Below are 115,343 nucleotides of genomic sequence, written 5' to 3' on the forward strand. Positions count from 1 at the left end.
GTGAAAAACGTTCACTTCATCCGCACCCCTTGCGTTGCCGAATTTCCCGACACAGTGACTGCGCGCGGTGCGAAACACCTTGATGAGTTAGTCGATGTCGTATCTGCTGGCTATCGGGGCGTGATGGTGTTTATTATCCAGCGAAACGATTGCGACAGATTCAGCATCTCAGGCGATCTTGATCCGACTTATGCGCGCGCATTTGACCGCGCACGCGCGGCCGGGGTTGAGGCTTGGGCTATTCGATGCCACATAACAGAAAACGGCATCAGTGCTGAAACAGTCGTGCCTATAGAATATTAGAAAGACGGACCGAGATGGTGACTTATATCGAAGCAACGAGCGCGCCGATGAAATATACCGGGCAGATCAGGCTTTATGGCCCAGACGCCTTTGAGGGCATGCGCAAAGTCTGCAATCTTACTGCTCGTTGCCTTGATGCATTGAATGACATTGTGAAGCCAGGTGTCACCACTAATGAAATTGATCGTTTCGTTTTTGAATTCGGCATGGATAATGGCGCTTTCCCAGCGACACTGAACTATCGCGGTTACACAAAGTCCACCTGTACATCGATCAACCATGTTGTTTGCCACGGCATTCCAGATGACAAGCCTCTGCGTGAGGGTGACATCGTCAATATCGACGTGACGTATTTGCTTGATAGTTGGCATGGCGATTCAAGTCGCATGTATGCGGTTGGCGAAATCAAGCGTGCAGCCGAGCGCCTTCTTGAAGTGACCTATGAAAGCTTGTTGCGTGGCATTGAAGTTGTAAAGCCCGGCGTGAAAACGGGCGCCATTGGTGCTGCCATTCAGACCTATGCAGAAGGTGAACGCTGCTCAGTGGTACGCGATTTCTGCGGCCATGGCGTTGGTCAGCTTTTCCACGATGCACCGAATATTCTTCATTACGGCACAGTCAACGAAGGCGTTGAAATCAAAGAAGGCATGATCTTCACGATCGAGCCGATGATTAATCTTGGCAAGCCCGGCGTTAAGGTTCTTTCGGATGGCTGGACGGCCGTTACACGCGACCGCTCACTGACTGCGCAATATGAGCATACCGTTGGCGTCACCAAAGACGGATGTGAAATCTTTACGCTTTCACCGAAAAACGTTTTCGGTCCGCCATCCATGCGTTAAGCTAGCTTAAAATTGTCGACTGTTTCTGCGGGGGTTTAAACAGAATGGCACCAAAAGACAAAAGTCCGGGAAGCTTCGACTTTCCCGGCTTCAACGAGGGCATACGCGTTCAGGCGCCCCTCGAAAAGCCACATCATCTGGGCCACCGAGATCGGTTACGACTGCGTTTCAAGACTGCACCAGACGCACTCGCTGATTACGAATTGCTCGAGCTTTTGCTATTCAGAGTTATTCAGCGAGCGGATACAAAGCCCCTTGCAAAGTCGCTGTTAAGCCGCTTCGGGAGTGTTGCGGAAGTGTTGGGCGCTCCTGAAAAGCTTCTGGCTGAGACACCCGGTATTGGTCCTTCCATCGCACTTGAACTCAAGATCGTTGAGGCAATCTCCAAGCGCTCCGCACGCAGTACCGTAATGGAACGCGAAGTTCTTGGTTCTTGGAGCCAAGTCATCGCTTATTGCACGACAGCAATGGCCTACGAAACCCGAGAACAATTTCGCATTCTCTTCCTTGATAAAAAGAACCGCCTCATTGCAGACGAGGTGCAGCAACAAGGGACAGTCGATCACACACCAGTCTATCCGCGCGAAGTTGTGCGGCGTGCATTAGAGCTTTCGGCGACAGCAATTATTCTCGTACATAATCACCCATCCGGTGATCCAACACCCTCTCGTGCCGACATCGACATGACGAAGCTTTTGGTCGAGGCGGCGAAGGCTTTAGGCATTTCAGTGCACGACCATATCATCGTTGGAAAACACGGACATGTCAGTATGCGCGGTCTAAAACTCATCTGAAACGCATGAGCAGCGCGTTCATCCTTCATTAAGCATACCGCCTGAAACAAAGGGCTTTACCCTCGATCTAGCTCGAATTTTCTTAAATTTGGACACAATCACCGGCGAGGACATAATCAGATTGAAGGCGACCGGAATCGGCACTTCAAAATAATCATGCATATTTTCCGTCAGCGTTTCGGGCGGAAAAACTGGAGTAAAAAATGTTGAAGCGTTCATACATCGCCGCGGCGTTCGGTGCCGCACTCGTTGCCTTTGCTGGCCCATCCATCGCTGCCGATATGATGGACAACAACAATTACACATACAACGAACCTGTAGCATCCGGTCCACATGACTGGTCAGGCAACTATGTCGGTGCACAGATTGGCGCTTCTTCGTCGAAAGTTCCTGGCCCATTCACCAACCGCACTGGCCTTCTCGGTGGTGCAGTCGTTGGCAAAAATATGCAGAGCGGCAACATCGTATTCGGCGGTGAGCTGGAAGGCAATTTTGCTGAAGCCGAACATCGCATTGGCAATGGCGGCAGCCTCCAGCAGTCCTGGAATGCGAATGCCAAGGGTAAAGTCGGCTATGCTTTCGACAAAACCCTCGTTTACGGCACTGCTGGTTACGGCGTAACCAAGTTCAAGGCGAAGGATGCAACCACTTCCGGCCCTGGCTGGGAAGGCGGCGCACTGATCGGCGCTGGCGTTGAACAGGCAATTTCGGGCCCACTCTCCGTGAAGGCTGAATATGACTTCCAGCGCTTTGGTGACGTAAAGTCCAAGGTGAACGGTGTGAGTCAGACCAACAATCTCAAGAATCATTCGATCAAGGCTGGCGTGAACTACCGCTTCTAGTTATTCCGAAGCAGATCATTCCGCTTAAGCATTAACACATGCTGTTTTTGCACAAAGGGCTGCACTTACCGTGCAGCCCTTTGTTTTTGCACTGTTTCCAAGACCCAAAATGTTAGGTGGCGCTGCAGAGAGCTTGACTCCTCAAGCGAGCAACATCTTATATATCAAAGGTTCGAATGGGGCGCTCACCATCTGCAATTTTAAAATGATTGCGCGTTGTTCAATTCCCCGTTCGGAACCGGCTTTTAATTGAGCGGCAAGGCACACCCGCCGTTCAGCTAGGAATGAAATATGCAGCGCGTTTTCGACGGACATAATGATGTCCTTCTGCGTCTTTGGGAAACCCAGCGTAAAGGTGGCGACCCAATCAAAGAATTCATCGACGGCACAAAGATCGGCCATATCGATCTGCCGCGCTCCCGCAAAGGCGGCCTCGCTGGCGGCATATGCGCCATCTATGTTCCATCTGGTGAACATATTGAGCTGGGCAAGCCAGATACCAACGGTCATTACGTTACGCCGCTTTCGCCACCGCTGGAACGCGCACCGTCCCTGGACATAGCTCTTGAATTCGCGTCGCTCGCACTTCGTCTTGAAGAAGCCGGTGGCTGGCAGCTATGCCGCAATGGTACAGAGCTTGATGCAGCTATCGAAGGCGACACCTTCGCTGCCGTGCTTCATATGGAAGGCTGCGAAGCAATTGATGCAGATCTTGCAGCGCTGGACGTTTTCTATGCAGCAGGCCTGCGGTCGCTCGGCCCGGTCTGGAGCCGCAATAATATTTTTGCGCATGGCGTGCCATTCGCGTTCCCGATGAGCCCAGATACGGGTCCGGGCCTGACCGAGGCTGGCGAGCGCTTGGTGAAGGCGTGTAATCGCAAAGGCATTCTGATCGACCTCGCGCACATTACCGAAAAAGGTTTCTGGGATGTGGCAAAACTCAGCGATCAGCCATTGATTGTCAGCCATTCCAATGCCCATGGCCTCACTCCGGTTGCCCGCAACCTGACGGACCGTCAGATGGATGCCATCCGGGAGAGCAAAGGGCTTGCGGGTCTTAACTATGCAACAACTATGTTGCGTTCAGACGGCATGGAAAACGCTCAAACGCCACTATCCGACGTTGTCCGTCACATCGACTACATGGTCGAGCGTATGGGCATCGATTGCGTGGCCCTTGGCTCAGATTACGACGGAGCTACCATCCCTGCGGAAATTGGCGACGCTGCCGGAACGCAGAACCTCGTCACAGCCTTGCAGAAGGCGGGTTACAGTGAGGACGAACTTGCAAAGCTCTGCCGCAATAACTGGGTACGCGTATTAAAACAGGCTTGGCACGAAGCCGCCTTACCAGAAACAAAACAATAGACAGAAAGGGAACTAACATGAACCATTTCGGACGTTTTCGTCTTCTCGCAGCTAGTGCGGCTTTCGCCGCCATCATGGCTGCAAACCCGGCATTTTCAGCGACGCCAGCTGACACGCTGGTTCAGGCTTGGGCAATTGATGACACCATCACGCTCGATCCGGCTGAATCATTCGAGCTTTCGCCAGCTGAATTCATTGGCAATGCCTACGATATGCTGGTTCGCCTCGACATCAATGACACATCAAAGGTCGTGCCAGGTGCTGCTGAAAGCTGGACCATTTCGGAAGACGGCCTCACCTACACCTTCAAGATGAAGCCTGACATCAAGTTCGCTTCCGGCAACCCACTGACAGCAAAAGACGTAGCTTACACATTCGAGCGCGCGGTGCGTCTTGATAAGAGCCCGGCTTTCATTCTGACCCAGTTCGGTCTGAATGGCGAAAATGTCGTTGAAAACGCCAAAGCGGTTGATGACACGACTTTCGTTCTGAAAGTGGACAAAGCCTATGCACCAAGCTTCGTGCTGAACTGCCTGACCGCGACCATCGGCGCAATCGTAGACCAGAAATTGCTCGAAGAGCATTCGGTTAAGGTTACACCTTCCGACGATTACAAATATGACACCGACTATGGCGCAGCCTGGCTGAAAACAGGCTATGCTGGTTCGGGTCCATTCAAGATTCGCGACTGGCGCGCCAATGAAGTTGTCGTTCTCGAACGCAACGACAATTATTATGGCGAAAAGCCTAAGCTTGCGCGCGTGTTCTATCGTCACGTCAAGGAAAGCGCCACACAGCGCCTGATGCTTGAATCGGGTGACGTTGACGTTGCGCGTAATCTGGAACCGGGCGACCTCGAAGCCGTTCAGAAGAACAAGGATCTGGCCGTTGCCAGTGCTCCAAAAGGTACAGTTTATTACATCAGCCTCAACCAGAAGAACGCCAACCTTGCAAAGCCTGAAGTTCGCGAAGCTTTCAAATACCTGGTTGATTATGATGCAATCGGCTCGACCCTGATCAAGGGCATCGGCGAAATCCGTCAGACCTATCAAGCGAAGGGTGTTCTCGGAGCTCTCGACGCAAGCCCTTACAAGCTTGACGTCGAAAAGGCCAAGGAACTGCTTGCTAAGGCTGGTTTGAAGGACGGCCTCTCGGTCACGTTTGACGTGCGTAACACGCAGCCAGTCACTGGCATTGCTGAGTCCTTCCAGCAATCGGCTGCTAAGGCTGGCGTGAAGATCGACATTATTCCAGGCGATGGCAAGCAGACGCTGACCAAATACCGTGCGCGTAACCACGACCTTTATATCGGTCAATGGGGCATGGATTACTGGGATCCCAATTCGAATGCTGAAGCCTTCACCTCAAATCCTGACAATGGCGATGATGCATCCACCAAGACTTTGGCATGGCGCAATGCGTGGGCAATTCCCGAACTGACCAAGCAAACGCAGGCTGCATTGCTCGAACGCGACAACGACAAGCGTGCGAACGAATATAAGAAGCTTCAAGAGGAAGCTCTTAAAGAAAGCCCGTTTGTGATGCTGTTCCAGCAAATCGAAGTTGCAGGTCTCCGCGGCGACGTGAAGGGCTACAAGCTCGGCCCAACATTCGATTCGAACTTCCTCGCACCAGTCAGCAAAGACTGAGCTGAAAAGCGGTCAGACAATTGAGTACAATAACATCTGTAAAGAAAAAGAGGGGCGCCCGACGGCGCTCCTCTTCCATCGCTTTGGCGATTGCCAGTTTTCTGGCGATCGTCATCACCACCTATCTTGGGCTTCTGGCAGTCACGTTTTTCATCGGCCGCGTTGTGCCGATTGATCCGGTTCTAGCCATTGTTGGTGACCGCGCACCCGCGCATGTGGTTGAGCGCGTGCGTCAGGAAATGGGCTTTAACCTCCCTTATTACCAGCAGTTCTACCTTTATGTAAAAGGAGTGCTGCAGGGCGATTTCGGTACGTCTGTTCTGACAACCAATCCAGTTATGACCGATATTCGCCGCGTCTTCCCGGCAACGATGGAGCTCGCAACCATCGGCACGATCATCGGTGCTTTGTTCGGCATTCCGCTCGGTGTTCTGGCCGCTGTTAAGCGTGGCAGCATCATCGATCAGATCGTGCGTGTAATCGGCCTTGTCGGCTATTCTGTGCCGATCTTCTGGCTTGGTATGCTCGCACTTCTGGTGTTCTATGCCCGCCTTGGCTGGACCGCTGGCCCAGGACGTATCGACATCACGTTCGAATACACATTCACGCCAATCACCGGCTTTTATCTTGTCGACGCGATCATCCAGCGCGACTGGGAAGCACTGCACAACATCGTCTCGCACCTTGTTTTGCCGTCGGCTTTGCTCGGTTACTTTTCACTGGCCTATATCAGCCGCATGACGCGCTCTTTCATGCTCAACGAGCTTGAGCAGGAATATATCGTGGCAGCGCGTGCAAAGGGCATTTCAGAAACCCGCATCATCTGGGGCCATGCTCTTCGCAATGCCGCAGTGCCGCTGGTGACTGTGATTGCACTTTCCTACGCAGGTCTTCTTGAAGGCTCGGTTCTCACCGAGACCATCTTCTCATGGCCGGGACTTGGTCTTTACATCACCAATTCACTGCAAAATGCTGATATGAATGCCGTTCTTGGTGGTACGATCATCATCGGTTCAGTCTTCATTGCGCTTAATCTGGTGTCCGATCTTCTCTATCGGCTTCTCGATCCAAGGACGCGCGCACGATGAGCCAAATGACAGAAACATCCAATCTTTCGTGGCGCGAATGGCTGCTTTCAGAGCGCCCACAATCGCGTATGCAGGCACGTCTCGGTCGTTCTTACATGATCTGGCGTCGCTTCACGGCCAACAAGCTGGCGGTTTTCGGCCTGCTTATCATCATTGCACTGCTGCTCGTTGCAGCTTTCGCTCCTTTGCTGGCACCCCATTCACCTTATACGGGCGACCTTGCCAACGCCCGCCTACTTCCTCCGGGCACGCCGGGTTATTGGCTTGGGACAGATGATCAGGGCCGCGATATTCTTTCGCGTCTTATCTATGGCTCACGCTTGACGCTTTATGTGGTGCTTCTGGTGGCCATCATTGCAGCGCCAATCGGACTTCTGGTCGGCACCGTTGCCGGTTATGCTGGTGGTTGGGTCGATGCGGTTCTGATGCGTATCACCGATATTTTCCTTGCCTTCCCAAAGCTCATTCTGGCACTCGCCTTTGTTGCAGCCTTGGGACCGGGCATCGAAAACGCCATTATCGCTATCGCGATCACCTCATGGCCGCCTTACGCACGTATTGCACGCGCTGAAACCCTTACCATTCGCAATTCGGATTACATTTCCGCAGTGCGTCTGATGGGTGCTTCGCCGTTTCGCATCATCCTGCGCCATGTCATGCCGCTTTGCACATCATCGCTGATCGTGCGTGTGACGCTTGATATGGCTGGCATTATCCTGACAGCAGCTGGCCTTGGCTTCCTTGGCCTTGGTGCGCAGCCGCCATTGCCAGAATGGGGTGCCATGATTGCTTCTGGTCGTCGCTTTATTCTCGATCAGTGGTGGGTTGCCGCCATGCCGGGTATTGCGATTCTCGTCGTCAGCCTTGGATTCAATTTCCTTGGTGATGGCTTGCGCGATGCGCTTGATCCGCGGGGTAATAACCAATGAAGCCACTTCTGACAGTTGAAGACCTGCGCGTCACTTTCCCAACCCGCACGGGTGCTATTGAGGCAGTTCGCGGCGTAAGCTTTACGCTTGGCCGTGAGCGTCTTGGGATCGTCGGCGAATCCGGTTCTGGTAAATCTCAGACCGGACGCGCCATCATGGGGCTTACACCGCCCCATGCGAAAATCACCGCCAAGAAGCTTGAATTTGACGGTATCGACCTTCTCAATACATCTGCACGCGAACGCCGTTCTTTGCGTGGCGGTCGTATTGCGATGATTTTGCAGGATCCCAAGTATTCGCTCAATCCTGTGATGACTATCGGCAGGCAGATTGCTGAGACGCTGAAAGCTCATGGCAAATTTTCGAGTGCGGAAATCCGTTCTCGTTCGATGGCCATGCTGGAAGCCGTACAAATCCGGGACCCCGAGCGCGTTATGAAACTCTATCCGCATGAGGTATCGGGCGGCATGGGGCAGCGCGTCATGATCGCCATGATGCTGGTAGCAGAGCCGGAAATGTTGATCGCGGACGAGCCAACATCTGCGCTCGATGTGACTGTTCAGCTCGAGGTGCTTGGTATTCTCGACAAGCTGGTTGCAGAGCGCGGCATGGGGCTGATCTTTGTCAGCCACGATCTGCGTCTTGTTTCCTCTTTCTGCGACCGCGTGATTGTCATGTATGCGGGCAAAATTGTTGAGGAAATCGCAGCGAGTGATCTCGCCAATGCGAAACACCCTTATACGCAAGGATTGCTGAACTGCATGCCGAAACTCGGAACTGACCGTCATCCGCTTCCTACCTTACAGCGTGAGGAGGCATGGCGTCTATGAGCACTGCACCAGCACTTAGCGTCGATAAGATCGACGTGTTTTTCGATGAATTCCATGCGTTGAAATCAGTGAGTATCGAGGTCGCGCGCGGAGAATCCTATGGTCTGGTCGGCGAATCCGGTTCCGGCAAATCCACACTTCTACGCGCTGTAGCCGGGCTTGCACCTGTTGACGACGGCGAAATCCGCATCGATGGAACGGTGCTCAAAACACCGCGTGATAAAGCCTTCTATCGCAATGTTCAGATGGTTTTTCAGGACCCTTATGGCTCGCTGCATCCGCGGCAGACCGTTGATCGGCTGTTACTTGAACCACTCGCTATCCATGGCATCGGTGATACGGAAAAACGTATCGTGCGCGCACTGGATGAAGTGGGACTAGGCTCCGGCTTTCGTTTCCGCTATCCGCATCAGCTTTCAGGCGGCCAGCGTCAGCGTATTGCGATTGCACGCGCACTTATCATTGAGCCAAGCATTCTGCTTCTTGATGAGCCAACATCAGCACTCGATGCATCGGTACAGGCCGAAGTTCTCAACCTGCTCGAACAGGTCCGCCGCGACCGTAAACTGACCTTCGTTATGGTCAGTCATGATCTTGGAGTTGTTACCCATATGTGTGAGCGGCTGGCCGTCATGCGTAATGGTGAAGTGGTCGAGCAGCTGGAAGCCGGTGATCTTGTTAGTGGTAAAATATCGGCCGACTACACGAAGAACCTGATGGCTGCCAGTGAAGGTTTCCGCAGGTAATCGAATAAAAAGGGGACCCAACGGTCCCCTTTTTTCAATCATCCGATCCACGACGGGCATTATCTCCATCCTTGCCACGCCGCCAATAGGCAACAATCAGTTGCTTGTCCTTAGGCACATTGCGCTCTTTGCGCATATAGGTGCGGATGGCGCGAAACGCATTGAACTCACATCCTACCCAAACATAAATATTCTCTTCGTTTTCGGGCAACTCCACTATCTGAACAGCATCTTGCAAAAGCGTGGTCGTTCCAGCTTCCTGACCGTTACGATGCAGCCATTGAAGATCAACATCAGCTTTGCTCTGAATAATCTGTTCTTCTGCCGCACTATCAATTTCAACACGAACGACAGCTTTCGCCCCTTCCGGAAGACGCTCCAAAATTCGACCGATCGCTGGCAATGCTGTTTCGTCACCAGCCAGCAAATACCACTTTGCATCTTGCGCCGCATCGCCGCCACCGGGACCGGTCATGCCGACAATATCCCCCGGCTTCACGCTCGTTGCCCAACCAGAACCCGGCGCATCGCAATCATCACCATGGATGACCATGTCAATATCAACCCAGCCTGCGTCTGCATCCAGCTGGCGAATAGTGTAAACACGCGCAACAATCTGTGCTTCACCTTCAGGCCATACCGGACGACCATCTTCACCCATGACCGGCCATTGCGGTTGAGCCAGTGCCTTCTGCGGGAAGAGCAGACGGATATGCAGACCATGTTGCGAAAAACGTTTGAGATCACTGCCCTGCAAACGCACGCGGCGCATATGGGGCGTGACATCAGAAACCGAAACGACCTTCATCTCGCGGAAGTAAGGAAGCAATTCTCCGGCTGCACCATCACCAACCCAGCGTATTTTTGGTGCCGTTTCGTCTTTATGCAAGAACTCTAATATATGCGAAGCAATCGACAGCTTCATATAGGCGAGGCCGGTATCATCGTCACTGCGCACATCAACATCGACAGCTTCATCATTCCAGCGCACATCCGCCTGACCGAAACTGAGCACCAGCTTTGCACTGCTTTCGTTCCGTTCCACATCACCATGCTCATCAAAATGATCCAGCAGCTGATTAACGATACGATCAGGGTTATCAAGTGCAATACGGGCGTTGGCGTTCAGGCTCAATTCGGACATGCCTGTCTCCTCATCAGAAATCACGATCAAGCCTTAACCGAACATAATATGACTATTCAAGTCATCATTTTGTCTTGATACCGCAATAAATTGTGACGGGGAGTGCCTGACGCCATGCATCGAAAGAACCAAGCGCGCCTGCCTGTGCAACTTGCAAGCGTGTCAATTCACCGCCATATCGCTGTTGCCAGTTGAAAAGCAGCATTTCGCTTTGCAATGTAACGGCATTGGCAATCAAGCGTCCTCCGGGCTTTAGGGCTTTCCAGCAAGCTTCGATCACGCCTGCATCCGTAACGCCACCACCAATGAAAATCGCATCCGGTGCTTCGAGACTATCAAGTGCATCCGGCGCTTCACCTTTCACAAGCTGCAGACCGGGCACGCCCAGAGCACACGCGTTGCGCTCAATGATAGCTTGCCGCGCTTCATCCGCTTCGATTGCGATCGCCCGACAAGAACGATGAACACGCATCCATTCGATACCAATCGAGCCACAACCTGCACCTACATCCCATAAAAGCTCATGCGGCAGCGGCTGCAATCTTGACAGTGTCACTGCACGTATATCGCGCTTCGTCAGCTGCCCGTCATTTTCAAAAGCATGATCTGGCAATCCGCTGACAGGAGAAAAGACAGCCGCATCTGGCGCCGCGATGCATTCAATTGCCAAAACATTGAGATCGGCACAGTTTTCATGTGACCAACCATCAGCACTACCGCTGATAGATTTTTCCTTTGTTCCGCCGAGATGCTCAAGAACAGTCACACGGCTTTGGCCAAAGCCTTTGGCCTTTAGTAAGGCCGCAGCTTTTGCAGGCGTCGTGCCATCATTGCTCAATACGAGGATCTTCTCGCCCGGCAGGATATGCGGTGACAGCAGTTCAAACGCACGCCCATGCACACTGACGGTACGCACCTCGTGCAGCGCCCACGCCATACGGCTTGCGGCCAGCGACAATGACGAAGGAAACGGAATAATATGCATATCCTGTGACGAGAAATGCCGGCTCAGCGATGCGCCCATGCCAAAGAACATCGGATCACCGCTTGCCAGCACAACCACCTGTCTGCCGCGTTGTGCCTCAATCATTGGAAATGCATTATCGAACGGTGATGGCCATGAAATCTGCTCGGCTTGAATGTCAGGATTGAGCAAGGCCAGATGCCGCTTGCCGCCGAAAATCACGTCAGCACGGTCGAGCGCGTCGCGGGCGTTCTTTCCAAGACCCGTCAGCCCATCCTCACCAATACCGATAACTGTCAGCCAGCAGCTCATAAGCATTGCTCCTTTTCTTCGTTCGTATGGCGGTGCAGTAGCAAGTGCAAGCGCGAACGCGTATAAGGCCAATATGTTGAGCAAGCCAAAAAACCAGACCATTGCTGTCAGACCCGACCGGCGTAGTGCCTGCCCGGGACTTTCGCGCATGGTGATGAGCAAGGATGGCGCAATCGCCCGCATCAAGCTCCGGCTCGGAAGGCTCAGCGTGGCACAGATTCAGGCCATCGCAGATATCGCCGAACGATTTGAAACGGGCGCGATCGAATTGTCGATTCGCTCCAATATTCAGCTTCGCGGCATTCATCCTGACGTCTGGCAGGATGTCATCGAAGCGCTTAATGAGTCAGGGCTTGGCGCGCAAAACGCAGGAGCTGATGATGTTCGCAATGTCATGGTCAGCCCGACTGCTGGTATTGATCATGGTCAGATTAGCGATGTGACTGCCCTCGCCGCCAATCTGCTCTCCGTTTTGCAGGAAAACGAGACCTATCACGCGCTGTCACCCAAATTTTCGCTCCAAATCGATGGTGGCGAAGATTGCGCTATGATTTCGCATCCCGGCGACATCTGGCTCTCAGCCATTGAAGGCGGCAAAGCCTATGCGTTTGGACTGGCTTCCTCGCCTGACAAACAGGCGCTTGGCGCAGTTTCAAGCGAGCAAGCCCTGCCTTTTATCGAGGCTATGCTACAACATTTCCTTGGCGCGAGCCAAAAAGGCATTGCCCGCATGAAGCACCTCTTCGAGGTGATGCCGGTCGCAGAGTTTCTGCAAACACTTACATTTGCATTTGATGCATCACCAAGCTGGCAGCGCAAAGCACCCATCGCCAACGCACATCTTGGCCTGCATCGCCAACTCGATGGTGACTTTTATGTCGGCGCCATGCCGTTGCTTGGTCGACTGACACCGCAGCAACTGTGTGGACTTGCCGGACTTGCCAAAAGTGAACTGCGCCTCACCCCCTGGCAAGGCATTCTGATCCCGCATATTGCGAAAGCTGAAGGCAAGAGCATCATCAGTCGGTTACATACCTTGGGGCTCTCAACCGAGCCAACTTTCCCTGCCGCCCGCCTTCGTGCCTGTTCAGGTTCCAAAGGCTGCGCCTCAGCGCTTGCAGACACACAGGCAGACAGTGAAAGGCTTGCACTTAAGCTAAAAAGCGACACCAAACAGATTCACCTCACAGGTTGCGTCAAATCCTGCGCTGCACTTTCTCCCTTGCCACATACGCTTCTTGCCCGCTCCCCAATGTATTACGACCTGTTTTTACAAGACAAAGCTGGACCATCGCGCTTTGGACGGCTATTGGCGTCAAACATCACCATTGATGAGGCAGCAAAGCTGCTGAACAAATAGCAAAAGCGGACGCCATGACAGATTACATCCGCGACGGGCAGGCCATTTATGACCGCTCCTTCGCCATCATCCGCGCCGAGGCTGATCTGAGTCGTATCCCTGCGGATCTCGAAAAGCTCGCCGTGCGCGTGGCTCACGCATCTGGCATGGTCGATATCGTTGAAGACATCGTCTTCTCAGAAGGCGCAGGACAGGCCGGACGTGATGCTTTACTCAAAGGTGCTCCAATCCTCTGCGATGCACGTATGGTTGCAGAAGGCATTACCCGTGCCCGACTGCCAGCCAATAATGATGTTATCTGCACACTGAACGATCCATCGGTTCCAGAGCTGGCGAAAAAGATCGGCAACACACGCTCTGCCGCAGCCCTCGACCTTTGGCTTCCACACCTTAAAGGCAGCGTGGTTGCTATCGGAAATGCACCAACCGCCCTCTTCCGCCTGTTTGAAATGCTTGACAATGGCGCGCCCAAACCTGCGCTTATTATTGGTATGCCGGTCGGCTTTGTGGGTGCTGCAGAATCCAAGGACGAGCTGGCTGAGAACAGCCGTGGTGTCCCTTTCGTTATTGTGCGCGGACGTCGTGGCGGTAGCGCTATGACCGCAGCTGCCGTCAATGCACTTGCTTCGGAGCGCGAATAATGGCCCTCAAAGGCAAGCTTTATGGTCTGGGTGTCGGCCCCGGCGACCCCGAACTCATCACACTCAAAGCGCTTCGACTGCTCAAATCCGCTCCTGTGGTCGCCTACCACGCGGCCAAGGGCAAAAAGGGCAATGCACTGACGATTGTCGAAACTTATCTGTCTGCAGAGCAGACTTTGGTTCCCCTCATCTATCCGGTAACAACGGAAAAACTGCCTGATCACATGGATTATGAGCAGATCGTCAGCGATTTCTATGCCGAGATTACCACGACGATTGCAAGTCATCTTGATGCGGGCCATGATGTGGCCGTGATCGCGGAAGGTGATCCGTTCTTCTATGGCTCGTTCATGTATATCCATGACCGACTGTCTGAAAAATACGAAACGGAAGTCGTGCCTGGCGTTTGCTCTGTTCTGGGCGCTGCTGCCGTGCTCGGCGCACCTTTAGTCTACCGCAACCAAACCCTGTCGATCCTTTCAGGCGTCATGGGTGCGGAAGAACTCAAAACACGCCTCACTGGTACTGAGGCCGCAGCCATCATGAAACTCGGCAAGAATCTCGACAAGGTGCGTGATGTGCTAAACGAGCTTGGGCTGATGGATCGTGCGCTTTATATCGAGCGTGCAACCATGCAAAACCAGCGTATTGCGCCACTGGCCGAGGTGAGTGGTAGCGATTGCCCATATTTCTCGATCATTCTCGTTCCGGGCAGCAAATGGAACGGCGCATGAAGCCTGCAATTCTGATCTTGAGCGAAGCTGCAATTTCCACGGCGCGGAAAGTGCATTCGGCACTTGGAAATGCGGAAGTGCTGGGACTGGAAAACCGCGTTCAAAGCGCCGACAAAAGCTTTGCTCATTTTGGCGATGTAATCCGCGCACTTTATGAAGAAGGCCGACCTGTGATCGCCTTATGCGCTTCAGGCATCATCATCCGCGCCCTTGCACCCCTTCTGCAAAACAAGCGCATCGAACCACCAGTTCTGTCCGTTGCAGAAAATGGCAGTGCAGTCGTGCCATTGCTTGGCGGTCTGTCGGGCGTCAACGATCTGGCGCGAAAGATCGCTCATGCACTGGAAGTCGCGCCCGCAATCACCACGACTGGCGAGTTGCGCTTTGGCATCAACCTGCTCCATCCTCCGGCAGAACTGACACTCGCCAATCCGGACGCTGCCAAGACATTCATGTCCGACTTGCTGGCAGGCCAGACACTACAAATCAAAGGCAATTCTCCCTGGCTCTCCGCTTCAAAACTGCCGTTTGCAGACGATGGGCAGCTCACAATCAGCATCACGCCCGAAACCCGCACGCCACAGGCAAATGAGCTGATCTATCATCCGCGAACAATTGCCATCGCTATCGAAAAGCCGACCGAAGACCTTGCGGGTCTGATCGGACAAGCCTTTGACGATACAGGCCTATCGATAGACTCACTTGCTTTACTTCTGGCTCACGAGAAAGATTGCGCATCACCGTATATCCATGAGGCTGCCAAAGCACTGAAAGCACCCTTGCGCTTTGTTGCAGGTGATGCCGATCTTACAGCCGCCTCTGTCGAAAAACCTATTCAACACATAGCGACTGAAAGTCTGACGCTGGTTGCTGCAGCAACTCCTGCCGATGTTCTTTTTATCGGTCGCAAGCGCGGCAAGCTCACGGTTATTGGGCTTGGTCCCGGTTCCCGTGATCTGATGACGCCAGCCGTACAGCGTGATCTGGAACAGGCCGAAGACGTACTCGGCTATGAAACCTATGTCCGTATGGCAGGGCCCTTTCGCGACGATCAGAGCATTCACATGACCGACAATCGCGAAGAAATGCAGCGCGCACGCCATGCTTTTGAGCTTGCAGCTTCAGGCCGCGACGTCGTGATGGTGTCTTCCGGCGATCCCGGCGTATTTGCCATGGCTGCAGCGGTTGTTGAGGCATTGCATGAATCATCTGATGTGGCGTGGCACGGCATTGAACTGGTTATTCAACCCGGCATTTCGGCGGCCATGGCAGCGGCGTCCCGCATTGGTGCACCACTTGGGCACGATTTCTGCATCATCTCGCTTTCGGACAATCTCAAACCCTGGGATGTGATCGAGAAACGCCTCGCACTGGCAGCACAAGCTGATCTTGCCATGGCTTTCTATAATCCCATTTCCAAAGCCCGCCCGCATCAGCTTGGTCGAGCACTGGAAATCCTCCGGCAGTATCGCGATGCTGAAACGCCAGTCGTGCTTGGTCGCGATATTGGCAGGCCTGCCGAAACAACCCGCGTTGTTTCGCTCGGGCAACTCACACCTGACGATGTCGACATGCGCACTGTGGTGATTGTCGGCTCATCGCACACTGCCCGCTTTCCTTGCGCGGAAGGCGGCGAGTGGGTTTATACGCCGCGCTGGTATGGCGGGAAACCCAAAAAATAAAAACAAAAAGGCAGGGAAATCCCTGCCTTTTTCACATCTTACGAGGTTTTATTGAATCACTTCTTCTTCGACTTCTTCGGCGCTGGAGCAGCCGAAGCCGTCTGAGCCGCTGCGGCTTCCGCTGCAACCTGATCGGCACTCTTAGGCGATGTATCGATAATCGAGCGAACTGAACCACTTGCAGAAAGCTGGCAAACAGCGGTGCGCAGGTCAACCTTCAGGTCAACATCTGTACCACCACCGGCACCCGGACGAGAATTCACGGCACTAATCACACGTTCAGGCAAGAAATACTTGTTAGCAGCAGCTGTGATGCAAGGCTGAGCAAGCGATGAATCAACCGAATAGGTCGGAACAAAGCGAGGAAATGAAACGCTGGAAGCTGCAACAGGAGCTTCCGACTTGCCAGGAACCGTCGCATTTTGCGTGGTTGTCGTACAAGCGGCAGCGATTGGAGCCAGCATAGCAATAACAAACAAACGGGCTCCGTTGCGGGTGCGTCCGGACATGATCAACCTCTTACGATCTGCTGATTAGGTAAAATTTTAACTGAGATAACTATTCGCTTTTGGCAGATTGTCGAGTGGCAGGAAGGCCACAATGCCGGTTTTTCGTTGAGCATCCCCAACGACGTCATCATTGTTTCGTGAATATCCAGTTCAACATCTCGCGCCAGTCGCTCATTCTGATCGGCGTCCCATGGTTGCCACTTTCAAAACGGCGGAACTGAACAGGATAACCGGGTGAACGCTTGCGGATTTCCCGATAGAAACTCTCTTGCTTATCGACAGCAAAAACCGGATCACGACTGCCATGGCCGAAAAACACCGGCAAACGCTTTTTGAAGGCCGGGGACTTAAAGAAACCTTCATCCCACAGCGAACCCATCAGGATCAATCCCGCAAGCTGATTGCCAGCTTTATCATTGGAGGCGATGCGCCAGCAAAGCGCCCCACCCTGCGACCCGCAAGCCAAAATAAGTGGTGCCGATGGTGATGTTGCCTTGGCAGTTTCAATTAACCCGGCAATCTGTGCTTCACCCGCTGCGGCAAAATCTTTGAAGTCCGGCGTCAGATAAAGTCCGCTATTGAGTGCAGCCAGATTTTTGACGCGGTTGAAATTACCGCCGAAAGTAAAGTCATTCATGCCCTGCAGGCGATTGCCGCCGCGTCCATGCAAATAAATAACAATGAACGAAGCGCCGTTCTGCTTGCCCGCAGCCATGGCCTTTACTGGCCCCGCTGTAGTCTGAAAGACCATATCTTTTTGATAGGCCCGCGCTTTTAGCGAAACATAGGCATCCTTGGCGCGCTTTTCCGGTACAGCATCGCGGCCGTTAATATCGCGCATTTCATTGTAATCGATGACTTTATAATCGCCATTATCGGCGCTGCTAAGCACGCCTGGATAAGCAAAATAGTCATCTTTGAAGGGAGGAAGCGGCCCTTGGGCGAAAGCAGATGTTGCTGTCAACAGCAACAGACTTGCAACCAATCCACCACGCCCGATCATTTTCCCTCCCCTAACACGTTCAGAGTTCCAGCTTATGATAGCGGCGATTGAGATAAATCAACGCTTCTTCATCGGCATTTGAACGCAAGCCGACCACTTCGCCAAAGAGCACATGATGGGTTGAATGTTCCTGAACGCTCGTTACGCGACAATCAAAAACCGCAAGTGCGTTTATCAATGTTGGTGCGCCAGTTGCTAGCACGTCCCACTCTGCAAGCTCAAAACGCTCATCCTGCGTCATGCCCAAGCGACCGGAAAAAGCATCGGCCAGCTGTTCATGGATTCCTGCAAGCGTATTGACGGCAAAAACACCATTTTCAATGAAAAGATGGTTTTCCGGATGCGACTTCTGCAGACAGACCAGCACAGTCGGCGGGTTATCCGAAACCGAGCAAGCAGCGGTCAATGTAAGACCACGGCGGCCAGCTGAACCAGCAGTCGTGACAAGCTGAACTGCGCCGGCATAATGGCTCATCGCATCGCGATAAGTCTTTGGCTCAACAGAAACAGCATCGGGGGAAGCATTATTTTGCATTTGCACGTGAGCAACTATCCGTATTGACTGTCAGGTTAGCGCAGATGTCTCTCCGTTTACCTGTATCTGCTTACGGGCATTGCACAAAGGCAAGGAAACCGCTACCCACTTTTCGTTGAATTTGTCATGAAATGTTTGAAGAAGACCACCTCTGTGATCACGCCAAAGCAGTTTCCAGAAAAATATAAAGCGGTTTTCCGCGACGGACTGTATGGCCGCAAGCCTTTAAAGCTGCTGCTGATTGCGCTGTCGGCTTGCTCAATGTTTGGCGCAAGCGCCAAAGCACAGGACAATACAAACGATATAAGTATCGGCTTTGCCGCACCCTTAAGCGGAAACTTTGCAGCACTGGGAAAACAGCTCCGAGATGGCGCGAGTGTGGCAGCCACGGCGGCAAATGCACGGCTTACAATCGCAGATGATCGCTGCGATGCAGAAGGTGGCAAGCAGGCAGCCGAAAGTTTTGTTCAGGAAAAAGTACAGATAGCTGCCGGATTTTTGTGCTCCGAAGCACTTGAAGCAGCCTTGCCTCTGCTCAACCAAAACAATATTCCTGTCATCACCTCTGGTGTAAGCGAACCCACGCTCACCGAAAAACGCGCATCACCAACAATGGCTGTTTTTCGTCTGACAACGTCGCTCGACAAGGAAACACGGGCAACCGGCAGTTTTCTTGGCAGTCTGTGGCGCGCGCATCCCTTTGCTATTATTGATGACGGCACCATTGAAGGTCGCGAGCGTGCGGGGGAAGTATTGAACAGTCTCAAAGACCAGCAATTGCAGCCCGTCTTTACCGATACTTACCGGCCCGGGCTCGAAAATCAGAATGCGCTTGTATCTCGTTTGCGTCGTGCAGGCGCAACGCATGTTTATGTCGGCGGCGAACGTGATGATATTGCGGCCATTGGTGCAAGTGCTCAGGCACTTCAATATCCGCTGACTATCGCGGGCGGCAGCGTATTGAATGCTGCTCCCGGGCAACAAAAGCTAAGCGATGGAACACTCATGGTTGCTCCGCTAAAGGCACAAGACCTTTCAACGGCCAAGCCTGCAACAGACGCCATCAGCAAGGCGGGCATCTTACCGGAAGACTATGCAGTCATGGGCTTTGCTACAGTTGAACTCGCAGCCAAGACGATAAAACAGGCGCAGGAACAGCAGCTGTCCGTCATTGACGTCTTACGAAACAATTCGTTTGAAACAGCAATTGGCACGCTGAAATTTGATGGGAATGGCAATCGAACAGACAATCCAAACCGTCTGCAACGCTATGACGGCACGAGTTTCATACCAGCCGATGGATAAGTCCAATGAGACTTGCCACAATAACAAGCCCTGTCGTCACACTCATTATTGACCAGAAAAGCGAAAGTGCCGCGTCAATATCAGCGGCATCGGCTTCGCGCTTGCCCTCGCCATAAAATAGCGGCGCTTCCACTTTTTCAGTTCCGTACTGACGCGGTCCGGCAAGTGCGAGTTCAAGCGCACCCGCAAAGGCTGCTTCCGGCCAACCAGCATTGGGCGAACGATGCAACGGCGCATCGCGCCACATCACCCTAAGTGTTCTTTTCCCGGCTTTTTTGTCGACCGTGAATGCAATAGCAATTGCTGTGAGTAATCCGGTCAATCGAGCTGGGATATAGTTTGCGACATCATCGAGACGAGCTGCAAAGCGTCCGAAATGACGATAGCGGTCATTGAGATGGCCAATCATCGAGTCGGCAGTGTTGATAAGCTTATAGGCGAATAGCCCCGGCAATCCGCCCACCAAAAACCAGAAAGCTGGCGCGATGATGCCGTCTGAAGCATTCTCTGAAAGACTTTCAATCGCCGCACGACTGACCCCGCCTTCATCAAGCTGATCCGGGTTACGTCCGACAATCATTGAAACCGCTTTGCGACCACCTTCAATTCCGTCTTCACGCAACCCATAGGCCACGGCCCGCACATGATCGGCAAGGCTTTTCTGTGCAAGAAACACCGCAACGATGATGATCTCGACCAGCGCACCCGCTGTACCCAGATAAGGCAGCAAGTAGTCTAGCGCCAACCCGACCACAACACAGGAAATGACCAGTCCGATGATCAGCCACATGCCATTGCTGCGCAGTGCATTGACAGAAAGACTGTGATCGTTGAGACGTTTTTCACCCCGGCTGATTGCTTTGCCAAACAGAACCACCGGATGCGGAACTTTCTGCCAGAGCTGTGGCGGATCACCCACCAGACGATCCAGAATAAGCGCTAGAGCAAGAATAATCAGCTTTATTTCCATGGACTTGATGCGCTTTCCTGAATCACTTTTTCAAGCGGAGAATATCCCGCAATGCCTGTTCCAATCGCATAAGACCCGCCTGATCGGGCGCTAGTCCGATGCGCAGCCAGCTTGGTGCATAGGCAAACTTTCGGACAAGAATATGCCGCTCACAAAGTGCATCGTAAATTGCATGCGCATTTTCGTGTTCAACCAACGAAAACAGCGCTGTGCCGCCTACTTCCACAAGCTGGCACTGCGCGAGCGTCGCGGCCAGCTCTGCCCGCCTTGTATCAATGCGTCCGTGAAAGGCCTCAAGCTCAACACCGCTTTCAAAAGCATGAAGGGCAATTGCAAGCGTTGGTCCCGCCACGGCCCATGGACCGAGCCTGTCTGCAACGCGCTGCACAAACTCATCATTTGCAAGCAGGAACCCAAGCCGAACACCTGCAAGGCCAAAGAACTTGCCAAAGGATTTCAACACGACCAGCGGCGCATCGGCAGCATGTCTTGCAATGCTCACTTCCGGGTGTGGATCGGCAAAAGCTTCATCCACAACCAGAAAACCACCACGTTCGCCAAGCTTTCGCGCAAGCCCCAGCAAATCAGGCCGCGCAATAATCCGGCCATCCGGGTTGTTCGGATTGACGATTGTGACCACCCGCGCATCCTCCGGGATGTCGTCGAGCGTCGCACATTCGATCACATTCCAGTTTGCCGCTTTAAAAGCTACCGCATGTTCCTGATAGGTCGGGCCCAAAATGGCGACCGTCGCAGGTTCAAGCAATGTCGGAATAAGCTGAATCAGCGCCTGCGTTCCCGAGCTGGCAACGATTGGCGCATCCTGACCTGCTTCGTAATATGAACGCGCCGCAGTCAAAACCTGCTGCAACAGCCCCTCATCAGGCAAACGGTTCCACAGCGGCGCATGCAATTCTGGCAGTGGAAAATGTTCGGGATTGATACCCGTTGAAAGATCAAGCCAGTCTTCGGCCTTGCCGCCAAAACGCGCAATGGCCTTATCCAGCGCTCCCCCATGCTCAATAGTCATGTTCAGGCATTCTCTCCGGAAAAATCAATCACATGCATGAAGGAGCCAGCAACTGAACCAACGCGAAGTCCCGCCTCTCCCAGTGCTTCACCCAACGCATCGCGGACGCGGAACAGCCGCTCGGCATCCCCTTCGCGCACAATACTGGCATAGTGAAACTCATGCGCCGTAAGTGGCACCTGCCATGGCGAACCCGACAAAGGTTCCAGCTTGCGATAGCCAAGATGCATTTTGCGTTTGGCAAAGCTTGTTTCAAGCGGCAGCAGACCGAGCATCGGATGCTGTACACCAGACGAATCTTCCAGCGTCTCACCCAGCACCATATAGCCGCCGCACTCGCCATAAATGCGCTTACCACGATCCGCAGCGCTTCTCATGCCCTGCTGAAAATGCTTCGCTTGGCTCAGTTTTCCGGCATAAAGCTCAGGATAACCGCCCGACAGATAAATAGCGTCAGCGCTTTCATCGGGCGCTTCATCAGCAAGCGGTGAAAAGAATGAAATCTCGGCACCACGCCTGTGCCAGCCCGCAAGCAGATGCGCATAGGCAAAGGCAAAGGCATCGTCTCGCGCAACTGCAATGCGGTTTCCAAGCGGCGTGAGGCGAGGAACATTCGCCATAGCCTCATGATGCTTTGGCCGCGACCAGATATGCTCCAATGCGCGTAAATCAATACGCGCATCAACCACATCAGCAGCATGATCAAGGAAACGCTCCAGATCGGCATGTTCACCCGCCTGTACGAGACCCAGATGCCTTGAAGGCAGAACCAGCGCTTCATCGCGCGGGATTAAGCCAAGCACGGCAATACCGAGTGGCTTGATCGCTTCGCGCAGCATGACCTCATGTCTGCCACTGCCAACACGATTAAGGATAACCCCGGCAATCAGCATGTCCTTGCGAAACTGGCTGAAACCCGAAATGAGTGCAGCAATGGAATGGGATTGGCGTGCGCAATCAACCACCAGAACCACTGGCAGATCCAACATACGCGCCAAATCTGCCGACGAGCCTTTTCCATCAAGCGCCCCGTCGAAAAGCCCCATCATGCCTTCAACAACAAGCAGCTTGTTGCCCTCAGTCATACGGGATGAAATAGCACTGATAAGCTCTGGCCGCATGGCCCATGGATCAAGATTGAAACAATCCACACCGCTCGCAGCCTTATGGTAGGCAGGGTCGATATAATCGGGACCAGCTTTTGCCGGTGCAAGCGCCTCGCCACGCCGTTTTAGAGCGCGCAGGAGCCCAAGCGTTAAAGTTGTCTTTCCTGAACCGGAGGCAGGTGCAGCAATCATGAAACCATTCATGCGCTCTTCTCCTTGTTGAGATGAAGCGGATCACTTGTCAGCTTACGTCCCTGAGACGCACCTATCCAATCAAGCCCGGAGCGCAGCTTAACAACCTCGCCCACAACCACAATTGCCGGTGGCTTGAGACCCGATGCTTCGACATCGGCAACCGCACGTGACAGCGTGGTCTCCAAAACCACCTGTTCAGGCAAGCTGGCATTACAGACAAAAGCCACCGGCTCATCTGGTGAGCGTCCCGCAGCCATCAAACGCTCTGTGATAAGGTCGATATGCTTCATCGCCATATACATCACTATAACCGGAGAGAACTGCGCAATCCCCTCCCAATGAACGCGATCTGGCATCAGCCCGGTTGCATCATGGCCTGTGAGGAATGTGACCGATTGGTTGATATCGCGATGCGTGGCCGCGATTCCAGCATAGGCAAGGCCGCCAATGCCTGCTGTAATGCCCGGCACAATACGAAACGGTACGCTATGTTCTACGAGCGTCATCGCTTCCTCAGCTCCCCGCCCAAAGACGAACGGATCGCCACCTTTCAGGCGCAAAACCTTTTTACCCTGTTTTGCCAGCTCAACCAGACGCAGCGAAATATCGCGCTGCTTTGGCGACGGCTTGCCACCGCGCTTACCAGCATATTCAAGAACAGCCTTGGTATTTCTCAGCGAAAGGCAAGATTCGTCAACCAGAGCGTCATAGACAATCACATCGGCTTGACCTAATGCATTGGCGGCATGAAGCGTCAGCAAACCGGGATCTCCGGGACCGGCGCCCACCAACCAGACATGCCCCGGCTCCATTGCAGGCAAAGCTATCCTGTCAGCGCCAGATGGGGTAATGTTGGGTTGAATATTTTCAGTCATTTTGCAATGTGTCACCAGATAATCCGCAGGCATCCATGAACGACGAAACCACGCCCCGCAAGGAAAAAACGCAAAATGACGGGCAAGAACCTTTGCGTCGTGGCTGGACGACGGGCGCCTGCGCCACCGCAGCAACCAAAGCAGCACTCACCGCGCTGATTACGGGCGAGTTTCCCGATCCGGTCGGCATTATCCTTCCCAAAGGCGAAGTCCCTTATTTTCAGCTTGAATATGAAGGGCTGGGTGAAGGCTATGCTATGGCCGGTATCGTCAAGGATGCTGGCGATGATCCGGATGTCACGCATGGCGCGACAATCATTTCAACGGTTTTCCCTGCCCCTCCCGGCACAGGAATTGTATTTCAGGCTGGTGAAGGTGTGGGCACTGTAACCCGACCCGGCCTGCAAATTCAGCCGGGCGAAGCAGCAATCAATCCAACACCCCGCCGCATGATGACCGAAATCTGCGAGCAGATTTGCGCTGAATATGGGCTGCCTGCTGATCTGGTGATTACGATCTCGGTTCCGGGTGGCGAGGAAATTGCACAGAAAACCTGGAACCCGCGCCTTGGTATCGTTGGCGGTATTTCCATCTTAGGCACGACAGGCGTTGTGCATCCTTTCTCCTGCTCAGCATGGATTCATTCGATCCATCGCGGCATCGATGTAGCGCGTGCTGAAAAGCAAAAACATGTGCTCGCTGCCACGGGCTCAACCTCCGAAGATGCCGCTCAGGCGATCTATGATCTGCCGGACTTCGCTATTCTTGACATGGGTGACTTTGCGGGTGGCGTTCTCAAATATCTTCGCGAGCATCCAATCGATAAGCTAACCATTGCCGGCGGCTTTGCTAAACTGACAAAGCTGGCACAAGGGGAACTCGATCTCCACTCAGCACGCTCGCAGGTAGACAAAAGTTTCCTCTGGCAAATCGCCGAAAAAGCCGGCGCGCCAAGCGACATAAAGGACCCGATTCTATTGGCGAACACTGCGCTCGAAGTCCTTGAATTGACTCAAGGCCTTGGCATCGACATGGCCACGCCAATTGCGCAAAAAGCAAAAGAAACTGCACTTGCAACCTTGCGCGGCGCGCCCGTTGACGTCGAAATCATCGTGACGGATCGCAAAGGCAATATCCTTGCCCGTCTCTAAAATACTCATTCTTGGCGGCACAGCAGAAGCAGCAAAACTTGCATGTGCATTCGTCCCCCTGCCCGTTGAATCTATCACCTCACTTGCAGGCCGGACGGCAAACCCGACGGCAATCAGCGGTAAAATCCGAACAGGTGGCTTTGGTGGCGCAGACGGTCTTGCGACGTATCTGGCGCATGAGAAGATTGATCTCCTGATCGACGCGACGCATCCCTATGCAACGCGCATTTCGCAAAATGCTGTGCAAGCATCTGAAATTACGAATATCCCTCTGCTTAGACTTGAGCGCCCAGCATGGAAAAAGGAAAGTCGCGACAACTGGATTGATGTCGTGAGTGAAGTGCAAGCCGCGAGCCTTATCCCCGCCGGTGAACGCGTCTTGCTCGCACTAGGACGACAGCATATCGCACCCTTTGCAAAACGTAACGATGTGCACTTCATCATGCGCATGGTCGATCCGCCGGAAGTAAGCCTCCCGCACGATTGTGAGATCGTGCTGGCAAAGCCCGGTGATTATGAAGCTGAAGTCCAATTTCTCAGCGGACGCAAAATCGGGCTGATCGTCAGCCGCAATTCCGGCGGTAGCATCTCTTATGCCAAGATCAAAGCGGCCCGCGATCTCGCCATCCCGGTCATGATGATCAACCGCCCACCAGTTGCGGCCAGAACGATTGTCGCGACAGTGGAAGAAGCACTCGATTTCGCTCGTTCTAATTTACGATTTTGAGCGCGCAACATGGCTATGCGCTTCATGATAAAGCGCTGAGTCACTAAAATTCTTCGGATCAAGACCACGCCCTACAAAGATCATCGCAGTTCGTTTAACGCCTGAAAGCTCGATTTTCTTCGCAATATCAGCCAGTGTTCCACGCAAAATCTGCTCATCTGGCCAGCCGATGCGATAGGCAACAACCACCGGGCAGTCAGCACCATAAAATGGCATCAGCTCAGCCTCGATTTTCGCTAGATTGCGAATAGAAAGATGAATAACCAGCGTCGCACCGGATTTTGCAAAAGTAGCAAGCTCTTCGCCCTTCGGCATGGCAGAAGATTTGACCGAAGTGCGTGTGAGAATAATGCTCTGATTAACTTCCGGGATTGTGAGTTCCTGCTTCATCGCAGCCGCAGCAGCAACAAAAGCCGGAACCCCCGGCGTCACATCATAAGGAATATTGAGCGCATCAAGTCTGCGCATCTGTTCGGCCATCGCGCCATAAATCGACGGATCGCCTGAATGTACGCGTGCAACATCATGCCCTTGAGCGTGTGCAGCCTCAATCGCCGCAATGATTTCATCAAGCGTGAGCGAGGAACTATCAATCAGCAGCGCATCTTTAGGTGCAGACGCAATGACATCTTTCGGCACCAGTGATCCTGCGTAAATGCAGACAGGACAGCTCTCGATCAGTCGCAAACCGCGCACAGTGATAAGATCGGCCGCACCGGGACCAGCGCCAATGAAATGAACTGTCACATTGTCTTCCTCTGTTCAGGCATTTCGAATGCCTGTCAGGTGACAGAGGAGTCAATCTTTTTCAGGTAAAAGCGCTTCAATATCGTTGAAGATCGACTGCCACTCTTCCGGCGTAAGCTCGAAGAAGTTAAAGCTTCGGAGCAGAAAAGCACCCTCATTGGCAATGAACGCCAGTCTTGCACGCCTGCCTTCTGGCGTCGAAACATCAAGACCATCCCACTGCTTGCGATACCAGGAACGCGTTTCATCCAGATAATGCGAATTGGGAATAAGGCTCGCCATCATCGCAGCAAATCGAGAATCATCTTCGGCATCGCTCTCACGCGTGACAGCGATATGCGCTGCAATATGTGAAATCGCATCCTGCCTGTGCTGTTTGCGCGCCGTCACCTGATCATCGAAACGGTCGCCCCACCGCTCGATCATGGCTTTCATGAGCCCGTCTTTATTAACAAAGCAATATTGAACGCCGCCCTTTGTGACACCGGAGGCCTGCGCAACCGCATCCATTGTCAGCGCAAGGATACCACCCTCGGCAACCAGCTTCTCGGCCATGTCGAGCACATGATCACGGTCGATTGAGCGTGGACGACCAGTTTTCTGCAATTTCTTACTTTCCATACGGACGGATTTATATTATGTCAGCCACCCTGACAAGTTTGAATACGCTCGTATTGAAAAGGTGTAATCCGATGTTGCCGCAAAATCGCTGGCTCGTTCTCGCAATAGTTTCCAGCGCGTTGTTCCTGATCGTTGTGGATATGACAGTGCTTTACACGGCACTGCCACGCCTCACCCATGATCTGGCGGCAAGTGCTTCCGAGAAGCTCTGGATCATGAATATCTATCCGCTGGTGGTGGCAGGCTTGCTGCCGGGCCTTGGTACGCTGGGTGATAAGCTTGGCCATAAGCGCATGTTCATGAATGGTCTCGCAGTGTTTGGCCTCGCTTCGCTGTGCGCAGCCTATTCGCCAAATCCTGAAGTGCTGATCGCAGCGCGCGCACTCCTCGCTTGCGGCGCAGCAATGATGATGCCTGCCACATTATCCATCATTCGACTGACCTTTACCGACGAAAAAGAACGCTCACTTGCCATTGGCATCTGGGCGGCAATTGCTTCGGGTGGCGCAGCCATCGGCCCTGTCGCAGGCGGGGTTTTGCTCGAATATTTCTGGTGGGGATCGGTCTTCCTGATCAACGTGCCTGTAGTTCTGGTGGCGTTGGCACTTTCAGCCTTCAACCTCGAAAATCGTCCGCTTGGCTCTAAGCGCAAATGGGATCTGGTTGGCTCGATCCAGATCATGGTTGGCCTGATCGCGCTAACCTATGCTGTCAAGGAACTGGCCAAACGCGATGCATCGATGACTGTCTTTGCGGGAGCCCTGATTATAGGTCTCATTGCAACGACCATTTTCGTGCGACGCCAATTTGCGAGCAAGGAACCGCTGATTGACTTCTCGCTATTTAACAACAGGCTATTCTCGACCGGCGTATTTGCGGCTCTGGTCGCATCAGGCTCGCTGACGGGCATGGAACTGGTTTTCAGTCAGCGCCTGCAACTAATCGAGGGCTTGTCACCCTTACAGGCAGGATTGATGATTCTGCCAATTCCGTTGGCTGCATTCGTGGCTGGCCCGCTTGCCGGTATTCAACTGCCACGTCTTGGTGCAGGCAAAGTCCTCTGGACATCGCTTGGTATTACGGCAGCGGGTATTATCATTTATAGTCTGACCTATAAAAAAGAACCGATGTTCTACATCACTGGCCTGACAATTCTCGGCTTTGGCGTTGGTGCAGTCATGACAGCAGCATCGTCAGCGATCATGGGCAATGCGCCTATTGAAAAGGCTGGCATGGCCGCTTCTGTTGAAGAAGTTTCATTCGAGCTTGGCAATGCGCTGGGTGTAACAATCTTCGGCAGCATTTTGTCGGCATTCTACACAGCCAGCTTTGTCCTGCCTGCCGGTTCAAACATTCCGCCTATTGTGCGTGATAGTCTTGATGAAGCACTTCTTGCTGCACAATCGATGCCTGCAGGTGATGCCAATGCCTTGATTAGCCTTGCATCTCAGGCATTCGAAAATGCCTATGTGGCGGTCATCGTTGCAGCAGCAATCTTGCTGCTCATTGCCACTGTTGCAACCTATATCGTGCAACGTCGCAAAGTGAAGATCGCTTAGCTCATATGCTTCGCGTCACCGCAATTGCTGCGGTGGCGCGTTCGCTGGTTGTTTTCCTGACCACCAGTTCTGCATCAACCCCAGCCGCCGCAAGAGCCGCAGATTCTGCGACACCATGGCAGCCAACTGTAGCGAAAACCACGTCTGACGGGTGCTTGAGATTTGGCGTTTCTTGTTCAAGCCGCGCAGCATCAAAGAAGCACATCTCGCAATCATAATGGTGAGAGAGCTGACCCCAGACGAGATCACCTTGCTTGGTAATAATTGTAGATATGACCGCCGGTCGCTCTACTCCGGCACTTGCCAGCACTTTATCAGCCAGCAAAATAAGCTCCTCAAGACTTACGCCTGAGGAGCAACCCATTCCAAGAGCAACAAGATTTTCCTTAGACTGCACGAGGTGCCGGCTGCTGAGCTTCTCGAATGTCTTCTGATGTGACACCGAGAATATCTGCAATACGCTTGATCATCGCTGTTTCCGACTGATCAACATGATCGTCCGCACGCGCAATCCGAACCAGATCGCGCAACAATGAAGCACGGCGTTCAGGTGCCATTTCAGCCAGCATCGAAGCCGCCTGCTTGGTGGTCGTCTCATAACCAAAGTCTTTGAGATATTCCGTCACTTCCGGCAACTCTTCCGCCGAAATTCCAAAATTCTCGGAAACGATCTGCCTGAACGCAGCAATTTCCGCGGGATGGCGATCACCATCGGCAAAGACCACATGAAGCAGAAGAAGCAGTTCCGAGGCGAGCGCCGGATCTTCGGCAACACGCTGCACAGCACTCTTTTTGCTGAGAAACGCAGTAATACGTTCGAAAAAGCTTTCGCTCATGAATGACTGTCTCCTGATACCGAACAGACCTGCATTGATAATGGTGCACGAACCGAAAAACAATGTCAGCCTTAATAAGGTTCCGCAAATAGCCGTCTGGCGCAATGCGATTGTCTGCTTTATGTTGCATCAACTTTTGCCGGGCCCCTCCATGCTTGAATTTTTCGATACATTAACGCTTCTGCTGACCATGGCCGCTTTCATTGCGGGCATTATCGATTCTATCGCAGGCGGAGGCGGTATGATTACGATCCCGGCTTTGCTTCTGGCGGGTGTACCGCCTGTTGAAGCACTTGGCACAAACAAACTTCAGGGGCTGTTCGGCTCTTCCTCTGCAACAATTGCTTATGCGCGCAAAGGCCACGTCAGTATTCGTGAACAATGGCCAGAAGCCATTGCATCCCTTGTTGGATCGGTTCTCGGTGCGCTTCTCGCAACCGTCCTACCCGTCGACATCATGCGGGCGGCACTGCCTGTTCTGCTGATTGCAATTGCCATTTACTTCGCGGTGAAACCAAGCATTGGTGACGTGGATCGCGCACGCCGGATAGGACCATTCCTGTTTGGCGTCACGCTGGTTCCATTGATTGGCTTTTACGACGGGCTGTTTGGTCCGGGAACCGGCTCATTCTTCATGCTGGCATTCGTGGCACTTGCAGGCTACGGCGTACTGAAAGCGACCGCTCATACCAAACTGCTCAATTGCGCGTCCAATATCGGCGGCTTTGTCACTTTCGCTCTCGTTGGCACGATCAACTGGAAAATCGGCATCTGCATGGGTATTGCGCAGTTCATCGGTGCTCAAATTGGCGCAAGCCTTGCCATGAAGATAGGCTCGCGTATCATCAAACCCTTGTTAATCGTGGTAAGCCTAGCGCTCGCCATACGACTGATGATGGAGCCGAGCAATCCCATTCGCCAGATGCTCGGTTTCTAAGTCACCGAACTGGTAGAAAATCAGAACTCGATACCTTTTTGCGCCTTTACACCCGAACGGAACGGATGTTTTATCATCTCCATCTCGGTCACAAGATCTGCAAACTCAATCAGCTCATCCTTAGCATTGCGGCCTGTGATGATGACGTGTTTCATCTCGGGCTTGGCGGCAAGCACTTCGATGATTTCCTCAACCGGCAGATAATCATAGCGCAGTACAATGTTAAGCTCGTCGCAAAGCACCATGTCATAGCTTTCATCAAGGATCAGGGCCTTCGCCTGTTCCCATGCATCACGCGCCATGGCGATATCGCGTGCACGATCCTGCGTTTCCCATGTAAATCCCTCACCAAGGGCCGAAATTGTGACTTGTTCCGGAAATTTTTCCAGAACCCAGCGCTCACCCGTATCCCATGAACCTTTGACAAACTGCACAACGCCGATCTTCATACCATGCCCAAGTGCGCGGAAAACCATGCCAAATCCGGCGCTCGATTTACCCTTGCCCTTACCCGTATGGACAATCACAAGGCCTTTCTCGTCGGTCTTGGTGGCCTGAATCTTATCGCGCGCGGCTTTCTTCTTACGCATCTTATCCGCATGACGGGCATTCAATTCCTCTTCCGTCATCGAAAGAAGTTTCGCAGATTTCTCAGCCATTTAATGCCCTTTCCGGAATCAGTTTTTTAAGTTTAATAAGGCCCATGGAAGATGATAGATCTTCCAGATCGGACTTTGCTCACAAACAAAGAGTGGCACGTCACATCGTCGTTTTCGTGCGATACTCCATAAGGTTTTCCAGCTCAAACCGTGCTGAATTGGAACGTGGCACCCAAAAGCCACGTTCAATTGCATCGTTGAGCTTTGAAGCGGTTTCACTCAGCGCAGCCGGGTTTTTATCAAGCATGAAATCATGCACCGCTCTATCAGCGATATAAGCCTGATAGACAGCCTCGAAGTGATGATTGCCAACTTTGCCAGTCGTTGCTGCAAAAGCGAAAAGATAATCGACGGTGGCCGCAATTTCCGCAGCGCCCTTATAGCCATGACGCATCACGCCAGCGATCCATTTAGGGTTCGCCGCACGGCCGCGCACAACCCGCGCCAGCTCTTCTTCGAGTGTGCGGATAACCGGCTTTTCGGGCCGTGAATGATCATTGTGATAGACGGTCGGCATCGCGCCAGTCAGATTTTCAACAGTAGCGGCCATTCCACCTTCAAACTGGTAATAGTCATCACTGTCGAGCAGGTCATGCTCACGGTTATCCTGATTCTGCACCACGGCCTGCACAGAGCGAAGCCGCTCTTCGAGGAGACCGCGTTCCGCCTGACCCTCTTCGCCCGCTCCATAGGCATATCCACCCCAGACGAGCCATGCTTCGGCCAGATCGTTGCGACCGGCCCAGCCATTTTCGTCAATCAGTGCCTGCAATCCAGCACCATAGGCACCGGGCTTTGAACCGAAAATGCGATAGCCCGCGCGACGCTCGGCAGTCTTTTCATCTGCACCTCTTGCGATAAGGCGCGCCTGTTCGGCTTTGATGCGGTTAGCAATCGGATTGGCATCCGCCTCTTCGTCAAGTGCACCCACGGCACGCACAGCCTTGTCGAACAGTACAATCTGTTCAGGGAAAGCATCGCGGAAAAAGCCAGAAATACGCAACGTCACATCCACGCGCGGGCGGCCAAGCTTGGCAATCGGCACGATCTCGTAGCCAGTGACACGCCGAGAAGCCATATCCCAGACAGGTTTTATGCCGATCAGCGCCAAAGCCTGCGCAATATCATCGCCGCCTGTGCGCATGTTGGACGTGCCCCAAGCAGTCAAGCCAAACGAGGTCGGCCACTCGCCGTGATCCTGCGTATAACGCGTGATCAGCAATTCAGCAGATTTGCGACCAAGCTCCCATGCGGCAGGTGTCGGCACAGCTCGGCTATCGGTCGAAAAGAAATTACGACCAGTTGGCAAAACATCTGGCCGTCCACGTGTCGGCGCACCCGATGGTCCCGGCGGCACAAAACGCCCTGAAATAGCAGACATAAATCCTTCAATCTCTGAAGGTCCGCAGGATGTCACCATCGGGCGCAAATGTTCATTGATTGACTGCAACACGGAATTCGTCTGCGTCCAATCTGCCGGACAATCAACCTCGCCCTCAACAAACTGCGCGGCAAGCAATTCAATACGTTCGACCGTATCACCTTTAATACGCCAGCTCGCAGGACTTGCTGCCAAAAGCAATGCTGGCTTCGGCCCGATCCATGGATCAGCCATTGCACAATCGAGTGGATCAAACTCTTCGCCAAGGCCTGCATCTTTTGCGATAGCGCGTTGCAGACTCTGTTCGCCCGGCAAACCACCCAGCGCAACAGGAATACCACGCGGAACGCGTGCCAGTGCTACCAGCAAATCGGTGAGCAAACGCCCTTCAGGGGCCAGACCAAAAATATGCAGCCCATCGCGGATCTGCATTTCCTTGAGATCGCAGAGATAGGCATCAAGCTTTTGCAGCGCCATGTCTTCATCGTCATGGTCGTGAATGCCTGCATCGCGGTCGAGACCAATATCACGCACCAAATCAAGTATCTGCGCTTTCAGCCTTAGCAAACGGCGCGGATCAACACCCGAGGCCTCATAGTACTCATCAACCAGTGCTTCCAAATCTTTAAGCGGGCCATAGCTTTCGGCACGCGTCAGCGGCGGTGTCAAATGATCAATAATAACAGCACCCGCACGACGTTTGGCTTGCGTGCCTTCGCCCGGATCATTGACGATAAACGGATAGACATGCGGCGTAGGGCCGAAGACCGCTTCTGGATAGCAATTTTCCGATAGCGCTAAGGCTTTACCGGGCAGCCATTCCAGATTGCCATGCTTGCCCATATGCACGATGGCATCAATCTTCGCTACGTCACGCAGATAAGCGTAGAACGCGATATAACCATGCGGCGGCACCAGATCAGGCGAGTGGTAGGTCTCTTTCGGATCGATATTATAACCGCGTGCTGGCTGAATTCCCGCAATGGTTTCGCCAAGCTTCATGAGCGGCAGCGCAAAACCTTCAAGCTCGCTATCAAAGAACGGATCATTCTCCGGACCGCCCCAGCGGGTTTCAATTTCCTGCTGAATCACATTGGGAAGTTTTTTGAAAAACGCTTTGTATTGACTCAGAGAAATAACTTCGCGGATTACACGCCCATCACGTGCGGCATTGGTTGGGCCGGCCATCAAAAGCTGCATGAAGGCATCACTATCAGCAGGCACATCACCCACCTGATAGCCCTCACCTGCCATGGCGCGCATCACTTCTACTGTTCCGGCTGGCGTATCAAGCCCAACACCATTGCCCAGCCTGCCATCGCGGTTCGGATAATTAGCAAGAATCAGTGCAACGCGGCGCTCTTCTGGCTTCTTACGCTTCAGGCGCACCCAGTTTGCCGCCTGTTCCGCAACGAAAGTCACGCGACCTTCATCCGGTTCATGGGTGACGATATTGGCTTCAACCGCGCTATCGAATTGCTTTGCCGATTTAAACGACACTGCGCGCGACAGCACACGACCATCCACTTCCGGCAATGCAACATTCATCGCAAGATCACGCGCCAGCAAACCCTGCTGCGACGATTCCCATGTTGCCTTTGGCGTACCGGAAAAGATCACCTGCAAAACCATATTGCCGCGCTTATCAAGCACAGTGGGTTTACGCTCCGCCCCCGGCGACGAAATCGCAAAGCCGGTTGCATTGAGCACAATATCCGGCTGGCAATCTTCAAACTGGCCATCCACAACCGCCGCCGAAAGCCGATCCTTGAGGCTGGAAACAAAAATCGGAACAGGGTTCAAGCCCTCACCCTGCAACGCACTGATCAGTGCTTCTACTGGCTGTGTCTGTCCGCTCTGCACCAGCGCACGATAAAAAATGATTGCCGCGGCAGGCGCATCAGCGGCCTTCCATTGCTGACGGATGAGATCAAGCGAAGGCGCGACCATATTGGGCCACCACAGCCCAGCTTTTAGAAGCGGTGCAGCCTCTTCCGGCTTTTCGCTGTCATCAATCAATGCGCAACAATAATCAAGGAAGCGCGACGTATTGGCGGCTCCGCCTTCGATCAGATATTGCCAGAGAGCATTCCGCTCCTGCAACGAAATAGTTGAGAACCGTTCAAGTCCGTAATCAGGCTTATCATCACCCGGCAGCACTGCGATCTTGATGCCGTGTAAAACCGCACAGGCATGAAGCGCCTCAAGCCCATAAGGCCAATAGGTCTCGCCACCAATAATCCGCACAACAATAAGCCTCGCATGTTGTGCCGTGCGCTCGATATAAGCGTCGACTGACATGGGATGTGTGAGGCTTAGAAAATTGGCGAGCCGGAGGCTTGGCCCATTTTTCACGAGCTTATAGGCCTGTGAAATACTAGCCAGCTCCGTATCGGCAGCGGAAAGGAACAATATGTCAGCCGGCGTCTGGCCGAGGTCCACGGCCTCATTGCCGTCGCCTATCGTTCCTTTCTGGGCAAGTAAAAGATGCATTACGAAACGGCGTCTTTCACGGCTTTGGTGATTGCCTGCTCGTCAATCTCATGCAGACCAATGACGACAAGGCGCGTATTGCGCACTTCATCCTTGCCCCATGGGCGGTCGAAATAATGCTCAATACGCTGGCCAACGGCCTGCACAACCAGACGCATCGGCTTGCCCGGCACATCGACAAAGCCTTTGAGACGCAGAACATCGTGTTCCGCAATCACAGCCTTGAGCTTTTCAGTAAATGCCTTTGGATCAGCAACCGAGCCTGCTTCGACCACAAAGCTTTCAAACTCATCGTGATCGTGCTCATGGCCATCAGCATGATGGATTTCATGATGCGACTTGCGGTTGGCAATATCGTCTTCCGTACCCACGCCAAGGCCGAGCAGCACGTCCGCACCAAGCTTGCCGAAGCTTGCTGGCACCATGTTGACGCGGCGCGATGAGCGTTCCGCCACATCGGCCTTCACGCTATCAAGTTTCGATGGATCAACCAGATCAGCCTTGTTCAAAACAATAAGGTCAGCTGCATGAATCTGATCCTCAAAAAGTTCCTCTAAAGGGCTTTCATGGTCAAGAGATTCATCCGCTGCACGTTGAGCGTCTACCTTGTCGTGGTCGTCAGCAAAGCGGCCTTCAGCAACGGCCGCGGCATCAATAACTGTCACCACGCCGTCGACCGTCACCTGCGTCTTGATTTCAGGCCAGTTGAAAGCAGCGACCAGCGGCTGAGGCAGTGCCAGGCCGGAAGTTTCGATCACGATATGATCAGGACGATCCGCACGATCCAGAAGCTTGGTCATGGTCGGAATAAAATCATCGGCAACGGTGCAGCAGATGCAGCCATTGTTAAGTTCGATCACATCTTCCTCACGGCAGCTTTCAATACCACAGCCTTTCAGAATTCCGCCATCGACGCCCAGATCGCCAAACTCATTGATAATGAGCGCAATACGCTTGCCATTGGCGTTTTCCAGCAGATTGCGGATCATCGTTGTCTTGCCGGAACCTAAGAAGCCGGTGATTACGGTCGCTGGAATCTTTTGTCCCTGCATCGAATTATCCCTTCATTTTGAGCGGCAGACCTGCCGCCATGAAATAAACTTCATCCGCCACTGATGCCACAGCCTGATGCAAAAAACCGGCATGATCGCGAAACTCCCGCGCCATCCGATTTTCTGGCACAATACCCAAGCCAACTTCGTTGGAAACGAAAACAACTGGACCTGAAAGCTGAGGCAATGCCGCTATCAGCGTCTTAGTTTCAGCAGCGATATTCTGCTCTGCCATCATCAGATTGGTTGTCCAGAGCGTTAGGCAATCGACCAGCACGAAACGGTCATGCCCCACGTGTTTTTGAAGCGCCCCTACAAGATCGAGTGGCTCTTCCACCGTCTGCCATTCACTCCCGCGACGGTTGCGATGAATGGAAATACGGCTTTCCATTTCTGTGTCGAATGCGCGCCCTGTTGCGAGATAAACTGGCTGAAGTCCTGAGTCCTCAACCAGTTTTTCCGCAAACGACGACTTACCAGAACGAGCTCCGCCAAGAACGAATGTAATTTTTGCATTTTCATTTCGGGGCAGAGCCATGCCGATCAGCCTTCAATATCTGACGTTGCATAAGCCTGAATGAACCAGCCCAGCGCAAGACCAATGACGGCCCACATGAACAAGTTTGTTGCAAGCGATGCGACAGCATATTGCGAAGCAAGCAGTGATGGGATTGGCGATGCAATATCTTCAGGATGCGGTGCCCCATAAAGATGTGGTGCGATAATCAACACAAGTCCGAAAATTTTGGAGATGATCTCACCATGCAAAACCAGCAAATAAATGCCGACACCGCTCAACACCACCGTCAAAATCCACCAGAGCTGACGCTGCGCCAGATCAGCGGCAGGCATCGCAGGCAGTTCCGGCGAAAGCCCCAGAGCTGGCAGGAAAGCGACTGCAAAGAAACCGGCCACACCCCAGAAAATACCGTTCTGCGGCGTAATACGACGACCAAGCAACAGAGCAACACCGCCGAGAAGTAATGCAAAACCTGCCCCCGCAACGAGATTAGCGAGAATAGTATTCCCCAGACGACCAAACGGCAGTTCTGCCCCGGCCTCATCTTCACCTTCGCTGGTTGCAGCTGCTGCATGATCGTGCGGTGCAGCCGCTTCGGCTGCATCACCATGACTATGACTTCCACCAGCGTCTTCATAAGTTTCCGCCTGAATAATCAGCGGAACAGTTTTCAAATACATGGCAGGCGTCACCAGAAGCCCTGCCAAAAGGCCAGCAGCAAGCGTGGCCAGAAGATAACGGATCAACATTTTAGTCCCTCAACAGCAATCATTCGCCGATGGCCGTCCACCATCAAGCGCTGCTCATTTCCTGTTTCAAAAAGCTAAACGGCTTAGTGGCAAGGAAACCCATATGAATGGCGCGTATCATGCGCTGAATCGTGCAGCGTATCGGAATGGGCGAGACCCACGCCGTAAATCAGAAATGCACCGAGAAGCAGCGAAACGACTGCGGTGGCAAGACGCGTTGCGAGCGGCATAGCTAAAGTGCTGGGAACAGAATTTTGGGTACGTGCAGCCATGACAACCTCCGTGTAGGCAGCAGGGAAAACCTCCCATGGGGTGCGGACAAAATGCCCTTCACACTACAGGCAGGTCTCCTGGCTCACGGGTCGTAGGGTTTGAAGCGCCTTCCCAGAAACGCTTAGTTTCCAGTGGTTGCCGATTAACCGGCTTGCCTCATCCCTCTCCGCTCTACAGTCGCGGGGTCGGCTGCGATAAAGACGCCCGGATTGGGTCCGTCCGTCGCATTCCCTTTTGGTATCGCCGGGATTCGTCCCGGCAAAACCTGTTGTGCAAATTGACACTAAGCTTTCGCCCATGCGACGTCAATCGAGTGCGAACAACGCATCAATATCAAGACAGTTTTCAAGACCGTCAGCCAGTTCATCAAGTGCCATTTCAATACCTGCACGATAATTCTCACCCGAACTGCTCACGCCGAGCGTTGCAAGAAATTGCCGACGAAACTCATCTGCACCAAAAACACCATGCAGGTAGGTGCCCATCACCCGACCGTTCGCCGAGACTGCCCCGTCATCGTGATCGCCGATCCGCGCGAATGGGCGGATAGCGTCGGGACCATTGGTTCGCCCTATATGAATCTCGTAGCCATCAAGTGCTGCATCATAAAGTTGCGAGTGAGCCGCAACATTGCGCACGACTTTTTCCGGTTCCATCACAGTCTTGACGTCCAGCAGCCCCAACCCGTCAATGTCGCGCACCTGACCCTCGATACCGCCCGGATCGCTTATCCGGTTGCCAAGCATCTGGAACCCACCACAAATACCAAGCACATGCCCGCCACGCCGCACATAGAGCTGCAAATCACGCTCCCATCCGTTTTCGCGAAATGCAATCAGATCGGCAATCGTCGATTTTGTTCCCGGTAAAACCACAAGCCCTGCGTCATGCGGCAAAGGCTGTCCCGGCGGAACCATGACAACCTCAACCTGGTTTTCTGCTTTCAGCGGGTCAAAATCGTCGAAATTTGCGATACGCGGCAGCATCGGCACTGCAACTTTCAATGCTTTGGCATCACCGCGCGTAGCGCGTTCCAGAACAACCGAATCTTCCGCAGGCAGTCGCGACACGGCTTTCAGCCATGGAACGACCCCAAAGGAACGCCAGCCCGTAAAGCGGGTAATCGCCTCAAGCCCCTCATCGAACAGCGAAATATCGCCACGAAACTTGTTGATCAGGAAACCGCGCACCATAGCGCGATCTTCATCAGACAAAATTGTGTGCGTGCCGACCAGTGAGGCAATCACCCCGCCGCGATCAATATCACCCACCAAGACGACTGGCACATTTGCACGCGTGGCAAAGCCCATATTGGCGATATCGCCGGCGCGCAGATTGATTTCGGCAGGCGACCCCGCACCTTCGATCAACACCAGATCGGCGCCTTCGCTGACGATCGCGTAGGATTCCATCACCGCTGCCATTAATTGCGGCTTAAGCTGCTGATAATAGCGCCCACGCGCTTCGCCCCGCACTTTCCCCTGAACAACCACCTGGCTGCCCATATCAGTCTGTGGCTTCAGCAGAACCGGGTTCATATGAACCGATGACGGCACGCCACAAGCCAGAGCCTGAAGCCATTGCGCGCGTCCAATCTCGCCGCCATCATCGCTGACGGCCGCATTGTTCGACATGTTTTGCGGTTTGAACGGCCGGACTTTGAGCCCGCGATTGCGTGCAACGCGGCAAAGACCGGCAACAAGCACGCTTTTGCCGACATCCGAACCCATTCCCTGAAACATGATTGCGCGTGTCATGCGAGCTTGCCTATCCCAACTTCATACCACTGGCAATCGCCACCGGTTGCGGCAACCTTATATGCAAAAATGCGCATCAGTTTATTACAAAAGTGAGCAAGATTATTCCAATGTAGCGTTGGCAGCCACGAACCATTGTGATCTAGTCACCTCAGGAGGGTGCGGTGCTCATAGGGAGGAAACCATGGATACTGGCGACCAGAACCAGTTTGAACTCAATGACGATCAACGCGCCATTCAGGATATGGCGCGTGGCTTCGCATCGGATTTTGTTGCGCCCTATGCCCTGCAATGGGATCGCGACAAGCATTTCCCGATTGACGTCATAAAGGAAACCGGCCCGCTCGGCATGGGCGGTATTTATGTTCGCGAAGACGTCGGCGGATCTGCACTCAAACGGTCAGATGCCGTCCTTATTTTCGAGGCATTGGCCGAGGCTTGCCCCGCTTTCTCAGCCTTTATATCCATTCACAATATGGCAGCATGGATGATCGATACGTTTGGTGATGAAAGCCAACGTCAGGCGTTTATGCCCAAACTCACGTCGATGGAATGGCTTGCCAGCTATTGCCTGACTGAACCGGGTTCAGGCTCCGATGCAGCCGCGCTTCGCACCCGCGCAGAGCGCGATGGCGATCATTATATACTCAATGGCACCAAGCAGTTTATTTCCGGTGCGGGCGCCACCGATCTTTATGTAACTATGGTGCGTACCGGCGAGGACGGCCCGAAAGGAATTTCCACCATCGTTGTGCCGAAAGATGCGCCCGGCCTTTCCTTTGGCACCAATGAGCACAAAATGGGCTGGAATATGCAGCCCACCCGAACAGTGATTTTCGACAATTGCCGCGTGCCTGTCGCCAACCGTCTGGGTGATGAAGGTACGGGCTTCCGAATCGCCATGGCCGGCCTTGACGGTGGACGACTGAACATCGCCGCCTGCTCGCTGGGTGGCGCACAATCTGCACTCAATAAAGCACTGGAATATACGGGGCAGCGTAAAGCTTTCGGAAAGACAATCGATCAATTTCAAGCTTTGCAGTTTCGTCTAGCAGATATGGAGACCGAACTCTCGGCAGCAAGACAGCTTCTTTACACTGCCGCGAGCAAACTCAGCCGCAAGACGCATGATGCTGGCAAATGGTCGGCCATGGCCAAGCGCTTTGTAACGGACACAGGCTTTAACGTCACCAATGACGCGCTGCAGCTTTTGGGCGGCTATGGCTATCTTCACGATTACGGCGTCGAGAAACTTGTCCGCGATCTGCGCGTTCATCAGATTCTTGAAGGCACCAACGAAATCATGCGCGTCATCATAGCACGCCAGATGATCGGGCGCTGATACATTTATTGAATGGGAGGAAATCATGGCCACTATCGCTTTTATCGGCCTCGGCAATATGGGCGGCCCGATGGCCGCCAATCTGGTGAAAGCCGGTCACAAGGTCATAGGCTTTGATCTGCTGCCTGCCCACCTGGAAGAAGCCAAAGCCAACGGGCTTGAGGTCGCGGCAAGCGCCGCCGAAGCTGCAAGCAATGTCGATGCAATTATCACCATGCTGCCTGCTGGCAAACATGTTCTTTCTGTTTATGAAGACATCGCGCCTAAGGCTCGTAAAGACTCACTTTTCATCGATAGTTCAACAATTGACGTTGATTCGGCACGCAAAGCGCACGAGATAGCAGCGCAGTATGGCCATCTCTCTGTTGATGCACCGGTTTCGGGCGGCACAGGTGGCGCCGCAGCAGGTACCCTCACTTTTATGGCGGGTGGCAGTGATAATGCCTTTGCAAAGGCTGAGCCGCTTCTTCACCCAATGGCTGGCAAGATCGTGCATTGCGGCGGCGATGGTGCAGGTCAGGCAGCAAAAATCTGTAATAATATGATTCTCGGCATTTCGATGATTGGGGTCAGCGAAGCTTTTGTTCTGGCTGAAAAACTCGGACTGTCACATCAGGCACTGTTTGATGTGGCTTCCACTTCTTCTGGTCAATGCTGGTCGCTGACGACCTATTGCCCAGTGCCCGGACCAGTACCGACATCCCCGGCCAACCGTGATTACCAGCCCGGATTTGCAGCGGCACTCATGCTCAAAGACCTAAAACTTTCGCAAGAAGCTGCAAAAAGTGCAGGCGCAGCCACCCCATTGGGCGCGCATGCAGAAGAGATTTACGAGCGCTTCGGTAATGATGGACACGGCGGAGACGATTTTTCCGGCATCATCAATTATTTACGCTCGATAAAAGCGTAAAATCGGTATTTATATTCTATAAATCGCAAAAAACTGACATTGTTTAGATTTGCTTAAGTATCTGATAACTGTCCGGTAACGATGTTGCGCTAAAAGAGGGGCCAGAGACGATTGAGTTCTTCTCTGGCTCCGGATTTGGTACTGCGTACCGGAGCTTCAGTCTCTTCCACCGCGTATTGTTTGGTGGAAGCGCCATGCGTATTTGGCAAGACCGTGCACCTGACGAGGCAGCGCGGTTTTTTGCTTTTTTCTGAAACGCATAGAATCAGGTCATAATCTTGTGACTGATGCAACATGATCCGAGACACGCATACCTTTCGGACATATAATGGCGAAAACTAATCAGACCTTTGCCTTATCTAAATTTAGATATTCTGCCGCAATTGTGCGCGATACGAAGTCTAGGCGATGAAAATATGCAGTTTTGGAAAACTTAAGTTTGACTACTCTCAATCCAATAGCCTCGTCTTCAACTGACAAAACCCTCTTCGGCCTTCCGTTGGCCGTCGTCTTTATTCTGTGCTACTTCGCCTTTCAAGCGCTACTGGTAACTGTCGTCTCCAACGGCGCGGGCCTTGATGACGCGGAACAACTGGCGAATATCAGCTACCTGGATTGGGGATATGGCGGATCTCAGCCGCCTCTTTATACATGGATAACAAGCCTTACGTCATCCGTGCTTGGAACTTCCATGCTGACACTTCAGATCGTCAAGTTCGGATTGTTGGCAAGCTTATTCGCAAGCGTTTATGGCGGAATGCGGCTGCTCGGCTTTTCCAATTTGGTTGCATCTGCATCAATGCTGGGACTGTTTCTCATTCCGCAAATCGGTTGGGAATCTCAGCGCGCACTCACACATTCAGTTGCAAGCACATCCGGTTGCGCTTGGGCTTTCCTCACTTTTGCATGGTATATGCGCGCTCGTAGCGTAGTATCGGCAGCAGCATTCGGCGTTGCGATGGCGGCAGCAGTGCTTGGAAAGTTCAACGCTTCTCTCTTCATCCTGATGCTGGTGATCACTGCACTATCCATCCCTGAATATCGTAAAGCACTGATTTCCAAGCTGTCTCTCATCACCATAGCCACTTTTGCTCTTTGTGTATCGCCCACTGCCATCTGGATGCTTGCGCATAAGTCAAGTGTCATTGCCCGTTCTGAAAAACTTCAAATCGGCGCATCAGGCAATCTGTTTGTCGACCGCTTGCAGGGCGTCATTAGCTTTGCAGAAGCTGCGTTTTTGTTTTCTATTTTGATATTGGCTATTGCCGGTATTATTTCGCTCATTCATTACCGCAAACGAACCACGGCAAAAACACCATTCACAGCTGGTGAACAGCTTATGCGTCGGCTTCTCATCGTTGGGATTTTAATTGTTTTTACAGGCGTGATAATTGCCGGCGTTAGCAATATAAAAGATCGCTGGTTACAGCCTGTTCTGTTTTTAACGCCTGCAACTATCGCCTGTTTGTTTTCACAATATCGAAGAGACAGTCGAGCGCTTATCGACTTTGCTCTAATTAGTACGGCTTTTGCCCTGATTGTTCCGGCGGTTCTCGCCTACTACCTCAATTATGGGTCCAGTAATCCGCCTTATGGGCAGCTAGATTATCGCGGGCTTTATGAAGAGATTCATAAAGATGGAAACTTCAAAACGATCATTACCGACTATCCGCAGATTGCAGGAAATTTCCGACTTTTTGATCCATCAATTGAAGTAATTCATCCGGAAACTCCCTATGGCGCCTCCAAAGCTTCCAGCGATGTGCTTGTAATGTGGTTTGGTGACACCACACCCAATGCACGTGTATCACCACTTATCAATGAAGCGCGGATCAACCCGCCAGCAACAGGCATAAGCACAAAAGATATCATCTATCTCACGCGACCAGATCAACACCTCACTGTCAGTTATTTTTTAAAGAAATAAAAAGGTCCGGGCAAACCCGAACCTTTTTCATTTACTCAACTGTTTCTTGAACAGCATGCGCAGTGCTCTTCACATCGCGCCCTACACCGCGAACCGTATTAGCACAGGAAGCTAACGTGAATGCGCAAAGGACAATAGCAACAGGAACGATACGAGATAGCTTCATCGGGGCTCTCCATTGAGGTCACAGTCTAACAAGTAAACCGCCTGAAAGACCGGCCCGCCCTGCCCGGTATTCTGGTGGTGAAGCTGTTTTTACAGCTGTCACATCAGCCATCTAGCGCAGCATTTTTTCCCGACAAGAGCGCGGCTTAGCCACAAACCGCTGCAAGGTTACTCCAACCCGAACGCAAAGTTTCAAACCGACCACTGCGGCGATAAGATTCAAAGACATTGCGCAGATGATCCGCCACAACCTGAATATGCGGCCCTACATCCGGACGAATGATCATTCCAAGCTGATAACGTCCCAATTCCGGCAAACCATGTTCAGGGCCGAGCGCAACAATGCCTTCACCAAGTAGCGTCTTACCAAACGGTGCAATCGCAAGATCAGCTTGTATTGCCGCACGCTGCCCCGTTGAGTGTGAACTCATATAGGCAATGCGATACTGACGACCCGAGCTCTCCAACGCTTCCAGCGCATTGCCGCGCCATGCACAGCCCTCTTCCCATATTGAAAGCGGCAGCGGATCGCGACGATAGGCCGTTCCACATTTCGCACCCGCCCAGACAAGCTCCTCATCAAGCAAAACTTCAATGTCGCCTTTGCTTGGAACAGTATGGGAGAGGTTAACGAGCGTAACGTCCAGACGCCGCTCGTCCAGACGCTTACGCAGATTGGTGCTTTGATCAATCACCACATCAACCGTGACACCGGGATGTGTCTCGGCAAATCGTTTCAACACCAACGGCAAAACACATTCGCCAATATCATCCGGCGATCCCAGACGAACAACACCCGTAATCGTAGGAGCCAGAAATTTAGCGACGGCTTCACGATTGAGAGCCAGCAGCCGCCGTGCATAGCCTAGAAGCATCTCGCCATCGCTGGTCAATGTCACAGACCGCGCATCGCGATCAAACACAACAACGCCTATTTGCTCTTCAAGCTTCTTGATTTGCATCGAGACTGCTGAGGGTGTGCGAAACACGACATTCGCGGCGGCAGAAAAACTGCCAGTGTCTGCGATAGCCGCGAATGTACGCAACACATCAATGTCGAGCATAGGCATGGGATGCTGAACCGGCGCTGTCATGTTGAACTCCATAGCTTTTCGCTAGTTCAATTTTTCTGATCATATAGCTTTGTATATTTCGTTTGATTGAACGTCAAGATGACCGCAAGCTTCGGGCATAGAGATCAAGTCACTCCCGAACACATGATCTCAATTTTGTCTGGAGAACGAAAATGAGCCTTCAATGTGAAGCATTGCAAAACGAATGTAGGTTACGCTCGTCTTTGATCCCAAGCTGGCTCAAGGCAAACCTAGCAACATTCAACGAATTTTATTCCAACTGGAAATACCATCGACGCGTTAAAAGGAGCCGCAGGGCATTGGAGGCTTTGCCCGAACACATTCTTCACGATATCGGCTGGCCTTGCGTTGATGATCGGCTGCCTGCTCCAACACTGAAAGCCGAAAGGCGTTAGTAATATTGCAAATTGAGGGCAGGATATTCGATGCCTTCAATTTAGCGACATCTAGGCACCAATTTACGGCAGGCATTTAGCCGCACTATTCAATCTGAACGTTCTATGTCTCAATATGTCTGTTCTGTTTGCGCCATAGCCGCCCCCTTAGAAAACAAGGCTGTCGCAACAGGATGACCGGTCAAAAAACGACCGGATGACAAGACCGGTAAAATTCCGGTGTCATGACGGAGGCACAAGGCCTGAATTGCGTCGGGAACCCGCAACAAGGCTTTTAAGAATGGGAACGGTCAGGCTATGATTGAAGCTTCATCGATTAAGCGATCTATTGTTTTTTTTCTGGTGCCGGACTTTTCGATGATCGCATTTGCGACAGCGATTGAACCGCTGCGCATTGCCAATCGCATGCTGGGCTATGAAGCCTATCGCTGGCGGCTCACATCAAGTGATGGCAAGCCGGTCAAAGCATCGAACGGTGTAGAATGCGCCGTCAACGCTTCACTGGAAGACGAACGTCGTTTCCTTCAGCGTGAGCAACGGCCATCCATGGTCTTCGTTTGCTCAGGCGTTTACGTTGAAGAGTTCCGCAACAAGTCTGTCTTTGCCTGGCTACGTGAAGAATATAATCGCGGCGTAGCGGTGGGCGGCCTCTGCACGGGCGCGCATATTCTAGCCGCCGCAGGTCTCCTCTCCGGCAAACGATGCGCGATACACTGGGAAAACCTGCCAGGGTTCTCCGAAGCTTTTCCGAAAGCAGAAGTTTATGCCGACCTCTTTGAGGTGGACGGCAATATTTACACATGCGCTGGTGGCACAGCAGCACTCGATATGATGCTGAAACTGATTGGCGATGACTTTGATGACAATCTGGTGAATCGTATCTGCGAACAGGCACTAACCGACCGCGTCCGCAATCCACATGATCGTCAGCGCCTGCCACTGCGTGCGCGCCTTGGCATTCAAAACTCAAAAATTCTCACCATCATCGAAATGATGGAGGCCAATCTTTCCGAGCCGGAAACTCTCATTGATGTGGCGCATAGTATAGGTCTATCGCGCCGTCAGGTTGAACGGCTGTTCCGGCAGGAAATGGGCCGTTCACCGGCCAGATATTATCTTGAAATACGTCTTGATCGGGCGCGGCATCTTCTATTGCAGTCCTCTATGCCGGTGGTGGAAGTGGCTGTTGCATGCGGGTTTGTGTCCGCGTCGCATTTTTCCAAGTGTTACCGCGAACTTTATGGCCGTTCACCACAGCAGGAGCGAGCTGATCGTAAAATGCTTATAGCAGCATGATCACATTAAAAGCCACGCTCCTTAGCGTGGCTTTCGATTTTAAATCAGGGCGATAGCCACGCCTCATGAATCAAACTCTCAATATCGCACGCATATGAAAATCAACATTTCGGCTCAATCAAATACACATTTAACTTCGGTCGCCGGACGCTCTGATTATGTCGTAGAATGAATATTGTTGGCCCACACCAATCACTATGATTCCATCAAATTATAAATGGGATCGCATAAAATGGCAGAGTTTCCTAAGAAGGCAAAAGTCGTCATTGTCGGACTTGGCGGCATCGTCGGTGCATCGGTCGTCCACCACCTGATTGAGCGCGGTTGGGACGACATTGTCGGCATTGATAAATCCGGTATTCCGACGGATATCGGCTCCACAGCACATGCTTCCGATTTCTGTTATGCGACCAGTCACGACTTTCTATCGTGTTGGACCACGCTTTACTCCATCGATTTCTACGAAAAGATGGGGCATTACGCCCGTGTCGGCGGCATCGAAATAGCTCGCGTCGGTGATGATTCCCGCATGGAAGAGCTGAAGCGCAAGGTCGCATCTGGCAAAGCCTTTGGCACTCGCGTTCGACTGATGGAGCCATCCGAAGTCAAAGAGAAGTTCCCACTCATCGAAGAAAGCCTCGTTCAGGGCGCTCTTTGGGATCCCGATGCGGGCCTTGTCATTCCACGGTCACAAACCGTTGCTGGCAAGCTGGTCGATCAGGCAGAAGCCGCTGGCAAACTACAGAGCTTTGCGAATACGCCCGCTCAGTCACTCATTGTTGAAAATGGACGCATCAAAGGTGTTGTTACGCATCGCGGAACTATAGAAGCGGATTATGTCGTTATTTGTGCCGGACTTTGGGGCCGCTTGATTGCCGAAATGGTTGGTGAAGACCTGCCAGTCATGCCGATCGATCATCCGCTCACCTTTTTCGGACCCTATAATGAGTTTGCAGGCACCGGCAAGGAAATCGGCTGGCCGCTTCTGCGCGATCAGGGCAATTCTGCCTATATGCGCGACACGGGCGACCCAAAGACTGCCGAAGGCGGGCAAATCGAGTGGGGCTATTACGAGGAAACCAATCCGCGCCTTTGCCACCCTCGTGATCTGCTTGAAAAGCACGAAGCCCGCCTGTCGCCCTCGCAGCGCGATCTCGATATGGAACAGGTACTCGAACCACTCGAACGCGCCATTGAATTGACACCCATTCTGGGCGAACTCGGCTATAATGAAAGCCATTCCTTCAACGGCTTTTTGCAGGTGACGACCGATGGTGGCCCATCGATGGGCGAAAGCCAGAAGGTGCGCGGTCTCTGGTACGCGGTTGCAATATGGGTCAAGGACGGCCCCGGCATGGGCAAGCTCATTGCCGATTGGATGACCGATGGCCGGACGTCAATTGATCATCATGCCATCGACTATTCGCGCTTTTATCCGCATCAAATGACGGAGCAGTTCATCTGGGATCGCTGCACCGAAACCGCGATGAAGGTCTATAATCCAGCAGTCCATCCGCGTGAGCCATTCTCCAAAGGCCGCAACATTCGCCGCTCACCTTTCTATGAGCGTGAAAAAGAACTCGGCGGCTACTTCATGGAGCTAGGCGGCTGGGAGCGGGCGCATGGCTATGCGGCCAATGAACATCTGCTGGAAAAATATGGTGACCGCATTCCCGTCCGCGAAAATGAATGGGATAACCGCCATTTCTGGCGTGTCTCCAATGCCGAACATCTCGCATTGAGCGAAGATTGCGGCATTATCAATCTCTCGCACTTCGCCATGTATGACATTGAAGGCCCGGACCATGTCGACCTGATGGAATGGCTTTGTGCTGCCAAAATTGGCGGCGATGCGAATATCGGCAAAGGCATTTACACACACTTCCTCGACAGTGAAGGCATGGTGCGCGCCGATTTTACCGCAATCCGCATGGCTGACCGCATTCGTATGATCAACGGTGCAGATGCTGGTCCCCGCGATTTCCATTACATGCGCCGGGTTGCTGAGGATAAAGGCTTTGATGTCACCATCACCGATGTGACGGAAAAATACGTCACCATTGGCATTTGGGGACCGAATGCTCGCGAAAATCTCAAAAAAGTTGTCGAAGACCCGGATGGTCTTGATCCCGAAAACTTCGCTTTTGCAGCGATCAAGCCAATCCGCATTGCAGGTAAAGACGTTACCGCGTTCCGTATTTCCTATGTCGGCGAACAGGGCTGGGAATTGCACATGCGTTACGAAGACGGGCTTGCCGTCTGGGATGCGCTGCGCTCAACGGGTGCTATTGCTGTTGGCGTTGAAACCTACGCCAATACACGCCGCATGGAAAAAAGTCTGCGTCTTCAAAATGCAGACCTGCTCACGGAATATAACCTGTTGGAAGCCGACCTTGCCCGCCCGAAGGTTAAGGAAGCAGACTTCTGTGGCAAGGCAAAGCACCTTGAATATAAAGCTCGCGAACATCAGCCAGCAATGCTCTGCACGTTGGTCATGAGCGAGAATGTCGATTCCAAAGGCGTTGCACGCTATCCGGTCGGCATTTTGCCGGTGCTCGATCCTGAAACAGGTGAAACACTTGTCGATGAACTCGGTCGTCGCTCTTTCACATCGTCCATCGCCTATGGACCAACCATTGGCAAAAATATCGCGCTCGCCTATCTGCCATGGTCCTATTGTCAGGAAGGCCGCAAGCTGAATGTGGAATATTTTGGCGAGACCTACCCTGTCGAAGTCGTATCGATTGGTTATAAACCGCTTTACGACCCCGAAAATCTTAAGCCGCGAAGCTAACGCATGTCGCGGAAAAGTGGAACCCGGTTTTCCGGTAACGACATGCGCAAAAATGAAAGCCGGGGCAAAACCCCGGCTTTTACATTCAAAAACCGAAACTATTGAAAAGATGCCTTACCGCCGGAAATAACAATCTTTTCATCGCCTTTCAGCGCTTCACGATCACCATTCGGAAACGTTACGAAGCAGCCACCGTCACAGAATTCGACGGTCTCACCAGCAGCAATAAGCATCTCGCGCTTTGCTACACCTTCGGTCACTACAATTGTCTGCTGAGCTGCATCGTTATTGGAAACACTGGCAGCATAGAGGCTTGGCACAGAAAAAGAGAGTGCAAGCACTGCGCCAAGTGCGACTTTGCCAGCAAAATGGACTTGAACCTTATTCATATCTTTTTCAGCGTTACCGCCGCTCCCGCTACAAGCCGAAAATCGGCCCCACTCGTTTAAGCAGTCCTCTGCTCTCATTCTTGATTACTTATAAGACTTCAAAACTGAACCGCAACTGAACACGCCGTTCATACCTTGTCATCATGTTCTGGCTTGTCTGCTTCCGCAGCCTTTTCTTTTCGCGGCTTTGCAGCACGGGTTACTTCCCTATTCATCAATTCCGAAAGCTTTTCAATTTCCGGCATACCCAGCACCAGATCCGTTGAAGAAGAAGCCAGCTGAATCCCTTCCGCATGGAACCGCTCAACAATCTGGAACCGCAGCTCATTCTTGATACCACCCGTCGATGTAATATCTGCGACATGCGCATAGACATCGAATACGAGCAAGGAATCCGTCATGCTCTGCAGCGCAACAAACGGCTCTGGATTTTTCAAAATCGATGGATGGCCGCGAATAATTTCCAACAGCAGACTGTGAACACGGCGCGGCTCATCCGTATAGGCCGCCTGCACATTGATATCGATACGACCCAGCTTATTGCGCAACGTCCAGTTGCCGACATTTCCGTTAATCAGTGTCGAATTTGGAACGACAATCGACTGTTTCTGGAAGGTTTCAACTTCGGTCGCACGGACGCTGATCTTTTTGACAATACCGCTGACTGTTCCCGCTTCCACCCAGTCCCCGACCTTGAACGGACGTTCTGCCAGCAAAATAAGCCCAGAAACAAAGTTCTGGACAATATTCTGAAGACCAAAACCAATACCAAGTGAGAGGCCACCAGCGATCAGCGCCAGACTGGATAGATTGAAGCCAGCAGCAGATACTGCGACCAGCCCGGCGAGTACCAGCCCAACATAACCGATAACAGTGCGTATAGAATTGCGAACGCCCGAATCGACGCGGCCGCGCGCAAGAACCTTGCTATCCAGCCAGTTTTGGAACCAATGCGTCATCAGATAGACGATGATAAACAGGCCCACGCCAGTCAGAATTCCCATCAGCGATATGGAAATACTGCCAACCTGGAAGCCTGTCATCAAATGATAGAACGTGTTTTTGAGTTCGACCCATTGAAAGCCAAACTGCATCAACACCAGCGGTATGCCGACTAAGGCAACTGCGAGATTGATAAGAATACCGACAACAAGCCCGAGCTGATCCAGCTTTGCTTCGTCAAAATGGAAGCGATCACGCATCACCCGGCCAATTGGGCTGGACGCAAAGGCCTGTTCTTCCGAAATCGCACGTCCGGTCAAAAAGCCGAGATACATCGTTACGAGAAATGCGCCGGTGACAACGATCTGTTGCGCCATAAAGCGCGCAAGGCCAATGAAGCCCAAGCAGGCCGCAACAATCGGGATGAGACCAAGCAAGATGAGAAAAACGCGGAAGGCTTTCGGCCAAGGGCGAACCGCCTCTCCGACGTTTCTCTCAATCGGCTTCACGAGCGCTATAATGAGAATAAGCACGCCAATCACAACGGTCGACAGCAGGCTTTTCGCCATAGTCAAAGACAATGGTGACGACAGAACCTGGTTAACCTTGCTGAAAAACGAATCCAACCCGTTAATCAGTGCCATACCAGTAATCAACCAAACCAGCGCCCTGCCCGGACGCGGCGCAATAGGCACCAACCGCCATGCGGGAGTATAAGGACTGATGCAGGCAAAGGCCAACCGGCTGATAAAGAAGACAATGCCAAGGACAATAAAGAGCGATTGCAGCAGTGTCCCAATGTCGGGCCTAAGTACGTTAAAATAGTCGAGACAGAAGTAGGTCGTAGCTAGGAAAACGGCGACCGCGCCCGAAGGGATCGCCGTTGACCAGAAGGCAACCGACAAACGGCTGAGATAGGAAGGCGCTTCGTTGGTGACATCTCGTTCGTAAAGCGATCCCAAAACCCGTCGAGCACCGAGCTGAATAACCAGAGCAGCAACAACCGCAAAGAAAGCTGCAGCCAGAAATGAGTTCAGCTTGAAGGTGAAAACGAACCGCCACCATGATTTCACGATACTCCACAGTGAAACCATCTGATTGCTCGCGGCGGCGGTCACTTCCGAACCAAGCGTAAGATCAAGGTTCACACGTTGCGACAAAGTTTGTGCAAACAGATCACGGCGCATATTGCCGATTTTTGCAGCCATCTGATTGACCGCAAGTGATGCATCTTCTGTTTCGCCAATAACAGCATTGATTTCGGCTTTTTCAGCGATCAGCCGTGCGCGCTCTTCAGCAACAATTGCTGGTTCCGCTGCCTGATCACCGGAAGGCGCTGCCCCCAACTGTTCCAGCCGTGTATTGATCTCCGTCAGGCGTGGACGAAAAGCAACGCCAGCATCAAGCAGCTTCTTGGAAAGTCCATCGAGCTGCAGCTTGAAATTAGCAAGAGCTTCATCGTTTGTTACAGATTTCTGCAACTGATCACTGATCGTTTTCGTCTGCTGCTTGAGATCGTTGATAACCGGTTTTTGCTGCTGCACAACATCAGAGACGGGTGTGTTATTTTCAACAACAGCTTTTTGTTCAGGTGCCAACTGTTGAGCAGCTACGGGAGCTTGCGGCTTTGACACTTTGGGATCTTGCGCATTTGATTGCCCCATCGCGGCCAGCGAAAAAGCCAGAGCAAATGCAACTGCACGGAACATCGATAAATATGTCAATTTGAACTCTGCCGGTTTCTCGATCTGCTTTTGAACATACAGCGCATGATAACAGAAGCAATACTATGGCAGGCTCGATACCAAAATGAGCTTTTGATTTTATTCAGTGATTTCAATGCATGATCAGCCCCATACAGAAAACGATTCCCTTTTTTGAATCGATGCTGTAGGTGTCATCGCTAAGCCTTGGTAAAAATACGATGTTTTTGAATCGGGCATTGCATAAAATCGAATAAACAGAACGGTTTAGCTATAGGCAAAATCATTCTGAAACTGGCTTCTTTCTGCGGAAAGGCTGTCGAAGAAAGTTCGGGAATTTTGATTAAAGGCATGAACAACGCAGATCAGCGTCCTGATCGTTCTCATCAGCATGGTTTCATGCTTGTTGTGACGTGCGTTCTGTCGTTCGCCGCTTTTCTGTTCGCAATTGACCTTTCTGCACTCGGCGGCGAAGCGAGCCGTTCGCCCCCCGGAAAAATGGCTGCGCAGCAGGTCGATAACGCACCTGCACTTCCCCCACGTCAGCAATCCACACCGGCAACCCAGCCGATGCGTGCTGTCCTGACAGATGCGATTGCAGCTAAAATTAAGGCAGCTTATCCTCACGGGAATGGCGATGGGATCGCAACTCTCGCCAGCGAGATTGTCGTTTACGACGGGCAGCCCGTCCAAACCGCCCAAAACCCACATTTTTTGAGGCTTTCGCAAAGCAGTTTTGTTTCTGCACGCGCTCCGCCAGCGATGGCGTGAAACCTTCTTTTGAAGGCGGCTTCGGCCAACCCTGAATCTATTACGAAAAAATGTGCGATAAGCCTTTGTTTTAATACAAACTTATAGCACTCAATATCCGGAATTTAGACTTATGCGTACTTCTAAATGGGTCGCAGTGCTTTATGGACTGATCGTTCTGATCGGTATCATCATTGCCTTGCCCAATTTTTTCACAAAAACACAACTCGAAGCAATGCCTTCGTGGTTCCCAAAACGACAGGTTACACTGGGTCTTGATCTGAGTGGCGGCTCCTACCTCGTTCTCGAAGTGGATGCAGCGAGCCTCAAGAGTGACCGTATGCGCGCGCTGCTTGATGATGCGCGTGGAAAGCTGCGTGCTGAACGCATTCAGCCTCAATCCATCCGTGCTGTTGGCGACTCTGTCATCGTGACAATCCCGGATGCCGATCAGCGCGCGAAGGCCGATACAGCTCTTAAAACTCTGATCTCTCAGGTTAACACGACTGGCTTTGGCACGGCGATCAACGACATTGATGTAACCAGCAGTGACAATCAGATCCGTCTGACGCTAACACAGGCTGGCTTTACATACCGCCTTGATGCGGCTCTCCAGCAGAGCCTTGAAATTATCCGTCAGCGTGTGGATCAGGTCGGTGTGGCCGAACCATCGATCCAGCGCGTAGGCTCTGACCGTATCGTTGTTCAGCTTCCAGGTCTTCAAGACCCAGCACATCTTCGCCAGCTGCTGGGCAGCACCGCGAAGATGAGCTTCCACATGGTCGCAGACGTAAATCCGAATGACCCACCACCTCCCGGTGTCAGCATCCTGCCGGATTCTAAAGACCCAAACATCAAATATCCTGTTGAAGATCAGATCGCGCTTTCAGGCGAACGCCTGACCGATGCGCGTGCAGGATTCGATCAACGCACCAACGAGCCAATCGTTTCGTTTCGCTTCGATAGCCTTGGCGCGCGTCAGTTCGCAGATATTACAACCAAAAATACAGGCCGCCCGTTCGCCATCGTGCTCGACGGCAAAGTCCTGACTGCGCCACGTATCAATGAACCGATCACAGGCGGCTCTGGTCAGATCACCGGCAGCTTCACGGTTCAGGATAGTGTTGTACTTTCTGCACTGCTCCGCGCTGGTGCCTTGCCTGCTCCGCTGACAGTTATCGAAGAGCGCACCGTCGGTCCTGACCTTGGCGGCGACGCTATTAAGATGGGTCTGATCACCGGTATCGCAGGGTTTATCCTCGTCGCGGTCTTTATCCAGCTGCTTTATGGCGTCTGGGGTCTTATTGCGAACGTAGCGCTTCTGCTCCATACCGTCCTCACCTTCTCAGCCCTCAGTCTTATCGGAGCAACGCTAACATTGCCCGGTATTGCAGGTATTATTCTGGGTATCGGTATCGCGGTTGACGCGAATATTTTGATCAACGAGCGTATTCGAGAAGAAACCCGCAAAGGCCTTGGCGCTATGGCGGCGCTCGATAAAGGCTTCCATGCAGCTTTTGCTACGATTGTCGACTCGAACGTCACCTCGCTGATTTCGACACTCCTGCTCTTCATGTTTGGCACTGGCCCTGTACGCGGCTTTGCTGTCGCCATGATGCTCGGTATCGTCATTTCGATGTTTACTGACGTCACACTCGTTCGCATGGCGATGGCTTGGTATGTCCGCAAGCGCAAATTGAAGATACTTGAAATCAAGCCATTTATGAGGATCGCTCCGGAAAATCCAAATTTCCGCTTCATGAATGCGCGCTACCTTGGTATCGCAACCTCTATTGTGTTGTCGCTCGCTTCAATCGGCTTGTTCTTTAAGCCGGGTCTGAATTATGGCATCGACTTCAAAGGCGGTATTCAGGCTGAAATAACCACATCACAACCAGCAGATCTCGCGCAATTGCGTGAAAAACTCGGTGCCTTGGGACTGGGTGAAGTTGCCCTTCAGTCAGCTGGTAGTCCGAACGACGTGCTGATCCGCATTCAGCGACAAGATGGCGGCGAAGAAGCACAGACCGTTGCAGTTAACAAAATGCGTGAGGCAATTGCGGCAATCGATGCTGGCGCAAAAATCGAGCGTACCGAAGTTGTTGGCCCGAAAGTCTCCGGCGAACTCGCGCGTTCAGGCTTCATCGCAGTCTTGTTATCAGCTCTCGGTATGCTGATCTATCTTTGGTGGCGATTTGAGTGGTTCTTCGCAGTTGGCGCGATTATCACGCTCGTTCTCGATACAACCAAGATGGTAGGCTTCTTTGCGCTCCTACAGCTCGACTTTAACCTGACGGCTATTGCAGCACTGCTGACAGCCATTGGTTACTCAGTAAACGATAAGGTTGTGGTTTATGACCGCATGCGTGAAAACATGCGTCTTTATAAGTCGAAGCCGCTGCGCGAGATCGTGGATATGAGTATCAATCAGGTTCTCATCCGCTGTATCTATACCTCTGTGACGACGTTCCTCTGCTTGCTGCCAATGGCAATCTGGGGCGGAAGCGCGGTGCATAATTTTGCCGTGCCAATGCTGTTCGGTATCTTTATCGCAACAACCTCGTCGATCTTCATTGCAGCACCGATCCTGCTTCTGCTGGGCAACTGGTGGCAGCGTCGTCAGGAAGCGCATCAGGCTGTTCTTGAAAACGGCACTTCACCACAGAAGTAAACTCATGGCCGGGCATGGTTTTCGCCATGCCCGGCTTCTCCCATAAAACTTTGCATGATTGAAATCGGGAAGGCCCCGCTATGCCCCATGACACGCCTCTGATTGCGACAATCGTCGTTGGCCTGTGTCTGGCATTCATCTTCGGCACTATCGCCACCCGACTAAAAATCTCTCCCCTTGTTGGCTATCTCCTCGCAGGTGTCATTGCTGGTCCGCATACACCGGGTTTCGTTGCAGATCAGGATCTGATCCTTCAGCTGGCCGAAATCGGCGTTATTCTGCTGATGTTCGGCGTCGGCCTGCACTTCTCTCTCAAAGACCTTCTCTCCGTTAAAGCTATCGCTGTCCCCGGCGCACTGGCGCAGATTGCGACAGCCGCAGCACTCGGCACAGCGCTTGGCTTAGCGCTCGGCTGGGATGTAAAAGCCGGCCTGGTTTTTGGTCTCGCGCTTTCGACGGCAAGTACCGTCGTCCTCCTGCGCGCAATGCAGGATATGCGCCTCATTGATACAGAGCGCGGCCGCATTGCGATTGGCTGGCTGATAGTGGAAGATCTCGCTATGGTCATGGCACTGGTGCTCCTACCCGCACTAGCCAGTGTTAGCACTGATATCGGTCAAACTACAATGAACGACCCAATCGCCAACTGGCTTGGCCTCGGGGTTGGCGGCATTATTCTTCTGACGATTGCCAAAGTCGTCGTCTTCATAGCACTCATGCTGGTTGTGGGACGCAAGGTCATTCCATGGCTTTTGAATGTCATCGTTCAAACCGGCTCGCGCGAATTGTTCCGCTTAGGCGTTTTGGCGATTGCCCTTGGCGTTGCCTTTGGTGCAGCGCATCTTTTTGGCGTCTCCTTCGCGCTCGGTGCGTTCTTTGCTGGCATGGTGATGAGTGAATCTGAACTCAGCCATCGCGCCGCAGAAGAATCTCTGCCGCTACGTGATGCTTTCGCAGTTCTCTTCTTCATATCCGTGGGCATGTTGTTTGATCCGATGAGCCTCATCCGTGATCCCCTGCCCCTCATTGCAACGCTTGCCATCATCCTCGTGGGCAAGTCGGTTGCCGCATTCTTTATCGTTCGCGCATTCAAACGTCCTGTCGGAACAGCACTCACCATTTCTGCAAGCCTAGCGCAGATCGGAGAATTCTCGTTCATTCTTGCGGGGCTCGGCGTTGGGCTCAATTTACTGCCACCAGAAGGACGCGACCTGATCCTTGCAGGCGCAATCCTATCGATCTTCCTCAATCCGGTTATGTTCATAGCCGCAGACCGTCTGCGACCACGGATCGAAAAACGCCTTGGCATTCAGCCATCCGATAGCGATAGCACGGAGGCAGACGTCAGCATTTCTGAGCCTGCACGGCTACCGCAGAGTAAGCTGAGGGATCATACAGTGATTGTCGGATATGGTCAGATTGGCCGTCGCGTGGCAGCAAGTCTTCAGGAAAATAACATTCCGTTCCTTGTTGTCGAAGATTCGCCAAAGATTTATTTCAGATTGAAAGAAATCGGCATTGAAGCTATTGCGGGGAACGGCTCGGATGCTGAAATATGGGAGACGGCGAATCCATCTTTTGCCCAAAATGTTGTGATTGCAATTCCGAACGCTTTCGAGGCAGGACGCATCACAAGTCTTGCAAGGCAGGCGAACCCAAATGTGCGCATTGTTGTGCGTGCCTGTTCGCAAGCCGAAGCTCAATATCTGCATGATCTAGGTGCAGACTCTGTCATTCTCGGCGAAGCAGAAATCGCCGCAGCAATGGAGAAGGCGATAAAGAAGGAACAACGGATTACGAGCGTTTCCACGATAAACGCAAAGTCCGGGGCGCATGACAAAGGGGAATTGAATGCGAATTGAAGGTGCGGTGGCCAGTTAATGAAATTCAAGGATTATATTTGGCCGATCATTGGCCTTTGTGCAGTCGCTATATCTGTTTGGCTTCTCTATCGGGAACTGCGTAGCATTTCTCTCGACGACGTTCTGGATAGTCTTTACGCAATTCGCGCACATCACTGGCTTTTGTCTGCCGCAGCTGCCCTTCTCGCCTATAGCTCGCTCGCTGGATATGATCGCATCGCACTTCTTCACCTGCGTCGGAAAATATCCTGGCTTTTCATCGCCCTTTGCTCGTTCACAACCTATGCCTTGTCACACAATATCGGTGCATCGGTCGTATCAGGTGCTGTGGTTCGTTACCGTGCATATTCCTCACAGGGCATGCCCGGCAGCGAAATTGCCGTCCTGATTGCCTTCTGTTCCTTCACGTTTATTCTGGGCGTGATCATCACTTCGAGTATCGTTCTGCTTCTGGAACCGCATATTCTGATGCGCTTCAATGAAGAACTCACACCGACCATTTCGATCATTATTGCTTTGGCTATGCTGGCGTTTGTCTTGCTTTATGTCTTTGGCAGCTGGCTACAGCTTCGTCCTTTGCAGATTGGCAAGTTTCGGCTGGAATATCCGCGTCTGCCTGTCGTGACACAGCAGCTTATCGTCGCTCCACTGGAACTGATTGGTGCGGCTGGCATCATCTATTTCGCTCTGCCGGAAGCTGGAAATCCGGGCTTCCTGATCATTCTTGGCATCTTTCTGGTGTCATTCTCAGCAGCGCTTATTTCGCACGCACCCGGCGGCCTCGGTGTGCTTGAACTCGTGTTTCTCACTGGCTTGCCGGACATGAACCCAGCTGATGTTCTGGCGGCTCTCATCGTGTTCCGCCTGCTCTATCTTCTCATTCCATTTGCAATGTCGTTGATTGTCGTACTCGTTTTCGAGAAATCGCAATTCGTGCTTCGCTGGAACGATAAGCAAAAGAAATAGGATTGCAGAGGCGGGATTATTTTTTACATTCCCGCCTCTAATTGAATTTATTTTCCTTAAAATGGTATGAAATAGCCCTTATCTTGGAAATTGCTTCGCAAAACCTCCCAATGTAGAGCAAAAACAGCCTCCCAAGGCATTTTCCAAGAGGAACTAACGCATGCCTGCGACATTGATCATCCCCGGTTACAAGGGATCGGAAGCAGGCCACTGGCAGCGCCAATGGTTGCATGACGATCCGTCAGCAGTGCTCGTCGAACAAGACGACTGGCACTATCCGGTGCTATCCGACTGGATGCACGCGCTCGAAGCCAAACTCGCCGAAAATCCCGGCGCAGTTTTGGTTGCCCATAGTCTTGGTTGTATTCTTGTTTCGCATCTCGCAAGTCGTCCGGCTGCGGCGCATGTTGCGGGTGCGCTTCTGGTCGCTCCGGCAGACGTGGAAACCATGTCGCGCCGCGACAGTCGCTTTGCGAGCTTCGCACCTTTACCGCGTCATGAACTGGCGTTTCCGTCGATTGTCGTCGCCAGCCGCGATGACGAATATATGAGCTTTGCCAAGGCCGAAGCTATCGCCAATGTCTGGGGTTCAGGCTTTGTTGATATTGGCCATGCAGGACATATCAATGTAGCCAGCGGCTTCACGCATTGGCCGGAAGGCGCAATCCTCGCCTCGTCGCTACAAAGAGAACCAATAACACACACGCTCTCCCAAGCAGCGTGACCGCAAACCGCCCGCTTTCTCGAAGTCGGGCGGTTTCATTTTTCATAAGCGCATCTTCGCCAAAAACCGCTTAAAACTTTTCGGGATGCGCTTTAGCTATGCTGTTTGCGTTCAAGCCAGATTTTTAAAGCCAGTGTCAAAAGTGCAATGCCAGCCAAAGTCGAAGCGGCAGCAAAAGCGCCTGCTACGTTGTAATCATTGAACAGCAGTTCGACCTGCAAAGGCAGCGTATTGGTTTTACCGCGAATAGCGCCTGAAACAACAGATACCGCACCAAACTCACCCATCACACGCGCATTACAAAGCACAGCACCGTAAAGCAGCGCCCATTTGATGTTGGGCAGTGTGACATAGAAAAACGTCTGCCAAGCATTCGCTCCAAGTGTAAGCGCTGCCTCTTCCTCATCGCTGCCCTGCACTTCCATCAGCGGAATAAGCTCACGCGCGACAAAAGGCGATGTCACGAATAGACTCACGAGGAAGATCGCCGGAACCGTGAACATGATCTTGATGTCGTAACTCTCAAGCAACGGGCCGAGCAGTCCCTGCGAGCCATATAAGAAGAGATAAGTCACACCCGCAACAATCGGTGACACCGAGAATGGGATTTCGACAAAGGTAATCAGAAGTCTGCGCCCCGGAAAACGGAACTTCGTGACAAGCCATGCCACACAAACGCCGAAGGCCATATTCATTGGCACAACGACAATTGCCGTCAGGATCGTGAGCCAGACCGCATGCAAGGTATCAGGCTTTAAGATTTCACTGAAAAAAACACCGACGCCCTTGCTGAACGCATAGGAAAAGATAATTGCCAGAGGCGCGCCAATGCAGATCGCGGAAAGAATAGCTGCAAGGCCAATCAGCAGGTTACGGACAGGACCGGGCGCATTGCGCGCCTGAACACTAGCGCTCTGCATAGCGAAGCTGCCTTGCCTGAATAAGATTGGTCACAAGAAGCATGAAGAACGCCATCAACAGCATGACAAAAGCCAAAGCAGCCGCTGCCGGATAATCATATTCATCGAGCCGGATGAAGACGAGCAGCGAGGTCACTTCCGTTTCAAAAGGCAAATTGCCGGAAATGAAAACAATCGAGCCAAACTCGCCAAGACTACGCGCAAAAGACAGCGAAGCACCCGCAAGAAACGCCGGAAAGATCGTCGGCCAAATGATGTGCGTGAAAATCTGCCACGGCTTTGCACCAAGGCTGCGTGCAGCCTCTTCAACATCAGCACTCATTTCTTCCAACACCGGCTGCACCGTGCGTATGACAAAGGGAATGCTTGTGAAAAACATCGCAACCATGATGCCGATAGGTGCATAGGCAACCTTGATGCCAATCGGCTCAAGATATTGTCCGAACCAGCCATTCGGTGCAAACAAAGTCACTAGCGCTAAGCCTGCAATAGCTGTTGGCAGTGCAAACGGCAGATCAACAGCCGCATCGATCAGCCGCTTACCAGGAAACTGGTAACGCGACAAAACCCATGCCAACAGCAAGCCAAACAGCCCATTGAAGACGGTGGCCACCGCTGCTGCACTGATCGTAATTCGAAACGTCGCCAACGCGCGGTCTGACGTGACGATTCTCCAGAAATCACTCCAGCCTAGGCTTGCAGTTTTCAGGATCATCGCCAACAGCGGCAAGGCAACAATCACTGCCAGATAAAGCAAGGTGCAACCGAGGGTCAACCCGAACCCCGGCAGCACTGAATTACGTTTCATGCTCAAAAGCGACAATGGATTTTTCCAAAAGAAAGGCGGGGATCGAATATCCCCCCCCGCCGGGTAGTTTTATTTACTTGGCAGTGAACAGCTTATCAAGCACACCACCTTCGGCGAAATGCTCTTTCTGAACCTTTTCCCAACCGCCGAAAGCATCTTCAACAGTCACAAGACGAACATCAGGATAGATATCCTTGTGCTTCGCAATCACATCCTTGTCGTGGACCCGGTTAAAATTCTGCGCAAGAATTTCCTGACCTTCAGGGGAATAGAGATAATCGAGATAAGCTTCAGCAATCTTGCGCGATCCACGCTTGTCGACAACCTTATCAACAACCGTTACCGGGAATTCAGCGAGCAGGCTCACTTCAGGAACGACAACGTCATATTTGTCAGCGCCAAGAACCTTTTCAGTTCCACGGGTTTCCGCTTCAAATGTCACAAGAACATCGCCGATGCCGCGTTCAGCAAAGGTAGTGGTTGCACCACGACCGCCAGTATCAAACACCGGTACATTCTTAAAAATCTTGCCGATAAATTCGTGAACCTTGTCCTGATCTCCGTTGAAGGCTTCGTTCGCGTAGGCCGTGGCAGCGAGATAGGTATAGCGTGCATTGCCCGAAGTCTTAGGATTTGGGAACACAACTTTCACGTCTTCACGCGCCAGATCATCCCAATTCTTGATGCCCTTTGGGTTGCCTTCACGCACCAAAAATGCGGGAAACGAATAATAGGGTGATGAATTATTCGGCAAACGCTTCTGCCAGTCAGCAGGGATCAGATCGCCCTTGTCATGCAGCACCTGAACATCCGTAACCTGATTGAAAGTAACAACATCAGCTTCCAAACCTTCCAGGATGGAGCGGGCCTGCTTGGAAGAACCGGCATGAGACTGATTGACGGTGAGATCTTCACCCGTCTTGGCTTTCCAATCAGCAACGAACGCCTTGTTGACCTGCTCGTAAAGCTCACGCGCAATGTCGTAAGACACATTAAGGATTTCTTTCGGCTGCTCCTGCGCCTGCACAGGAACTGCACCCAAACCGAGCGCCACTGCGGCATATAGAATAATTTTCTTCATAGATTGCACCATTCTCACTTTGCTTGCGCAAAGCGCCCATAAATCGACTTCCATTGGGAAACAAATCTACAGAGAGATAGACAAGAATCAATCTAAATCATTGATTTAAATATATAAACTACCTTCGAAGCCATTCTTGAAAACCCTGCCTAACAGCAAAGTCTGATGGAGAATAATTTTCCAAAGAGTCTTTAAGACGCGCAACAAAAACAAGAAAGCCGGAAGCTTTTGCTTCCGGCTTTCAAAACTTTTTTCCGGCTATTAATGCCTACCAGAACCCGCGATGCTGCCAGCACCAGAGAAAATTTTGCTCGCCGCGTTCAACGCGATTACGGCGTCGCCGTGCAATTTCCTCCGCATTCAGCTTCATGCCGCGCCAAGGTTGCTCCAAAGAGGACATGACTGCCAGCCCACCACTTTTCAGGCTTTTAATCAGCAATAAAAATTTGCGGTTCATAAGAGCCTCCCGTTAATACCATCACCTCAAGGCCGTGTTTTCGCCACAACATTGAACGATGTGTTAATTTTGAAGGCTTGGCTGAAAAAGTCAATATCCTACTTATTCTATAGGAATTAACAGGGTGAAATATTTTGCGAGCAACCTTTCAGCTGCTCGCAAAATTATTCCATTTTACACCTCGTAATCGTCAACAGGCCGAATATGAACCTTTTCGACGTGGCGACCATTCATCGCATGGATCGTAAACTCGTACCCATCAGCAGTGAAACTTTCACCACCCAGCGGCAAATGCCCCAGATGCCAGATGACATAACCGGCCAGCGTCGTGTAACGATCACTGTCATCCACGAGATCGCGTTGCAGGATGCTGCTGAGCCGGCGAATGTCAGTAAAGCCATCAACGAGATAGCCGCCCTGTCCATCTGATTCTGCAACGGACGCTTCCTCGTCCTCATCAGGAAACTCGCCAGCAATAGCTTCAAGAACATCGGTCGGCGTAACCACGCCTTCAAATGAACCGTGCTCATCAACCACAATGGCGAGCTGTACCGGCGAAACACGCAACTGCTCCATAACGCGCAGAACATTCGCATTTTCATGCACCACAAGCGGCTGCTTGACCACTTTGTCCCAGTCAATCGGCTTCTTGTCACTCATATCGAGCAACAAGTCCTTGACCAGCGCCACACCGACGAACTCATCAACCTGACGACGTGCTACAACGACTCGCGAATGCGAAAGCTCACGAATTGCCTGATGCAATTCCGCCTCGTCTTCATCCAGATCGAGCCATTCGATTTCATTACGCGGAGACATGATGGTGCGAACAGGACGATCTGCGAGATCGAGAACTCCACGAATCATCTCCTTCTCTTCGGGAAGAAAGATATCGCTGGACGCCGTCTGTTGTGCAATCACATCCACTGTATCCGAGAGAGGACTGTCATCGCGTTGACCACCAAGGAGCCTTAAGACCGCTCCAGCGGTTCTTTCGCGCAAATCGTTGGTCGTCACCAGCTTCTCACGATTCTTACGCGCCATCTGGTTTGCTGCCTCGATCAATACCGAGAAGCCGATCGCCGCATAGAGATAGCCCTTCGGAATGTGGAAGCCAAAACCTTCGACAACCAGACTGAAGCCGATCATCATCAGGAAGCCAAGACAGAGAATAACAACCGTCGGATGCTTATTCACAAAGTCCATCAGCGGACGCGATGCAAGCATCATAACGCCAACAGCAATGATAACGGCAATCATCATCACAGGAAGATGCTGCACCATACCGACAGCTGTAATCACGCTATCGAGCGAGAATACCGCATCAAGAACAACGATCTGAACAATAACCTGCCAGAAAACAGCATGGACAACGCGCGAGTTCTTTGGCCCATGGGCACCTTCAAGGCGTTCGTGCAATTCCATCGTGCCCTTGGCAAGAAGGAAGAGACCACCAATTAACATGATGAGATCACGGCCAGAGAATGATAGGCCCATGACGCTAATCAGCGGTTCGCGCAGCGTCACAATCCACGAAATCGACGCCAAAAGCGCAAGGCGCATGACTAGGGCCAGTGTAAGACCAATTATACGCGCACGATTACGCTGATGCGGCGGAAGTTTATCGGCGAGAATTGCGATAAAAACGAGATTGTCGATGCCGAGAACAATCTCAAGCACCACCAATGTTACCAGACCTATCCAGGCATTGGGGTCGGCAATCCAGTCCATGGACCAATCCATGATGTGTCGGCTCCTATAAAATCAAAAAGACGAGGAAACAGAAAAAACGCCGCATGCGTTTTCTTCCCGAACCGTAGAAACACGGAACGGCGAGAAGAAATTGCAAACGGCGTGAGTAAGCTCAAAGCCTCTTAAGTCCGACGCTCCCTGAAAGGGAGCGGGACTTCGTGAAGAAGGGTCGTCAGAACTGTCGTCGGGCATAAAGCGCGATGAACCTTTTTAAAAGACACGAACGGAGCTGCTTGCTCACCCTCAAATGCCATGTTGTTAAATAAGCATAAGTTTGCTGCATTATGCAGACGCGCGGCTCACGCGCAAGGCCATATGCTATTCTGCGGGAGAAACATGAACGCCGCGCTTACGCTCACGACGCGGACGGCCCTTGAAAAAGCGCATACCAACCAAGGTTGCAACAATCGTCACAAGCGTGATTCCGACGACGGCCCAGAACATATGATCGCCATCCATCTTGGCAAAAACACCGATTCCACGACCAGCGAGCCAGCCCGGCAGAAACATAACAGGTGCCCAGACCATAGCAGAAAGAACGTTTGCCGTCTGGAATCGCTTTTGATCCATCGACATCATGCCTGCGACCATCGGTACGGTGCAGCGCACCGGACCAAAGAAGCGTCCGAGGAAGACAGCGGAAAAACCATAACGGCGAAACAGCAAGCGTGCGCGCGCAATTCCTGTGCGGTGTTTGTTGAGCGGCCATTTGTGAATAATGCTGCGACCAAGCCACCAGCCGAGCAGATAGGAAACGATATCACCGATAACGGCACCGATAATCGCACCAATGATAATTGGCCATGGCTCAACGATACCAGCACCAACGAGGCCACCAATTGCGAGCATGATCGGCGTCGCTGGAATAAGCATACCTATAATAGCGAGGGACTCGCCGAAGGCGATTACGCCCACGATAGGAGCGGCCCATGCCCGATGATCGGAGATGAACTGTCCGAGGTCGCTGATTATGCTTTCCATTCCGTCCTCAAAATGCCGCGAACCGGATTATGAAAACGCATCCCAACATGGGGTGCGGCTTCGGGTTTTCTTAAACGAGGACAATCCGGTGCGTGAACCCCTCGCCTGCCTGCGCGTAACAAACGCTTGCAGCATCTTCTCAATGGCAAAAATCATATTCGCCTATCAAGTCTTTTATATGCCGAAGCATCTCAGACAAGCATCAAAAATTGATGACATGACTGCGACATTTGCGGCGCGCTCATGAAAAGCCGGAAGGGATTCTCATCACAAGACACAAACGCATGTGATTTGAGCTTCATGCATATGGAAATTCAGGCGCTTCGTTGCAACCACACACCGAAAAAATGTTTCAAAAACAGAATTATGAACAATTTGATTCCCTGGATTCGGCCCCGGGCCGGCAATCACAAGGCGCAAATCAAAGATGTGCACCATATACGCGCAAATGTTAATTTAGAAAAACCCATCATTTCTGGGCCTTTTTAAATTCATTGAACTTTTTTTCGTTTTTTTTCAATTGAAGGCTAGACACAAAGAAAAGCGGCCTTTATAGAACCGCTCACCTCACCGGGGCCGCTGCCTCGGAGAAGCGAGTGGGTGATTAGCTCAGTTGGTAGAGCAGCTGACTCTTAATCAGCGGGTCGTAGGTTCGATCCCTACATCACCCACCATTTTCTCCTTCCTTACAAAGAGTTACCGCTGATTACCGAGTGCCAGAGCAAGGGCAACGGATAAACTCTTTCGAAAAATTCCTTCCTATTTTTTGTCGATTATTAGTTCGTCTTGAACAAAGATTCCGTACAAATAGACATAGCGAAACTGGTGCAGTGGTACTATGAGAGTGCCTTATGACCCGCAAAAGCCTTGGCTACACATTCACACTTCTCGCTGTCACAATTTTCGCTACCCAAGACGGCATTTCGAAGTATCTCGGCTCACACTATTCGCCCATCTTTATAACGATGGTGCGTTATTGGGTTTTTGCGGCTTTTGTGATTCTTGTCGCTACGCGTTCGGGGGGAATTGCGCGCGCAGCTTCAACACAACGTCCCGTCTTGCAGGTACTTCGCGGAATTCTGCTCGCAGCTGAAATCGTTATACTGGTTTACGGCCTCAGCCGTGTCGGTATGGCGATGACGCAGTCAATCTTTCAGGCAGCTCCGCTGCTGATCACCATGCTTTCAGTGCCACTGCTCGGCGAAAAGGTTGGCTGGCGTCGCTGGCTGGCGATTTTCGTGGGCTTATTTGGCGTCCTGCTGATTATCGACCCGACCCATGTCCAGTTTGACTGGGCACTGCTGTTTCCGATTAGCGCCACCGTCATATTTGCATTTTATGCCATTGCAACACGCGCTGTCAGTAAAACCGACACCTCAATGACCAGCTTCTTTTATACTGGCATTGGCGGCGCAGTTGTCCTCACCATGGTTGGCCTATTCCACGTAGAGTCTATCGCTCTGCACGATTGGCCATGGATGGCAGCGCTCTGCGTAACTGGTATTGCAAGCCACTATTGCCTCATTCGCGCTTACGACATTCTTGAAGCTGTTGAAGTGCAGCCGCTGACATATCTACAGCTGGTTGTGGGCGCTTTGATTGCTGTGCTGGTCTTCCACGAACAGCTAACCTGGAACGTCCTGACAGGAGCAAGCATTGTTGTGGCAGCTGGCCTCTTCTCAATGTTCAGAGAAAGATTGCGCGCAAAACGGGCGACATAACATTACCAATTATTAATTGGCTTGTTCATATCAGGTTCACGTAAAATGACCGACATTACTCACACGCCAATCAATGGCGCCCTTGTATAGAGTGATGGAGTTATAGAACCATGAAATCGAAGACCTTGTATGTTGCAGTTATCGCGTCAGCATTGCTTTCTACTGCAGCCTTTGCGCAGGAAAAAGCAACCGAAAATACAGGAAAATCGGGGACGGATACTTCCATTACGCAAACTGATGGAACCAAAGGCAAGCGCGGACCGATTGATCTGGAAAAGTTCTCCCGCATGGATGAACTAAAAGCCGCAGATACCAATGGTGACGGCGTTCTGTCTCGCGATGAAATCGAAGCTCTTGCCCTTAAGCGCATGGTAAGCCGTGCAGCCGATCGCTTAGAACGCCGCCTTGACGTTAAGGGTGACGGTAAAATCACACTGGAAGCGATTGAGAAGCAGCGCCAGAAGGAATTTGCAGCGCTCGATCGTAATGAAGACGGCAAGCTTGACCGCCATGAGCTGCGTACTGCCAAGAAACACCACCACGGCCCAAAAGGTCCGCATCACGGTGGCAAGGGCAAGATGGAGCACCATCACCCAAAGCCTCAGCAGTAAAACAGCATTAATAAAAAAGCCCCGCATCGCGGGGTTTTTTTAGTTTCAATTACGAGCGAATAACGCCCTTCTTGAAAATAATATTGCCATAGAGACGCTTTTCACCCGAACGGATGACAGCATACGCAGCACTTGCACGATCATAAAAAGCAAAGCGTTCGATTTGCTCTACCGCGATCTTGCGGCCTTCAGCCTTTTCAATAATCGCTTCAAACTCACCAAAAATCGCAGGCGTCTCGCTAGGGCACTCCATGACAGCCGCAGGCAGATCGACAAAGTCATCAAGCGGCAAAAGCGACAGAACAGCCTCTGCGACGTCAGTTGCGCTGATGCCCGGCAGATCGATCACCTGAACGCCAGAAGCCTGCGCAGGATAATTGGCGTCAACGATAACCAGATCATCGCCATGGCCCATATCCGCAAGCACTTCGAGAAGGGAACCGGTCAGCAGCGGGTTTATATTTTTGAGCATTGATGAATTCCGAATGATGAATTTTAATTTGCGCACCCTATCTGAAATTCGGCTCAAAATGCAAACGCCGACTACATGAGCCGGCGCTTTTGTTCAGCTATTGAAGAACGCTTGTTTTAGTCGGCAGTTGCTTCAATATTGATCTTATCGAGGATCGACATCGGATCTTGAGAAACCGCAATCATTTCCAATGCACCGATACCGCGCTCAGACTTGGATTTTGCAGTCACTTCAAAGCTCTTCGGCTTGGCCAAAAACGTATTGAACGCCGAGATTACACCTTCAAGCTGTGGCTGATCGGCAGCAAGTTCCTGCAAGACAGCACTCGCAATGAGTGTGAGTGTGCTGCGTGCTTCTTCAACAGACATGTCGTTTTCGTCTGCATAGAGCTTCAGTCCTTTTTCAGCGAGACCTTCATTTTCCACCTTCAGCTTCACTTCACGCGCTTTAAGCCCCAGAAGCGCAACCTGAGCAAGCACCTTGTCACCAGAGAAAAACTCCTTAGAGAAGCCACCCATCAGACCAGACATGGAAATCTTACCCATATCTTTGCCGCTTAGAGAAATGTCCTTAATGATAAGGCTCTGCGTCGGCTCGTCCCAGTTCGCTTCCACGTTTGAAGAAATCGTGACGCGCTCATAACCAAGCTTGCGAAGCTGCTGATAGATTTCTTCGCTGCTATCCGCTGGCACAGGCAAAGACATATCTTCATAGGCAATACGAATATCAGACGGAATACCATTCACTGGCTTATTCAGTGCGACTTCATAGCTTTTAACGCCAATTTTCAAGCGATGCGGCAGGCCATCAGGCTTTGGCACCGGATTACCGTCTTCATCCTCAATATCGATATCATCATACGCGTTATTATCATAAGGAAGATCGGCTTCGATACCTTTGACAACGATTGTCCCAAACTCTGGCAGCATGGTCGTGAACGGGAAACTCTCCATTTCCTCTTCGTTCAAAGCGGCAAACTTCGTTATCGCTTCTGCTGAAGGCGCCCAATTGAAGCCCTTAAGCGAAAACTCGTCTAACTTGAAATAATCCTTAGCGTTACCAGCTGAGAAACCGGTGAGCGACATATCAAACTTCTTATTGTCAAACGCCATCGACATTTTTTCGATGCTACCCTGACCCTTTTCAGGATCGCCGGGCTGGATCTTCATGCCCAACAATTCGACGTCGCCCTTACCAATCGTATCAAAAAGACCAATCAGACGGACAAAGAACTCTTTGCGCTCTTCAGGCGTTAGCGCATCAATATCCTTAGCAGTTTCAAGTTTCTGCAAAGTCTCCGTCAACGGCTCCGCTGGCAGACGCATCGTGAAACCATTGCTACGGATTTCAGCATAGCTAAAATTCGATTTCGTGCTTTTGATCACGATATCTTTTGCAGAGAATGGCCCATAAACCGGCTTGGCTTCAGTATCGTTTGGACCCGCAGCTTCAGTGTAAAGACGTGCGATGAAAACACCGTCAATATCTTTGCCCTCTGAAACGCCGATCGTGCCCGTCATGCGCTCTTCTTCAATCTTGCCTGCCTCATTCGGCAATGACAGATCGAGATCAAAGGTCGCTCCAGACGAGGTATACCGCGCCACGTGACCATTCACGATATCTTCAAACATAACATCCTTGTAGGACGTCTTCTGTTCCTTATCGTTCAGCATCTGAAAGACATTGATTTCAGGAATAGACATGCGTTTTGCAGAAAAACGACCAACGCGCTCGGCAAGGGTCAGTTCGCCATTCCCAAAAGTATCGCGCAACATTGCAATGTCGAAATCGGCGTCCTCAATAAGAACACTCGGCAGTGCGATTTTGAACTGCGCAACTTCAGTTTTGATGTCCTTGGCGTCCAGCATGCCATTCAGGAACAGGATTTTTGGACGACCTTCAATCGAACCAATTGTAATATCCTTGCCATCTTTAAGAGGCAGGACGACGTCAGTCAGCTTGATATGACCAAGGAAGTCAGCTGAAATTGAAGCAGCTTTACCGCCACGCCGTTCAAGCTGAGCATTGATCGTCTTTTCGAGTGTAATCTTGTATCCGACTGCACCTGCAGCGGCGATGGCGATGACTGCTACGGCTGCCCAAAGCGCCTTGCGTCCGCCTTTGCGTTTTCCGCTCGTTGCCTGCTCCACGATTTCTCATCCTTTCAGCGCAATTTCAACGGTATCTGATGGGCAATTGGTTAATCACAAGAAATTGTAAGAGCAAGCAGGATTGGCCGAAATTTGGGATTTTTGACCATGCGGTGGAAAAATGCCCGCAATTTTACAAATTTATTCAATGAAAACTGTAAAAATCTAGCCTAGTCGTTTGCGCGTATGCAGAACGAAATCATCATCGATTTTCAACAACTGCCCATCGATTCCATAAACATCGTTGAGCAAATGAGGCGTAAGAACCTCTTCCGGCATGCCATCTGCAACGAGTTTTCCCTGATCAAGAACAATCAGCCGCGTGCAATATTTTGCAGCCAAACCAAGATCATGCAGCGAGGCGATCACTGTCTTTTTCTCGGCGGCTAGTCCCGCAAACACTTCCATCAATTCAAGCTGATGCGCGGGGTCGAGCCCAGCCACCGGCTCGTCTGCCATGATGATAGGTGTATCCTGCGCCAAAACACGCGCGATCAAAGCGCGCGCTCTTTCACCACCCGATAATTCATTGGCAGGGCGCGACGCAAACTCTGCCACACCCATACGCTGCATTGCTATTGCAATGGCAGCTTTATCGCCCTTATCCAAACCGGCAAAAACCGGTTTCAACGCCGAGCGTCCGAGCGATACCAGCATCCGCACTGTAACAGGCCAGGCAACATCTCGCTCCTGCGGCAGATAGGCGATTGCTTTAGCACGGTCAGCGACGTGCATGCGTCTCAAATCGGAACCATTGAGCGAAACAGTGCCTAATGAAGGCGTCAGGCCAAGCACAGCGCGTAGTAGGGTTGTCTTACCCGCACCATTCGGCCCAATGAGACCGATAAATTCGCCTTCACGCACCTTAAAACTGACAGCTTCAAGAACGGCTTTGTGGCTGAGTGACACATCAAGGTTTTTAACGGAGAGCATAGTCATACCAATCGCCTCCGATATTTAAAGACCAGCCACAGGAAAAACGGAGCGCCGATGATTGCGGTCAGCACACCAAGTTTCAATTCGCGCCCCGGCATGATAACTCTCACAAGAACATCGGCAGCCAGCAACAATGCCGCCCCACCAAAGGCGCTGCAAACCAGCAGTCGCGATGGTCTCGCGCCAACCAGCGGACGCAACAAATGCGGCACCACAAGCCCGACGAAACCAATTGCACCAGCTACTGCAGTCGAGGCACCGACACTGGCCGCAGTGCCGAGGACGGCCATAACCTGAACGCGGGAAAGATTAACACCCATACTGGCGGCAGCATCCGATCCTAGTGTTAGACTATCCAGGGCACGCCCCAGCGAAAACAGCATCACCCAGCCAATGAGGATAAATGGCGCTGCAAGCCACACATGCGTCATTGAACGATCAGCCAGAGAGCCAAGCATCCAGAACACGATTTCCATGGCCGCAAATGGATTGGGCGACAGGTTAAGCGCAAGCGCCGTCATTGCCCCGGCGAGACTGGTTACGGCAACGCCTGCAAGAATAACCGTCAACGTTCCGGCATGACGGCCCGCGAGAGCCTTTACCAGAAAGACTGACAGAAACGCACCGAGCAGCGCCAACAATGGCAGAGCCAGCGGGAAAAGCTGCGAAAGCCCGGTATAGATTGCGATCACTGCACCAAGGGATGCGGAGGAACTCACCCCAAGAAGTCCCGGCTCTGCCAGCGGGTTACGCAAATAGCCCTGAAGGGCCGCGCCTGAAAGCCCGAGCGAAGCACCGATTAACAAGGCAAGGATTGCACGTGGCAGGCGGATCTCGCGCATAACCAACACGATCACATCGCCCTGCCCAGCAAAAAGCGCTCGGATACTCTCACCCACACTTATCGATGCCGGACCAACCAGCAGCGAGAGCGCAAAGAGCGCGACGACCAGCAAACCCAGACCAACAAGCAGGAGATAAAAACGGCCAGTTTCAGTCACGCGCAGCCTCCGCGAGTTTTGCGACAGCCTCAACACTGAATGGCCCGCCACACACTGTCAGATTATCGTTGAGCGCCACCATCCGCGTATGGCCTTCAAGAGCACGCAATGCTGGATGCTCGAAATTCTCAAAGGCCAATACAGGCGGTCGCCCGCGCGAACCGCGAACAAGAATATCAGGTCTCTCCATTATCAGCATTTCCAGCGGCAGCATGGCTGAGCCGCGAACGCCTGCCTTGTCTGCAATATTATCAAGCCCTGCCAGACGGATCGCCTCATCAATAAGCGTGCCGCGCCCCGCCGTATAGCTATTGGCATAATACAGCGCCACAGTTTGCTTGCGATCAGGTTTTCTGATCGCCAATAAATCCGCATCCATAGTAGCAATCTGCCGTTCAGCTTCTTCTTCACGCCCCAACAATTCTCCCAGCCGCTTCATATGCGCTTTAATATCCTCAAATGATCGTGCAGGCGCGAACTCTTCAACCCGCACACCCAAGTCACGCAAGAGCCCAACCGTAGCACGCGAAGAAAATGTACCTGCCAGCACCAGATCAGGCTTCATCAGGAAGACTTCTTCTGCCTGTCCATGATTGACTGGCAATCCCTTCGCCTTCTCACTCATCACCGACAAAAGCGGATCACGCGAGAGATAGGACACCGATTGCAACTGCGAGGCATCCGCCAGCAACATCGCAAGCTGATCCGTGCAGACATTAATCGACACGACGCGTTGAGGCCGATCTTCTGCGAATGCAGAATGAAAGCCAGCGAGAAACAGGCCTGCCAGAAGACAAAGCCTGATATTCTTCACAACCGCCTGTTTACACGCCAACATCATCTTCAATCAAAAATTCCGCGTTAGCCCAATATTTATGGTGCGTCCTGGAGCTATGTAACCTGACGTCGTCTGATACTCCTTATCGAAGATATTCTCCACAGAGAGCTTAAGTTGCGACTGTGCATCAAAGTCATAAAGCGCAATGAAATCTGCCGTCACATATGGATTAAGCTTGTTGGTATTGGCAGCATTTGTGAAACGTGAACCGCGATAGAGCAGCCGTGCAGTCAGATCGAGCTTCTCGACCGGCTTGTAGCTAACTTCTGCCGTTGCCTTGACCCGTTCGCGATAAGCCAGATCATTATCACTGTCTTCATCAATCGGGCGTTTCAGATCAATAGAGCCTTTCACGCCCCAGTTCTCATTAAAACGATGAGACAGCGTGGCTTCAAAACCTGTAATGTTTGCCCGGGCAACATTATAGGGCAGATAGGATGGTGCTGTACTTATGATCGCATCACGCAACCGGGTTTGATAAAAAGCCATATCGAGACTGGTTTTATCTGTTGCCTGCCAGTTGAGACCAACTTCATAAGAACGGGATTTTTCGGGTTGCAGATCAGGATTTGCATAACCGGGATAATAAAGCTCATTGAAAGTCGGCGCTCGAAAGCCTGTGCCAAATGACGAGCGCAGCACCAAATCAGGCAAAACCTCATAACTGGCTCCGGCATTGTAAGTCACAACGTCGCCAAATTGCTCATTGTGATCATAACGCACGCCGCCATCAAAGCGTAACGCATCATATTCCAGCGAATACTGCCCGAACACCGCCGCCAGATCACGGCTGGTTTCCGCATAAACCGTCGTGGCATTGACCTCCTCGCGATAGGCTTCCACACCACCCGTCACCACATGAGAAACGCTGCCTGTTTCAAACTGCTTTTCAGTCGAAGCAAAAATGCCATAGCGCTTGGTTTCAAACAGATCAGACCCGCTCACGTTCTTACGGAAATTCCGGCTGTGGTCCAGCCCGGAACTGAGTTCAATCGTCGAAGACCAATCGTCTGTATGCTCAATACGTGTGCCAATTTTTCCATTGAACGCGGTCGTATAAGCCTCGTTAAAAGATGGCGCTGTAGCGTCATACTGGTTACGCCCGCGGGTCAACAGACCATCCGTATAAATCCGGCCCCAGTCGAAATCCTTTGCAAGCGAAAAGTTAAACGCGCCTTGCAGAAATCCGTCACGGTCCGGTTCATAACCAAACGTCCGCGGCTGTTTGAAATTATAGCCCTGCGTGCCTGTCACCGCCGCACCAAACGCATAATCAATGCCGTCTTTGCTTTGGCCTTGCAGAGACGCAAACGCATAGCCACCCCATGGATGCGTAACACCTGTCGTAACACTGCCACAGAAAGAACGCTCACCGCAGGCACCGCCCTGCTTGGTGATGATATTAATCACGCCGCCCATCGCATCCGCACCATATTGCGAGGAATGCGCACCTTTAGCGATTTCAATACGATCAATTGAACTCAGCGGAATATTGGCAAGCGATGTGGCACCAGTCGTGGCCGATGCAGTTCGCACGCCATTGACTAAAACAACAGTCTGTTTTGACGACATCCCGCGAATATAGAGATTGGAAGACGATCCCTGCCCGCCATTTGTGGCAATCGAAATACCGGGATAATGTTGCAGGAGCGATTGCAAGTCGGGCGCTGCCGAACGAGTTATTTCTTGACTGTCGATCACCGTAACGGATGACGTAGAACGCTGCAAAGACGTCGCACGACGAAGCGGTGTGACGACAATCGTATCAAGCACAAGGATATCCTGAGCATTCACGTTCGTCTGAGCGAATGCGTCAAGCGGCATAGCAACCAAAATGGTTGATGCGAGATAGGCCGATAGTCTGAGAATATGCATTAGTTTACTTCCTGCGCGCAAGCGTTGCTTCACCGCAGGTGTCAGAAATCAGGGCGCAAGCACCCCGTCTTTGTCCCACGGCAACATTTCACAATGTCACCGCTACGGACGGCCGCGACTGAACACCCCTCGTGTCAGCCATGGGTGACTGGATGCGGCAGGTCTCCTGACTTCCGGGTCTTCATCAATCCTCCGCCTTCCCGAACACGAATATTCAGTGGCTATGATCGCGATACCGATCATGGGAGGACGACTCTCCGGTCACAGTTGCGGGGGCAGTCTCGGTCTCAGCTCTTCAAATAAGCCTCACCGTGTTCCCTTTTCATCCACCCTCACGGGCAGAACCGTATCCTAGGATGAGCGATAGCAAGGGCACGATAGATTATCAACTGCAACATAATGCCCCTCTGAATCACATTTCGAATGAAGTGATCCAGAGGGTTGAATCATATGAGTTTTTATCTGAGGAAGTCGCGGAAACGGCGAAGCGCAAAGAAGAATAAAACGCTTCCAATAACGATCATGGCGAGCAATTGCGGCCAGACGACACTCAATCCCGCGCCGCGAAACAACACCGATTGCGCGAGCATCACGAAATGCGTGTTGGGTGCAGCCAGCATGATGTTCTGAATGATTTCCGGCATGCTTTCGCGCGGCGTTGTACCGCCCGAAAGAACCTGAAGCGGCAGCAGAACCAGCATCAACAAAAGCCCGAACTGAGGCATGGAACCGGCAATCGTTGCGAGAAAAATGCCAAGGCTTGTGGTCGCAAAGAGCTGCAATGCAGCACCCGCCAGAAACAGTGTCAGCGAGCCATTGATCGGCACGGCCAGAATGCCCTGTACAACCACGATCAGCGAGAAAGCGGTTGCCACCAGCACAACCATACCCATTGACCAGACTTTTGAGACCATGATCTCAAGTGGTGTGACGGGCATAACAAGCAGATGTTCAATCGTGCCATGCTCACGCTCCCGGATGAGAGCCGCACCCGTCAGAATGATGGAAAGCATCGTCACCGACGATATGACATTGGTGATCGCACCAAACCAGCCTTTGTTCAAATCCTGATTGAACCGCGCACGTAAGCCCAATCCAACGACCGCTTCTGCCTCACCGCGATAGCGATTAACAAACTCGTTAACTTCGCTCGAAACAATCGACTGCACATAACCGCCACCCGTAAAGGCCTGACTCATACGGGTTGCATCGACATTCAGCTGGATCGTTGGCGAACGTCCGGCGAGCAGGTCACGCTGAAAATTTGGCGGAATATTGAGTGCAAATGTATCAAGGCCCGAATCCATCCGTTTATCCATCTCATGAGATGAGATGAGTTTTGGCGGCACGAAATATGGCGGATAAAACGCCGTCGTGATACGGCCCGAAACGGGCGACTGATCTTCATCGACAATCGCAATAGCCGCATTGTTGAGGTTTTCAGGCATTGCCTTTGCAGCCGTGTAGATCGCAAGCGTAAAAGCATAAACGATCAGCAGCAAAAGCATGGGATCACGCGCCAGTCCGCGCAGTTCCTTCACACCAAGCTGGAATATGTTGGAAATCCGCATCTCAACCCGCCTGCTTCTTCAGAAGAACAATGCCGAGAACGGTCAGAACCGGTATAGCAATTAGCAGCGGCAGGAATGATCCGGCGAGATCAGAGAAATCGAGCGCCTTTGAGAAAGTCCCGCGCGAGATCGTCACGAAATAAGTCGTCGGATAAATCTTGCCGATAAAGGCGCCCGCCCCCTGCAAAGACGAAACGGGATCGATAATGCCGGAATATTGCACTGCCGGAATAAGCGTCAGCAATGCGGTGCCGAAGATCGCTGCAATCTGGCTATTGATGAAAGTCGAGATCACCAGTCCCATCCCGGTTGTGATGATGACATAGAGCAGCGCGGCTGTGGCATAGGTCAGGAAACTGCCTGTGAAAGGCACACGGAAAATGAACACTGCAAAGGCCGTCAACATCAGGAAATTGAGGAAGGCAAGCGCGATATAAGGCAACTGTTTACCCAGCAAAAACTCGAACTTAGTCACCGGCGTCACATAGAAATTAATGATCGAGCCAAGTTCTTTTTCGCGCACGACACTCAGAACTGCCAGCATAGCCGGTATCATCAGCAAAAGCAGCGGGATAACGGCTGGAACCATCGCTACAAGGCTCTGAACATCCGGGTTATAACGATAACGAATTTCGAGATTGAAATTGCCGACAGTGGCAGCGCTGCCATAAAGCTCGCGTGCTTTTTGTGTCAGCCAATTGGCATGCATTCCCTGCACATAACCGCGCACGGTTTCAGCGCGCGTTGGCATCGCACCATCAATCCAGGCACCAATTTCGACAGGACGGCCACGCGCGACATTACTGCCGAAATTCGGCGGGATCTCAATTGCCAGACTGATTTCACCTTCGCGCATACGCCGATCAAGATCGTCATAATCGGTTATAGGTGCTTTTTCGGTGAAATACCGCGAACCAGCAAGCTGCTGCGTGTAATCCCGGCTGATTGTCGTATCGTCACGATCCAGAACAGCGAATGTAAGATCCTCGACATCGAGATTAATCCCGTATCCAATAACGAACATCAGGATCACAGTGCCTAGAATGGCGAGCGTCGCGCGGATCGGATCGCGCTTTAACTCCAGTGCTTCCCGACGAGAAAAAGCCAGTACCCGCCGGGGATTTGGCAACCAACTGGAAGACGGCTTTTTGCTTTTCTCAACCTTTTCTGGTTGAGCTTTCACCGTCTCCTCAACGTCTTTCTCAGGCGCTGTTTCGCCAATCGCCTCTTCGAGATATGCAATGAAAGCGTCTTCAAGTGTTGCTGCATTGCGGCTTGCTGTGATGGCTTTTGGTGTATCACTGATCAACACCTTGCCAGCATGCATCAAGGAAATGCGATCACAGAGTTCCGCCTCATTCATAAAATGGGTTGAGACGAAGATCGTGACATTATCGTTGCGCGAAAGATCAGCCAAAATTTGCCAGAACGCATCACGCGCAACCGGATCAACGCCCGAGGTCGGCTCGTCAAGAATAAGAATATCCGGCGAATGGATCAGCGCGACAGCCAGCGACAGGCGCTGACGAATGCCGAGCGGCATCGAGTCGGGCAGATCATCCATAACCGCAGCCAAATCAAACCTTTGGGCCAGTTCCTTGATTCTACGTTTGGTGTCTTCTTCCGCCATGCCAAACAGCTTGGCGTGAAGCTCCAAATTCTGATGAACTGTCAGTTCCGAATAGAGCGAAAATGCTTGCGACATGTAACCAACATGACGGCGTATATCAATATCCTTTGGATCGACTTCGCGTCCAAACAGCCTTGCCGTGCCTTCACTTGCTGGCAACAAGCCAGTCAAGACCTTCATCGTCGTGGATTTGCCACAGCCATTGGAGCCGAGAAACCCAAAAATCTCGCCGCGTGGAATACGGAAACTCACATTATCGACCGCAGTAAAATTGCCAAATCGTACCGTGACATGCTCAGCTTCAATAGCGATGCCGGTATCTGTCTGCGTATTGCGCGGCGGCATAACCACTTCGCTATGCCCTTTAGTCAATTCTTCCGGCAAAAGCGCAATGAAAGCCGCATCAAGATTGGGCGTCTTCGTCTTCTCAAGCAATTCCTGCGGCGTACCCGTCGCTAGAATCTGGCCGTCATTCATCGCCACCAGCCAATCGAAGCGCTCCGCTTCTTCCATATAGGCTGTGGCCACAATAACGCTCATCCCCGGACGATCTTTGCGGATATCGTCAATCAGTTCCCAGAACTGACGCCGCGACAACGGATCGACGCCCGTCGTCGGCTCATCAAGGATCAACAAATCAGGATCATGGATCAGCGAACAGCAAAGGCTGGTCTTTTGCTTCATGCCGCCCGAAAGCTTACCCGCCGGACGATCCGCAAAAGGAGACATTCCGGTTCTCGCCAAAAGATCAGCGATACGGCGTTCCCGCTCCTGCTTGTCATGGCCAAACAACCGCCCAAAAAATTCGATATTCTCAAAAACGGACAGCGTCGGATACAGGTTCTTGCCCAAACCTTGCGGCATATAGGCGATACGCGGGAAGGCGGACTGACGATGACGCTTATCGGCAATATCCCCTCCAAGCACGTCAATCCTGCCCTGCTGCATAACACGAGCGCCAGCAATCAAAGATAGAAGGCTCGATTTGCCAACGCCATCAGGGCCAATCAAGCCAACCATGCACCCGGCTGGTATATTAAGCGAAATATCGCGCAGTGCTTGAGCTGATCCATAGGACAGCTCCACGCTTTCTGCACGAACGACAAAGCTGTCGTCGCCCACGCCAGCCCTTATCGAAACCTCACTCATTTTACGTTATCCGCAAGGTTCTTCGGCCATTCAGCATTAGGGTCGAGTTTCACATAAGCCATGCCCGGAAGCCCCGTCTTAACCTGCTGAATATATTTCTGAAGCAAATCCTGCGGAATTTTTGCCTTAACACGGAACATGAGTTTCTGACGCTCTTCCTCCGTCTCAACCGACTTCGGCGTGAACTGCGCAACATCGGCGACGAAGCTGATTTTAGCGGGAATCACATATTGCGGTGCGGCGTCGAGCACGATTCGAGCATCAGCACCAATCGCCACCCGGCCAGCCTGCGATGTTGGCAGGAAGAAAGTCATATAGACGTCGCTGACATCAACAAGATTAAGGACGCGTCCACCAGCCGACAGCACTTCGCCAGGTTGCGCAACGCGGTATTGCACACGACCCGGCTTTGGCGAGCGTAAAGTGGCATCGTTTATATCCGTATCGATTGTCGCAATAGCCGCCTTTGCGGCTTCCACTGAGGCCTCCGCATCGACGACTTGCGCCTTCGCTGAACTGATCGCCGCAGCTGTAGCCGCCAACTGTGCCTTTGCAGCTCCAACGGCTGCCTCAGCACCCTGCGCAGTAGCGCGATCATCATCGAGCACCTGCTGAGAGACGGTGCGTGATTCTGACAGTTGCTGCGAGCGAGCCAGACGGCGATTAGCAGCATCAAGCTGTGCTTCCCGTTGTGCGACAGTCGCCTGCGCGGCTATTTGCTCCGCCTCACGCTGCGCAACTAAGCTTTTCGCTGTGTCTATGCTGATTTGCGCACGACGAAGCTGCGCTTCTGCTTGTTTGCGCTGGCTCTCAAGCTGGGCAGTATCCATCCGCGCCAGAACGGCGTTTGCTTCGACAAACTGCCCTTCATCGGCAAGAATTTCGCGAATACGTCCGGGGCTTTTGGTTGAGACATCAATCTCAACCGCTTCGATGCGACCATTACCGCCTGCAAAGCCTTCCGGCATTCCGGGATCGCTTAGTGTTTTCCAGCCATAATAGCCTCCAGCTGCCAAAGCGACGACGACACCCGTTACGATCCACTGCTTGCGATTAAAGCCCATCCGAAATGACCTCCGCATCATCATTTTCTAGGCAGCACAGTAAATCGATATGCTGACCAATCTAACTCAAGTTGAAATAGCTGTATTTTACTTGAAAATACGTGCCTTGATTACAATCAACTATACTCAAATGCTGCGAAGTTTCATGGCTAAAATATCAGAATATTGAAGAAAATTCGCGGGTGCTGATTGAGAGAGATGGAGGGCAATGTTGACAGCACCCGCTGACTGTCGATCAGGGCAACACTGCAAAAAAAGATCGCGCTGGTGCGCTCGACAGATCCTTTAATGAGAAATTCTTAGCCGGGATGTCGCTTTAGGTTGGGCCTCGACATCCCGGGCCGTCAGTTCTGGTGGAACCTGACAACGATCAATCACTAGCACCAGTGCACAAATGCTTTCTTTGATTTAAATCAATTAGATAATAAATATCAGCAACCTCGACCGCTATTTTTGCGGGCGGCACTTACCCCAAGTCTTTTTCAGATATGCAGAAACGCTTTTAAGTTTGGGGTCAGACAGAAATCCTTGGCGGAAAAGAATACTGCCTTTTACTTCTGGTATGGAGTTGTTGAGATCAAGTTGCCGCTTGATTTCCTCAACACCATTTCCCTCAACCCACTCTGGTTCGGACTTCGAAGAACTGCCGGCACGATAGAGCGCCATACCGATATAGAGATCCGTCTTCGTGCCGCGCACAGTATCCGCCCACCAGCGGACGATCGGACCATAGGGCACATCTTTGCGTCCAGAAGACCAGTAAACTTGCGGCGCGATATAGTCGATCAAACCATCCTTGACCCAAGCACGTGTGTCAGCAAAATCACCATCATAATTGGTTTTGCCTGCACGCGTCGCGGAACCTCGCGGATCATCCGCCTGATTGCGCCAGACACCGCCCGGGCTAATGCCGAAGCGAACATGCGGTTTGATCGCCTTGATCCGATCCGAGATTTCCTGCACCAGTGTATAAGTATTATAACGTCGCCAGTCATACTTACTGGCGAACTTCGTCCCAAAACGCTTATAAGTTTTATCATCCTTGAGCGGCGAGCCTTGGGTTTCATAATAGAAATAATCGTCGAACTGGATACCATCGACATCGTATTTCTGAACGACTTCGGCAGTGATATTGCTCACCCATTGGCGCACAGCTGGAATGCCCGGATCAAGGACATAACGATCCGCTGAAATACCCACCCATTCCGGATTGGTCTTATAGACGCTCGGCGGGGAATCATTCGAAGAACTCTTCAGCTCTTTTCGTGTAGCAGGCCGCACATCCATCGAAACGCGGTAAGGATTAAGCCATGCGTGAAGCTCGATACCGCGCTTATGGGCTTCGGCAATTGCAAAACGAAGCGGATCAAAGCCGGGATCTTTTCCAAGCGTACCTGTCAGATAAGACGACCACGGCAGATAATCTGATTTATAAAAGGCGTCCGCAGCGGGCGAAACCTGAAAAATCACGGCATTAATGCCATGTTCGGTTGCCTCATCAAACATGCGCACCAGTTCTTGCTTCTGAAGCTTTACCCGCTCGGAAACGTTTTCAATCTGTGTCGAATCTCTGGATGGCCAATCCAGATTAAGAACAGTCGCAACCCAGCTCGCATGAAATGTATCGCAATCAAGTGGCATAAAACTCTCAAGTCCTGCTTTATTCAATTTGAACGCTATATCCAGTTTGATATGGATAAATTGCTACCTAATTTATAGGTTCAAATAGTCAAAGCGAGGGCACGATGTATAAGAATATACTGATAACCACCGATGGTTCAGAGTTTGCCGAACGCGGTCTTATTCATGGGTTTGACACCGCAAAAGCAATGGGCAGCAAAGCTACCGTCCTCATAGTAACTGCACCCTATTCGCTTACCGGACTTCCGGGTGGATTTACTGATAGTCCAGCTTTCATCGAACGTTATGAAGAAGAGTGGAACGACTATGCCGACGCGGCTCTCGCGCGCGCCCGCGAATTAGCAAATGAAGCAGGTGTTGAAATTCAAACATTGCACGTCGTAGCCCAGCATCCGGCGACATCAATTATCGAAACCGCCAAAGAACTGCGCAACGATCTGATTGTGATGGCGTCCCACGGTCGCCGTGGCCTCAAGGGCATGTTGCTTGGTAGTCAGACTTATGAAGTCGTGACGCACAGCAAGGTGCCGGTGCTAGTCGTTCGCTAAAGCATTTCCAACAAAATTGCGAAGCGATTTTGTGTGGGATAATGGGCGAAAGAGAGAATTAAGCCGTTTGGTGCCCAGTGGCGCTTTCAATATCAACGCGGAAGAAAACTGGCTCCAGTTTGCGTTGTGTGCCGCCACTGGTAATCGTCTTGGTGTAGGCAGGTTCCCACCACGTTGGCTCATTTGAGAGCATGTTCACGATGGCGGCCTTTTCCTGATCCCGCGTAATTTCGCGATAATGACCATTCACGACAACGCTGCGCCATTGCGTCTTGGACACAATCTGATCGAATAAAATACAGACAGCGCTGTTCTTTCGCATGGCCTCAGTTTTCTGACCGTCTGTAGTGAACGAATAGAGCGCACCGCCGCTAAACTTAAACCCGAGCGGGACGACATAGGGCCGATTATCAAGCACATAACCCAGCCGCCCAATCTCGCTATGCTGGATCATATTGCGGACATCAATGTCAGACATTTCTTTGATTAACATATTCAGTGTCCTCTATTCATCCAACCTATCAATAGATTACTATGAAGCAACGATTGCGATTTGACTGCAATCAAAACATGAAAATCAGACGAACAATCGCCCTTCAGCAATTTTTACAGCCGTCCCGCCAATACGCGCGCCGGTGAGCACCTGTTTAGATACATCAAGCTCAAGACGAATACGCGATGGTCGGCCCATTTCCATGCCCTGCTCAATCCACCATTGTGAACTTCCGTCTACCGGCTTGTCCTTGGCTAGAATCATACCCGCAAAAGCCGCTGCCGCAGACCCAGTTGCCGGGTCTTCATAGACATTCGATCCGGTCACAAACATACGTGCATGATAGTTGCTATCGAACAGAATAGTCTCACGACAATAGACATAGATCGGCAATGGCCGCTCGCCGACATGCGGCAGGCTTTCACTCACATAGACGGGGTCGATAGAGACCTTTGCAGCTGCAATCAGATTATGAACCGGCACCAGCAGATAGGGTGTACCAGCGCTCCAGATCGCAGGGATATGGTTTTCAAAACCGATTTCATGCGTTCCAAGTCCGATAGCGGCAGCCGCTTCTTCTTTCTCGATTTTAATATCGATCTTTTCTGGCAAGCGTGGCAGATCAAATTCGGCAAAGGCACTATTCTCACCAAGAATTACACCGCAACGAACAACACCGACTTTCTCTTCGAGCGTAACAATCCGGTCGGACTCATCACCTGTCCGGCGATGTCGTGCTAATGATACGGCAGCACCAACAGTCGGGTGTCCGGCAAAAGGCAGCTCATAATCCGGTGTAAAAATACGGACCGCCGCTTCGTGCACTGGATTTTCAGGCGCGAAAATGAATACTGTCTCAGACAAATTGAACTCGCGTGCGATTGCCTGCATGCGCGCATCGGTCAGACCTTCGCAGTCATGAACGACAGCCAGCGGGTTTCCTGCCAATGCCTTATCGGCAAAAACATCAAAAACCTCATAATACCGGCCGGTACTGGCAGCTTCGGTCATTGTTCACGTCTCCCTCAGATCACAGTCGGCGACTAGCCTTAAGCTGCGAGCATAGCCAATTTCTCGGCGCTGTCATCTGTAAGAACCAATCGTTACTGTTGATTATCAAAATGCCAGTCGGCAAACGCCCGCACATAAGACGGCGTCGCCTGCCCCATTACCCCCGCCTGTGTGACCGGAATGATTTCCGAAAGCTCCGGTTCAACTTGTAACGCCAGATTGGCCTCAATTTGTTTCAACAATTCAGCCGTCGAAAGTTCAAAGTAATATCGGCGAAAAAGCGCGATGCTCCCTGCAGCCATAACCAGATGCGTCTTTGCTTCTACCTTGGCATCGCTAAGTTTTAGGCCCGTTTCCTCAAAGACTTCACGCGCCATATTGGTTTCATAATCCGCATGTCCATCGACTATATCATTGTCATCAATAGAGCCCGCCGGAAAATAAACACGTCCTGCGACCGCATTGTGTGAACTCATTCGCGCAGCGATAAGGTGTCCTTCAGATGATACAATCACGCCCACACCAAAAATGTGCCATGGTCGCACGTGCTGGACGTCTTTGCGCCAATACATGAGCGTTGCAAAGCTGGTACGATGAAAACCGGCAGTGAATGAACGGCCTTCAAGCCTTGCTTCAGGTGCCAGATAAATTTCACCATCAAACAATGTCGGGTTGGACTGACGCTCGCGCTGCCAATTTTCGGCAATGGCTGCCTCGTTCACCTGCACATAATCGAGCCGCCCCGGCAAAATCTGCACATTCACATGGTCAATTTCATAAACCGTGTTTTCTTTTACATTCTGCATCAGCCGACTCATTCTCAAACGATGTTCAGCGTCACAGCCACCGGGCAATGGTCGCTGGCTTTCGGACGATCCCATCCAGTCCGTGGATAGCGATCCACTTCCTGCCCCGGCGGGAAAACTGTGCGCCATGGCTGACCACGGCGGATAATCTGCGGGATCGCCCCGCCGTTCTTGTCTGCCAGGGCTGGCGATGCGAGGATGTAATCAAGCTGGCAAAGATGGCGCTCCTGCGGCCCACGTGTATGATAAAGCGTCCAACGATCCATCTCTGGGCGACGTTCCACAAGATTGATAGCAAAGCCGTCGCTCAACAGGGTATCAAGCGCGCTAGCCGCTTCTTTGACCGGCGTGAATTGATAGCCGTTCCACTCATCACCCTCGATGATGATCCGTTCGCGATAATCGTTGAAGTCGCCGCAAATGAGCCAGCGCTTATCTGCCGTATTGTTCGCGCCAAACTTCTCTTCGATGATATGGCGTATCGCCCGCGTTTCAGCCTGCCGAACTGGCAATGACGCAGTACGCCCATCCAGCCCATTACGCGAACCACTCATCGACTTCAGATGAACGACAAACAATGTCAGCGGCTTGCCGTCGATACGCATATCAAGACAAAGGCAATCGCGTTTGAAAATGCGGTCATGCGGCTCTAACCCCAGCTCAGCCAGCACCGGCTGATAAAGGTCGAGTTCCTTATAGGTCACATGCGCGTGGCTGGTGACTTCAAGCACTTCAATACGCTGACCATCGCGCGTCGTATCCCGCGCCATAACGGCAACGTCGATGCCGCGACTATCATTGCCATCAATCAGATATTTATTGCGATAGCCCTGCCCGACCATCTTGAAAAGATAGCCATATTCGAAGGCATTAAGTGCTGCGAGATTATCGACCTCCTGCAGGCAAAGCACGTCGGCACGCGTTTCAGCAATAGCCAGAGCAGTCATTTGCCGCGTGTCGTCGGCATGCGCAACCGCCCGCGCCTGCTCAAGCAAACGATATTGATTTTCATCGCTGATCTCAAAGAGCTTAAGCGAGCGATCCTGATACAATTCATTACGAAAACCGGAAAAATCGAACCGGCGCATCAGATTTTCAACATTAAATGTGGCTATCGTAAACATGCCTGCGCAATCTCGCGACTTGCGCTACAATTAGCAAGTGGTTCTTTTCAGGAATTTACAGCCACGCTGGTTTTGCTCTGAAAAGTCACCATATACTATTTTTAAATCGGGATAACGAGATGCTTGGAAAGATAGGACGCATTGCGATTTGCACAGGTCTGTTTGCCGCAAGCCTCATCGGCAGCGCGGCGGCTGTTGATTTGAACACGCCATACGTGCCGTCTTTGCGCCCAAGCACGCCGCCTATCGCTGGGGCTTTGCCACGCCCCTATCAGCCACAGGCCGGATCGCCCAAATGCTATGGCGCGGGTTGCCGCGACAGCGGCAATTACATCTCGCGCGAAGGCATCCCTATCTACAAAAATGGCGATCCGCTTCAGGTTCGCCCCGCTGATCGCTCTGCTGTTAAAACTCTCGGCCCAAGCAGCAACCATATTTCATGGTGTTCGAACCACTACCGCAGCTATCGCGCTTCGGATAACACCTATCAGCCGTTGGCAGGGCCGCGCACCGGCTGTAATTCCCCATTCCAATAAATAAAAAGCCGGGCAATGCCCGGCTTCTGATTTTATGCAGCTTCCGATTTCGAATGCGTGCGGATCAAGCGACCGAGCCGCATGATACCTTCATCAATCATTTCATCATTGGCACATGAATAGCTAAGACGTAACGTATTCGCGCCCGTGCCATCTGCGAAGAATGCCTTGCCCGGGACGAATGCAACCTTCTCGCTTTCAATAGAAGCGGCAAGAAGTGCCGCACCATCCATGCCCTTTGGCAGCGTAACCCAGATGAACATGCCGCCCTCAGGCTTGGTCCAGTCTGTGCCTTCCGGCATATACTTGGCCAGCGCTTCCAGCATCTTGTCACGACGGTGCTTGTAAACACCATGCAGCTTGGCAACCTGTTTATCGAAACCGGTCGACGCAACACGATGAATAGCAATCTGGTTGATGGTCGAAGAATGAAGATCAGCAGCCTGCTTCATCAGAACAAGCTTGCGGATAACCGACTGCGAAGCAACGACGTAACCGACACGCAAACCGGGCGCGAGTGTCTTTGAGAAGGAGCCACAATAGATCGTGCGGGTCTTTTCGATATCACCATCATGACGGGCAATATCCATCGACAGGATCGGCGCAATGGCTTCACCATTATAACGCAGATACTGATAGGCAGCATCCTCAATGATCGGAATATCGAGCTCATCCGCATCGGACATAAGCTTTTTACGGCCTGCGAGATCAACGGTTTCGCCAGTTGGATTGCTGAAATCTGCCGAGAGATACGCGAACTTGACCTGACCGCCAGCATCTTCCGCATGCTGCTTATAAGAAACCGGTGTGCGATTCCCGTTGAGCGAGAGAATGTCATAGGTCGGCTCATAGGCATTAAATGCCTGCAAAGCGCCAAGATAGGTCGGCGCGGTCACAAGCGCCGTATCATTAGGTGAAATGAAAAGCTTACCGAGATAATCGAGCGCCTGCTGCGAACCGGAGGTAATGAAGACGTTATCTTCAGTGCATGGAATGCCGATCTTAGCGAGTTCGCTTACCAGCCATGTACGCAGTGGCTTATAGCCTTCGGATACCGAATATTGCAGAGCTGCATTGGCTTCAGGACCACCAAAAATATCCTGATAAGCGCTCTGAAATTCAGCATGTGGGAACAACGCCGGATCCGGAATGCCACCGGCAAAGGAAATAATATCCGGACGCTCCAGCAATTTCAGAAGTTCACGGATTTCAGAAGCGCGCATACGCTTCGAGCGCGTTGCAAATACAGTTTCCCAGTCCAGCACCGGAAATCTCCTCAATACGATGGAGGCAAAGCCTCCTCAAACTCGCCAGATAAAGTTCTAGCGATAGCGCAATTTCGTGCTAACGAGAACACTTTCTTCCATGCTCAGACGGAATAAAGATATTCTGAATTGTTTTGGCTGAACAACGCACAAAACATAAATTCCGAAAGCATCAGACGATCTTTTCGTGCGCTACGTTTCACACGACTAAAGCCCTATGCATGAAAGGGGCGTAAGAAACGCCCCTCTTTTTCTCTGATCGTAGAGCACTGCAAAATCTGATGAGATTCAGGTCTTTCGCTTGGCGAAAATGGTTTTTTGTGAGAACCGGAGCGGAGCGTACATAAAGTACGTCAGCACCGGAAGTGAAACAAAATGCCATTTTCAGACAGCGAAAGCCTGAATATCTCAGATTTTTAGTTGCGTGCCTTGTCGACGAGCTTGTTCGCTGCGATCCATGGCATCATGCCGCGGAGCTTTTCGCCAACTTCTTCGATCTGGTGGCTGTCGTTGTTGCGACGGATACCCTTGAAGCGCGCTGCACCTGCACGGTATTCCTGCATCCAATCGGAAGTGAACTTACCGGTCTGAATGTCTTTCAGAACGCGCTTCATTTCTTCCTTGGTTTCTGCCGTGATGATGCGTGGACCAGTGACGTATTCGCCCCACTCAGCAGTGTTGGAGATCGAGTAGTTCATGTTGGCAATGCCGCCTTCGTAGATGAGGTCTACGATGAGCTTCATTTCGTGCAAGCACTCGAAGTAAGCCATTTCTGGTGCGTAACCAGCTTCGACCAGAACTTCAAAACCTGTACGGATGAGTTCAACAACGCCGCCGCAAAGAACAGCCTGCTCACCGAACAGATCGGTTTCGCACTCTTCCTTAAAGGTGGTTTCGATGACGCCCGAACGGCCGCCGCCAACGCCCGAAGCGTAGGACAGAGCGAGGTCATGTGCGTTGCCCGAAGCATCCTGATGGATAGCGATAAGGCAAGGAACGCCGCCGCCCTTCTGGTATTCGCCGCGAACGGTGTGGCCTGGGCCCTTTGGTGCGATCATGACAACGTCAACGGTCTTCTTTGGCTCAATAAGGCCAAAATGAACATTGAGGCCGTGCGCAAAAGCAATTGCTGCGCCGTCACGGATGTTGTCCTGAATGTGATCCTTGTAGATGTCAGCCTGAAGTTCATCAGGGGTTGCCATCATCAGCAGGTCGGCCCACTTGGCAGCGTCAGCAACATTCATCACTTCGAAGCCATCAGCTTCTGCCTTCTTTGCAGTTGCCGAACCTTCACGAAGAGCGATGCGCACATTGGCAGCGCCGGAATCCTTGAGGTTCAGCGCATGAGCGCGACCCTGGCTACCGTAACCGACAATCACAACCTTCTTCGACTTGATCAGGTTGACGTCTGCATCGCGATCGTAATAAACGCGCATTTCGATATTCCCTTCATTCAAATTGCTCTGCGGCTTCCTCTTATCCGCAGAAGATTAAGCTCCATAAAGAGCGAAAAACTGCTTGGTGGCGCGCCGGGCGTCCCGGATAACCTCCGCGTCAGTTAGTTCCTGCCGGTCGCCAAGCAGCAACCGGATCTGCATATCCCGGACGACAAGCCCGAAAAACGCGCGAAAAGCTTCATCAATATCGTCAAAAGCCAGAAGCTTTGCTTCCTGTCCCATTTCAAGGATCGGCTTAAGACGCTTGGCCATGGCAACCGGACCATTTGAGAGAACGATGTCACCCAATGCCGACTTACCAGAGGCAGAGTGACTGACGGCCAGACGGTTCAGCGCAACGGATGTGCGCCCCGACAAAACCAGCAACCAGTCACGAGCAAAATGTTCAAGGCTGGAGAAAAGCGATTCAGCATCCAGCTTCTCGCGCGCCACAGGAACAACGCGAACCTTCGATGCCTGCCAACGGACCATCGCAGTCAGCAAACCATCGCGATCACCAAACCATTTATAGAGGCTTTCCTTGGAGCAATTGGCAGCGCGCGCAATGCTTGCCGTTGTCAAAGCGCGATCTCCGCCTTCAACAAGAAGGCGCAACGCCTGCTCCAGAACTTCGTTCTGACGCGGCGAGAAAGACGGCTGTTTCTGAGCCTGCAATTCTTCGCTTTTATCAGTCACCGGTTGATCCCTCCAACTTGTACCGTACGGTACGGTTCCGTTTATTAGTTTGTGATATGGTCACCGTCAAGCAGGATTTTTCAAAGCGAATGCAGATTTTAGAATTGTGATCCGAACACTGTGTCCGGCAATAAAAAGAAGCCAGCAAATTCAAAAAGAAAGGGCGCCTTCTGGAATCAATTCCTGAGAAGACGCCCTGAGAGATTTCATAACTGCAATATCAGATATTCACCTGCGTTCCAATTTCCACAACACGACCTGTTGGAATCTGGAAATATTCCGTCGCATCGGATGCCGTGCGCGCAAGCAGGATAAACAGCTTATCCTGCCAGAGCGGCATGCCTGAATGCGCCGATGCTTTCAGCCAGCGACGCGACAGGAAGAATGACGTCGTCATAATATCAAACTTCCAGCCAAGCCTGCGGCAAAGCCCCAAGGCTCGCGGGATATTGGGCTGCTGCATATAGCCAAACGTCAACGTCACCTGCATGAAACGCTCATTATATTGCGAAACACGCACACGGTCAGCACTCGAAACCCAGGGCTTAGATGCCGTAACTACAGTCAAAATCACATTGTTATGATGCAGGACTTTGTAGTGCTTGAGACTGTGCATCAGCGCAGTAGGAGCACTCTTGGGATCGCCGGTCAGGAACACAGCTGTGCCGGGCACAATCGTAGGCGGACGCTTGTTCATCTGCTCGACAATCAGATCAAGCGGCACTTCGGCCTTGCGTGTTTTCTGGAACAAGTGGCGCGTGCCACGTACCCATGTCCACATAATGATCACAAGAATGGCAGCAAACAGGATAGATGCCCACCCGCCATCATGCACCTTAATGATGTTGGCACTGAAAAACAGAAGGTCAACAATTAGGAAGCCGACAATAATTGGTAGTGCGCGGCTGACGCGCCAGTTCCAGATACGCGTCATGACGAAATAAAGGAGCCCGGTCGTGACCAGCATATTGCCCGTCACAGCAATACCGTACGCGGAAGCCAGATTGTTCGACTTCTCGAAGCCAAGCACCAGTATGATGACAGTCAGACCAAGCAGAAGATTGACGCGCGGAATATAAATCTGCCCATGCAGCTTTTCCGATGTGTGCTGAATTTCTAAGCGCGGCAGAATATTGAGCTGCACGGCCTGACGTGCCACTGAAAACGCACCACTGATAACCGCCTGACTTGCAATCACTGTTGCAGCAGTTGCAAGCAACACCATCGGCCAAAGCGCGAATTCCGGCATCATCTCGAAGAATGGCAGAGCCGCTGCTTCGCCATGCGAAAGCACGAATGCCGCCTGCCCGAAATAGTTAAGCAACAGGCATGGAAACACGATCCAAAGCCATGCACGAACAATGGGTTTGCGTCCAAAATGGCCAAGATCAGCGTAAAGCGCCTCAGCGCCCGTCATCGCAAGAAAAACTGCACCAACCGTGATGAAGGCAACGCCGGGACTAACCACTAGAAACCGTAAAGCATAGTAAGGATTGAGGGCCGCCATAACGGTCGGGTCATCAAAGATATGCCAAAGCCCCGAAGCGCCAAGCGCCAAGAACCACACGGCCATAATCGGCCCAAAAACAATCGCGACCTTGCCCGTTCCATATTTCTGAATCGAAAACAGAACGACAAGGATCACCACCGTAATCGGCACAACAAAGGGCGTCATGTGGGGCGCAACGATCTGCACACCCTCCACAGCTGACAGCACAGAAATCGCAGGTGTAATCACCGCATCGCCAAAAAACAGCGCTGCACCACAGATGCCGGCTGCCAAAATGACATCAGGCCGCCCTTTCAAGGCAGCCCGTACCAAAGCCATCAGAGAGAGAATACCGCCTTCGCCATTATTGTCGGCGCGCAGCACGAAGAGCACATATTTGATGGTTACAACGAGCAGAAGCGCCCAGAAAATCAAGGAAACGACGCCAAGAATATCACTTCGTGACAGAAAACCGTCCGATGTCGCGGCGTGCAATGCTTCGCGGAACGCATAAATCGGGCTGGTTCCAATATCACCGTAAACAACGCCCAATGCCCCAAGCACGAGCATTTTCATGCTGTCGTGCGAATGATCGTTCTCTTCGGAAACTGTACCGTTTTCAGGAATAACGCCAACAGGCAGCGTGTTTTGAGATCCGGCCTGTGCTTCATCGGCAACTGGCTGGTTCTTATCGGTATTCTCGCTGCTCATATGCAGACACCTCACAAGGCCGTAATTTGTAAACCTGCAGGAAAAAAGAAAAAGAGGAAAATCTTCGTCAGAAAAAACTCTGGCCAGAAGTAAAAGTTCCTCGTTCAGTCCGCTAACAACTCAACAGTTCGACGAAAACAAACTTCGGATAACTTAAGCAATCGCCGGGGTGCAAATCTTGGACTGCGGAAAACTTCATTTATGCTTCCCTTAATTGATCCTGCATGCCCCCAGCACATCAACATCAGGCGCGCGGTCTATAACTTGTTACGTCCGCGCACAAATGCAGATTTCGCACGGCTTGTTTAGCAGCCATGCGTTTTACGCACCACCTATCCCGCCAGCGCTGCAATATAGCGACTGACCGTAACCGGCATACCATACATCAAAGCATCTGCCGTCAGGCCATGACCGATAGAAACTTCGCTTAACTGCGGTACACGTTTGACCAGCGCAGGCAGATTTTCAACTGTCAAATCGTGCCCGGCATTGATTGCAAGTCCAAGTTTGGTTGCAGCATCAGCTGCCTTACCGATACGGACAAGCTCCCGCGTTGCAGCCGAGGGATCATCATAGGTCGCGCCATAAGGACCAGTGTAAAGCTCGATACGGTCAGCACCAATCGCTTTAGCCTTATCATAGCCAAGCGGATCAGGGTCAGCAAACAGCGAAACACGCATGCCGTTTGCCTTAAGACGCTGAACAATCGGAGCCAGGAAATCAGATTTGGTTTCAAAGTCCCAACCGTGATCAGACGTCGCCTGCATCGGATCATCGGGAACCAGCGTCACTTGTTCGGGCTGATGTTTATCAACCAGATCAAGAAATGCCTCTGTTGGAAAACCTTCAATGTTGAACTCAGCCTGCGGATACTCGTCATCAATGAGCGCGCGAATATCACCCAGATCGGAGAACCGAATATGGCGCTGATCGGGACGTGGGTGTACCGTCAGACCGGCGGCACCTGCTGCAAGCGCTGCTCGCCCAAGGCCTGTAACGCTTGGCCATGGCAAGTCACGGCGATTGCGTAACATGGCTATAGCATTGAGATTGACAGACAATTTGGCAGGCATAGGGCATCGCTCCCACAAATAAGGATATGGCTTTATATCCCGCGATAGTAAAAAATGTCAGTGCTTTCCCGTCGCACCCCACAATGAATCGTCAAGAAATACATTACTCAAATTTTACCCGTCTGAACGCAACTTTTGCCCCATCAAAAACGTTAAGGTCACAAAAAGACATGACGTTTACAAAAAGCACTGCTCTACAAATGGAGGTTCTTATGCGCAATGAAGACATTCCGGTCATCCGTCGCATTCCAACCAATCGTGAAGATGTGTTTGCCTTTGCAATCGAAGGACATCTCGATGATGCAGCCCTTGAAAATCTCTATGGCTTGCTCGACGCAGCCTATGAAGGACACGAAGAAATTGATCTTCTCATTCGTCTGACCGGATATGAAGGTGTCGATTGGGGCTCTGCATTTTCAGAAAGCATGTTGTCGATGCGCGCTAAGTCCCTCAAACACCTGCGTCGCTACGCAATTGTCGGTGGACCACTATGGATACAGGCAAGCGTCACGCTAATGCAGCCATTTCTTTCTATTGAAATGAAGACATTCGAATCCGAGGACGAACCAAAAGCATGGGAATGGCTAAACGCCGAACCCGTTGATCAATGATTATTTGACGATTGTAAGCTGCTCTGCCGCGCGGGTTATAGCTGTGTAAAGCCAGCGCTCACGCGTGTCACGGAACGCATAGCTCTCGTCAAACAGCACGACATTATCCCACTGTGAACCCTGCGCCTTATGCACCGTTAGGGCATAGCCATAATCGAAATCATCGAAGCGCTTCTTTGTCTGCCACGGAATTTCAGCATCCGGGTCTTCAAACTGCGCTTTGAGAAGCTTGATCTTGGCGACACCGCGATCTTCATCTTCTGGCGAAACAAGTAAATTAATGCCGGGCTTCACAGTCTCCTTGGAAGACGTCATGACTTTCCAAAGCGAACCGTTCAGCAGTCCCTTGGCCGGATCATTACGCAGGCACACAAGCTTATCGCCTGCCTGCGGATACTCAGCGCTAAAGCCTTTCAGCTCGCGCAATCGCTGGTTATAGCGCTTGCGTGTGCGGTTCGTTCCCACAAGCACCTGATCGGCAGAAAGAACCAGATCCTGATTGACCTCAAACTTGGAAATAATCTTTGCCCGACCTTCATCGCAATAGCTGAGCTCGCGGCCTTCGCGGACATCCAGCGCCATACGAATAATCGGGTTGTCGCGTGCCTGACGATGAATTTCAGTCAGCAGATAATCAGGCTCATGTTCAGTAAAAAAGCCACCGCCCGAAATCGGCGGCAACTGCCCTGGATCACCCAGAACGAGAATAGGCGTGCCAAAGGTCATCAGATCGCGGCCAAGCTGCTCATCGACCATCGAACATTCGTCCACAACGATGAGTGCTGCTTTGGCTACTGGGCTTTGACGGTTTAGCGAAAACGTCGGAGCAATCGATGTCTTGCCAGTCGTTTCGTCTTCAACGGCTTCTTCACCACGCGGACGATAAATCAACGAATGCAGCGTGCGGGCATTGTTCGCGCCCTTGGAGCGCAGAACCTGCGCGGCTTTACCGGTAAAGGCTGCAAACTGCACTTCACCATCCACATGCTCGGCAAAATAGCGCGCAAGTGTGGTTTTACCCGTTCCGGCATAACCAAACAGTCTGAAGATAGGCGAGCGCCCTTCCTTCAGCCATTTCCCAACGGCTTTTAAAGCCTGATCCTGTTCTGGTGAAAACTGCATCCCCTGTTCAGACAGGATTCGGCACTTAAAAACAAGATCAAACCGTGATCAAATAGCCTTACCGATCAGTGTTGCAAATCTCTCAAGATCAACATTGCCACCGCTGACAATCACGCCGATGCGTTTGCCTTTTAGTTCTGGCACCATCTGCAAAGCTCCCGCGAAGCCAAGGCAACCCGTCGGTTCAACCACCATCTTCATACGACTGGCAAAAAATTTCATACCTTGCACCAGTTCATCATCGCTGACAGCCAAAACATCACGGACAGTTTTCTGAATGACCGCAAAAGTCATTTCGCCGAGCGCCTGTGTCTGCGCGCCATCGGCCAAAGTTTTTGGTACATTAATATGTACGATTTGGCCTGAGCGGAATGACTGCTGGCCATCATTGCCAGCTTCTGGTTCTACACCGTAAACATCGCATGATGGCGCAAGCGCTTTCGCAGCCAAAGCTGATCCTGCCAGCAGACCACCACCGCCGAGGCAGACAAACAATGCATCCAATGGCCCAACTTCTTCGATGAGTTCCTTGGTTGCGGTGCCCTGCCCCGCAATAATATCAGGATGATTGAATGGCGGAATGAGTGTTAGACCGCCCTCGTCCTCAAGCTTCTTAGAAAGCGCATCACGATCTTCGGTATAGCGATTATAAGTGACGACCTTTGCGCCGTAGCCGCGTGTAGCGTCGAGTTTTGCAGTCGGAGCGTCTTCTGGCATGATAATCGTTGCACCGATACCAAGAAGCTTTGCCGAGAGGGCAATCGCCTGCGCATGATTGCCAGACGAAAACGCAAGCACGCCGCGCTTCTTCTGTTCATCCGTAAAGCGCGCCAAAGCATTGTAAGCGCCACGAAATTTGAACGCACCGATGCGCTGAAAGTTCTCGCATTTGAAAAATAACTGTGCACCTGTTTGGGCGTCAATGGTCGAGGACGTGAAGACTGGCGTTCTATGCGCATGACCTTCAATCAATCTAGCCGCAGATACCACATCATCATAGGTCGGAAGCGGAAACATCATTCACCTTTTCAGTAATCAGCAGCTTTTTGGTGAGAAGAAGTTAGCCCAATAAAAAACCGGCACAATCAAAACATTGTGCCGGTTACAAAGGATTTTGTATCAATACGGAATAAGCTTAGAGGCCTTGCGGGCCGCGGTTCATTGCAGCCACACCAGTGCGGCAAATCTCCACAAGACCAAGTGGCTTCATGAGCGAAATGAACTGATCAATCTTGGCTGTCTTGCCGGTAATCTCGACGATGAAATGCTCGGTCGTTGCATCAACAATCTTTGCATTGAAAGCATCGGTCAGACGCAGAGTTTCGGCGCGCGCCTCGCCCTTGCCTGCAACCTTGATCAGCGCCAGTTCGCGCTCAATCGGACGCTCATGGCCAAGTTCAACAGCGCGATAGGTCATGTCAACCACGCGATGTACCGGAACAATACGCTCCAGCTGATGGCGAATCTGATCAAGCACATTAGGCGTGCCGCGCGTTACAATCGTAATGCGCGACAAATGCTGCTCATGCTCGGTTTCAGAAACCGTCAGGCTCTCAATATTGTAGCCACGACCTGAAAACAGGCCAATGACGCGTGCTAGAACGCCCGGTTCGTTATCAACGAGAACCGAAAGCGTATGCGTTTCTGGTGTCTGGGTATCCGCTGCAATGAAATATGCCGAGCCGGATGCTAGATTTTGTGCGTTCATGTTCTTTACTCCGGATCAGACTAGGGAACGGCCCTTGGCGTCAATAGCATTGGCAACAGCTTCGTCAGTCGCTTCATCTGGCAACAGCATTTCATTATGCGCTTTGCCGGACGGGATCATCGGGAAACAGTTGGCGAGATTGGCAACACGGCAATCGAAGATGACCGGCTTTTTGATTTCAATCATTTCCATGATCGCATCATCAAGCATAGCTGGCTTGTCACAACGAATGCCATGCGCACCGTAAGCTTCTGCAAGCTTCACGAAATCAGGCATTGCTTCGGTATAAGAATGCGACAGGCGATTGCCATGCAGCAACTGCTGCCACTGACGAACCATACCCATATACTGATTGTTCAGAATGAAAATCTTGATTGGCGCATTGTACTGTATGGCTGCCGACATCTCCTGAATACACATCTGGATCGACGCGTCACCTGCAATATCGATTACCAGTGCATCTGGATGCGCAATTTGAACACCAAGGGCCGCAGGCAGACCATAGCCCATGGTGCCAAGACCGCCCGATGTCATCCAGCGATTTGGCGCTTCAAAATCCATAAATTGCGCTGCCCACATCTGATGTTGGCCAACTTCGGTCGTGATATAGGTATCACGGTCTTTCGTCAGTTCGTTTAAACGCTGCAATGCATATTGCGGCATGATGACATCTTTGTTTGGCGTATAAGCCAATGACTTACGCGCACGCCAGCGGTCGATCTGATCCCACCATGCGCCAATTGCGTTTGCATCGGGCTTTTTAGAGGACGCACGGAACTGACGAACGATATCTTCCAGAACATGGGCTACATCACCAATGATCGGAACATCAACGCGGACATTCTTGTTGATCGAGGATGGATCAATGTCGATGTGAATCTTGCGCGAATGCGGAGCAAACGCGTTGAGGCGACCGGTGATGCGATCGTCAAAACGTGCACCAACACACAGCATGACATCGCAATCATGCATAGTCATATTGGCTTCGTATGTCCCGTGCATGCCCAGCATACCAAGCCAGTTCTTACCCGATGCAGGATAGGCACCCAGGCCCATCAGTGTTGATGTGATCGGAAAGTTGCTAATCTCAACCAGTTCACGCAGCAATTTCGTGGCTGCAGGACCAGAATTGATAACCCCACCACCTGAATAGATAATCGGCTTCTTCGCAGTCAGCAGCATTTCAACCGCCTGTGCTATAGCATTCTTGTCGCCTTCAATCGTTGGGCGATAACTGGTACGCGGCGATGTCTGCGGTGGCGTATAAATGCCGGTCGCAAACTGAATATCCTTTGGAATATCAACCAGAACCGGACCCGGACGACCCGTTGAAGCAATATGGAACGCTTCGTGCAGAATGCGAGACAGATCATTTACATCACGAACCAGCCAGTTGTGCTTGGTGCAAGGGCGCGTAATGCCAACGGTATCAGCTTCCTGAAAACCGTCTGAACCAATCAGCGATGTTGGAACCTGACCGGAAATGCAAACCAGAGGGATCGAGTCCATCAAGGCGTCCTGCAAAGGCGTAACCGCATTGGTGGCACCCGGACCAGACGTAACCAACATAACGCCAACCTTGCCGGTTGCACGGGCATAGCCTTCAGCAGCATGGCCAGCGCCCTGCTCATGGCGAACAAGAATATGTTCAACCTTATCCTGCTGGAAAAGTTCGTCGTAGATCGGCAGCACGGCACCGCCCGGATAGCCGAAAAGATGCTCCACGCCATGATCGATCATAGCCTGAACCACCATTTCCGCGCCGGTCATTTCGCGTTGCCCTGCGGAGATCGTCGCCGCCTCGCTTTTTGCTGCCGTCATCGTCGTCACTTCCCGTCTGCTTTACATATTCAATTTCGTTGATGTTCAGATAACAAAAAAGGCCCCCGAGGGAGCCTGTCTTTCGCGCATGGGAGCTTTCGCCGGATGGTTACACCATCCTGCCCATGCGCGTACGTACCACAAGAATAAGAGCTGTTCTGTTCATGGCGGCGAGACTAATCAGCGAAAATCGCGCCGTCAACGCGAAAATGCATAAAACGTGATATTTTCTTATATAAAAAGAGCAACTTCGATAAGATTATTGCCTTAGCAGCGCATCTTGCCCCGAAATATAGCGTTTCCAGCTATCATCGAGCTGATTTCTGAACCATGTTGATTGTCGTTTGGCATATTGGCGCGTGGCAATAACCGAAAGCTCGATGGCTTCTTCACGCGTCATCTCACCGGAAAAAAATGCAGAAATCTCGCGTACGCCAATCGCTTTTAAAGCCGGCAATGCCGGATCAAGGTCCAGCGCTATTAATGCACGCACCTCTTCAAGTGCACCATGATCCCACATCAGATTGAAGCGTTGTGCAATCCGCTCGCCCAACCATTGACGATCTGGCAACAAAATAATCTTGTTCGCGCTCGCATCGTCGACCAGTGCCGTTCCTGTATTTTTCTGCCAGTGCAGCAACGACTTTCCAGTTGCTTCAAACACTTCCAGTGCACGCACAATACGCTGACTGTCGGTCGGCCGTAACGTGATAGCAATTTCCGGATCTCGCTCCGCGAGCATGATATGAAGAGCTTCCGCGCCCTCCTCACTCATTTTGTTGCGCCAGTACTCACGCACATCGACAGGCACTTCAGGCATCTGCGAAAGCCCGCCAAGCAAAGCACGGAAATAAAGCCCCGTTCCGCCAACAAAGATGGGGACGCGACCTTTGAGTTCACTGCGCGAGAGCAGCGCCTCCACATCAGCAAACCATTTGCCGGTTGAATAGGAAACAGATGGCGCAACATGCCCATAAAGATAATGTTCAGCTTCACGCAACTCATCGGGCTGCGGACGTGCACTCAAAAGATCAAGCACATCATAAACCTGCATGGAATCGGTGTTTACAATGAAGCCGCCGGTCTTCTTTGCCAGATGAAGGGCAAGAGCCGACTTGCCGCTGGCCGTTGGGCCAGCTATCAGGATTGCATCCTTCGCCGCTTCACTCATCGCAGGAAATGCTCCTCATGTCCCGATCCGCTTCTCTTATTGCTACACTGATTGCCAATCCAGCCAAAGCACAGCTTATTCCTTCGCTGGGGATTAAAGCCTCGGCGGCAGTGAATGCAACCGGACTTTACTGGCTGGCCGATGGCATTGCTTGCGATATACCACTTCCATCAACCATCACCTCAGACGAGGCTGAGCAAGCTCTGCGAGCCGCTCTTGATGGTGCACCAATTGATGTCGTGGTGCAGGAACAGGACAGCCGACGCAAGAAAATTCTGATTGCCGACATGGATTCCACCATGATCCAGCAAGAATGCATTGATGAACTGGCTGAAGAAGCTGGTCTGCGTGAACATGTTGCCGCAATTACCGCCCGCGCTATGAACGGCGAAATCGAGTTCGAACCAGCTCTACGCAAACGCGTGGCACTTCTCAAAGGCCTGCCGCTTTCGGTTATCGACAAAGTTATCTCGACCCGCATTTCGCTTATGCCAGGCGGTGTCGAACTGGTACGCACCATGCGCAAGCATGGCGCCTATACAGCACTCGTATCCGGCGGTTTCACATCATTTACAAAGCGCGTTGCAGAAATGATTGGCTTCAATGAAGATCGCGCCAACACGCTCCTTCATGACGGCAAGCATCTAAGCGGCACCGTTTCCGATCCGATCTTGGGCCGCGAGGCTAAGGTCGAAAAGCTGGTCGAGATAGCAGAGCGTCTTGGTCTCACACCACAAGATGCAATCGCTGTGGGTGACGGCGCCAACGATCTTGGCATGATCCAGCTTGCAGGAACGGGCGTTGCCCTTCATGCAAAACCAGCCGTCGCAGCGCAGGCCAAAGTGCGCATCGACCATGGCGATCTCACTGCTCTTCTTTATATTCAAGGTTATCGTAAATCGGATTTCGTGGAATGAGGGTTATCTAGATATCGTCAGGTGCCGGTTCGCTCCGATAGTCCGAACAGCAAACGGAAACCCGGCTCAACCACATTGTAAAGTTCGCAGAGATTTAGACGCGCCCTATTGTGAAAACAGCGATCAAACAAAAATGAACTACCCCATCACAAAAATTGTGCTAACGACCTGCGAGAAGATAGCAACACGGAAATGTTCAGAAAATGGAATGGTTCCCTATAGTCGCCGGTACGTTCAAGCTCGTTGTTTTGGGTATCGCAATGTTTTTTGCCATTAAGTGGCACTATGACAAAGACAAAGAGGCGAAGGCGTTGAAAAAGGCGGCAGAGGAAAACAATACAGCAGTCAATCTGCAATAAGCTTCTGCTCCAAAACGCAAAGGCATTCATTTTAAAAGGCGTCGCAGGCATTGCGACGCCTTTTTGTTAAGAAAAATGGCTTTTAGTCGATACGCACTGTCACGAAACGTAGTTCTCCAGAGCGCGACGCAAGCATCAAAAGCGCGTTTTTCCGACCTTCGCGGCGCAGCGCATCAATTCGCTTTTTCACATCAACCGGTGACTTCACAGTGACCTGTCCGATATCGACAATCACATCACCCATTTCGATACGCTTTTCTCCGGCAGCAGAACCGGGCACAACATAAAGAACTGCAACGCCCTCGACATCTTCTGCAATACCGAATTCGCCGCGCACATCTTCATTGAGTTCCGATAGCTTCATGCCCAGCACCGTTGCGGCGGCCTGCTCTTTCTGCTCTTTTTTCTTGGCATCGGGCTTTGGGGCATCCGAAAGTTCCTGTCCTTCCTCACCTTCTTCCATATCTGGCGGAGGAGCCTGATCTTCGACTGCCTCATCTGTGCTTTTATCGTCTTCGATCAAACGGCCGAGCTTCACCCTGACGGACTGCTCCTTGCCATCGCGAACGACAACAATCTCAACCTCATCGCCCACAGCGCTTTCGGCCACAAGACGCGGCAAATCACGGGCACGTTCGACAGGTTTACCGTCATAGCGGATAACAACATCGCCCGCCTTGATCGCCTTATTATCTACGCCCGAGTTCTCTATGAGACCGGCGATAAGCGCGCCCTTAGCATCTTTCAGGCCAAGACTCTGCGCGATATCATCGGTTACAGGCTGAATACGAACACCAAGCCAGCCACGACGCACTTCACCAAATTCTTTGAGCTGATCAATAACGCCGACGGCCATTTCTGCGGGGATCGCAAAACCAATACCAATCGAGCCACCAGACGGTGAATAGATCGCTGTATTGATGCCGATCACCTTCCCATCCATGTCGAACAGCGGACCGCCAGAATTACCGCGATTAATCGCAGCATCGGTCTGAATGAAATCGTCATAAGGGCCAGACTGAATATCGCGCTTACGTGCGGAAATAATACCCGCAGTCACCGTACCGCCGAGACCAAACGGATTGCCGATTGCCAGCACCCAGTCACCAATACGCGCCTTATCGGAATTGCCGAACTCAACGGCATTGAGCTTATGCTTGGTCGGATCAACCTTCAGCACGGCAAGATCTGTCTTGGTGTCCTTACCGACAAGCTCCGCTTTGAGCTTGGAACCATCGACAAAATTGACTTCGATCTCATCGGCATCAGCAATGACGTGGTTATTGGTGACGATAAAGCCCTTTTCGGCATCAATCACAAAACCAGAACCGAGCGACTGCACCTTTCGCGAATCGCCTTTCTTATTGCCATCTTTTTCATTGAAGAAATCGTTGAAGAATTCCTGAAACGGCGAACCTTCCGGCACTTGTGGCATCGGCACGCCGCTGTCTTCTTCGCCGTCTTCTTTAACCGTCTGCGACGTTGAAATATTCACGACTGCATCAAGCAAACCTTCAGCCAAATCGGCAACGGACCCCGGTCCCTGCCTGATCGGCGCTGTTTGCTGAGCGAAAGAGGGAGATATGCCAATTGCAACTGTCCCTGTAAAACTCATCGCTCCAAGAGCGACGGTTGCTAAAAGGGTGCGGCCAAATCCCGCCTTGGATGCAATTGCCATGAAGCTCCGCTCCGTTTTTGTCTGCATGAAACAGCGAAAAGATTAGATCGCTGCAAAATACGGCCTGTTTACGGCCCCGCATAGAGTGGAGAGCAGAAATATAATGAATGAGTGGGCTTATCCCCTGACAAGCCAGACAATAAACACGCCAATCGCTAGTGCACACAGCCCGGCGATACGCAATATGCTTTCAGGCGCATGAGATGCGTCTCGCGCCAGCTTTTTGGCAATCAAAGGAAAGCCGCCGTAGAGCAGCCCCTCGAATACGAAGAGAAGTCCTACGGCGGCTAGAAAATCGCTCATATGCGATAATCTCTCTTACTGCTTTGGTGTTGGAAGTGTTCCACCAGCATCACGGAAGAACTTGAAGAACTCCGAATCCGGTGAAATGACCAATGTTGTATCTGGTGTTTCCAGTGCCTTGCGATACGCGGCCATCGAACGATAGAAGGCATAGAAGCCCGGATCTTTCGTTGCTGAACTTGCAAAGATTTCACTGCGCTGTGCTTCGCCTTCACCGCGAAGGATTTCAGAGTCCTTCTGCGCCTCAGCAATAGTTTCAACGACCTGACGGTCAGCAATAGCGCGAATACGCTGAGCAGCTTCACGGCCACGCGCGCGCAGACGCTCTGCTTCAGCAAGGCGCTCTGCTTTCATGCGGTCATAAGTTTGCTGCGAGACTTCAGCCGTCAAATCCGTACGACGGATACGAACGTCTTCGATAGTGATGCCGAGCGATGTCGCGTCAGCACGAAGCTGATTGGCAACTTCACGCATCATATCGCCACGCTCTTCGGAAAGAGCAGCTTCAAAGCCACGCTGACCGTAAACGCCACGCAATGCAGCATCAAGACGCGTACGCAGACGCTGTTCGGCAAGCAATGTGCTACCCGAAACAGTTTCGCGGAACTTGCGTGGATCGGTGATGCGGTAAACAAGGAACGCATCTACGTCATAGAATTTGCCACCGGAAACCTGAACGCGGATATCGTCAAGATCGAAACGTAGCAGACGATCATCGATCAACTGAACTGTATCGGCATCAAGGAAACCGAATGGCATTTTGAAGTAGATACCCGGTTCGGTTTTCACGTCAACGATCTGACCAAAGCGCAGAACGATTGCCTGTTGGCGTTCATTCACGATGAAGACAGAAGAATAGATTGCAAGAGCAACGACGGCGATAAGACCGAAAATAAACGGAAGCCTGTTATTGGCCATGATTAGTTACCTCCGCTATTCGTCGTTGCATCAGCAGCACCCGATCGCGGTTGCTGGCGCATCAGTTCACTCAATGGAAGGTAGGGGACAACATCCTTACCGGCTTCCACGATAACCTTCTTGGTTCCAGCAAGCACGTCTTCCATCGTTTCGAGGAAGAGACGGTTGCGTGTCACTTCCGGTGCTTTCTGGTATTCGGAAAGAACAGAGCCGAAACGCTGTGCTTCACCTTCCGCCTCCTGAACAACACGGGTCTTATAAGCTGCTGCCTCTTCGCGAAGCTGTGCAGCCTGACCACGTGCCTGACCAAGCTTCTGGTTCGAATATTGGTTCGCCTCTTCTACAAAGCGATCTTCGTCCTGTTCAGCACGCTGCACTTCATCAAATGCATCAGCCACTTCACGTGGTGGTGCTGCATCCTCGATGGAAACTGCGTTGATCTGGATGCCGGATTTATAGCGATCAAGCGTTGCCTGAATAATATCGCGAACGCTCTGTGCAATCGCTGCACGGTTGTCACGGAAAACGTCCTGTGCCGGCCTGCGGCCAACGATTTCACGGATCGCACTTTCGGAAACCTGCTGCACCATGGCATCAGGGCTTTCGACGTTAAACAGATAGTCGCGCGGATTGGCAACGCGATAAAGAACCGAAAACTGAACATTGACGATGTTCTGATCGCCGGTCAGCATCAGGCCCTGTGTCGCGTTGCGCGAGCCTTGACCACCAATATTGATCTGTTTTTCAACGATCTGCGCTTTTTCAACAGTCTCAACCGGCCAGAACAGGAAATGCAAACCCGGCTCAGAAACTTCTGCCTTTGGTTTACCAAAAACGAGTTCGACAGCAAGCTCATCGGGCTGCACGGTATAAACCGACTGATACACCCAAAGACCAAGCAATGCAGCACCAATCAGAAAGAATACGCCGCGATTGCTTCCGCCTTTACCGCCACTCCCACCCGGGAAAACTTTTTTCAGACGATCCTGTCCTTTGCGAAGAATGTCCTCAAGATCAGGAGGCGTGTTCTGACCGCCATTGCGTGGACCTTTCGGACCTTGACCCCAAGGGCCACCGTTACCGCCATTGCCGCCATTATTATTGTTGTCGCCGCCGCCACCCCATGGGCCACCGCCGCCGCCATTCTGATTACTCCAGGGCATCCTCACCTCTCGTCCGGGAGACGGAAAATCCTGTTCAATTTCCCGTCATCAACTAATGTTACCGTTTTATAGGCATCGCGAGGGCCGCTTTCAACGTGAAGCGGCAAATTTCCTGCGTTATAATTTACATAACGTGTCGGTCGTACCGAATATAGCGTGTCGGATGACTATCTTTCTCACCCGCAGGCACATCTTCGGAGCTGATTTCTTTCCAGATTTTCGAATCGAGTTCCGGAAAAAACGTGTCGCCATCAATCGACGCGAGAACGCGCGTCAGATGCACTTGATCAGCAAATGGCAATGCTTGCGCATAAATCTTGCCACCACCGATGATGCAAACCTCATCCACGCCAAGCTCAGACGCAAGCTTGCGCCCCAGTTCAATTGCTTCATCAAGCGAGCTGACAATAGTCGCTCCGTCCGCTTTGAATGCTGTATCGCGCGTCACAACAAGATTGGGACGGCCGGGCAACGGGCGACCGATGGATTCCCATGTCTTCCGCCCCATAATGACGGGCTTACCGAGTGTCAGCGCTTTAAATCGCTTGAGATCGGTCGAAAGCTTCCACGGCATATCATTTTCGCGGCCAATGACATTGTTTTCGGATGCAGCAACAACAATCGAAAGAGCGGCTTTACTTTTGATCATATCTTACACCGCAATCGGAGCTTTGATCGACGGATCGGCTTCATAGCCCACCAGCTCAAAGTCCTCGTAACGGAAAGCAAACAGATCTTTCACATCCGGGTTGATGCGCATGGTCGGCAAAGCTTTCGGCGTGCGGGTAAGCTGCAGACGCGCCTGCTCGAAATGATTGGAATAAATATGCGCATCACCCAGTGTATGAACAAAATCACCCGGCTGAAGGCCTGCAACCTGCGCAATCATCATGGTCAGCAACGCATAAGACGCAATGTTGAACGGAACGCCAAGAAAAATATCCGCCGAACGCTGATAGAGCTGGCAAGACAACTTGCCATCCGAGACATAAAACTGAAACAAACAATGACACGGTGGCAAAGCCATTTCATCGACCAGCGCCGGATTCCATGCTGAAACGACCAAACGTCGTGAGTTAGGGTTTTCGCGCAACATCTTCAAAAGATTCGCAATCTGATCGATATGACGACCATCCGGCGCTGGCCATGAGCGCCACTGATAACCATAGACCGGGCCGAGATCGCCATTCTCATCGGCCCATTCATCCCAGATCGAAACGCCATTTTCCTTGAGATAGGCGATATTGGTATCGCCTTTCAGGAACCACAGCAGTTCATGAATGATTGAGCGCAAATGCAGCTTCTTGGTGGTGAGAACCGGAAACCCTTCGGCCAGGTTATAACGCATCTGATAACCGAAAACCGAACGCGTGCCTGTCCCTGTGCGGTCACCACGGTCTGAACCATTGTCGAGCACATGCTGGAGAAGATCGAGATAGGTGCGCATAGGGGTACTTTCCGGGCCGATTCGTCTTAACCCAATATAAGAAAAACCCCGGCTTATAACACCGGGGTTTTCTGTCTGGACTGTGGACGACGATTAAAGGTCGCCAAGCTTACCAAGCTGCTTCGCAACCAGATAATAGAAGGTGACGCGACCCTTGTTACGATCGCCCTTCATAACTTCTGCAACATGATTGACCACTTCAACGGCCTTTGCTTCATCTGCAACGCCAAGCTTCTTATGAACCCAGCTGTCGCGGACGCGCTTAAGTTCTTCAGGATCGGTTGCAGAGACAAGAGAGGAATCGCGATTACGCAGCGCAATGCCAAGATGCTTTACGATCTTCTCGACAACGGCTTCATCAGCAGCGGCATCATAACGACGGACATCCGCGAGATAGTCACTCATAGATTCACTCTCCTTCGATTGGCTTTAGCCCCGGTTAAACCTCCGCTACAGCCGGACAATGACAATCCCGATCCGGCATGCACCGCTAGTCTTGGCAGGATTGACCAGCCTGTGATTGCTGTCAATGAAAAATGAACGCAAAAAGCGAAGACAAACGAGCGTCAACAACCTGTTAAATCACAACTCCCCTCTTCCAATCGTGGAGAAGGACGCCTATATACGTCGTGTCAGCGCAAGCTGACTATGGTGATAAACGGACGATGTAATAAACCTATTGGACCCGGGGGCGGTACCCGGCGCCTCCACCAGAACGCAAGAAGCATTCAACGCGAGTTGCGCTGTGGCGGGGGCGAAATAGGATCGACAAGGGTGTAAAGATCGCTCTTTTGCTCGGCATGATACCACCGTTATCGGGTCAATTGAGTAGTTGCAAATGACAACAAAGCTCAGGGTTACGCTCTCGCTGCTTAATCGCGGTGCGGGAAACCCAACCTAAGTCCTTCTGGTTAGCACCTTGAGGCGGGGTTCGGAGGCACCTGGCAACAGAAGCCTCCACTTTTCCCCTCTTTAGATTGTTGCCACTTCCGCTTCTGGCTGTGTTTTGCGTGCAAACACAACGAGGCTCAGAAAAAATGCGATAAGTGAACAGATCGCAATACCGCCGATCATCGGTTTGGCAGAACCATCAAAGAATGCGCCGGTTACACCAATCGCAATGCCGCCTATGACGAAATGCAACGTTCCAAGCAGCGCCGATGCTGTTCCAGCAATCGTGCCGTGATCTTCAAGTGCCAGCACAGCGGTCGTCGGAATGACAAGCCCCAGAAAACCATAACCAACGAAAAGAAAGCCAGCGATCAGCCAAAGGCCGGTATGGCCCATCAAGACTGCCGCAAACATCGCAAGCATAACAGCTGCAAAGCCCGAAACGGCAACCTGCATCACACGACGCAACCCAAAACGCGCACCCAAGACACCATTGAGCTGCGAAACGCTAAAGAACGAAACGGCATTGATCGAAAACGCTATCGCATACTGGCTTGGGCTAAGGCCGTAATGATCAATCAGAATAAACGATGAGTTCGCCAGATAAACAAAGAATGACGCGATGCCAAAGCCGCCAATACAGGCCAGTCCCATAAAATAGCGATCCTTGAGAAGCCGGGCGTAACCCGCAAGTGCACTGCTGATATTGCTATCAAGCCGCGCTTCGCTACCCCTCGTCTCTTTAAGCGCGGTTGCTATCAACACAACGCCTACAATGGCTGCCACGAACACAGCCCAGAAAACACCACGCCAGCCGAAGAAATCGATAAGAACCGATCCACTCAACGGTGCGAGAATGGGCGAAATAGAAAAGACGAGCATAAGCAGCGACATCAGCCTTGCCGCATCAACGCCTGTGTGAAGATCACGCACAATGGCACGCGGAATAACCGAGCTTGCCGCTGCACCTAATCCCTGAATGAAGCGGAACAAGACCAAAATATCGATATTGGTCGCAAGAGCTGAACCGATACTACCAACAGCAAACAGCGCAAGTCCGCCATAAAGCGGGAGCTTGCGTCCAACCATGTCCGACAGAGGGCCAACAAAAAGCTGCGCAAGCGCCAAAGCAATGAAGAACGCCAAAAGACTCATTTGCACAGCACCGGTCTCAGCGTGGAGATCGGTCGCAATGGTTGGCAATGCGGGCAGATACATATCAATGGCAAATGGGCCAATTGCCGAAAGAAGACCGAGAATAATCGCGTTTCGCAAGAGACCTGAAGTGGGAGAGCCTGAACTCATTGGGGGCGTACTTTCATCAATGTTTCGTGAGTCACCCGTTACGAGTTTAGTTCCAGCGCATCGCTTGGGAGGATGGGTAAGCCGGGACCAAATATCGCAACTAGGCAACTATCCACATGTTTATGCTACATAATTTCGATAAATTTGCGATATTCTCAGCCCCCAACCGGGCATCGTAATCTCTCAAAAGCGTGTAGCCATCCCCATTATGGACGAGTTTTAATAACTGTTTTGACACTACTGTAAAATTAGACACTATTGTCCAAACCGTCAAGCCGCATTATGTTATGGATATGAAACCTACTGACATGCTCGATAGTGCCGTTCTGGCAGACAGACGCCCTCTCGTTTCTGAAGGGGCGAATTCTGCATCCTCAAAATCGGGGCTAAAACCCGGTCAATGCATGAAGCGCGACTTCATTCTTTGCGCGGCAGCACGCGTTTTTTATCGGGATGGGTTTCAGGGTGCCAGCATCGATCTGATTGCCAGCGAAGCGGGCGTATCGCGTCAGACCATTTACAATCACTATAAGGACAAAGAAGCGCTGCTGGCAGCTGTTGTTGACGACGCATTCGACAGAATGTCGTCTGGTCTCTTTGCTGTACTCGCGACTTTTCCTCAGTCTGGTGAAAACCTCGAAGAAGACCTGATAGCATTTTCGATCAGGATGAGCCGCAATTGCGTGCATGATTCTTCTACCGTATTCTTGCGCAAACTGTTTCAGTCCGATGAAGATGCCCTACCCCTGCATGGCAATGTTTGCAGCACAAAAGGCCCAGCACAGGCTGTTCCGGCCATTGCCGCCCATCTGTCGCGTTTAGCACTGGCTGGCAATCTGGTCATTGAAGACCCTGATTTGGCAGCACGTCATTATCTGGCTCTCATCAATGCGGATATTCATTATCACCTGCTAACTGGTCAGGCTGTTGATGATTCCATCATCGAGAAAAGTGCGATCAATGGTGTTCGAACATTTTTGATGGCCTTTGGTGCGCGCACGTAAGCATTTCAGCACCTTCCCGGCCTCACTTTTTTCTTGAAATATTTTAGATTTGTCAGAGAACAAACTTGACATCAACCTGCGAATCCGTGGGATAAGCAATCTATGGTTCAGGATCTCATCCGTTACGATATTCTCGCTCAGGAAGCCCTCCGTGGCGTCATTCGCAAGGTTCTTGCGGAAGTGGCAGCAACTGGCTTGCCTGGCAATCATCACTTCTTCATCACGTTCCTTACTGGAGCGCCCGGTGTACGCATTTCGTCTCGGCTTAAGGAAAAATATCCTGAGCAGATGACAGTGGTGTTGCAACATCAATACTGGGACATGGTTGTCACTGATCAGCTGTTTGAAATCGGCTTGTCTTTCGGTGATGTGCCGGAAAAATTGACAATCCCATTCTCTGCCATTCGTGGCTTCTACGACCCATCTGTCAACTTTGAACTTGAGTTCGATGTATCGGTTGTCCAGCCAACAAGCGATAATGACGAAGGTGGTAAGGTCTCCTCAATCGAGTTGATCTCGTCAGAAGATGCGCCCGAAAAGGCCAAGCCTAAATCCAAGTCGCGCAAGCCTGCTGCTGATAAGGGTGACACCGCTGCAAAAGACGAGCCTGCATCTGAGGGTAAAGAAGCTGAAGCCAAACCATCCGCAGACGTGGTTTCACTCGATTCTTTCCGAAAAAAATAAGCATCATCTTCCTTAGAGATAACAAACACCGGCTGAGTATTCCGCCGGTGTTTTTTTATAGCAGTCGTGATGCTCTTGACTTCGATCAAGGCATCTCAACAAATGCTCTTTAAAACTGGGTTCACCAACAACGCATCACAGGACAGGCCCACCATGTTGCGAATTATTGCTCAGATCGTTCTTTGGTTTAGCGGTATTATTGCCGGTTTCTTCGTCGCTAAAGACACACCAAACTTTTCGATGTGGCAAATGACTTTCGGACTATTGCTGCTCGTGGTAATTTCGCTGATCATCTGGTGGGTGACCAATCCAAAATCACCGAACAAATAAGACGACGCCCACGAGAGCGCATCTCGAAAAGTTTGAAACGATTTTTGGGCAAAGATGCGCGTTCAAACAAAAATTGAGAGCGCAGATCTGATTAACTCAGATCGAAATGCGCTCTAACATCTATTGGCAGGCATTCATGAGTGAAATTATCAATCTGCGCCAGTTCAAGAAGAACAAGGCGCGTGCCTCGCGGGAAGAACAAGCCGATCAGAACCGCATTCTGTTTGGCCGAACGAAAGCCGAGAAAAGCTTCGCAAAAGAGGAAACGCGCAAAACCAATAACTTTCTCCAAAACAATAAGCTTGAGCCAATCGACAAGCCGAAAGCTGAAAAGTGAACGGCTCCGTCAGCACTACAGGACGGCTCAAAAAGCGCTCTGTGAGTATTCGTGGACATGCCACAAGCTATACGCTTGAAGACCCATTCTTTGAGCTGCTTGAAGAGATAGCAAACACGCGGCAAGTATCTGTCGCATCGCTTGTGACGGAGATCGACGGACAGCGCGAACGGAGCGTCAATCTCTCTTCTGCTCTCAGGCTTTATATCCTCGACTGGCTAAAATCGAAAATTCAGTCTCAAGGCTGAGAATTGGGCGCAACATTTGGCGCCTGCTCAAGTTCTTTCAAAAACTCGTTGATGGACTGACCACCCTGCCCATTTAATTGCGCAGGTAGATTGCTTCCCTCGGCTGACTTCTGTGCTTCCAATGCATTTCTAGCAGCCTGTTCACGAGCCTCTGCCTCTGCTTTTTTGCGAGCCTCTTCCTCAAGACGCACATGCTCTCGTTCTTTGGCATCCGAGGCCAGCAAGTCCAGCTGGCGTCTCAGCCGCTGCTTTTCCATGATGCTCGCCTGCATCGCTTCGACCCGTTCCTGCTCGCGCTCCAATGCGCGCTGCGTCAGAAACTGAACCAGCGGCTGCCGATCAAATTGAACCGTAGGATCATCATAGGTTCCGCCGATTGTGTAACGAAGGCTTGGTGACGTCGACGACTGCGCATCGTCCGGTTGATCAAATGCGAAACTTCCCTCACCGCTGAGACCCAACGTAGACAGATTAAGCTGCATATCGCCGCTCAATGTTGCGTCACCAGTTGCAAGACTGATTGGCGAAAGTCGTGCAATGCCCCCTGCAACCGTGAAATCAAAACGCGGATTACCAGCCGCAAACCGGCCCTGACCAATTGCCTTATTAGTCAATGCGCCAAACGCCTTTGCATCCAGCTGCGTGGCACCTGCGGGCTGATCTCCCAGGCTATCAGCCTCAGCCAACATTGCCGGAAAAGCCCCCTGATCGAGGCCATTAATGACGAGATTCTCAACATCAACACTGCCTGAACCCGCAAGAGACGCAACCAGTTCGGCGACATTTGAGCCACTACCATTCAAAGTCAGAGCAGCTTTGATCGTTCCATTCAATGGGCTGCTGCCCGTGGAAGAATGATAGAAATCTTCAAGCCGTGCACCACTCCATTTAAGATCAGAAGACAGCAGCGCTGTTTTATCGTTGTTGCGTAAAGAAACATTGCCAACCAGATATCCGCCAGCCCAGTTTCCGGTTAGCTCATTGAGCGCCAACCCATCCATATTCTTCTGAACGCGCGTGGAAAAATCGCTCACGGTTCCAAAGCCATCCATATGTGCTTGCGCCGCAGTCAGCTTCATATCCATCAGCAGCGGCAAAGACGGGCGTGTTGCAAATGGCGTATTTGGCCAGATAGAAGCCTTACGCGGCGAAGATGGCTCAAGTGCATCCTGACCGAGCATGATTGCTGCAAGGCTGCCAAGTTCAACAGAGGTCAGTTTTGCCTCACCTTTGATCTGCGGAAGTCCACTATCTGAGAAATTCGCTTCAAGACGAGCGGAAATATCATCGCCGCCAAGCTTACCCGCAAAATTGGGGAACCGAAGCAAACCTTTGGCAAACTGGAAATCGCTCGAAAGATCAGCAGACAGTCCTTCGCCAAAACCCGGAAGCGTGTAACCCGCTGTCGCGACAAAAGGTTGCAGATCAGCAGATTTCACCTGAGCCTTACCGCTTGCCGCAATATCACCGCCAACCATCGACAGAATACCATCCGCAACAGCCGTACCGTCGGGCGCAGTCAGCCTGAGTTGCGTCCGCATACCAGCACTTGGCGCCCCCTGCATGGTAAGATCAGCCGTCAATTCGCCAGCAAGTCCCAGCGGCAATGTTGGAACACCCAACAAAGCCAGAACCGTCTCGCCATTTGTGGACGTTGCAGTTCCGTTGAGCTGCATTTGCATTGGATCGTTTTCAGCACTTCCGCCACTGGTCGTCCCAGACAAATCAAGCTTCATGCCGCCTGCTTTGCCCGTCACACTAAATGATGCCTCGCCACCCTTTGCAGGTGTTTTTGCGGGCACTTCCTTAGCGCGTGATCCTTTGGCACTTCCCGCAACTGGCGCGGCAGCGACACCGTTGCCCGTAGGTGCTAAGGCATTAGCGATGATATTTATCTCTGTATCCTCAAACAGACCGGGATAATTATCAGCGCGCGCTGAAAGCGAGCGGAAAAACGGAACTTGCGGATGACGATGTGCTGCAAGTGTCAAAAAATGTGACAGATCAGCGGAAAGCAAAGTGGCATCAAGCTTGCCAGACGGCGTTGCTGCAAAAGGCTCATACGTACCTGTTGCAGTCAGCGTCGTTCCTGCAACATCATTGATCATCAGCCGGTCAAAATCAAAACGGCCATTGTGAATACGGACGGCAACGTCAACACTCGCCGCTTCCATATCCTCATATTGAACGGGGCCGGCGGTGAAACCAATATCAAGTGCCTGTCCATCAAGTGAAGCAACGCCATGACCGCCTGAGAAAAAGCTGGTAAATGCGCGGAGCGCATTGCTATCAACTGATCCACCCTGCAACCGCAACGTAATCGCTGGTTCGGCAGAACCTGCGACTTGTCGCAGAAATGTACCTTTCAGCGTCGTTTGGCCCATACCGACTTCAAGATTATCAATACTCTGCATGCCTTCACGCAAATTGACTTTGCCTGAAAAGCCCACGCTATCGAGTTTACGAATGGATTCATCAACCGTTTCATTCAGCCATGCTGCAAGCCCGGATGGCTGGCGTGACGCCACAAGCATATCGCCTTCAAAGCCGAAATCGCGCCCGACCGAAAGCCTGCCTTTGGCTTCAACCTTTGTACGTCCCGGCAGATCCGCTTCGAACTGACCAATATTCCAGCCATTGCCATCAGGCTCCGCACTGATTGTCACGGAACGAATAGTCGTGCCACCAGCTATTACAGCAGGCAACCGCAAATCAACATTACCGGGCATTCCGGGGATCGGCAATTGCTCAAGTATCCGCCGTAACGTCTCAAGGCGTTCGCCGTCAGCGACAGGTGCGGGTTGCTGATCCTGTGTCGTCTCGACAGGCCCCCAGAATATCTGCTGGCCATCAGCGCTGATTTCAAAATGTGGCTTATCACCGTAGTCAATGAGTGCCTTGCCGTTCACCACATAAGGATTATCGGCTGGCCCCTGCTCCATGCGAAATTCGCTAGCATCGAAATGGCTCTTGTTTGCAGAAAACTTGCCACTGACACGGAGATCGCTGAAAAACGGCTTCTGTACTGGCTCGTGCTGGTTCTTGGACGCCGATCCCATCGCGTCAGCAGAACGCAGTGAAAAGCTGCCAGCATAGTTTAGGCGACCATCATCAAGCGTAATGTCACCATCAGTCTCAAACGAAGCAGGCACCGCTTCGGGCGATATACGCGCGCGCAAGCGCAGCGACCCGTCCGGCTTGGCTTCGCCGCTGGTAAGATCAAGCGCCAGCTTCTGGCCTTCAATTTCTAAAGTACCGTTTGCAAGCCATGGCCCCGCAAGACTATTAGCAGAAAGAACCGCATCTATATCGCTGGCATTATGAACACGTCCGCTGGCTTCATCGATAAGGGTCGCCGTACCGTCCGTAATTGAGAGCCGCTCGACTTTGATCTGCGCTGGATCAAGTGGCGTGGTAGGACGAATGGCCCAATCAACCTTACCATCCTTGTCGAGCGAAATAATCGTATTGGGGCGCTCAACGCGCATATCAAAAATCAGCAACTGGCCGCGCAAAAACGGCATCAGTTCCGCATCCATCGAAAACCTGTCGACGGTCATCACCGGATTTGCATTGTCTGCACCGACCCGCACATCAGAAAATGTCACAGATGGAAAGGGTAAAAGCCTGGCGCTGACGTCACCCGTCACATGAACCGGACGTCCAAGAATCTGGCTTGCCTCGCGCTCGAACTCGGCACGATAGCCGCTCCAGTCGACAAATGGCGGAACGACCAGCGCTGCGGTCAAAAGCAGTACCAGTACCCCACCCACGATGACGAATATGCGGCCCAAGCGAAACTCCGATAAGATGCAGAGCGTGATGCAAATCTTGAATCACGCGATTTTTATCGGTGCAACATAGCGGGATCGATCCGGCGATAACAAGGCAAATTGCCTACGCAATCGCTGATTCAGCCGCGACATTGAATCGCCTTCTTAAAAAGACGATTCAAACGACTGATTTGAATCAAGAAATCAGAATTTTTCCCGGATTCATGATGTTATCTGGATCAATCGCTTTCTTGATCATCTGCATGTAGTCGGTCGCGTCACCAAGCTCCATTGCGAGATATTTCATCTTGCCCTGCCCGATACCATGTTCGCCGGTACACGTACCTTCCATGGCAAGCGCACGCTTTACCAGACGATCCATAAACTCTTCGGCGCGCTCCATTTCCAATGCGTCGTCCGTATCGAGCAAAAGCAGCAAATGGAAATTACCGTCTCCGACATGGCCAACGACAGGAGCAATCAACCCGCTTTCAGCAAGGTCTTTTTCAGTCTCGGCAATACAATCAGCAAGCCGTGAAATCGGCACGCAAACATCAGT

At 51.9% G+C, this 115,343-nt stretch carries 107 protein-coding genes, 1 tRNA gene, 1 other RNA gene and 2 riboswitches (2 of these 111 cut by a window edge); of the genes, 45 read left to right on the forward strand and 64 right to left on the reverse strand.

The annotated features are described in order from the left end of the window. From sfsA to RI570_RS01770, 10 genes are all read left to right on the forward strand, one after another. Positions 1-303, forward strand: the 3' portion of a protein-coding gene (gene sfsA / locus RI570_RS01725; RefSeq protein ID WP_313826655.1) for a DNA/RNA nuclease SfsA. The gene continues 399 nt to the left of window position 1, outside the view; 303 of the gene's 702 nt are visible here — the last part of the coding sequence; its start codon lies off the left edge, out of view; its stop codon occupies positions 301-303. Between the two features lie 14 nt (positions 304-317). Continuing rightward, positions 318-1,145 (forward strand): type I methionyl aminopeptidase, encoded by an 828-nt coding sequence (gene map, locus RI570_RS01730; protein WP_313826656.1) that lies wholly within the window; start codon positions 318-320, stop codon positions 1,143-1,145. Positions 1,146-1,189: 44 nt separating this feature from the next. Next, positions 1,190-1,939 carry a RadC family protein gene (gene radC / locus RI570_RS01735; protein ID WP_313826657.1) on the forward strand — a complete coding sequence of 250 codons (750 nt, stop codon included), beginning with the start codon at positions 1,190-1,192 and terminating at the stop codon, positions 1,937-1,939. A 203-nt stretch (positions 1,940-2,142) separates the two neighbouring features. Beyond that, the gene (locus RI570_RS01740) at positions 2,143-2,781 is read left to right on the forward strand and encodes a porin family protein (RefSeq protein WP_313826658.1); all 639 of its coding nucleotides are present in this window, start codon (positions 2,143-2,145) and stop codon (positions 2,779-2,781) included. 291 nt (positions 2,782-3,072) lie between these two features. Continuing rightward, positions 3,073-4,149, forward strand: a complete 1,077-nt coding sequence (locus RI570_RS01745; RefSeq protein WP_313826659.1) for a dipeptidase — start codon at positions 3,073-3,075, stop codon at positions 4,147-4,149. A gap of 17 nt (positions 4,150-4,166) precedes the next feature. Next, entirely contained in the window at positions 4,167-5,798 is a 1,632-nt protein-coding gene (locus RI570_RS01750) for an ABC transporter substrate-binding protein (RefSeq protein WP_313826660.1), read from the forward strand. A 20-nt stretch (positions 5,799-5,818) separates the two neighbouring features. Continuing rightward, positions 5,819-6,886 (forward strand): ABC transporter permease, encoded by a 1,068-nt coding sequence (locus tag RI570_RS01755; RefSeq protein WP_409558606.1) that lies wholly within the window; start codon positions 5,819-5,821, stop codon positions 6,884-6,886. Further along, the gene (nikC, locus tag RI570_RS01760) at positions 6,883-7,815 is read left to right on the forward strand and encodes a nickel transporter permease (RefSeq protein ID WP_310011175.1); all 933 of its coding nucleotides are present in this window, start codon (positions 6,883-6,885) and stop codon (positions 7,813-7,815) included. Before RI570_RS01755 ends, nikC begins: the two co-directional genes overlap by 4 nt. Further along, complete coding sequence (locus tag RI570_RS01765; protein ID WP_313826661.1) at positions 7,812-8,645, forward strand: ABC transporter ATP-binding protein; 834 nt, start codon at positions 7,812-7,814, stop codon at positions 8,643-8,645. The genes nikC and RI570_RS01765 overlap by 4 nt, the downstream gene beginning before the upstream one ends. Continuing rightward, positions 8,642-9,391 (forward strand): ABC transporter ATP-binding protein, encoded by a 750-nt coding sequence (locus RI570_RS01770; protein ID WP_313826662.1) that lies wholly within the window; start codon positions 8,642-8,644, stop codon positions 9,389-9,391. Before RI570_RS01765 ends, RI570_RS01770 begins: the two co-directional genes overlap by 4 nt. A gap of 34 nt (positions 9,392-9,425) precedes the next feature. On the opposite strand, the gene RI570_RS01775 is transcribed toward RI570_RS01770, so the two are convergent. After that, entirely contained in the window at positions 9,426-10,535 is a 1,110-nt protein-coding gene (locus RI570_RS01775; RefSeq protein WP_313826663.1) for a siderophore-interacting protein, read from the reverse strand. A gap of 64 nt (positions 10,536-10,599) precedes the next feature. Then, positions 10,600-11,811 (reverse strand): precorrin-6y C5,15-methyltransferase (decarboxylating) subunit CbiE, encoded by a 1,212-nt coding sequence (gene cbiE / locus RI570_RS01780; protein ID WP_313826664.1) that lies wholly within the window; start codon positions 11,809-11,811, stop codon positions 10,600-10,602. 73 nt (positions 11,812-11,884) lie between these two features. Here cbiE and cobG point away from each other — a divergent pair, with 73 nt between their 5' ends. Genes cobG through cobJ form a run of 4 tightly spaced genes read left to right on the forward strand, consistent with a single transcriptional unit; the run spans position 11,885 to position 16,228 of the window. After that, positions 11,885-13,171, forward strand: a complete 1,287-nt coding sequence (gene cobG / locus RI570_RS01785; protein WP_313826665.1) for a precorrin-3B synthase — start codon at positions 11,885-11,887, stop codon at positions 13,169-13,171. A 14-nt stretch (positions 13,172-13,185) separates the two neighbouring features. Next, positions 13,186-13,812: a precorrin-8X methylmutase gene (locus RI570_RS01790; RefSeq protein WP_313826666.1), complete on the forward strand. Its 627-nt coding sequence runs from the start codon at positions 13,186-13,188 to the stop codon at positions 13,810-13,812. Continuing rightward, on the forward strand, positions 13,812-14,546 hold the full coding sequence (locus RI570_RS01795; RefSeq protein WP_313826667.1) for a precorrin-2 C(20)-methyltransferase: 735 nt from the start codon (positions 13,812-13,814) through the stop codon (positions 14,544-14,546). Before RI570_RS01790 ends, RI570_RS01795 begins: the two co-directional genes overlap by 1 nt. Further along, a complete protein-coding gene (gene cobJ / locus RI570_RS01800; RefSeq protein WP_313826668.1) occupies positions 14,543-16,228 on the forward strand; it encodes a precorrin-3B C(17)-methyltransferase in 1,686 nt (561 codons plus the stop codon). Before RI570_RS01795 ends, cobJ begins: the two co-directional genes overlap by 4 nt. Before the next feature lie 56 nt (positions 16,229-16,284). On the opposite strand, the gene RI570_RS01805 is transcribed toward cobJ, so the two are convergent. The 3 genes from RI570_RS01805 to RI570_RS01815 all read right to left on the reverse strand — a co-directional run bounded on the left by RI570_RS01805 (position 16,285) and on the right by RI570_RS01815 (position 18,275). Next, positions 16,285-16,737: a hypothetical protein gene (locus RI570_RS01805; protein ID WP_313826669.1), complete on the reverse strand. Its 453-nt coding sequence runs from the start codon at positions 16,735-16,737 to the stop codon at positions 16,285-16,287. Between the two features lie 127 nt (positions 16,738-16,864). Continuing rightward, on the reverse strand, positions 16,865-17,740 hold the full coding sequence (locus RI570_RS01810; protein ID WP_313826670.1) for an alpha/beta hydrolase: 876 nt from the start codon (positions 17,738-17,740) through the stop codon (positions 16,865-16,867). 19 nt (positions 17,741-17,759) lie between these two features. After that, complete coding sequence (locus RI570_RS01815; protein WP_313828511.1) at positions 17,760-18,275, reverse strand: flavin reductase; 516 nt, start codon at positions 18,273-18,275, stop codon at positions 17,760-17,762. A 261-nt stretch (positions 18,276-18,536) separates the two neighbouring features. Here RI570_RS01815 and RI570_RS01820 point away from each other — a divergent pair, with 261 nt between their 5' ends. After that, the gene (locus tag RI570_RS01820; RefSeq protein ID WP_313828512.1) at positions 18,537-19,580 is read left to right on the forward strand and encodes a branched-chain amino acid ABC transporter substrate-binding protein; all 1,044 of its coding nucleotides are present in this window, start codon (positions 18,537-18,539) and stop codon (positions 19,578-19,580) included. On the opposite strand, the gene cbiB is transcribed toward RI570_RS01820, so the two are convergent. From cbiB to cobA, 4 genes are read right to left on the reverse strand one after another with little or no spacing between them, the layout of a single operon-like run. Beyond that, a complete protein-coding gene (gene cbiB / locus RI570_RS01825; protein ID WP_313826671.1) occupies positions 19,561-20,550 on the reverse strand; it encodes an adenosylcobinamide-phosphate synthase CbiB in 990 nt (329 codons plus the stop codon). The genes RI570_RS01820 and cbiB overlap by 20 nt on opposite strands. Before the next feature lie 22 nt (positions 20,551-20,572). Then, positions 20,573-21,586, reverse strand: coding sequence for a threonine-phosphate decarboxylase CobD (gene cobD, locus RI570_RS01830; RefSeq protein ID WP_313828513.1), 1,014 nt, complete (start codon positions 21,584-21,586; stop codon positions 20,573-20,575). Continuing rightward, complete coding sequence (locus RI570_RS01835) at positions 21,583-22,890, reverse strand: cobyrinate a,c-diamide synthase (RefSeq protein ID WP_313826672.1); 1,308 nt, start codon at positions 22,888-22,890, stop codon at positions 21,583-21,585. The genes cobD and RI570_RS01835 overlap by 4 nt, the downstream gene beginning before the upstream one ends. After that, positions 22,887-23,756: a uroporphyrinogen-III C-methyltransferase gene (cobA, locus tag RI570_RS01840; RefSeq protein ID WP_313826673.1), complete on the reverse strand. Its 870-nt coding sequence runs from the start codon at positions 23,754-23,756 to the stop codon at positions 22,887-22,889. Before cobA ends, RI570_RS01835 begins: the two co-directional genes overlap by 4 nt. Positions 23,757-23,791: 35 nt before the next feature. On the opposite strand from cobA, the gene RI570_RS01845 reads away from it, so the two are divergent. Together RI570_RS01845 and RI570_RS01850 are read left to right on the forward strand one after the other, a co-directional pair. Beyond that, entirely contained in the window at positions 23,792-24,907 is a 1,116-nt protein-coding gene (locus RI570_RS01845) for a cobalt-precorrin-5B (C(1))-methyltransferase (RefSeq protein ID WP_313826674.1), read from the forward strand. Next, positions 24,894-25,634: a cobalt-precorrin-6A reductase gene (locus tag RI570_RS01850; RefSeq protein ID WP_313826675.1), complete on the forward strand. Its 741-nt coding sequence runs from the start codon at positions 24,894-24,896 to the stop codon at positions 25,632-25,634. The genes RI570_RS01845 and RI570_RS01850 overlap by 14 nt, the downstream gene beginning before the upstream one ends. On the opposite strand, the gene cobM is transcribed toward RI570_RS01850, so the two are convergent. Both cobM and RI570_RS01860 read right to left on the reverse strand, forming a co-directional pair. Further along, positions 25,623-26,381, reverse strand: a complete 759-nt coding sequence (cobM, locus tag RI570_RS01855) for a precorrin-4 C(11)-methyltransferase (protein WP_313826676.1) — start codon at positions 26,379-26,381, stop codon at positions 25,623-25,625. The genes RI570_RS01850 and cobM overlap by 12 nt on opposite strands. A 51-nt stretch (positions 26,382-26,432) precedes the next feature. Further along, positions 26,433-26,987 carry a TetR/AcrR family transcriptional regulator gene (locus RI570_RS01860; RefSeq protein WP_313826677.1) on the reverse strand — a complete coding sequence of 185 codons (555 nt, stop codon included), beginning with the start codon at positions 26,985-26,987 and terminating at the stop codon, positions 26,433-26,435. A gap of 86 nt (positions 26,988-27,073) precedes the next feature. Between RI570_RS01860 and RI570_RS01865 the strand changes: the two genes are divergently transcribed. Continuing rightward, the gene (locus RI570_RS01865) at positions 27,074-28,561 is read left to right on the forward strand and encodes an MFS transporter (RefSeq protein WP_313826678.1); all 1,488 of its coding nucleotides are present in this window, start codon (positions 27,074-27,076) and stop codon (positions 28,559-28,561) included. A 1-nt stretch (position 28,562) separates the two neighbouring features. Here the strand turns inward: RI570_RS01865 and RI570_RS01870 are convergent, their stop codons facing one another. Beyond that, positions 28,563-28,925 (reverse strand): cobalamin biosynthesis protein, encoded by a 363-nt coding sequence (locus RI570_RS01870; RefSeq protein ID WP_313828514.1) that lies wholly within the window; start codon positions 28,923-28,925, stop codon positions 28,563-28,565. A 22-nt stretch (positions 28,926-28,947) separates the two neighbouring features. Continuing rightward, positions 28,948-29,397, reverse strand: a complete 450-nt coding sequence (locus RI570_RS01875; protein ID WP_250038940.1) for a TerB family tellurite resistance protein — start codon at positions 29,395-29,397, stop codon at positions 28,948-28,950. A 151-nt stretch (positions 29,398-29,548) separates the two neighbouring features. On the opposite strand from RI570_RS01875, the gene RI570_RS01880 reads away from it, so the two are divergent. Continuing rightward, positions 29,549-30,334, forward strand: coding sequence for a TSUP family transporter (locus RI570_RS01880; RefSeq protein ID WP_313828515.1), 786 nt, complete (start codon positions 29,549-29,551; stop codon positions 30,332-30,334). A 20-nt stretch (positions 30,335-30,354) separates the two neighbouring features. Here RI570_RS01880 and cobO read toward each other — a convergent pair whose 3' ends face one another. The 7 genes from cobO to RI570_RS01915 form a co-directional block, all read right to left on the reverse strand. Further along, positions 30,355-30,993 (reverse strand): cob(I)yrinic acid a,c-diamide adenosyltransferase, encoded by a 639-nt coding sequence (gene cobO / locus RI570_RS01885; protein ID WP_064320764.1) that lies wholly within the window; start codon positions 30,991-30,993, stop codon positions 30,355-30,357. Positions 30,994-31,093: 100 nt separating this feature from the next. After that, on the reverse strand, positions 31,094-34,867 hold the full coding sequence (gene cobN, locus RI570_RS01890; RefSeq protein WP_313826679.1) for a cobaltochelatase subunit CobN: 3,774 nt from the start codon (positions 34,865-34,867) through the stop codon (positions 31,094-31,096). Next, complete coding sequence (gene cobW, locus RI570_RS01895) at positions 34,867-35,919, reverse strand: cobalamin biosynthesis protein CobW (RefSeq protein WP_313826680.1); 1,053 nt, start codon at positions 35,917-35,919, stop codon at positions 34,867-34,869. The genes cobN and cobW overlap by 1 nt, the downstream gene beginning before the upstream one ends. Positions 35,920-35,923: 4 nt before the next feature. After that, positions 35,924-36,457, reverse strand: coding sequence for a bifunctional adenosylcobinamide kinase/adenosylcobinamide-phosphate guanylyltransferase (gene cobU / locus RI570_RS01900; protein ID WP_313826681.1), 534 nt, complete (start codon positions 36,455-36,457; stop codon positions 35,924-35,926). 5 nt (positions 36,458-36,462) lie between these two features. Then, positions 36,463-37,188 (reverse strand): CbtA family protein, encoded by a 726-nt coding sequence (locus tag RI570_RS01905; protein ID WP_313826682.1) that lies wholly within the window; start codon positions 37,186-37,188, stop codon positions 36,463-36,465. Positions 37,189-37,271: 83 nt separating this feature from the next. Further along, positions 37,272-37,460, reverse strand: a complete 189-nt coding sequence (locus RI570_RS01910) for a CbtB domain-containing protein (RefSeq protein WP_313826683.1) — start codon at positions 37,458-37,460, stop codon at positions 37,272-37,274. 50 nt (positions 37,461-37,510) lie between these two features. Next, a riboswitch (cobalamin riboswitch) is annotated at positions 37,511-37,745 on the reverse strand. Between the two features lie 21 nt (positions 37,746-37,766). After that, entirely contained in the window at positions 37,767-39,218 is a 1,452-nt protein-coding gene (locus RI570_RS01915) for a cobyric acid synthase (RefSeq protein WP_313826684.1), read from the reverse strand. 184 nt (positions 39,219-39,402) lie between these two features. Between RI570_RS01915 and RI570_RS01920 the strand changes: the two genes are divergently transcribed. The 3 genes from RI570_RS01920 (at position 39,403) to RI570_RS01930 (ending at position 43,397) form a co-directional block, all read left to right on the forward strand. Then, positions 39,403-40,560: an isobutyryl-CoA dehydrogenase gene (locus tag RI570_RS01920; protein ID WP_313826685.1), complete on the forward strand. Its 1,158-nt coding sequence runs from the start codon at positions 39,403-39,405 to the stop codon at positions 40,558-40,560. Positions 40,561-40,585: 25 nt separating this feature from the next. After that, the gene (gene mmsB, locus RI570_RS01925) at positions 40,586-41,470 is read left to right on the forward strand and encodes a 3-hydroxyisobutyrate dehydrogenase (RefSeq protein ID WP_313826686.1); all 885 of its coding nucleotides are present in this window, start codon (positions 40,586-40,588) and stop codon (positions 41,468-41,470) included. Positions 41,471-41,894: 424 nt separating this feature from the next. Beyond that, entirely contained in the window at positions 41,895-43,397 is a 1,503-nt protein-coding gene (locus RI570_RS01930) for a glycosyltransferase family 39 protein (protein WP_313826687.1), read from the forward strand. 31 nt (positions 43,398-43,428) lie between these two features. Here RI570_RS01930 and RI570_RS01935 read toward each other — a convergent pair whose 3' ends face one another. Beyond that, entirely contained in the window at positions 43,429-43,563 is a 135-nt protein-coding gene (locus RI570_RS01935) for an entericidin A/B family lipoprotein (RefSeq protein WP_094539832.1), read from the reverse strand. Positions 43,564-43,708: 145 nt separating this feature from the next. Further along, positions 43,709-44,656, reverse strand: coding sequence for a LysR substrate-binding domain-containing protein (locus RI570_RS01940; RefSeq protein WP_313826688.1), 948 nt, complete (start codon positions 44,654-44,656; stop codon positions 43,709-43,711). Between the two features lie 152 nt (positions 44,657-44,808). On the opposite strand from RI570_RS01940, the gene RI570_RS01945 reads away from it, so the two are divergent. From RI570_RS01945 to RI570_RS01955, 3 genes are all read left to right on the forward strand, one after another. Next, a complete protein-coding gene (locus RI570_RS01945) occupies positions 44,809-45,051 on the forward strand; it encodes a DUF1127 domain-containing protein (protein ID WP_313826689.1) in 243 nt (80 codons plus the stop codon). A gap of 297 nt (positions 45,052-45,348) precedes the next feature. Further along, a complete protein-coding gene (locus tag RI570_RS01950) occupies positions 45,349-46,347 on the forward strand; it encodes a GlxA family transcriptional regulator (protein WP_313826690.1) in 999 nt (332 codons plus the stop codon). A 232-nt stretch (positions 46,348-46,579) separates the two neighbouring features. Further along, a complete protein-coding gene (locus tag RI570_RS01955; protein WP_313826691.1) occupies positions 46,580-49,141 on the forward strand; it encodes an FAD-dependent oxidoreductase in 2,562 nt (853 codons plus the stop codon). Between the two features lie 98 nt (positions 49,142-49,239). On the opposite strand, the gene RI570_RS01960 is transcribed toward RI570_RS01955, so the two are convergent. Then, positions 49,240-49,530 (reverse strand): hypothetical protein, encoded by a 291-nt coding sequence (locus RI570_RS01960; RefSeq protein ID WP_313826692.1) that lies wholly within the window; start codon positions 49,528-49,530, stop codon positions 49,240-49,242. A gap of 128 nt (positions 49,531-49,658) precedes the next feature. Further along, a complete protein-coding gene (locus tag RI570_RS01965) occupies positions 49,659-52,136 on the reverse strand; it encodes a mechanosensitive ion channel domain-containing protein (RefSeq protein WP_409558642.1) in 2,478 nt (825 codons plus the stop codon). A 390-nt stretch (positions 52,137-52,526) separates the two neighbouring features. Here RI570_RS01965 and RI570_RS01970 point away from each other — a divergent pair, with 390 nt between their 5' ends. The 5 genes from RI570_RS01970 (at position 52,527) to RI570_RS01990 (ending at position 59,148) form a co-directional block, all read left to right on the forward strand. Next, complete coding sequence (locus RI570_RS01970) at positions 52,527-52,946, forward strand: hypothetical protein (RefSeq protein ID WP_313826694.1); 420 nt, start codon at positions 52,527-52,529, stop codon at positions 52,944-52,946. Positions 52,947-53,058: 112 nt separating this feature from the next. Beyond that, a complete protein-coding gene (gene secD / locus RI570_RS01975) occupies positions 53,059-55,596 on the forward strand; it encodes a protein translocase subunit SecD (RefSeq protein ID WP_313826695.1) in 2,538 nt (845 codons plus the stop codon). Between the two features lie 80 nt (positions 55,597-55,676). Further along, positions 55,677-57,458: a YbaL family putative K(+) efflux transporter gene (gene ybaL, locus RI570_RS01980; protein WP_313826696.1), complete on the forward strand. Its 1,782-nt coding sequence runs from the start codon at positions 55,677-55,679 to the stop codon at positions 57,456-57,458. 18 nt (positions 57,459-57,476) lie between these two features. Further along, complete coding sequence (locus tag RI570_RS01985; RefSeq protein WP_313826697.1) at positions 57,477-58,424, forward strand: lysylphosphatidylglycerol synthase domain-containing protein; 948 nt, start codon at positions 57,477-57,479, stop codon at positions 58,422-58,424. Between the two features lie 160 nt (positions 58,425-58,584). Then, entirely contained in the window at positions 58,585-59,148 is a 564-nt protein-coding gene (locus RI570_RS01990; RefSeq protein WP_313826698.1) for an alpha/beta hydrolase, read from the forward strand. A 92-nt stretch (positions 59,149-59,240) separates the two neighbouring features. Here the strand turns inward: RI570_RS01990 and cysW are convergent, their stop codons facing one another. The 6 genes from cysW to RI570_RS02020 form a co-directional block, all read right to left on the reverse strand. Beyond that, positions 59,241-60,068 (reverse strand): sulfate ABC transporter permease subunit CysW, encoded by an 828-nt coding sequence (gene cysW, locus RI570_RS01995; protein ID WP_313826699.1) that lies wholly within the window; start codon positions 60,066-60,068, stop codon positions 59,241-59,243. After that, on the reverse strand, positions 60,055-60,876 hold the full coding sequence (gene cysT / locus RI570_RS02000; RefSeq protein ID WP_313826700.1) for a sulfate ABC transporter permease subunit CysT: 822 nt from the start codon (positions 60,874-60,876) through the stop codon (positions 60,055-60,057). Before cysT ends, cysW begins: the two co-directional genes overlap by 14 nt. A gap of 73 nt (positions 60,877-60,949) precedes the next feature. Further along, positions 60,950-61,957: a sulfate ABC transporter substrate-binding protein gene (locus tag RI570_RS02005; protein WP_313826701.1), complete on the reverse strand. Its 1,008-nt coding sequence runs from the start codon at positions 61,955-61,957 to the stop codon at positions 60,950-60,952. Between the two features lie 268 nt (positions 61,958-62,225). Further along, positions 62,226-62,414 (reverse strand): hypothetical protein, encoded by a 189-nt coding sequence (locus tag RI570_RS02010; protein ID WP_313828638.1) that lies wholly within the window; start codon positions 62,412-62,414, stop codon positions 62,226-62,228. Between the two features lie 174 nt (positions 62,415-62,588). Then, positions 62,589-64,157 carry a TerC family protein gene (locus RI570_RS02015; protein WP_313826702.1) on the reverse strand — a complete coding sequence of 523 codons (1,569 nt, stop codon included), beginning with the start codon at positions 64,155-64,157 and terminating at the stop codon, positions 62,589-62,591. Between the two features lie 327 nt (positions 64,158-64,484). Further along, a complete protein-coding gene (locus tag RI570_RS02020; RefSeq protein WP_250038913.1) occupies positions 64,485-65,147 on the reverse strand; it encodes a DedA family protein in 663 nt (220 codons plus the stop codon). Between RI570_RS02020 and RI570_RS02025 the strand changes: the two genes are divergently transcribed. The 4 genes from RI570_RS02025 to RI570_RS02040 all read left to right on the forward strand — a co-directional run bounded on the left by RI570_RS02025 (position 65,137) and on the right by RI570_RS02040 (position 67,479). Then, a complete protein-coding gene (locus RI570_RS02025; RefSeq protein WP_313826703.1) occupies positions 65,137-65,394 on the forward strand; it encodes a hypothetical protein in 258 nt (85 codons plus the stop codon). The genes RI570_RS02020 and RI570_RS02025 overlap by 11 nt on opposite strands. A gap of 351 nt (positions 65,395-65,745) precedes the next feature. Further along, positions 65,746-65,821 (forward strand) — tRNA-Lys (locus RI570_RS02030). A gap of 177 nt (positions 65,822-65,998) precedes the next feature. After that, complete coding sequence (locus RI570_RS02035; protein ID WP_313826704.1) at positions 65,999-66,868, forward strand: DMT family transporter; 870 nt, start codon at positions 65,999-66,001, stop codon at positions 66,866-66,868. A 110-nt stretch (positions 66,869-66,978) separates the two neighbouring features. After that, positions 66,979-67,479 carry a calcium-binding protein gene (locus RI570_RS02040; protein ID WP_313826705.1) on the forward strand — a complete coding sequence of 167 codons (501 nt, stop codon included), beginning with the start codon at positions 66,979-66,981 and terminating at the stop codon, positions 67,477-67,479. A 49-nt stretch (positions 67,480-67,528) separates the two neighbouring features. Here the strand turns inward: RI570_RS02040 and RI570_RS02045 are convergent, their stop codons facing one another. The 10 genes from RI570_RS02045 to RI570_RS02090 all read right to left on the reverse strand — a co-directional run bounded on the left by RI570_RS02045 (position 67,529) and on the right by RI570_RS02090 (position 81,806). Beyond that, positions 67,529-67,951, reverse strand: a complete 423-nt coding sequence (locus RI570_RS02045; protein ID WP_313826706.1) for an RbsD/FucU family protein — start codon at positions 67,949-67,951, stop codon at positions 67,529-67,531. A 116-nt stretch (positions 67,952-68,067) separates the two neighbouring features. Next, on the reverse strand, positions 68,068-70,101 hold the full coding sequence (locus RI570_RS02050; protein WP_313826707.1) for a hypothetical protein: 2,034 nt from the start codon (positions 70,099-70,101) through the stop codon (positions 68,068-68,070). Between the two features lie 165 nt (positions 70,102-70,266). Continuing rightward, on the reverse strand, positions 70,267-71,040 hold the full coding sequence (locus RI570_RS02055; protein WP_313826708.1) for an ABC transporter ATP-binding protein: 774 nt from the start codon (positions 71,038-71,040) through the stop codon (positions 70,267-70,269). After that, positions 71,037-72,038, reverse strand: a complete 1,002-nt coding sequence (locus tag RI570_RS02060; RefSeq protein WP_313826709.1) for an iron ABC transporter permease — start codon at positions 72,036-72,038, stop codon at positions 71,037-71,039. The genes RI570_RS02055 and RI570_RS02060 overlap by 4 nt, the downstream gene beginning before the upstream one ends. Then, positions 72,031-72,876, reverse strand: a complete 846-nt coding sequence (locus tag RI570_RS02065; RefSeq protein WP_313828516.1) for an ABC transporter substrate-binding protein — start codon at positions 72,874-72,876, stop codon at positions 72,031-72,033. Before RI570_RS02065 ends, RI570_RS02060 begins: the two co-directional genes overlap by 8 nt. Before the next feature lie 9 nt (positions 72,877-72,885). Beyond that, positions 72,886-74,751 (reverse strand): TonB-dependent receptor domain-containing protein, encoded by a 1,866-nt coding sequence (locus RI570_RS02070; protein WP_313826710.1) that lies wholly within the window; start codon positions 74,749-74,751, stop codon positions 72,886-72,888. 138 nt (positions 74,752-74,889) lie between these two features. Then, positions 74,890-75,115: riboswitch (cobalamin riboswitch) on the reverse strand. A gap of 94 nt (positions 75,116-75,209) precedes the next feature. After that, the gene (locus RI570_RS02075; protein ID WP_313826711.1) at positions 75,210-76,322 is read right to left on the reverse strand and encodes an ABC transporter permease; all 1,113 of its coding nucleotides are present in this window, start codon (positions 76,320-76,322) and stop codon (positions 75,210-75,212) included. Position 76,323: 1 nt separating this feature from the next. Continuing rightward, positions 76,324-79,101 (reverse strand): ribosome-associated ATPase/putative transporter RbbA, encoded by a 2,778-nt coding sequence (gene rbbA / locus RI570_RS02080; RefSeq protein ID WP_313826712.1) that lies wholly within the window; start codon positions 79,099-79,101, stop codon positions 76,324-76,326. Then, positions 79,098-80,165, reverse strand: a complete 1,068-nt coding sequence (locus RI570_RS02085; protein ID WP_313826713.1) for an HlyD family secretion protein — start codon at positions 80,163-80,165, stop codon at positions 79,098-79,100. Before RI570_RS02085 ends, rbbA begins: the two co-directional genes overlap by 4 nt. Before the next feature lie 447 nt (positions 80,166-80,612). Continuing rightward, a complete protein-coding gene (locus RI570_RS02090) occupies positions 80,613-81,806 on the reverse strand; it encodes a glycoside hydrolase family 10 protein (RefSeq protein ID WP_313826714.1) in 1,194 nt (397 codons plus the stop codon). Positions 81,807-81,910: 104 nt separating this feature from the next. Between RI570_RS02090 and RI570_RS02095 the strand changes: the two genes are divergently transcribed. After that, on the forward strand, positions 81,911-82,354 hold the full coding sequence (locus tag RI570_RS02095; RefSeq protein ID WP_313826715.1) for a universal stress protein: 444 nt from the start codon (positions 81,911-81,913) through the stop codon (positions 82,352-82,354). Between the two features lie 58 nt (positions 82,355-82,412). Here the strand turns inward: RI570_RS02095 and RI570_RS02100 are convergent, their stop codons facing one another. From RI570_RS02100 to RI570_RS02115, 4 genes are all read right to left on the reverse strand, one after another. Beyond that, positions 82,413-82,847, reverse strand: a complete 435-nt coding sequence (locus tag RI570_RS02100; protein WP_313826716.1) for a pyridoxamine 5'-phosphate oxidase family protein — start codon at positions 82,845-82,847, stop codon at positions 82,413-82,415. 84 nt (positions 82,848-82,931) lie between these two features. Continuing rightward, complete coding sequence (locus RI570_RS02105; protein WP_313826717.1) at positions 82,932-83,858, reverse strand: PhzF family phenazine biosynthesis protein; 927 nt, start codon at positions 83,856-83,858, stop codon at positions 82,932-82,934. 92 nt (positions 83,859-83,950) lie between these two features. Next, positions 83,951-84,664: an NUDIX hydrolase gene (locus RI570_RS02110; RefSeq protein ID WP_313826718.1), complete on the reverse strand. Its 714-nt coding sequence runs from the start codon at positions 84,662-84,664 to the stop codon at positions 83,951-83,953. Between the two features lie 14 nt (positions 84,665-84,678). Further along, the gene (locus tag RI570_RS02115; protein ID WP_313826719.1) at positions 84,679-85,788 is read right to left on the reverse strand and encodes an endonuclease/exonuclease/phosphatase family protein; all 1,110 of its coding nucleotides are present in this window, start codon (positions 85,786-85,788) and stop codon (positions 84,679-84,681) included. 119 nt (positions 85,789-85,907) lie between these two features. On the opposite strand from RI570_RS02115, the gene RI570_RS02120 reads away from it, so the two are divergent. Then, on the forward strand, positions 85,908-86,324 hold the full coding sequence (locus tag RI570_RS02120; protein WP_313826720.1) for a BA14K family protein: 417 nt from the start codon (positions 85,908-85,910) through the stop codon (positions 86,322-86,324). 32 nt (positions 86,325-86,356) lie between these two features. Here the strand turns inward: RI570_RS02120 and RI570_RS02125 are convergent, their stop codons facing one another. The 5 genes from RI570_RS02125 to RI570_RS02145 form a co-directional block, all read right to left on the reverse strand. Beyond that, positions 86,357-87,589, reverse strand: a complete 1,233-nt coding sequence (locus tag RI570_RS02125) for a PLP-dependent aminotransferase family protein (RefSeq protein WP_313826721.1) — start codon at positions 87,587-87,589, stop codon at positions 86,357-86,359. Between the two features lie 416 nt (positions 87,590-88,005). After that, entirely contained in the window at positions 88,006-89,025 is a 1,020-nt protein-coding gene (gene ilvC, locus RI570_RS02130) for a ketol-acid reductoisomerase (protein ID WP_265985376.1), read from the reverse strand. A gap of 54 nt (positions 89,026-89,079) precedes the next feature. Further along, positions 89,080-89,721, reverse strand: coding sequence for a TetR/AcrR family transcriptional regulator (locus tag RI570_RS02135; protein ID WP_313826722.1), 642 nt, complete (start codon positions 89,719-89,721; stop codon positions 89,080-89,082). Positions 89,722-89,941: 220 nt separating this feature from the next. Continuing rightward, a complete protein-coding gene (locus RI570_RS02140; RefSeq protein WP_313828517.1) occupies positions 89,942-91,786 on the reverse strand; it encodes a potassium transporter Kup in 1,845 nt (614 codons plus the stop codon). A gap of 467 nt (positions 91,787-92,253) precedes the next feature. After that, entirely contained in the window at positions 92,254-92,994 is a 741-nt protein-coding gene (locus tag RI570_RS02145) for a pyridoxine 5'-phosphate synthase (protein WP_313826723.1), read from the reverse strand. 212 nt (positions 92,995-93,206) lie between these two features. On the opposite strand from RI570_RS02145, the gene RI570_RS02150 reads away from it, so the two are divergent. Next, a complete protein-coding gene (locus RI570_RS02150; RefSeq protein ID WP_313826724.1) occupies positions 93,207-93,605 on the forward strand; it encodes an STAS/SEC14 domain-containing protein in 399 nt (132 codons plus the stop codon). Here the strand turns inward: RI570_RS02150 and RI570_RS02155 are convergent, their stop codons facing one another. From RI570_RS02155 to miaA, 5 genes are all read right to left on the reverse strand, one after another. After that, positions 93,606-94,727: an ATP-dependent RecD-like DNA helicase gene (locus RI570_RS02155; RefSeq protein WP_313826725.1), complete on the reverse strand. Its 1,122-nt coding sequence runs from the start codon at positions 94,725-94,727 to the stop codon at positions 93,606-93,608. A gap of 48 nt (positions 94,728-94,775) precedes the next feature. Then, positions 94,776-95,744, reverse strand: a complete 969-nt coding sequence (locus RI570_RS02160) for a threo-3-hydroxy-L-aspartate ammonia-lyase (protein WP_313828518.1) — start codon at positions 95,742-95,744, stop codon at positions 94,776-94,778. Positions 95,745-95,862: 118 nt separating this feature from the next. Beyond that, a complete protein-coding gene (gene ilvN, locus RI570_RS02165) occupies positions 95,863-96,435 on the reverse strand; it encodes an acetolactate synthase small subunit (protein WP_265985384.1) in 573 nt (190 codons plus the stop codon). 15 nt (positions 96,436-96,450) lie between these two features. Continuing rightward, positions 96,451-98,256, reverse strand: a complete 1,806-nt coding sequence (locus RI570_RS02170) for an acetolactate synthase 3 large subunit (RefSeq protein WP_313828520.1) — start codon at positions 98,254-98,256, stop codon at positions 96,451-96,453. A 259-nt stretch (positions 98,257-98,515) separates the two neighbouring features. Further along, positions 98,516-99,427: a tRNA (adenosine(37)-N6)-dimethylallyltransferase MiaA gene (miaA, locus tag RI570_RS02175; RefSeq protein ID WP_313826726.1), complete on the reverse strand. Its 912-nt coding sequence runs from the start codon at positions 99,425-99,427 to the stop codon at positions 98,516-98,518. A 17-nt stretch (positions 99,428-99,444) separates the two neighbouring features. Between miaA and serB the strand changes: the two genes are divergently transcribed. Both serB and RI570_RS02185 read left to right on the forward strand, forming a co-directional pair. Continuing rightward, positions 99,445-100,344 carry a phosphoserine phosphatase SerB gene (serB, locus tag RI570_RS02180; protein ID WP_313826727.1) on the forward strand — a complete coding sequence of 300 codons (900 nt, stop codon included), beginning with the start codon at positions 99,445-99,447 and terminating at the stop codon, positions 100,342-100,344. A 203-nt stretch (positions 100,345-100,547) separates the two neighbouring features. Further along, positions 100,548-100,703, forward strand: a complete 156-nt coding sequence (locus RI570_RS02185; RefSeq protein WP_313826728.1) for a hypothetical protein — start codon at positions 100,548-100,550, stop codon at positions 100,701-100,703. Positions 100,704-100,785: 82 nt separating this feature from the next. On the opposite strand, the gene RI570_RS02190 is transcribed toward RI570_RS02185, so the two are convergent. The 7 genes from RI570_RS02190 to RI570_RS02220 form a co-directional block, all read right to left on the reverse strand. Further along, positions 100,786-102,381 (reverse strand): Do family serine endopeptidase, encoded by a 1,596-nt coding sequence (locus RI570_RS02190; protein ID WP_313826729.1) that lies wholly within the window; start codon positions 102,379-102,381, stop codon positions 100,786-100,788. Positions 102,382-102,498: 117 nt separating this feature from the next. After that, positions 102,499-102,684 carry a DUF2065 family protein gene (locus tag RI570_RS02195; protein WP_313826730.1) on the reverse strand — a complete coding sequence of 62 codons (186 nt, stop codon included), beginning with the start codon at positions 102,682-102,684 and terminating at the stop codon, positions 102,499-102,501. A 15-nt stretch (positions 102,685-102,699) separates the two neighbouring features. Further along, positions 102,700-103,602 carry a protease modulator HflC gene (locus RI570_RS02200; protein ID WP_313826731.1) on the reverse strand — a complete coding sequence of 301 codons (903 nt, stop codon included), beginning with the start codon at positions 103,600-103,602 and terminating at the stop codon, positions 102,700-102,702. A 2-nt stretch (positions 103,603-103,604) separates the two neighbouring features. Then, entirely contained in the window at positions 103,605-104,765 is a 1,161-nt protein-coding gene (hflK, locus tag RI570_RS02205) for an FtsH protease activity modulator HflK (RefSeq protein ID WP_313826732.1), read from the reverse strand. Positions 104,766-104,889: 124 nt separating this feature from the next. Beyond that, positions 104,890-105,414 (reverse strand): dihydrofolate reductase, encoded by a 525-nt coding sequence (locus RI570_RS02210; RefSeq protein WP_313826733.1) that lies wholly within the window; start codon positions 105,412-105,414, stop codon positions 104,890-104,892. Positions 105,415-105,417: 3 nt separating this feature from the next. Then, positions 105,418-106,212 (reverse strand): thymidylate synthase, encoded by a 795-nt coding sequence (locus tag RI570_RS02215; RefSeq protein ID WP_313826734.1) that lies wholly within the window; start codon positions 106,210-106,212, stop codon positions 105,418-105,420. 93 nt (positions 106,213-106,305) lie between these two features. Further along, on the reverse strand, positions 106,306-106,617 hold the full coding sequence (locus tag RI570_RS02220) for a DUF2853 family protein (protein WP_250038882.1): 312 nt from the start codon (positions 106,615-106,617) through the stop codon (positions 106,306-106,308). 187 nt (positions 106,618-106,804) lie between these two features. Here RI570_RS02220 and ssrA point away from each other — a divergent pair. Then, positions 106,805-107,174, forward strand: a transfer-messenger RNA (tmRNA) gene (gene ssrA, locus RI570_RS02225). Positions 107,175-107,184: 10 nt separating this feature from the next. On the opposite strand, the gene RI570_RS02230 is transcribed toward ssrA, so the two are convergent. After that, on the reverse strand, positions 107,185-108,408 hold the full coding sequence (locus RI570_RS02230; protein ID WP_313826735.1) for a multidrug effflux MFS transporter: 1,224 nt from the start codon (positions 108,406-108,408) through the stop codon (positions 107,185-107,187). A gap of 287 nt (positions 108,409-108,695) precedes the next feature. On the opposite strand from RI570_RS02230, the gene RI570_RS02235 reads away from it, so the two are divergent. From RI570_RS02235 to RI570_RS02255, 5 genes are all read left to right on the forward strand, one after another. Next, positions 108,696-109,412, forward strand: a complete 717-nt coding sequence (locus tag RI570_RS02235; RefSeq protein WP_313826736.1) for a TetR/AcrR family transcriptional regulator — start codon at positions 108,696-108,698, stop codon at positions 109,410-109,412. A 102-nt stretch (positions 109,413-109,514) separates the two neighbouring features. Continuing rightward, the gene (locus tag RI570_RS02240) at positions 109,515-110,096 is read left to right on the forward strand and encodes an SspB family protein (protein ID WP_313826737.1); all 582 of its coding nucleotides are present in this window, start codon (positions 109,515-109,517) and stop codon (positions 110,094-110,096) included. A 153-nt stretch (positions 110,097-110,249) separates the two neighbouring features. Beyond that, entirely contained in the window at positions 110,250-110,426 is a 177-nt protein-coding gene (locus tag RI570_RS02245) for a hypothetical protein (RefSeq protein WP_313826738.1), read from the forward strand. Between the two features lie 136 nt (positions 110,427-110,562). Further along, positions 110,563-110,763: a DUF4169 family protein gene (locus tag RI570_RS02250; RefSeq protein WP_313826739.1), complete on the forward strand. Its 201-nt coding sequence runs from the start codon at positions 110,563-110,565 to the stop codon at positions 110,761-110,763. Continuing rightward, positions 110,760-111,011: a ribbon-helix-helix domain-containing protein gene (locus RI570_RS02255; protein WP_313826740.1), complete on the forward strand. Its 252-nt coding sequence runs from the start codon at positions 110,760-110,762 to the stop codon at positions 111,009-111,011. Before RI570_RS02250 ends, RI570_RS02255 begins: the two co-directional genes overlap by 4 nt. Here the strand turns inward: RI570_RS02255 and RI570_RS02260 are convergent. Together RI570_RS02260 and RI570_RS02265 are read right to left on the reverse strand one after the other, a co-directional pair. Continuing rightward, the gene (locus tag RI570_RS02260) at positions 111,002-114,805 is read right to left on the reverse strand and encodes an AsmA family protein (RefSeq protein WP_313826741.1); all 3,804 of its coding nucleotides are present in this window, start codon (positions 114,803-114,805) and stop codon (positions 111,002-111,004) included. The genes RI570_RS02255 and RI570_RS02260 overlap by 10 nt on opposite strands. Positions 114,806-114,980: 175 nt before the next feature. Next, positions 114,981-115,343, reverse strand: partial view of an FAD-linked oxidase C-terminal domain-containing protein gene (locus RI570_RS02265; protein ID WP_313826742.1) — the end only. Its footprint extends 1,047 nt past the window's final position; the window shows 363 of its 1,410 coding nt (coding positions 1,048-1,410); the start codon falls outside the window, past its right edge — the gene reads right to left on this strand; its stop codon occupies positions 114,981-114,983.

Source organism: Brucella pseudogrignonensis, from assembly GCF_032190615.1.
GTDB classification, from domain to species: Bacteria; Pseudomonadota; Alphaproteobacteria; order Rhizobiales; family Rhizobiaceae; genus Brucella; species Brucella pseudogrignonensis_B.

What these genes read in the sequence shown, in the direction of transcription:
- map (WP_313826656.1), top strand. Translation starts at nt 318, where the DNA reads ATGGTGACTTATATCGAAGCAACGAGCGCGCCGATGAAATATACCGGG.
- radC (WP_313826657.1), top strand. Translation starts at nt 1,190, where the DNA reads ATGGCACCAAAAGACAAAAGTCCGGGAAGCTTCGACTTTCCCGGCTTC.
- RI570_RS01740 (WP_313826658.1), top strand. Translation starts at nt 2,143, where the DNA reads ATGTTGAAGCGTTCATACATCGCCGCGGCGTTCGGTGCCGCACTCGTT.
- RI570_RS01745 (WP_313826659.1), top strand. Translation starts at nt 3,073, where the DNA reads ATGCAGCGCGTTTTCGACGGACATAATGATGTCCTTCTGCGTCTTTGG.
- RI570_RS01750 (WP_313826660.1), top strand. Translation starts at nt 4,167, where the DNA reads ATGAACCATTTCGGACGTTTTCGTCTTCTCGCAGCTAGTGCGGCTTTC.
- nikC (WP_310011175.1), top strand. Translation starts at nt 6,883, where the DNA reads ATGAGCCAAATGACAGAAACATCCAATCTTTCGTGGCGCGAATGGCTG.
- RI570_RS01765 (WP_313826661.1), top strand. Translation starts at nt 7,812, where the DNA reads ATGAAGCCACTTCTGACAGTTGAAGACCTGCGCGTCACTTTCCCAACC.
- RI570_RS01770 (WP_313826662.1), top strand. Translation starts at nt 8,642, where the DNA reads ATGAGCACTGCACCAGCACTTAGCGTCGATAAGATCGACGTGTTTTTC.
- RI570_RS01775 (WP_313826663.1), bottom strand. Translation starts at nt 10,535, where the DNA reads ATGTCCGAATTGAGCCTGAACGCCAACGCCCGTATTGCACTTGATAAC.
- cbiE (WP_313826664.1), bottom strand. Translation starts at nt 11,811, where the DNA reads ATGAGCTGCTGGCTGACAGTTATCGGTATTGGTGAGGATGGGCTGACG.
- cobG (WP_313826665.1), top strand. Translation starts at nt 11,885, where the DNA reads ATGTTGAGCAAGCCAAAAAACCAGACCATTGCTGTCAGACCCGACCGG.
- RI570_RS01790 (WP_313826666.1), top strand. Translation starts at nt 13,186, where the DNA reads ATGACAGATTACATCCGCGACGGGCAGGCCATTTATGACCGCTCCTTC.
- RI570_RS01795 (WP_313826667.1), top strand. Translation starts at nt 13,812, where the DNA reads ATGGCCCTCAAAGGCAAGCTTTATGGTCTGGGTGTCGGCCCCGGCGAC.
- cobJ (WP_313826668.1), top strand. Translation starts at nt 14,543, where the DNA reads ATGAAGCCTGCAATTCTGATCTTGAGCGAAGCTGCAATTTCCACGGCG.
- RI570_RS01805 (WP_313826669.1), bottom strand. Translation starts at nt 16,737, where the DNA reads ATGTCCGGACGCACCCGCAACGGAGCCCGTTTGTTTGTTATTGCTATG.
- RI570_RS01810 (WP_313826670.1), bottom strand. Translation starts at nt 17,740, where the DNA reads ATGATCGGGCGTGGTGGATTGGTTGCAAGTCTGTTGCTGTTGACAGCA.
- RI570_RS01815 (WP_313828511.1), bottom strand. Translation starts at nt 18,275, where the DNA reads ATGCAAAATAATGCTTCCCCCGATGCTGTTTCTGTTGAGCCAAAGACT.
- RI570_RS01820 (WP_313828512.1), top strand. Translation starts at nt 18,537, where the DNA reads ATGTTTGGCGCAAGCGCCAAAGCACAGGACAATACAAACGATATAAGT.
- cbiB (WP_313826671.1), bottom strand. Translation starts at nt 20,550, where the DNA reads ATGGAAATAAAGCTGATTATTCTTGCTCTAGCGCTTATTCTGGATCGT.
- RI570_RS01835 (WP_313826672.1), bottom strand. Translation starts at nt 22,890, where the DNA reads ATGAATGGTTTCATGATTGCTGCACCTGCCTCCGGTTCAGGAAAGACA.
- cobA (WP_313826673.1), bottom strand. Translation starts at nt 23,756, where the DNA reads ATGACTGAAAATATTCAACCCAACATTACCCCATCTGGCGCTGACAGG.
- RI570_RS01845 (WP_313826674.1), top strand. Translation starts at nt 23,792, where the DNA reads ATGAACGACGAAACCACGCCCCGCAAGGAAAAAACGCAAAATGACGGG.
- RI570_RS01865 (WP_313826678.1), top strand. Translation starts at nt 27,074, where the DNA reads ATGTTGCCGCAAAATCGCTGGCTCGTTCTCGCAATAGTTTCCAGCGCG.
- RI570_RS01870 (WP_313828514.1), bottom strand. Translation starts at nt 28,925, where the DNA reads ATGGGTTGCTCCTCAGGCGTAAGTCTTGAGGAGCTTATTTTGCTGGCT.
- RI570_RS01875 (WP_250038940.1), bottom strand. Translation starts at nt 29,397, where the DNA reads ATGAGCGAAAGCTTTTTCGAACGTATTACTGCGTTTCTCAGCAAAAAG.
- RI570_RS01880 (WP_313828515.1), top strand. Translation starts at nt 29,549, where the DNA reads ATGCTTGAATTTTTCGATACATTAACGCTTCTGCTGACCATGGCCGCT.
- cobO (WP_064320764.1), bottom strand. Translation starts at nt 30,993, where the DNA reads ATGGCTGAGAAATCTGCGAAACTTCTTTCGATGACGGAAGAGGAATTG.
- cobN (WP_313826679.1), bottom strand. Translation starts at nt 34,867, where the DNA reads ATGCATCTTTTACTTGCCCAGAAAGGAACGATAGGCGACGGCAATGAG.
- cobW (WP_313826680.1), bottom strand. Translation starts at nt 35,919, where the DNA reads ATGCAGGGACAAAAGATTCCAGCGACCGTAATCACCGGCTTCTTAGGT.
- cobU (WP_313826681.1), bottom strand. Translation starts at nt 36,457, where the DNA reads ATGGCTCTGCCCCGAAATGAAAATGCAAAAATTACATTCGTTCTTGGC.
- RI570_RS01905 (WP_313826682.1), bottom strand. Translation starts at nt 37,188, where the DNA reads ATGTTGATCCGTTATCTTCTGGCCACGCTTGCTGCTGGCCTTTTGGCA.
- RI570_RS01910 (WP_313826683.1), bottom strand. Translation starts at nt 37,460, where the DNA reads ATGGCTGCACGTACCCAAAATTCTGTTCCCAGCACTTTAGCTATGCCG.
- RI570_RS01915 (WP_313826684.1), bottom strand. Translation starts at nt 39,218, where the DNA reads ATGACACGCGCAATCATGTTTCAGGGAATGGGTTCGGATGTCGGCAAA.
- RI570_RS01920 (WP_313826685.1), top strand. Translation starts at nt 39,403, where the DNA reads ATGGATACTGGCGACCAGAACCAGTTTGAACTCAATGACGATCAACGC.
- mmsB (WP_313826686.1), top strand. Translation starts at nt 40,586, where the DNA reads ATGGCCACTATCGCTTTTATCGGCCTCGGCAATATGGGCGGCCCGATG.
- RI570_RS01935 (WP_094539832.1), bottom strand. Translation starts at nt 43,563, where the DNA reads ATGAAGCTATCTCGTATCGTTCCTGTTGCTATTGTCCTTTGCGCATTC.
- RI570_RS01940 (WP_313826688.1), bottom strand. Translation starts at nt 44,656, where the DNA reads ATGACAGCGCCGGTTCAGCATCCCATGCCTATGCTCGACATTGATGTG.
- RI570_RS01945 (WP_313826689.1), top strand. Translation starts at nt 44,809, where the DNA reads ATGAGCCTTCAATGTGAAGCATTGCAAAACGAATGTAGGTTACGCTCG.
- RI570_RS01950 (WP_313826690.1), top strand. Translation starts at nt 45,349, where the DNA reads ATGATTGAAGCTTCATCGATTAAGCGATCTATTGTTTTTTTTCTGGTG.
- RI570_RS01955 (WP_313826691.1), top strand. Translation starts at nt 46,580, where the DNA reads ATGGCAGAGTTTCCTAAGAAGGCAAAAGTCGTCATTGTCGGACTTGGC.
- RI570_RS01960 (WP_313826692.1), bottom strand. Translation starts at nt 49,530, where the DNA reads ATGAATAAGGTTCAAGTCCATTTTGCTGGCAAAGTCGCACTTGGCGCA.
- RI570_RS01965 (WP_409558642.1), bottom strand. Translation starts at nt 52,136, where the DNA reads ATGGGGCAATCAAATGCGCAAGATCCCAAAGTGTCAAAGCCGCAAGCT.
- RI570_RS01970 (WP_313826694.1), top strand. Translation starts at nt 52,527, where the DNA reads ATGAACAACGCAGATCAGCGTCCTGATCGTTCTCATCAGCATGGTTTC.
- secD (WP_313826695.1), top strand. Translation starts at nt 53,059, where the DNA reads ATGCGTACTTCTAAATGGGTCGCAGTGCTTTATGGACTGATCGTTCTG.
- ybaL (WP_313826696.1), top strand. Translation starts at nt 55,677, where the DNA reads ATGCCCCATGACACGCCTCTGATTGCGACAATCGTCGTTGGCCTGTGT.
- RI570_RS01985 (WP_313826697.1), top strand. Translation starts at nt 57,477, where the DNA reads ATGAAATTCAAGGATTATATTTGGCCGATCATTGGCCTTTGTGCAGTC.
- RI570_RS01990 (WP_313826698.1), top strand. Translation starts at nt 58,585, where the DNA reads ATGCCTGCGACATTGATCATCCCCGGTTACAAGGGATCGGAAGCAGGC.
- cysW (WP_313826699.1), bottom strand. Translation starts at nt 60,068, where the DNA reads ATGCAGAGCGCTAGTGTTCAGGCGCGCAATGCGCCCGGTCCTGTCCGT.
- cysT (WP_313826700.1), bottom strand. Translation starts at nt 60,876, where the DNA reads ATGAAACGTAATTCAGTGCTGCCGGGGTTCGGGTTGACCCTCGGTTGC.
- RI570_RS02005 (WP_313826701.1), bottom strand. Translation starts at nt 61,957, where the DNA reads ATGAAGAAAATTATTCTATATGCCGCAGTGGCGCTCGGTTTGGGTGCA.
- RI570_RS02010 (WP_313828638.1), bottom strand. Translation starts at nt 62,414, where the DNA reads ATGAACCGCAAATTTTTATTGCTGATTAAAAGCCTGAAAAGTGGTGGG.
- RI570_RS02015 (WP_313826702.1), bottom strand. Translation starts at nt 64,157, where the DNA reads ATGGATTGGTCCATGGACTGGATTGCCGACCCCAATGCCTGGATAGGT.
- RI570_RS02025 (WP_313826703.1), top strand. Translation starts at nt 65,137, where the DNA reads ATGCTTTCCATTCCGTCCTCAAAATGCCGCGAACCGGATTATGAAAAC.
- RI570_RS02020 (WP_250038913.1), bottom strand. Translation starts at nt 65,147, where the DNA reads ATGGAAAGCATAATCAGCGACCTCGGACAGTTCATCTCCGATCATCGG.
- RI570_RS02035 (WP_313826704.1), top strand. Translation starts at nt 65,999, where the DNA reads ATGACCCGCAAAAGCCTTGGCTACACATTCACACTTCTCGCTGTCACA.
- RI570_RS02040 (WP_313826705.1), top strand. Translation starts at nt 66,979, where the DNA reads ATGAAATCGAAGACCTTGTATGTTGCAGTTATCGCGTCAGCATTGCTT.
- RI570_RS02045 (WP_313826706.1), bottom strand. Translation starts at nt 67,951, where the DNA reads ATGCTCAAAAATATAAACCCGCTGCTGACCGGTTCCCTTCTCGAAGTG.
- RI570_RS02055 (WP_313826708.1), bottom strand. Translation starts at nt 71,040, where the DNA reads ATGACTATGCTCTCCGTTAAAAACCTTGATGTGTCACTCAGCCACAAA.
- RI570_RS02065 (WP_313828516.1), bottom strand. Translation starts at nt 72,876, where the DNA reads ATGTTGGCGTGTAAACAGGCGGTTGTGAAGAATATCAGGCTTTGTCTT.
- RI570_RS02070 (WP_313826710.1), bottom strand. Translation starts at nt 74,751, where the DNA reads ATGCATATTCTCAGACTATCGGCCTATCTCGCATCAACCATTTTGGTT.
- RI570_RS02075 (WP_313826711.1), bottom strand. Translation starts at nt 76,322, where the DNA reads ATGCGGATTTCCAACATATTCCAGCTTGGTGTGAAGGAACTGCGCGGA.
- rbbA (WP_313826712.1), bottom strand. Translation starts at nt 79,101, where the DNA reads ATGAGTGAGGTTTCGATAAGGGCTGGCGTGGGCGACGACAGCTTTGTC.
- RI570_RS02085 (WP_313826713.1), bottom strand. Translation starts at nt 80,165, where the DNA reads ATGGGCTTTAATCGCAAGCAGTGGATCGTAACGGGTGTCGTCGTCGCT.
- RI570_RS02090 (WP_313826714.1), bottom strand. Translation starts at nt 81,806, where the DNA reads ATGCCACTTGATTGCGATACATTTCATGCGAGCTGGGTTGCGACTGTT.
- RI570_RS02095 (WP_313826715.1), top strand. Translation starts at nt 81,911, where the DNA reads ATGTATAAGAATATACTGATAACCACCGATGGTTCAGAGTTTGCCGAA.
- RI570_RS02100 (WP_313826716.1), bottom strand. Translation starts at nt 82,847, where the DNA reads ATGTTAATCAAAGAAATGTCTGACATTGATGTCCGCAATATGATCCAG.
- RI570_RS02105 (WP_313826717.1), bottom strand. Translation starts at nt 83,858, where the DNA reads ATGACCGAAGCTGCCAGTACCGGCCGGTATTATGAGGTTTTTGATGTT.
- RI570_RS02110 (WP_313826718.1), bottom strand. Translation starts at nt 84,664, where the DNA reads ATGCAGAATGTAAAAGAAAACACGGTTTATGAAATTGACCATGTGAAT.
- RI570_RS02115 (WP_313826719.1), bottom strand. Translation starts at nt 85,788, where the DNA reads ATGTTTACGATAGCCACATTTAATGTTGAAAATCTGATGCGCCGGTTC.
- RI570_RS02120 (WP_313826720.1), top strand. Translation starts at nt 85,908, where the DNA reads ATGCTTGGAAAGATAGGACGCATTGCGATTTGCACAGGTCTGTTTGCC.
- ilvC (WP_265985376.1), bottom strand. Translation starts at nt 89,025, where the DNA reads ATGCGCGTTTATTACGATCGCGATGCAGACGTCAACCTGATCAAGTCG.
- RI570_RS02140 (WP_313828517.1), bottom strand. Translation starts at nt 91,786, where the DNA reads ATGAAAATGCTCGTGCTTGGGGCATTGGGCGTTGTTTACGGTGATATT.
- RI570_RS02145 (WP_313826723.1), bottom strand. Translation starts at nt 92,994, where the DNA reads ATGCCTGCCAAATTGTCTGTCAATCTCAATGCTATAGCCATGTTACGC.
- RI570_RS02150 (WP_313826724.1), top strand. Translation starts at nt 93,207, where the DNA reads ATGCGCAATGAAGACATTCCGGTCATCCGTCGCATTCCAACCAATCGT.
- RI570_RS02155 (WP_313826725.1), bottom strand. Translation starts at nt 94,727, where the DNA reads ATGCAGTTTTCACCAGAACAGGATCAGGCTTTAAAAGCCGTTGGGAAA.
- RI570_RS02160 (WP_313828518.1), bottom strand. Translation starts at nt 95,744, where the DNA reads ATGTTTCCGCTTCCGACCTATGATGATGTGGTATCTGCGGCTAGATTG.
- ilvN (WP_265985384.1), bottom strand. Translation starts at nt 96,435, where the DNA reads ATGAACGCACAAAATCTAGCATCCGGCTCGGCATATTTCATTGCAGCG.
- RI570_RS02170 (WP_313828520.1), bottom strand. Translation starts at nt 98,256, where the DNA reads ATGACGGCAGCAAAAAGCGAGGCGGCGACGATCTCCGCAGGGCAACGC.
- miaA (WP_313826726.1), bottom strand. Translation starts at nt 99,427, where the DNA reads ATGAGTGAAGCGGCGAAGGATGCAATCCTGATAGCTGGCCCAACGGCC.
- serB (WP_313826727.1), top strand. Translation starts at nt 99,445, where the DNA reads ATGTCCCGATCCGCTTCTCTTATTGCTACACTGATTGCCAATCCAGCC.
- RI570_RS02185 (WP_313826728.1), top strand. Translation starts at nt 100,548, where the DNA reads ATGGAATGGTTCCCTATAGTCGCCGGTACGTTCAAGCTCGTTGTTTTG.
- RI570_RS02190 (WP_313826729.1), bottom strand. Translation starts at nt 102,381, where the DNA reads ATGGCAATTGCATCCAAGGCGGGATTTGGCCGCACCCTTTTAGCAACC.
- RI570_RS02195 (WP_313826730.1), bottom strand. Translation starts at nt 102,684, where the DNA reads ATGAGCGATTTTCTAGCCGCCGTAGGACTTCTCTTCGTATTCGAGGGG.
- RI570_RS02200 (WP_313826731.1), bottom strand. Translation starts at nt 103,602, where the DNA reads ATGGCCAATAACAGGCTTCCGTTTATTTTCGGTCTTATCGCCGTCGTT.
- hflK (WP_313826732.1), bottom strand. Translation starts at nt 104,765, where the DNA reads ATGCCCTGGAGTAATCAGAATGGCGGCGGCGGTGGCCCATGGGGTGGC.
- RI570_RS02210 (WP_313826733.1), bottom strand. Translation starts at nt 105,414, where the DNA reads ATGATCAAAAGTAAAGCCGCTCTTTCGATTGTTGTTGCTGCATCCGAA.
- RI570_RS02215 (WP_313826734.1), bottom strand. Translation starts at nt 106,212, where the DNA reads ATGCGCACCTATCTCGATCTTCTCCAGCATGTGCTCGACAATGGTTCA.
- RI570_RS02220 (WP_250038882.1), bottom strand. Translation starts at nt 106,617, where the DNA reads ATGAGTGACTATCTCGCGGATGTCCGTCGTTATGATGCCGCTGCTGAT.
- RI570_RS02230 (WP_313826735.1), bottom strand. Translation starts at nt 108,408, where the DNA reads ATGAGTTCAGGCTCTCCCACTTCAGGTCTCTTGCGAAACGCGATTATT.
- RI570_RS02235 (WP_313826736.1), top strand. Translation starts at nt 108,696, where the DNA reads ATGGATATGAAACCTACTGACATGCTCGATAGTGCCGTTCTGGCAGAC.
- RI570_RS02240 (WP_313826737.1), top strand. Translation starts at nt 109,515, where the DNA reads ATGGTTCAGGATCTCATCCGTTACGATATTCTCGCTCAGGAAGCCCTC.
- RI570_RS02245 (WP_313826738.1), top strand. Translation starts at nt 110,250, where the DNA reads ATGTTGCGAATTATTGCTCAGATCGTTCTTTGGTTTAGCGGTATTATT.
- RI570_RS02250 (WP_313826739.1), top strand. Translation starts at nt 110,563, where the DNA reads ATGAGTGAAATTATCAATCTGCGCCAGTTCAAGAAGAACAAGGCGCGT.